Source organism: Massilia sp. NP310, from assembly GCF_019443485.1.
In the GTDB taxonomy this organism is placed as follows: Bacteria; Pseudomonadota; Gammaproteobacteria; order Burkholderiales; family Burkholderiaceae_D; genus Telluria; species Telluria timonae.
Genome location: NZ_CP080379.1, coordinates 513061 through 627670 on the forward strand (window position 1 = coordinate 513061; position 114610 = coordinate 627670).

Annotated in this window: 90 protein-coding genes, 5 tRNA genes and 2 pseudogenes (1 of these 97 cut by a window edge); 40 read left to right on the forward strand and 57 right to left on the reverse strand. The window is 68.8% G+C overall.

The features are described from left to right. Nucleotides 1-94: 94 nt before the first annotated feature. Nucleotides 95-2662 (reverse strand): bifunctional lysylphosphatidylglycerol flippase/synthetase MprF, encoded by a 2568-nt coding sequence (gene mprF / locus KY496_RS02415; protein WP_219863703.1) that lies wholly within the window; start codon nt 2660-2662, stop codon nt 95-97. 946 nt (nt 2663-3608) lie between these two features. Between mprF and KY496_RS27410 the strand changes: the two are divergent. The 3 genes and pseudogenes from KY496_RS27410 to KY496_RS02430 form a co-directional block, all read left to right on the forward strand. Continuing rightward, nucleotides 3609-3839 (forward strand): annotated as a pseudogene (locus KY496_RS27410) (hypothetical protein); the annotation flags it as partial. A 341-nt stretch (nt 3840-4180) separates the two neighbouring features. Then, a complete protein-coding gene (locus KY496_RS02425) occupies nt 4181-5920 on the forward strand; it encodes a triple tyrosine motif-containing protein (protein WP_005669910.1) in 1740 nt (579 codons plus the stop codon). Nucleotides 5921-6032: 112 nt separating this feature from the next. Beyond that, nucleotides 6033-8081, forward strand: a complete 2049-nt coding sequence (locus KY496_RS02430) for a TonB-dependent receptor (RefSeq protein WP_005669911.1) — start codon at nt 6033-6035, stop codon at nt 8079-8081. Nucleotides 8082-8162: 81 nt separating this feature from the next. Here KY496_RS02430 and KY496_RS02435 read toward each other — a convergent pair whose 3' ends face one another. The 5 genes from KY496_RS02435 to KY496_RS02455 all read right to left on the reverse strand — a co-directional run bounded on the left by KY496_RS02435 (nt 8163) and on the right by KY496_RS02455 (nt 12100). Next, a complete protein-coding gene (locus KY496_RS02435) occupies nt 8163-8801 on the reverse strand; it encodes a superoxide dismutase (RefSeq protein ID WP_005669913.1) in 639 nt (212 codons plus the stop codon). Between the two features lie 226 nt (nt 8802-9027). After that, complete coding sequence (locus tag KY496_RS02440) at nt 9028-9354, reverse strand: DUF3325 family protein (protein WP_219863705.1); 327 nt, start codon at nt 9352-9354, stop codon at nt 9028-9030. Next, the gene (locus KY496_RS02445; protein ID WP_219863707.1) at nt 9347-11026 is read right to left on the reverse strand and encodes a PepSY domain-containing protein; all 1680 of its coding nucleotides are present in this window, start codon (nt 11024-11026) and stop codon (nt 9347-9349) included. The genes KY496_RS02440 and KY496_RS02445 overlap by 8 nt, the downstream gene beginning before the upstream one ends. Nucleotide 11027: 1 nt before the next feature. Continuing rightward, on the reverse strand, nt 11028-11336 hold the full coding sequence (locus KY496_RS02450) for a hypothetical protein (protein ID WP_005669920.1): 309 nt from the start codon (nt 11334-11336) through the stop codon (nt 11028-11030). Nucleotides 11337-11524: 188 nt separating this feature from the next. After that, entirely contained in the window at nt 11525-12100 is a 576-nt protein-coding gene (locus KY496_RS02455; RefSeq protein WP_229520518.1) for a nuclear transport factor 2 family protein, read from the reverse strand. Between the two features lie 185 nt (nt 12101-12285). Between KY496_RS02455 and KY496_RS02460 the strand changes: the two genes are divergently transcribed. Continuing rightward, nucleotides 12286-14166, forward strand: a complete 1881-nt coding sequence (locus tag KY496_RS02460) for a PAS domain S-box protein (protein ID WP_219863711.1) — start codon at nt 12286-12288, stop codon at nt 14164-14166. A gap of 15 nt (nt 14167-14181) precedes the next feature. After that, complete coding sequence (locus KY496_RS02465) at nt 14182-14577, forward strand: hypothetical protein (RefSeq protein WP_219863713.1); 396 nt, start codon at nt 14182-14184, stop codon at nt 14575-14577. Nucleotides 14578-14621: 44 nt separating this feature from the next. Here KY496_RS02465 and KY496_RS02470 read toward each other — a convergent pair whose 3' ends face one another. After that, nucleotides 14622-16091: an aryl-sulfate sulfotransferase gene (locus KY496_RS02470; protein ID WP_219863714.1), complete on the reverse strand. Its 1470-nt coding sequence runs from the start codon at nt 16089-16091 to the stop codon at nt 14622-14624. 204 nt (nt 16092-16295) lie between these two features. On the opposite strand from KY496_RS02470, the gene KY496_RS02475 reads away from it, so the two are divergent. Then, nucleotides 16296-18791 carry a heavy metal translocating P-type ATPase gene (locus KY496_RS02475; protein ID WP_219863716.1) on the forward strand — a complete coding sequence of 832 codons (2496 nt, stop codon included), beginning with the start codon at nt 16296-16298 and terminating at the stop codon, nt 18789-18791. Between the two features lie 163 nt (nt 18792-18954). Continuing rightward, nucleotides 18955-21741: a PAS domain S-box protein gene (locus KY496_RS02480; RefSeq protein ID WP_219863718.1), complete on the forward strand. Its 2787-nt coding sequence runs from the start codon at nt 18955-18957 to the stop codon at nt 21739-21741. On the opposite strand, the gene KY496_RS02485 is transcribed toward KY496_RS02480, so the two are convergent. From KY496_RS02485 to KY496_RS02500, 4 genes are read right to left on the reverse strand one after another with little or no spacing between them, the layout of a single operon-like run. Then, the gene (locus tag KY496_RS02485) at nt 21735-23123 is read right to left on the reverse strand and encodes a multicopper oxidase family protein (RefSeq protein ID WP_005669928.1); all 1389 of its coding nucleotides are present in this window, start codon (nt 23121-23123) and stop codon (nt 21735-21737) included. The genes KY496_RS02480 and KY496_RS02485 overlap by 7 nt on opposite strands. After that, nucleotides 23120-24535, reverse strand: coding sequence for a TolC family protein (locus KY496_RS02490; protein WP_219863720.1), 1416 nt, complete (start codon nt 24533-24535; stop codon nt 23120-23122). Before KY496_RS02490 ends, KY496_RS02485 begins: the two co-directional genes overlap by 4 nt. Continuing rightward, nucleotides 24535-24885, reverse strand: a complete 351-nt coding sequence (locus KY496_RS02495; RefSeq protein ID WP_005669930.1) for a hypothetical protein — start codon at nt 24883-24885, stop codon at nt 24535-24537. Before KY496_RS02495 ends, KY496_RS02490 begins: the two co-directional genes overlap by 1 nt. Before the next feature lie 56 nt (nt 24886-24941). Beyond that, nucleotides 24942-25343, reverse strand: coding sequence for a DUF2946 family protein (locus KY496_RS02500; protein ID WP_051205159.1), 402 nt, complete (start codon nt 25341-25343; stop codon nt 24942-24944). A gap of 114 nt (nt 25344-25457) precedes the next feature. On the opposite strand from KY496_RS02500, the gene KY496_RS02505 reads away from it, so the two are divergent. The 4 genes from KY496_RS02505 to KY496_RS02520 all read left to right on the forward strand — a co-directional run bounded on the left by KY496_RS02505 (nt 25458) and on the right by KY496_RS02520 (nt 29425). Further along, nucleotides 25458-28148, forward strand: a complete 2691-nt coding sequence (locus KY496_RS02505) for a bifunctional acetate--CoA ligase family protein/GNAT family N-acetyltransferase (protein ID WP_071363185.1) — start codon at nt 25458-25460, stop codon at nt 28146-28148. Between the two features lie 97 nt (nt 28149-28245). After that, nucleotides 28246-28641 carry a hypothetical protein gene (locus KY496_RS02510; RefSeq protein ID WP_143054603.1) on the forward strand — a complete coding sequence of 132 codons (396 nt, stop codon included), beginning with the start codon at nt 28246-28248 and terminating at the stop codon, nt 28639-28641. Then, on the forward strand, nt 28641-28916 hold the full coding sequence (locus tag KY496_RS02515; protein ID WP_005669933.1) for a hypothetical protein: 276 nt from the start codon (nt 28641-28643) through the stop codon (nt 28914-28916). The genes KY496_RS02510 and KY496_RS02515 overlap by 1 nt, the downstream gene beginning before the upstream one ends. Nucleotides 28917-28972: 56 nt before the next feature. Next, nucleotides 28973-29425 carry an N-acetyltransferase gene (locus KY496_RS02520; RefSeq protein WP_219863722.1) on the forward strand — a complete coding sequence of 151 codons (453 nt, stop codon included), beginning with the start codon at nt 28973-28975 and terminating at the stop codon, nt 29423-29425. A gap of 9 nt (nt 29426-29434) precedes the next feature. Here the strand turns inward: KY496_RS02520 and KY496_RS02525 are convergent, their stop codons facing one another. The 3 genes from KY496_RS02525 to KY496_RS02535 all read right to left on the reverse strand — a co-directional run bounded on the left by KY496_RS02525 (nt 29435) and on the right by KY496_RS02535 (nt 31697). Beyond that, on the reverse strand, nt 29435-30679 hold the full coding sequence (locus KY496_RS02525; RefSeq protein WP_219863724.1) for a DEAD/DEAH box helicase: 1245 nt from the start codon (nt 30677-30679) through the stop codon (nt 29435-29437). 112 nt (nt 30680-30791) lie between these two features. Further along, nucleotides 30792-30929 carry a hypothetical protein gene (locus KY496_RS02530; protein WP_005669937.1) on the reverse strand — a complete coding sequence of 46 codons (138 nt, stop codon included), beginning with the start codon at nt 30927-30929 and terminating at the stop codon, nt 30792-30794. Nucleotides 30930-31019: 90 nt separating this feature from the next. Next, nucleotides 31020-31697 carry a hypothetical protein gene (locus tag KY496_RS02535; RefSeq protein WP_219863726.1) on the reverse strand — a complete coding sequence of 226 codons (678 nt, stop codon included), beginning with the start codon at nt 31695-31697 and terminating at the stop codon, nt 31020-31022. Nucleotides 31698-31931: 234 nt separating this feature from the next. On the opposite strand from KY496_RS02535, the gene KY496_RS02540 reads away from it, so the two are divergent. The 3 genes from KY496_RS02540 (at nt 31932) to KY496_RS02550 (ending at nt 35391) form a co-directional block, all read left to right on the forward strand. Next, nucleotides 31932-33212: a sensor histidine kinase gene (locus KY496_RS02540; RefSeq protein WP_005669940.1), complete on the forward strand. Its 1281-nt coding sequence runs from the start codon at nt 31932-31934 to the stop codon at nt 33210-33212. Further along, nucleotides 33202-33984, forward strand: a complete 783-nt coding sequence (locus tag KY496_RS02545; RefSeq protein WP_071363182.1) for a LytTR family DNA-binding domain-containing protein — start codon at nt 33202-33204, stop codon at nt 33982-33984. Before KY496_RS02540 ends, KY496_RS02545 begins: the two co-directional genes overlap by 11 nt. Nucleotides 33985-34089: 105 nt before the next feature. After that, on the forward strand, nt 34090-35391 hold the full coding sequence (locus KY496_RS02550; protein WP_219863728.1) for an NAD(P)/FAD-dependent oxidoreductase: 1302 nt from the start codon (nt 34090-34092) through the stop codon (nt 35389-35391). Between the two features lie 95 nt (nt 35392-35486). On the opposite strand, the gene KY496_RS02555 is transcribed toward KY496_RS02550, so the two are convergent. Continuing rightward, nucleotides 35487-36209 (reverse strand): sensor histidine kinase, encoded by a 723-nt coding sequence (locus KY496_RS02555; RefSeq protein ID WP_005669945.1) that lies wholly within the window; start codon nt 36207-36209, stop codon nt 35487-35489. Between the two features lie 193 nt (nt 36210-36402). Here KY496_RS02555 and KY496_RS02560 point away from each other — a divergent pair, with 193 nt between their 5' ends. Then, a complete protein-coding gene (locus KY496_RS02560) occupies nt 36403-36867 on the forward strand; it encodes a hemerythrin domain-containing protein (RefSeq protein ID WP_005669947.1) in 465 nt (154 codons plus the stop codon). Nucleotides 36868-36898: 31 nt separating this feature from the next. Here the strand turns inward: KY496_RS02560 and KY496_RS02565 are convergent, their stop codons facing one another. Continuing rightward, nucleotides 36899-38536 (reverse strand): response regulator, encoded by a 1638-nt coding sequence (locus KY496_RS02565; protein ID WP_229520401.1) that lies wholly within the window; start codon nt 38534-38536, stop codon nt 36899-36901. Between the two features lie 244 nt (nt 38537-38780). Here KY496_RS02565 and KY496_RS02570 point away from each other — a divergent pair, with 244 nt between their 5' ends. Then, entirely contained in the window at nt 38781-39200 is a 420-nt protein-coding gene (locus tag KY496_RS02570; RefSeq protein ID WP_005669950.1) for a hypothetical protein, read from the forward strand. A gap of 171 nt (nt 39201-39371) precedes the next feature. On the opposite strand, the gene KY496_RS02575 is transcribed toward KY496_RS02570, so the two are convergent. The 3 genes from KY496_RS02575 to KY496_RS02585 all read right to left on the reverse strand — a co-directional run bounded on the left by KY496_RS02575 (nt 39372) and on the right by KY496_RS02585 (nt 44658). Continuing rightward, nucleotides 39372-40391 carry a diguanylate cyclase domain-containing protein gene (locus KY496_RS02575; protein WP_005669952.1) on the reverse strand — a complete coding sequence of 340 codons (1020 nt, stop codon included), beginning with the start codon at nt 40389-40391 and terminating at the stop codon, nt 39372-39374. Nucleotides 40392-40589: 198 nt separating this feature from the next. Further along, on the reverse strand, nt 40590-43667 hold the full coding sequence (locus tag KY496_RS02580) for an ATP-binding protein (protein ID WP_083415513.1): 3078 nt from the start codon (nt 43665-43667) through the stop codon (nt 40590-40592). 154 nt (nt 43668-43821) lie between these two features. Next, nucleotides 43822-44658 (reverse strand): response regulator, encoded by an 837-nt coding sequence (locus tag KY496_RS02585; RefSeq protein WP_005669959.1) that lies wholly within the window; start codon nt 44656-44658, stop codon nt 43822-43824. A 377-nt stretch (nt 44659-45035) separates the two neighbouring features. On the opposite strand from KY496_RS02585, the gene KY496_RS02590 reads away from it, so the two are divergent. Genes KY496_RS02590 through KY496_RS02600 form a run of 3 tightly spaced genes read left to right on the forward strand, consistent with a single transcriptional unit; the run spans nt 45036 to nt 49472 of the window. Next, complete coding sequence (locus tag KY496_RS02590) at nt 45036-46976, forward strand: TonB-dependent siderophore receptor (protein ID WP_184237756.1); 1941 nt, start codon at nt 45036-45038, stop codon at nt 46974-46976. A gap of 16 nt (nt 46977-46992) precedes the next feature. After that, on the forward strand, nt 46993-47580 hold the full coding sequence (locus KY496_RS02595; RefSeq protein WP_184237754.1) for a YfiR family protein: 588 nt from the start codon (nt 46993-46995) through the stop codon (nt 47578-47580). Continuing rightward, complete coding sequence (locus KY496_RS02600; RefSeq protein ID WP_219863732.1) at nt 47580-49472, forward strand: ATP-binding protein; 1893 nt, start codon at nt 47580-47582, stop codon at nt 49470-49472. Before KY496_RS02595 ends, KY496_RS02600 begins: the two co-directional genes overlap by 1 nt. A 56-nt stretch (nt 49473-49528) precedes the next feature. Here the strand turns inward: KY496_RS02600 and KY496_RS02605 are convergent, their stop codons facing one another. The 3 genes from KY496_RS02605 to KY496_RS02615 all read right to left on the reverse strand — a co-directional run bounded on the left by KY496_RS02605 (nt 49529) and on the right by KY496_RS02615 (nt 50819). Next, nucleotides 49529-50077 (reverse strand): FxDxF family PEP-CTERM protein, encoded by a 549-nt coding sequence (locus tag KY496_RS02605; protein WP_219863734.1) that lies wholly within the window; start codon nt 50075-50077, stop codon nt 49529-49531. Nucleotides 50078-50542: 465 nt separating this feature from the next. Continuing rightward, nucleotides 50543-50619 (reverse strand) — tRNA-Arg (locus KY496_RS02610). Nucleotides 50620-50742: 123 nt separating this feature from the next. Next, a tRNA-Arg gene (locus KY496_RS02615) sits at nt 50743-50819 on the reverse strand. Between the two features lie 177 nt (nt 50820-50996). Here KY496_RS02615 and KY496_RS02620 point away from each other — a divergent pair. Further along, entirely contained in the window at nt 50997-51491 is a 495-nt protein-coding gene (locus tag KY496_RS02620; protein ID WP_005669968.1) for a hypothetical protein, read from the forward strand. A 20-nt stretch (nt 51492-51511) separates the two neighbouring features. Here KY496_RS02620 and KY496_RS02625 read toward each other — a convergent pair. The 3 genes from KY496_RS02625 to KY496_RS02635 all read right to left on the reverse strand — a co-directional run bounded on the left by KY496_RS02625 (nt 51512) and on the right by KY496_RS02635 (nt 52450). Then, a tRNA-Arg gene (locus KY496_RS02625) sits at nt 51512-51588 on the reverse strand. Between the two features lie 56 nt (nt 51589-51644). Next, nucleotides 51645-52292, reverse strand: coding sequence for an NUDIX hydrolase (locus tag KY496_RS02630; RefSeq protein ID WP_005669970.1), 648 nt, complete (start codon nt 52290-52292; stop codon nt 51645-51647). Between the two features lie 81 nt (nt 52293-52373). Further along, nucleotides 52374-52450: transfer RNA gene (locus KY496_RS02635), tRNA-Arg, on the reverse strand. Between the two features lie 142 nt (nt 52451-52592). Here KY496_RS02635 and KY496_RS02640 point away from each other — a divergent pair. Then, the gene (locus KY496_RS02640) at nt 52593-53918 is read left to right on the forward strand and encodes an ISNCY family transposase (RefSeq protein ID WP_005665724.1); all 1326 of its coding nucleotides are present in this window, start codon (nt 52593-52595) and stop codon (nt 53916-53918) included. Nucleotides 53919-54086: 168 nt separating this feature from the next. Here the strand turns inward: KY496_RS02640 and KY496_RS02645 are convergent. Then, nucleotides 54087-54163: transfer RNA gene (locus tag KY496_RS02645), tRNA-Arg, on the reverse strand. A 151-nt stretch (nt 54164-54314) separates the two neighbouring features. On the opposite strand from KY496_RS02645, the gene KY496_RS02650 reads away from it, so the two are divergent. Further along, nucleotides 54315-58142 (forward strand): two-component regulator propeller domain-containing protein, encoded by a 3828-nt coding sequence (locus KY496_RS02650; RefSeq protein WP_229520402.1) that lies wholly within the window; start codon nt 54315-54317, stop codon nt 58140-58142. A 3-nt stretch (nt 58143-58145) separates the two neighbouring features. Here the strand turns inward: KY496_RS02650 and KY496_RS02655 are convergent, their stop codons facing one another. Together KY496_RS02655 and KY496_RS02660 are read right to left on the reverse strand one after the other, a co-directional pair. Then, entirely contained in the window at nt 58146-59087 is a 942-nt protein-coding gene (locus KY496_RS02655; protein ID WP_184237746.1) for a D-2-hydroxyacid dehydrogenase, read from the reverse strand. A gap of 150 nt (nt 59088-59237) precedes the next feature. After that, complete coding sequence (locus KY496_RS02660) at nt 59238-59522, reverse strand: hypothetical protein (protein WP_219863738.1); 285 nt, start codon at nt 59520-59522, stop codon at nt 59238-59240. 235 nt (nt 59523-59757) lie between these two features. Between KY496_RS02660 and ligD the strand changes: the two genes are divergently transcribed. Continuing rightward, on the forward strand, nt 59758-62328 hold the full coding sequence (ligD, locus tag KY496_RS02665; RefSeq protein ID WP_219863740.1) for a DNA ligase D: 2571 nt from the start codon (nt 59758-59760) through the stop codon (nt 62326-62328). 71 nt (nt 62329-62399) lie between these two features. On the opposite strand, the gene KY496_RS02670 is transcribed toward ligD, so the two are convergent. The 4 genes from KY496_RS02670 to KY496_RS02685 all read right to left on the reverse strand — a co-directional run bounded on the left by KY496_RS02670 (nt 62400) and on the right by KY496_RS02685 (nt 66321). Further along, complete coding sequence (locus KY496_RS02670) at nt 62400-63863, reverse strand: catalase (RefSeq protein ID WP_219863742.1); 1464 nt, start codon at nt 63861-63863, stop codon at nt 62400-62402. Between the two features lie 149 nt (nt 63864-64012). Continuing rightward, nucleotides 64013-64246, reverse strand: a complete 234-nt coding sequence (locus tag KY496_RS02675; RefSeq protein WP_071363171.1) for a hypothetical protein — start codon at nt 64244-64246, stop codon at nt 64013-64015. A 2-nt stretch (nt 64247-64248) separates the two neighbouring features. Further along, nucleotides 64249-65322, reverse strand: a complete 1074-nt coding sequence (locus KY496_RS02680) for a Ku protein (protein WP_005669984.1) — start codon at nt 65320-65322, stop codon at nt 64249-64251. 33 nt (nt 65323-65355) lie between these two features. Next, nucleotides 65356-66321, reverse strand: a complete 966-nt coding sequence (locus tag KY496_RS02685) for an SDR family oxidoreductase (protein WP_005669987.1) — start codon at nt 66319-66321, stop codon at nt 65356-65358. 155 nt (nt 66322-66476) lie between these two features. On the opposite strand from KY496_RS02685, the gene KY496_RS02690 reads away from it, so the two are divergent. Beyond that, nucleotides 66477-67955 (forward strand): GGDEF domain-containing protein, encoded by a 1479-nt coding sequence (locus tag KY496_RS02690; protein ID WP_005669989.1) that lies wholly within the window; start codon nt 66477-66479, stop codon nt 67953-67955. Between the two features lie 121 nt (nt 67956-68076). Further along, nucleotides 68077-69765: a SulP family inorganic anion transporter gene (locus tag KY496_RS02695; RefSeq protein ID WP_005669990.1), complete on the forward strand. Its 1689-nt coding sequence runs from the start codon at nt 68077-68079 to the stop codon at nt 69763-69765. A 2-nt stretch (nt 69766-69767) separates the two neighbouring features. Here KY496_RS02695 and KY496_RS02700 read toward each other — a convergent pair whose 3' ends face one another. Continuing rightward, a complete protein-coding gene (locus tag KY496_RS02700; protein WP_219863744.1) occupies nt 69768-70397 on the reverse strand; it encodes a 1-acyl-sn-glycerol-3-phosphate acyltransferase in 630 nt (209 codons plus the stop codon). 193 nt (nt 70398-70590) lie between these two features. On the opposite strand from KY496_RS02700, the pseudogene arsC reads away from it, so the two are divergent. After that, nucleotides 70591-70935 (forward strand): annotated as a pseudogene (arsC, locus tag KY496_RS02705) (arsenate reductase (glutaredoxin)); the annotation flags it as partial. Between the two features lie 6 nt (nt 70936-70941). Here arsC and KY496_RS02710 read toward each other — a convergent pair. The 7 genes from KY496_RS02710 to KY496_RS02740 form a co-directional block, all read right to left on the reverse strand. Next, a complete protein-coding gene (locus KY496_RS02710; RefSeq protein ID WP_005669995.1) occupies nt 70942-72177 on the reverse strand; it encodes a right-handed parallel beta-helix repeat-containing protein in 1236 nt (411 codons plus the stop codon). A 123-nt stretch (nt 72178-72300) separates the two neighbouring features. Continuing rightward, on the reverse strand, nt 72301-72744 hold the full coding sequence (locus KY496_RS02715) for a thioesterase family protein (protein ID WP_005669997.1): 444 nt from the start codon (nt 72742-72744) through the stop codon (nt 72301-72303). A gap of 379 nt (nt 72745-73123) precedes the next feature. Next, on the reverse strand, nt 73124-73849 hold the full coding sequence (locus KY496_RS02720) for a hypothetical protein (protein ID WP_219863747.1): 726 nt from the start codon (nt 73847-73849) through the stop codon (nt 73124-73126). Nucleotides 73850-73856: 7 nt separating this feature from the next. Next, a complete protein-coding gene (gene pepN / locus KY496_RS02725; protein WP_229520403.1) occupies nt 73857-76511 on the reverse strand; it encodes an aminopeptidase N in 2655 nt (884 codons plus the stop codon). 226 nt (nt 76512-76737) lie between these two features. Continuing rightward, nucleotides 76738-77802 (reverse strand): alkene reductase, encoded by a 1065-nt coding sequence (locus KY496_RS02730; RefSeq protein ID WP_005670003.1) that lies wholly within the window; start codon nt 77800-77802, stop codon nt 76738-76740. 10 nt (nt 77803-77812) lie between these two features. Beyond that, complete coding sequence (locus tag KY496_RS02735; RefSeq protein WP_005670005.1) at nt 77813-78109, reverse strand: helix-turn-helix transcriptional regulator; 297 nt, start codon at nt 78107-78109, stop codon at nt 77813-77815. Nucleotides 78110-78208: 99 nt separating this feature from the next. Further along, nucleotides 78209-79177, reverse strand: a complete 969-nt coding sequence (locus KY496_RS02740; protein WP_219863749.1) for a succinylglutamate desuccinylase/aspartoacylase family protein — start codon at nt 79175-79177, stop codon at nt 78209-78211. Between the two features lie 116 nt (nt 79178-79293). Here KY496_RS02740 and KY496_RS02745 point away from each other — a divergent pair, with 116 nt between their 5' ends. Continuing rightward, nucleotides 79294-79926 carry a hypothetical protein gene (locus tag KY496_RS02745; RefSeq protein ID WP_219863751.1) on the forward strand — a complete coding sequence of 211 codons (633 nt, stop codon included), beginning with the start codon at nt 79294-79296 and terminating at the stop codon, nt 79924-79926. Here the strand turns inward: KY496_RS02745 and KY496_RS02750 are convergent. From KY496_RS02750 to KY496_RS02760, 3 genes are all read right to left on the reverse strand, one after another. Continuing rightward, nucleotides 79907-80377, reverse strand: coding sequence for a hypothetical protein (locus tag KY496_RS02750; protein ID WP_005670010.1), 471 nt, complete (start codon nt 80375-80377; stop codon nt 79907-79909). The genes KY496_RS02745 and KY496_RS02750 overlap by 20 nt on opposite strands. A gap of 104 nt (nt 80378-80481) precedes the next feature. Beyond that, complete coding sequence (locus KY496_RS02755) at nt 80482-81351, reverse strand: pirin family protein (RefSeq protein ID WP_219863753.1); 870 nt, start codon at nt 81349-81351, stop codon at nt 80482-80484. A gap of 42 nt (nt 81352-81393) precedes the next feature. Next, nucleotides 81394-81990, reverse strand: a complete 597-nt coding sequence (locus KY496_RS02760; protein WP_219863754.1) for an FMN-dependent NADH-azoreductase — start codon at nt 81988-81990, stop codon at nt 81394-81396. A 110-nt stretch (nt 81991-82100) separates the two neighbouring features. Between KY496_RS02760 and KY496_RS02765 the strand changes: the two genes are divergently transcribed. Further along, the gene (locus KY496_RS02765) at nt 82101-83066 is read left to right on the forward strand and encodes a LysR family transcriptional regulator (RefSeq protein ID WP_219863756.1); all 966 of its coding nucleotides are present in this window, start codon (nt 82101-82103) and stop codon (nt 83064-83066) included. On the opposite strand, the gene asd is transcribed toward KY496_RS02765, so the two are convergent. The 5 genes from asd to KY496_RS02790 all read right to left on the reverse strand — a co-directional run bounded on the left by asd (nt 83056) and on the right by KY496_RS02790 (nt 87540). Beyond that, the gene (gene asd, locus KY496_RS02770; protein ID WP_219865036.1) at nt 83056-83877 is read right to left on the reverse strand and encodes an archaetidylserine decarboxylase; all 822 of its coding nucleotides are present in this window, start codon (nt 83875-83877) and stop codon (nt 83056-83058) included. The two genes, KY496_RS02765 and asd, sit on opposite strands and share 11 nt — an antisense overlap. A 200-nt stretch (nt 83878-84077) precedes the next feature. Further along, nucleotides 84078-84920: an EamA family transporter gene (locus KY496_RS02775; RefSeq protein WP_219863758.1), complete on the reverse strand. Its 843-nt coding sequence runs from the start codon at nt 84918-84920 to the stop codon at nt 84078-84080. 3 nt (nt 84921-84923) lie between these two features. Continuing rightward, a complete protein-coding gene (locus KY496_RS02780; RefSeq protein WP_219863760.1) occupies nt 84924-86168 on the reverse strand; it encodes an MFS transporter in 1245 nt (414 codons plus the stop codon). Nucleotides 86169-86218: 50 nt separating this feature from the next. Next, on the reverse strand, nt 86219-86878 hold the full coding sequence (locus KY496_RS02785; protein ID WP_219863762.1) for an HD domain-containing protein: 660 nt from the start codon (nt 86876-86878) through the stop codon (nt 86219-86221). Next, nucleotides 86875-87540, reverse strand: coding sequence for a ribonuclease HI family protein (locus KY496_RS02790; RefSeq protein WP_219863763.1), 666 nt, complete (start codon nt 87538-87540; stop codon nt 86875-86877). The genes KY496_RS02785 and KY496_RS02790 overlap by 4 nt, the downstream gene beginning before the upstream one ends. An 87-nt stretch (nt 87541-87627) precedes the next feature. Between KY496_RS02790 and KY496_RS02795 the strand changes: the two genes are divergently transcribed. Then, a complete protein-coding gene (locus KY496_RS02795) occupies nt 87628-89565 on the forward strand; it encodes a S9 family peptidase (protein WP_219863765.1) in 1938 nt (645 codons plus the stop codon). A 24-nt stretch (nt 89566-89589) separates the two neighbouring features. On the opposite strand, the gene KY496_RS02800 is transcribed toward KY496_RS02795, so the two are convergent. Continuing rightward, nucleotides 89590-90111: a YXWGXW repeat-containing protein gene (locus KY496_RS02800; RefSeq protein WP_219863767.1), complete on the reverse strand. Its 522-nt coding sequence runs from the start codon at nt 90109-90111 to the stop codon at nt 89590-89592. A gap of 173 nt (nt 90112-90284) precedes the next feature. Beyond that, the gene (locus KY496_RS02805) at nt 90285-90521 is read right to left on the reverse strand and encodes a hypothetical protein (RefSeq protein WP_219863768.1); all 237 of its coding nucleotides are present in this window, start codon (nt 90519-90521) and stop codon (nt 90285-90287) included. A 224-nt stretch (nt 90522-90745) separates the two neighbouring features. Between KY496_RS02805 and KY496_RS02810 the strand changes: the two genes are divergently transcribed. The 8 genes from KY496_RS02810 to KY496_RS02845 all read left to right on the forward strand — a co-directional run bounded on the left by KY496_RS02810 (nt 90746) and on the right by KY496_RS02845 (nt 103374). Next, nucleotides 90746-93868 carry a penicillin-binding transpeptidase domain-containing protein gene (locus KY496_RS02810; RefSeq protein ID WP_219863770.1) on the forward strand — a complete coding sequence of 1041 codons (3123 nt, stop codon included), beginning with the start codon at nt 90746-90748 and terminating at the stop codon, nt 93866-93868. A gap of 91 nt (nt 93869-93959) precedes the next feature. Continuing rightward, the gene (locus KY496_RS02815) at nt 93960-95279 is read left to right on the forward strand and encodes a hypothetical protein (RefSeq protein ID WP_219863772.1); all 1320 of its coding nucleotides are present in this window, start codon (nt 93960-93962) and stop codon (nt 95277-95279) included. After that, on the forward strand, nt 95276-95836 hold the full coding sequence (locus KY496_RS02820) for a hypothetical protein (RefSeq protein WP_229409909.1): 561 nt from the start codon (nt 95276-95278) through the stop codon (nt 95834-95836). Before KY496_RS02815 ends, KY496_RS02820 begins: the two co-directional genes overlap by 4 nt. 25 nt (nt 95837-95861) lie before the next feature. Next, on the forward strand, nt 95862-96968 hold the full coding sequence (locus KY496_RS02825) for a hypothetical protein (RefSeq protein WP_081589987.1): 1107 nt from the start codon (nt 95862-95864) through the stop codon (nt 96966-96968). Continuing rightward, complete coding sequence (locus KY496_RS02830) at nt 96965-97975, forward strand: hypothetical protein (protein WP_219863774.1); 1011 nt, start codon at nt 96965-96967, stop codon at nt 97973-97975. Before KY496_RS02825 ends, KY496_RS02830 begins: the two co-directional genes overlap by 4 nt. Nucleotides 97976-98120: 145 nt before the next feature. Then, nucleotides 98121-100175 carry a hypothetical protein gene (locus tag KY496_RS02835; protein WP_005670043.1) on the forward strand — a complete coding sequence of 685 codons (2055 nt, stop codon included), beginning with the start codon at nt 98121-98123 and terminating at the stop codon, nt 100173-100175. A 10-nt stretch (nt 100176-100185) separates the two neighbouring features. Further along, nucleotides 100186-102438 (forward strand): SUMF1/EgtB/PvdO family nonheme iron enzyme, encoded by a 2253-nt coding sequence (locus KY496_RS02840; protein ID WP_219863776.1) that lies wholly within the window; start codon nt 100186-100188, stop codon nt 102436-102438. A gap of 45 nt (nt 102439-102483) precedes the next feature. After that, the gene (locus tag KY496_RS02845; protein ID WP_219863778.1) at nt 102484-103374 is read left to right on the forward strand and encodes a pirin family protein; all 891 of its coding nucleotides are present in this window, start codon (nt 102484-102486) and stop codon (nt 103372-103374) included. A 233-nt stretch (nt 103375-103607) separates the two neighbouring features. Here the strand turns inward: KY496_RS02845 and KY496_RS02850 are convergent, their stop codons facing one another. From KY496_RS02850 to KY496_RS02860, 3 genes are all read right to left on the reverse strand, one after another. Continuing rightward, a complete protein-coding gene (locus KY496_RS02850; protein ID WP_219863780.1) occupies nt 103608-105152 on the reverse strand; it encodes an FHA domain-containing protein in 1545 nt (514 codons plus the stop codon). Nucleotides 105153-105268: 116 nt separating this feature from the next. Then, nucleotides 105269-106252: a PP2C family serine/threonine-protein phosphatase gene (locus tag KY496_RS02855; RefSeq protein ID WP_219863782.1), complete on the reverse strand. Its 984-nt coding sequence runs from the start codon at nt 106250-106252 to the stop codon at nt 105269-105271. A gap of 62 nt (nt 106253-106314) precedes the next feature. Further along, nucleotides 106315-107580, reverse strand: coding sequence for an MFS transporter (locus tag KY496_RS02860; RefSeq protein ID WP_219863784.1), 1266 nt, complete (start codon nt 107578-107580; stop codon nt 106315-106317). Nucleotides 107581-107688: 108 nt separating this feature from the next. Here KY496_RS02860 and KY496_RS02865 point away from each other — a divergent pair, with 108 nt between their 5' ends. The 3 genes from KY496_RS02865 to KY496_RS02875 all read left to right on the forward strand — a co-directional run bounded on the left by KY496_RS02865 (nt 107689) and on the right by KY496_RS02875 (nt 109811). Continuing rightward, nucleotides 107689-108174 carry a GNAT family N-acetyltransferase gene (locus KY496_RS02865; protein WP_071363138.1) on the forward strand — a complete coding sequence of 162 codons (486 nt, stop codon included), beginning with the start codon at nt 107689-107691 and terminating at the stop codon, nt 108172-108174. 119 nt (nt 108175-108293) lie between these two features. After that, entirely contained in the window at nt 108294-109016 is a 723-nt protein-coding gene (locus KY496_RS02870; RefSeq protein WP_184237697.1) for a MarC family protein, read from the forward strand. 45 nt (nt 109017-109061) lie between these two features. Then, nucleotides 109062-109811, forward strand: a complete 750-nt coding sequence (locus KY496_RS02875; protein ID WP_184237694.1) for a hypothetical protein — start codon at nt 109062-109064, stop codon at nt 109809-109811. On the opposite strand, the gene KY496_RS02880 is transcribed toward KY496_RS02875, so the two are convergent. The 4 genes in view from KY496_RS02880 to KY496_RS02895 are tightly spaced (at most 8 nt apart) and all read right to left on the reverse strand, a layout consistent with a single transcriptional unit that may run on beyond the window. Continuing rightward, nucleotides 109812-110282, reverse strand: coding sequence for an SH3 domain-containing protein (locus KY496_RS02880; protein WP_219863786.1), 471 nt, complete (start codon nt 110280-110282; stop codon nt 109812-109814). A gap of 8 nt (nt 110283-110290) precedes the next feature. Continuing rightward, nucleotides 110291-111868: a hypothetical protein gene (locus KY496_RS02885; RefSeq protein ID WP_219863788.1), complete on the reverse strand. Its 1578-nt coding sequence runs from the start codon at nt 111866-111868 to the stop codon at nt 110291-110293. Further along, a complete protein-coding gene (locus KY496_RS02890; protein ID WP_219863790.1) occupies nt 111838-114189 on the reverse strand; it encodes an FtsW/RodA/SpoVE family cell cycle protein in 2352 nt (783 codons plus the stop codon). The genes KY496_RS02885 and KY496_RS02890 overlap by 31 nt, the downstream gene beginning before the upstream one ends. Continuing rightward, nucleotides 114186-114610: the final stretch of a protein kinase gene (locus KY496_RS02895; protein ID WP_219863792.1), read on the reverse strand. 538 nt of this gene lie beyond the right edge of the window; the window shows 425 of its 963 coding nt (coding positions 539-963); the start codon falls outside the window, past its right edge; the stop codon is at nt 114186-114188. The genes KY496_RS02890 and KY496_RS02895 overlap by 4 nt, the downstream gene beginning before the upstream one ends.

Sequence of the window (114610 nt, forward strand, 5' to 3'; positions counted from 1 at the left end):
TCAAAGAGAGAAGCCACCGCAAGGTGGCTTTTTTCATTGTTGGGTCCGTCGGGCGAATATCTGCCCAAAGCCACCGGTGTGCTGGCCCAGCAATCTACAGAAAAATCCGCGCATACCCCCGTGCCGACAGCGCCGCCACATCGGCCAGCAGCGCCGGAAGAAACTTCCCGCTCGCATAGGCGATATACCGCGGCTCCCACACCGGATGGAATTTCTCCTTGTACGCGCGCAGCCCCTGGAATTTGTAGAACGACTCCCCATGCCGGTACACGAAGCCGGCCAGCCGGTTCCACATGGGCGTGGCCCGCGACGGGCGCACGCCGGACAGCGGCGCCATGCCGAGATTGAACCAGCGGTAGCCGTGCTCCTGGCCCCACAGGAAGACATGGGTGAGCAAGCCATCCATCAGGCCGCGCGGCGCCGCGTGCATGAAGCGCATCAGGTCGATCGACAGTTCCTCGCCGGTGGGCCCGCACAACAGGTTGGCGAAGGCCACGATGCGGCCTTCGCGTTCGAGCACCGCGACCGGTTGCCGCTTCAGGTAATCATCGGCAAAGAAACCCAACGAGAATCCCTTTTCGCCGCCCGCCTTGCCGGCCAGCCAGTCATCCGACACTGAGCGTAGTTGGGGCAGGATCGCCGGCACGGATTCCGGCGCCACGATCCGGAAATCCACGTGCTCGCGCTTCAGGCGCTGCATGGCCGCCCGCAATTCCTTGAAGCGGCCTCCCGCCAGCGACAACCCCTCGAGGCGGATGCGCGCTTCCTCGCCGAACTTGGCGAACGCCAGCCCCAGGTCGGCGTAGCAGTGCAGCTGCTCCGGATGCACCTGGTAGAACACCGGGGTGGCGCCGGCATCATCCGCGCGCTCGACGAAGTCGCGTGTCAAGGACGCGGCGGCGGACGGCGGGCCGACCGGATCGCCCAGCGCCACCCAGGTGCGGCCGCGCACGCCGTACATGATGAAGGCCGTACGCTCGGGGTTGAACAGCAGTTCCTTGTCGCGCAGCCAGGCCAGGTAGGGCAAGGTCGCGCCCTGGGCGCGCACGATGCGCTCGGCGTCGGCCAGCGCCGCGCTCGATGGCGGTTCGGCCAGGTGCGGCGGTGGCCGGAGCAGGCGCGCGACCCCGACGGCAAACAGCGCCACGGCGACGCCCAGGCTGGCGCGCAGGAAGCGCGGCGCGTCGCCGTGCAGCGCCACCTGCCACCACAGCTCGTGCGAATAGTCGACGTGGCGATAGGCGAACATGCCGATCCACAGCGAGGCGCCGAAGGCGGCCGCGATCGCGACGATCCAGCCGGGCGAGAAACGGGTGTCGAACAGCGCCGCGCGCCTGTCGAACAGGCGGCGGCTCGGCGCGAACACCAGCAATAGCAAGGCCAGCAGCGTCGCTTCTTCCCAGTCGCCGCCCTTGAGCAGCGAGGCCGCGATGCCGGCGGCCAGCGCGCCGACGGCGAGCTGCCAGGCCAGCCGGATGCGGCGCGCGATCGCCTGCGCCAGCAGCAGCAGGGCCACGCCCACGACGCTGCCGATGAAATGCGACGCTTCGAACAGGCCGACCGGAAACAGGCGCGACAGCCAGTGCAGCCGTTCGTGCGCGGCCGGCGTGGCGCCCGAGACCAGCAGCAGCAGGCCGCCCATGAAGGTGAACAGCGCCAGGATCCTGGGCGCGAGCCGCACCGAGTGCTGGCCCAGCGACTGGCCGAGCTGCTGCAGGCGCCCGCGCCGGCGCCGCGTCTCGTCGCCGACCAGCAGGACCAGCGCCAGGCTCAGCGGCAGCAGATAATAGACCAGGCGGTACAGCAGCAGCGCCGCCACGATCTGGTCGGCGCGCAGGTACGGCGCCAGCAGCAGCGCCACGATGCCGTCGAAGACGCCGAGCCCGCCGGGCACGTGGCTGGCCAGCGCCACCAGTTGCGCTGCCAGGAAGGCGCCAAGCACGACGGGGTAGGGCGGCGCATCCGGCAGTAGGACATACAGGATGCCGGCCGCCAGCATCCAGTCGGTCATCGACACCAGCAGCTGGGCCAGCGTGAGCGGCAGCGGCGGGATTCGCATATCGAAGCCGCGCACCCGTAGCGGCGTCTTGCGCGCCAGCGGCAGGAACAGGTAGCTGCCCACCAGCGCCAGGCAGGCCAGGCCGAGCCACTGCGCGCCGCGTTGCGCCAGTTCGCCCTGGAGCCAGGCATGCGGGTGATTGACGAGGCTCCAGCCGCCCAAAGCCAGCAGGCCAAGCCAATAGGTGATGCCATTCAGCGCCACGATCCGGGACAGGTCGGCGCCGCCTACGCCCCAACGCGAATAGAAGCGGTGGCGCACGGCCGTCCCCGACAGCAGTGCGAAGCCGACGCTGTTGCTGATCGCGTAGCCGATGACAGCGGTCAGGGCGATGCGCGCGCGTGCGATGCGCTTGCCGATGTAGACGAAGGCCAGCTGGTCGTAGCAGCTCAGGACCAGGTAGTTGGCCGCGCAGCACAGCAGGGCGAGCAGCAGGTGCCCGGCGCCAAGGCGGGCCAGCGCCGCCTGCAGGTCGCGATAACGGATCTGCTGGAGTTCGCCGTGCAGGACCCAGACTGCCGCGCACAGGAGCACGGCCGCGACCAGCGGCGGCAGCCAGCTGCGCAGTCCGGCCTGCCGGCTGGCGATCGGGGCGGCGCTCACGGTGTGGACCTCGTGTCCATGCGGATGGGTGGATGTGGGATGTGCTCGCCGGGCACGGGCGCCGGCATCTTCCGTTCGAGCCGCGCCGGACGCGGTGGTTCCGTCCTGCGGGCCGGTTCATGTGGTGGGAGCGGGCGCATGTCGGTCCGGCGGGGGCGGATAGCGCAACGACGGATGCGGCCGCAGTCAGTCCCGATGCTATGATCGGGCAATGGAAATCCTGCAACATCGAGGCTTTCGCCGGTGGCCGGGCCGGCCTGGATCGCCCGCGCTGGCGGCATGCGCGCTCGCCTTGCTGGTGGCCGTCGGCATGGCCATGCCGGCGGCGGCGCAGGAGCATGCGCCCGAACGCCTGGAGCACCGGCGCTGGCTGTCGGCCGACGGCGGGCCGAGCCAGGTCGGCGCGATCGTCCACGGCGCCGACGGCTATCTCTGGCTCGGCACCAACGACTCGCTGGTGCGTTTCGACGGCCTGCGCTTCCGGCGCCAGCCACCCGGCGCGCGCGGGGCGCCCGCCATCGTGTCGTCCTTGCTGGCCCAGGGCGACGCCCTGTGGGTGGGCCTGCGCAGCGGCGGCGTGGCGCTGGCCCGTCCCGGGGCCGCCCTCGCGCGCGAGCGCGGCCCCGGCGCCCCGGCCGGGGTGGTGTACGGGCTGGCGCTGGACCGGGGCCGGGCCATCTGGGCCGCCGCCGAGGACGGCCTGGCGCGGCGGGTGAACGGCGCCTGGCGGCGCATCGGCCGCGACCAGGGTGTCGACGAGGCCGGCGCCCGCGCCGTGTTCGTCGACCGCGACGGCGTGCTGTGGGTTGCCGGCGAACGCAAGCTCCATTACCTGCGCGAGGGCGCCGGGCGCTTCACCGACACCGGCCTGCGGCTCGATGGCGTGAGCCAGATCGCGCAGGCGCCCGATGGCGCGCTGTGGCTGGCCGAGCGCCGGGGCGGCCGGATGCACCGCGTGGTGCTGCACGAGAATGGGCTGTCGTCCGGCACGGCGCCGCTCGATGCGCCCGCAACCAGCCTCGTGTTCGACGGCGCCGGCGGCCTGTGGCTCGGCACGGCCGGCCGCGGCCTGCTGCACGTGGCGCGCCCGGACGGCCTGGCGGCGCTGGCCGGCGCCAGCCGCTTCACGGCCAGGCACGGCCTGAGCTCGGACTTCGTGTGGCGGCTGCACCTGGATCGCGCCGGCAATCTGTGGGTCGGCACCAATGCCGGCCTGGACCGCTTTCGGCCGCGCATCCTGGCGCCGTCGGCGTTCCCGCCCGGCGCGCTGAACGTGGCGCTGGCCGCCGGCGGCGACGGCAGCCTGTGGGGCGGTCCGGGCAGCGGCTCGGCGCTGCGGCTGCAGGGCGGCAGCGTGCGGGCGCTGGCAATGCCGGCGCCGGTCAACAGCGCCATCAGCGACGCCGAAGGCGGCATCTGGATGGCCGGTCCGGCCGGCATCTGGCGCGCGCGCGGCGCCCGGCTGGAATTCGTGGCCGACCTGCCCCCGGCGCCGCCGGCCAGGCGCCGGTGCGCGCGATGGCGCGCGATGCGCAGGGCGTGCTGTGGGTCTCGATCAACAAGGTGGGCCTGTTCCGGCGCGAGGCGCAAGGATGGGTGCGCGCGCCCGTGGCGCCAGGGCGCGGCAGCCAGCGCATGCCGGTCAGCGCGCTGGCCGCGCCCGACGGCTGGTTGTGGTTCGGCTACCGCGACGGCCTGCTCGAAGCGCGCCGCGGCGGGCAGACGCTGCGCTGGAGCGCGTCCGACGACCTTGGCCATGTCACCGCGCTGGCGCACCACGCGGGCCGCACCTGGGTCGGCGGCCAGCATGGCCTGGCGTATGTCGAAGCGGGCCGCCTGCGCCGCCTGCCGCTGCCGGACGACGGCGCGTTCGACAACATCTATGCCATCGTCCCGGTCGCGGCGGCCACCGGGGCTGCCGATGTCGACCTGTGGCTGCATGCCAGGGCGGGCATTTTCCAGATCGGCGCCGCCGAGCTGCGGCGCGCGATGGCCAGGCCCGGCCACCGGATCCGTTATCGTTCCTTCGACGCGCTGGGCGGCCTGGCGAACGATCCGCACCAGGTGCTGCCGTTGCCGACCGCCGTGCGCGGCGCCGATGGCCGGCTGTGGTTTTCCACGAGCGGCGGGGTGGTGTCGCTCGACCCCGCGCGCCTGCCGCCCGCCGAGCCCGGGCCGATGGTCGGGATCGAGGCGGTCAGCGTGGACGGCGCCCGGGTGGACCCCGCTGCCTCGCTCGGTCTGGCGCCACAGGCGCAGCGCATCGCCATCGACTACACGGCGCCGAGCCTGGCCGCGCCGGAGCGCCTGGGGTTTCGCTACCGGCTGGATGGCTTCGACACCGACTGGGTGGACGCCGGCCGTGCGCGCCAGGCCATCTATACCGGCCTGGCGCCGGGCGCCTATCGCTTTCGCGTCATCGCCCTGAACAAGGATGGCGTGCCAAGCCCGCGCGAGGCGGTGTTGCCGTTCAGGGTGGCGCAGGCGTTCTACCGTCATCCGCTGTTCCTGGCCGGCGCCGCCGTGCTGGCGCTGGCCGCCCTGCGGCTGGCCTACCGGGCCACGGCGCGCCGCGCCGCCGAGCGCGTGCGCGACCGCCTGCAGGAACGCCACCGCGAACGCGAGCGCATCGCGCGCGAGCTGCACGACACCCTGCTGCAGGGCGTGCACGGACTGGTGCTGCGCTTCCAGGCGGCGGCCGACACGCTGCCCACGGACGCGCCCGCCCGCGCGCGCCTGGAACAAGCCCTGGTGCGCGCCGACCAGGTGCTGGTCGAGGGGCGCGAGCGCGTGCGCGCGCTGCGTGGCGGTCCGCTCGACACGCGCGAGCTGCACGAGGCGCTGGCGGCGGCCGGCGAGGAACTGGCCGCGCAATGGGCCTGCGGCTTCGCATTCGCGGTGCGTGGGACGGTGCGACGCCTGCAGCCGGCCGTCCTGGACGAGGTTTGCCGGATCGGTCTCGAGGCGCTGCGCAACGCCTTCGCCCATGCCCGGGCCGCGCAGGTCAGGATCGAGGTCGTGTACCGGCGCTCCGCCTTCGTGCTGACGGTCACGGACGACGGCCGCGGCATCGATCCGGCCTGGCTGCGCGAGCAGGGCCGCCCCGACCACTGGGGCTTGCGCGGCATGCGCGAACGCGCCGAGCGCATCGGCGCCAGGCTCGACATCCACAGCGGCGGCGGTCGGGAGGGATGGCGCGGCACGCGGGTGGCGCTGACGCTGCCGGCGCGCATGGCTTACCGGGGTCGCCCGTTCTGAGCAGGAGACGCAGCCGGAAGCTGGTGTGGCTTGCCCGAATTATTGAGAATGGGATATCATTATCGAATCGATGCCCTGGCATCCTTTCCCGTCGTACTCCTCTACTTCAATAATGAAAACAAAGCTCCTCCCCCTGGCGCTGGGCCTGTCCTCGCTCGCGTCCGCCGTCCACGCCGCCGACCCCACGATCGTGATGGGCGAAGTGCGCGTCAGCGCCCAGCGCGACGCCGGCGCGCTGCGTCCGAGCACCGTGCTGACCTCGGTCGACGTGCTCGGCGCCGACAAGATCGAGGACAAGCACGTCGCCAGCAGCTGGGAACTGGTCGGGCAGCTGCCGGGCACCCAGATGACCGAAACCCGCATGGGCGCCGAGTCGGGCAAGGCGACCTTCCGCGCCTTCAATGGCGAAGGGTATATCAACGCCATCAAGGTGCTGATCGACGGCATTCCGAGCAATGTCAACAGCGGCAACCAGCGCTTCATCGATATGATCTTCCCGCTCGAAGTCGACTATGTCGAAGTGGTGCGCGGCACCAACGACCCGCGCTACGGTCTGCACAACATCGGCGGCAACATCAACCTCGGGACGCGCCAGGGCGGCAACTACTTCGACGGCCGTTTCACCGTCGGCAGCTTCGACACGCGCGAAGCCCAACTGGTCTATGGGCGCGAGGCCGACGGCTTTTCCCAGAACTATGTCTTGGCAAGACAGGATGCCAACAGCTACCGCCGCAGCCACGGCGATTCGGAGCGCTACACGGCGGCCGGCAAGTGGTTCCTCACGTCGAAGGACAAGTCGCTCACCGGCGGCATCGTGCTGCGCACCTACAAGCATGACGCCGACGAGCCGGGCTTTTTGACCGCCACCGAACTGGCCGCCGACCGGCGCCAGTCGCCGGCCAAGAACGTCAACGACATCACCTACCGCGAGATGAACCACGCCAGTGCCCACCTGGACTGGCAAATCTCGAAAGACGCCTTCCTCAGCAACAAGCTGTACTACAACGATTACCACGACGACCGCCGCGTCACCTTCACCAGCAACCCGGAAGGCAACGGGCCGCGCCAGCGCCGCGAGTGGGATGAGCACCAGTTCGGCTTCATGAGCACGCTGACCTGGCGCGCCAGCGAGCGTGTCACGGTCGACGGCGGCGTGAACACAGAGCGCCAGAACAATTTCTACAAGCGTTCACGCTACGCGTATGCGATGCCGACCGATTTCAGCAATCCGGCGCGGGTGCAAAACGACGACCGCTATTACCTGAACAACGTTGGCGCCTACGCCCAGGCGGTGATCAAGGCCACCGACACGCTGCGCATCGTGCCGGGTTACCGGGTCGACCGTTTCACCGGCAGCAATCCGCTGCCCGGCGGCGGATCGGCCGGCCTGCAGGACTACGGCTGGATCAAGCAGCCGAAACTGAGCATGGTGTACTCCCCGGCCGAGGACGTCAGCGTGTACGCCAACTGGGGCCGCACCTTCCAGATTCTGACCGGATCGGTCATGCCGGCCTACCTGCTGCCGGGGCAGGGGCCGTTCGACGCCTCGAGCAATACCGGCAAGGAAATCGGCATCAAGCTCAAGCCGAGCGCGCGTTCCGACCTGCGCCTGGCGATCTGGCGCCAGGACGCCTCCGGCGAGGCGGCGAACATGCCGGCCACCGGCACCTCGGTGGCGCTCGGCGAGACGCGGCGCGAGGGCATCGACCTGCAATTGTCTGGCCGCCTGTCGGACCGGCTCCAGGTCTGGGCGTCGCATTCGCTCCAGAAGGCCGAGGCGGTGAGCGCCATGACCGACGCCGGCGTTTCGCTGGCCGGCAAGGAACTGTTTTCGACGCCGCGCTACATCAGCAACGTCGGCCTCGACTACCATCCGTCCGAGCGCTGGCACCTCGGCCTGCAGGGCCGGGCGCAGGGAGATTACTACATCGACCGTGCGAACCAGCTCGGCAAGTACGGCGGCTTCGTGTTGTTCGATGCCAATGTGTCGTATGCAATCACGCCACGCGTGAGCATCGACCTGCAGGTCAAGAACCTGGCCGACCGTCGTTACGAATATGCGTGGTACGACGAGTACTGGTGGCCGGCCGGTCAGGCCCAACCGATGTATTCGTCGGGCAACGGTCGCGCGGCGTATGTATCGCTGAACGTGAAACTGTAAGTCCGCGGCGGGCGGTTGGATCGACAGTCGCATGCAAAAGGGCGCGCCGGAGGGCGCGCCCTTTTTCAGCAGCCGGTCGACTTAGCCGGCCTGGCTGCCCAACGCCTCATCGTAACGACGCTCGACTTCGGCCCAGTTGATGATGTTGAAGAAGGCCGCGATATAGTCAGGACGCTTGTTCTGGTACTGCAGGTAATAGGCGTGCTCCCACACGTCCAGGCCCAGGATCGGCGTGCCGCCCGACATGCCGGCGAACTCGCCCATCAGCGGATTGTCCTGGTTGGCGCTGCTTTCGACCAGCAGCTTGCCGTCCTTGCCCAGGGTCAGCCAGGCCCAGCCGCTACCGAAGCGGGTCTGGGCGGCCTTGGTGAAGGCGTCCTTGAACCGGTCGAATCCGCCGAGGTCGTCCTCGATGGCCTTGGCCAGCTTGCCCGAAGGCTGGCCGCCATCCGGGCTCAGCACGGTCCAGAACAGCGCGTGGTTGGCGTGGCCGCCGCCGTTGTTGCGCACCACGGTGTGGATGTTCTGCGGCAGCGCGCCGATATTGCTGATCAGTTCTTCGACCGGCACCTCGGCCACGCTGGCCTCGGCCAGGGCGTTGTTGACGTTGGTGATATAGGTCTGGTGGTGCTTGGTGTGGTGGATTTCCATCGTGCGCGCATCGAAATGCGGCTCGAGGGCATCGTAGGCGTACGGCAGTGGCGGCAGTGCATAAGGCATGATCATTCTCCGTTCAGATGGTTGGGAACACTGTTCCGGCATGAAACGTTGCACCGGGACCGGTCGGTCCCGCGGTTTGCATGGTCAGGTCGTATTACACAACCTCAAGCGTGCTTGAGGTCAAGTGAAATGCGCGACCCTCTCGATCGCGCCGTTCCAGCGACGTGCCATGCGGGCAAAACCGGCAAGCAGGACGGGGCGTGCGGCCGCGCACCCCAGGGATGACTCACCGGGCGCCTGATCCTGTCCAGAATACCAGCATCCCGAGGATGCTGGCGCGCCAGGTGAGCGTGAAGGCGATCGTGAGCGTGGCGCCGGCCAGCGCCATGAACCATACCAGCACCGCGATCGACGGCGAATCCACCGTCAGGCAGAGCACCAGCGACAGCAGCAGGGCGGCGGCGCCGCCCAGGCGCAGGGTCTTGGCCAGGGCCGGGGAAAGAGGCGCCGCGCCCCTTGCCTGGGTCCAGTGCACGTTCATCGACAGGGCGAGCCACCCCATGCCGGCGACGCAGGCCAGCAGGGCCAGCAGCAGGAGCAGCGCGTCAGGCATGGCCGGCCTCCAGGGTCACGTTCTTGAGCGCCAGCGGGCGCGCTGCGCGCTGGCGCAGCTTGCGCGCGGCCAGCAGCGCCAGCGCGGCGCTGGTGAGCATGAACAGGTCGGCGCCGGCCACCGGCCAGTAGCCGGAGGCGACCGTGCGCAGCAGGTGGTCGCCGGTGGTGATCCAGTTGAGCACCGGCGCCGTCACCGCCAGCACGGCGATGGCCAGGCACTGCTCGCGCCAGGCCGGGGCCAGGCGGCCCTCGGCGACCGCGGCGGTGCGCCAGAAGGCGTGCGCGCCAGCCGCCACCCAGCTGCCCCAGAACAGGTATTTCTCCATGGCGCCGCGCAGCGGCCAGCCGGCCGGCATGACGTCGGGCAGCAGGCGGTTGGCGATCAGCATCGTCAGGGTGGCCACCAGCATGCCGGTGACGACCGTGACGGCCAGCGCGTCGACCACGCGCGCGCCGCTCACGCCCTGCCTGGCGTGCTGGCGCTTGCGCTTCTCGACGAAGAAGAACAGGCCGGTGGCGATGCAGGCCGCGCCCGACAGGCCGCCCAGCACGTACAGCCAGCGCAGCAGCCAGTGCTTGAAGTGCTGCAGGTGCAGGCCGGTCAGGAATTCATTGATGCGCGCCACCACGGTCGGCGGCGGATCCTCGCGCAGCAGCTCGCCGGTGGAGGCCTTGAAGTGGATGCCTTCGCCGGTCAGCTGGACGCGGTCGGTGCCGGCGCGGTACACGCTGACATAGCCGTTGGCGTCGCCCACGTGCTGGATGTTCAGGTAGCCGACGTCGCCGGCCATGCCCTTGGCGGCCCAGCGGCGCTGCGCTTCGGCCACCATGGCGTCGACCGAGGCGAGCGGGGCCGCCACGCCGGCGCGGTCGTGCGGCAGGCCGGTTTCCTTCGATTCCATCATTTCATGGCGGTCGTGCAGCGGGGTCAGTTGGGTATGCGTGACCGGGAAATAGATATAGGCGAAGATCACCAGGCCGGTGAAGGCGAAGAAGAAGTGGAAGGGCAGGGCCACGACGCCGGTCAGGTTGTGCAGGTCGAGCATGCTGCGCTGGGTGCTCTTGTTCGGGCGGAAGGTGAACAGTTCGCGGAAGATCTTGCGGTGCATGATGACGCCGGTGACCAGGGCCATCAGCATCATCAGGGCAGAGAAGCCCACGATCCAGTAGCCGACGTTCTTCCAGTCGAGGGTCAGGCTGTAGTGCAGCGGATAGAAGAATTCGCTGCCGATCTTGAGGCGGTCCACCGGCAGGGCCTCGCCCGTGCGCGGATCGACCGTGCGGTTGGCCCAGATCGACGTTTCATGGTCTTTCGCATTCGGCACTTCGTAGCCGGCGAACAGCAGCAGCACCGGATCGCGGTGGGTGGTGTATGCGCCCCAGCTGCGCGGCGTGTCGAAGTGGGCCGGCAGCGGGCCGTCGGCCAGCGGCGCCGTCATGGCGCGGGCCGCGGCGTCGGGCTGCATCTCCTTGAAGATCGGCGCCAGCATCTTGTCGAACGACGGCATCGGCTGCGGTTCGTAGCGGGTGTCGGGGATGGCCCAGCGGTCGATCTCGCGGTCGAACACGGACAGCGAGCCGAAGAAGAACACGACCATCAGCACCAGGCCCAGCGCCAGGCCGAACCAGGTGTGCAGCCAGGCCATCGTATGGCGGAAGTTGGGAAACATGTCAGACCCCCGACGCAATGATCAGGCTCTGCAGCCACCAGGCCACCGCGCTCATCAGCGCGCCGCCGCCCACCAGCACCAGCGCTACCTTGCGCAGCCCCTGGGTGGCGAAGGCCACCAGGAAGGCGGTCAGGAAGACCAGGAAACCGATAATGTAAGACAGGTGCTCGGCATCGTGGAATTCCATGCCGGCGCTGTACAGCAGGGCGATGCCCAGGGCGACGACGCCCCAGGTGAAGGCGTAGCCGCCGAGGATGGCCACCGCGGTGCGCGAGGCGATGTGGCGGGGCGTCAGAGTGAGTGAGGTCATGGTCGCGCTGGTTGGGCGTGGCAAGAATGATGGAAGCTGTAAATGAGACAGCAAATGATAATCATTCTCATGATAGATGCATCACGTCGCCTTGACAAGCAGTCACATGGAAATTGAACGTGGCCGTGGCCGACAAGCATCGGAGGCCGTGCCGGCCCGTCTGGCCGGCCAGGAGAAGGGGCGAGGGCTCAGCGCTGTGTCCGGAGGTCGCGCTGGGCCGCGAGCGGGCGGATTTCGGTGGTCTGCTGCATGGTATTGCGCCATCCCTCCGGCCCCAGCACCCACATGCGGACATACCGTCCGCGCAGGTCGCGGGGACCGTCGGCGCCCTGCGCCGCCGCCCGGAACCGGCCCGTGACCAGCGCCGCCTGGCCATTGTCGAGCATCCGGATCTCGGTATCGTCGACTTCGTAGGAGCGGAACTCGTATTCGTCGCGCGTCAGCAGTTGCAGGAACTCGGTCCTGGTGCGGGCGCGGCCGCGCGTCTCGACGTGGTAATAGTCGCGGCTGATCAGGTGCCGCAGAGTGGCCACGTCGCGGCTGGACACGGCCTGGGCGCGCCGCTGCTCGGCCGCGCGCACGGCCGCGCGCATGGCCTCGCGCATGGCCTCGACATCACGCGCGGCGCCGGTCATACCCGGCATGGATACGGCGGATGCGGGTTTGGGCGCGCCGGACAGGGTGACGTCTTCCGCCATGCCGGCGGCTGGCTGGAACACGGCGAGGCAGAGCAGGGCGCACGGCAGGAAGGGCAGGATTCGCATGGTAGACAAATGAATGTTCGCACGGCGCAAGTATATAAATTCTTGCGCGTAAACTTGTAACAAATTTTTGCCATCCCGCCGGGCGGGACGCTCCAGCCATCATGTGCGGGGGATCGGGTGTCTGCTCTGCTACAGTAAGGTACGGCCATTCGGCGAGCGACCTGGAGATGATTCTTTCTTGAGCCATGATTGCAGCCGCCCCGCCTCCCGATGAACACGAGCGTCTCGCGCTGCTGCGCGAGCTCGACCTGCTGGACACGCCGGCCGAGCTCGTCTTCGACCGGGTGGTCCGTCTGGCCAGCCGCCTGCTGGAGGTGCCGATGGCGGCGTTCTCGCTGATCGACGCCGAGCGCCAGTGGTTCAAGTCGCGGGTGGGCATCGAGGCCGGCGAAACGCAGCGCGCGGATGCCTTCTGCGCCCACACGCTCCTGCAGGACGAGCCGCTGGTGGTGCCGGTTGCGCGCCACGACCCGCGCTTCGCCGACAATCCGCTGGTCGCCGGGGCGCCCGCCATCCGCTTCTACGCCGGCGTGCCGGTGCGTTCGAGCGCCGGGCCGGCGCTGGGCGCCCTGTGCGCGATCGATGTCGTGCCGCGCCAGCTCGACGCCGAGCAGAAGGCGGTGCTGGTCGACCTGGCCGCCATCATCATGCGCGAGGTGCAGTACCGCGAGCGGCTGGCGGCGGCGCGCTCGCGGCTGCAGCACAGCGACGCGGTGCTGGACGCGAGCGAGGCCCGCTTTCGCGCCGTGTTCGAGATCGCCAGCGTCGGCATCGCGCTGACGACGCCGGACGGGCGCTGGATCAGCATCAACCGGGCGCTGAGCGAGCTGCTCGGCTATACCGCCGACGAGCTGCAGGGCCGCGGTTTCGCCGACGTCACCCACGAGGACGACCGCGCCGAAGACGCGGCCCTGATGGGGCGCCTGGCGCGGGGCGAGATCGACGCGCTGCGGCGCCAGAAGCGCTACCTGCGCAGGGACGGTTCGCCGGTGTGGGTCGAGGTCGACGTCAAGCGCAAGCGCGACCCCGCCGGGCGTCCCGAATACGATGTGTCGGTGATCAAGGACATCCACGCGCAAAAGCTGGCGGAAGAAGAACTGGCGCGCCTGCACGCCGATCTCGAACGGCGGGTCGAGGCGCGCACGCGCGAGCTCGGCGAGCGCGAGGAAGAACTGCGCAGCGTGATCGACAACGCCAACGACGCCTACATCAGCCTGGACCGCAAAGGCCGGGTCACCGCCTGGAACCGCCAGGCCGAGCAGACCTTCGGCTGGAGCGCGAAGGAAGCGCTGGGCCGGCCGCTCGAGGCGCTGATCATCCCGGCCGAGCTGTCCGGCGCCCACCGCGACGGCATGCAGCTCTACCTGCGCACCGGCACCTCGCGCATCCTCGACCGCCGGGTCGAGCTGCCGGCGCTGCGGCGCGACGGCAGCCGGCTCACGGTCGAGGTGCGCATTCGCCGCCACGAGGTGCGCGGCGAACCCGTCTTCAGCGCCTTCCTGCACGACGTCACCCTGCGTCGGCAGCGCGACGCCCAGCGCGAATACGAGACCCGGCACGACCTGCTGAACGGCCTGCAGAACCGGCGCGCGCTGATGGAGGCGCTGCCGCTGGCGCAGGCGCGCGCCGACCGCGGCCAGGGCCGGCTCGGCCTGCTGTTCATCGACCTCGACGGCTTCAAGGCGGTCAACGACCAGCTCGGCCACGACGGCGGCGACGCCTTGCTGCGGGCCATCGCCGAGCGCCTGCGCCAGGCGGTGCGGCGCACCGACAGCGTATTCCGACTGGCGGGCGACGAGTTCACGGTGCTGCTCGCCGACCTGGCCGGTGGCCTGGTCGATGCGCACCGGGTCGGCCGCAAGCTGGTCGAGGCGGTCTCCCTCCCCGTGCAGCTGTGCGGCGTGACGGTCCGGGTCGGGGCCAGCATCGGGATCGCGGTGCAGGCGCCGGGGCAGACGCCCACGCCGGAAGAATTGATCAAGGAAGCCGACCACTGGATGTACGAGGCCAAGAAATCGGGACGCGGCTGCGTCCTGCCGCTTCCGCCCGCGCCGCAACAGGTTTAGGATAGCCGACATGCCATGCGCGCCGACCGGCGCCGGGTCTTTGCCGGGCGCAGGCTGTCCACCAGATTCATTCAGGAGAGCAAAATGCATACCGTTGGCTCACAGAAGCCCCTCGCGCACAAGGCCACGCTGCGCATCGATCTGCTGCGGGTCGGCCTGGCGACCGCGTTGATCCTGCTGGCGCCGCTGGTCGCCATGCAATTCACGCGCGAAGTCGCCTGGACGGGCCGTGATTTCGGCGCCGCCGCGCTGTTGCTTGCGGGCGCGGGGCTGGCCTGCCTGCGCACGGCGCGCCGACTGGCGCACTGGCAACCTTGGCGGCGGCTCGCCGTCGTCGGTGCGGTGGCGCTGGGATTCGCCGCGCTGTGGGTCGAACTCGCGGTCGGCGTCTTGTTCAACGTCGGCAGTTGAAGCCGGCCGCGCCAGGCGCGACGCCCACCTGCCGGAACAGGCTCTCAGCGCAGGCGCAGGTCTTCCAGGCGCAAGGGCTGGGCGATGAAGACGGTGTTGCAGGCCGTGGTCGGGTAGGCGTAATCGAAGGCCACCTGGCCGGCGCTGTCGACGGCGATCAAGCGCGCCAGCGTGTTCGTCTCCAGCGCTGCGTAGGCCATCAGGTAGCGACCGGCGGCGCCTTCGTAGGCGGATGAGCAGACGTTCGACAGGAGTTTGTGGTCCCCATCCCAGGTCCAGACTTCGCGCGCAGTGCGCGCCGTTTCGTCGATCGCGTAGCGCGACGGCGTACTGTAGCTGCGGTTTTCGCCCGCTGGCGCGCCCGGGGGCGGGTTGAGGCTGGCCAGCCCGTTGTTGAACATGATGAGCTCGCGGTTCGGCGCGACCGACAGCGAATGCTGGCCGATCGGCGCCTTGCCTTCGGTGACGCGCAGGGCCAGCGCGCGCAGCGACGGATAGTTGACGTACCAGTGCTTGCTGGTGTCGCCCAGCAGCCAGCGGATGGCGCCCGTCTCGTAGTCGAGCTTGACGACGAAGTTCTCGCGGCTGGAGATCAGTAGCGAATTGTCGTGGGCGTCGTAGATGGCCGAGTTCATGTGGAACCAGTCGATGCCGTCGCGCACGAAGTTGTCGGGATTGTCGCCGCCGGCGCGCATCGCCGCGCGGAAGATCTGGCCCAGGTCCCATTCCTTGAGCACCCGCCCCGAGATGTCGATCTCGGCCAGGATCGACTCCACCAGCTGCACGCCGCCGACCAGGGCGTCGAGCTCGGCCAGGAAGCCGGTCTTGCCGCGCGCCAGTTCGTGGTGGAAGTTGGTGAAGCGCGTGTCGTCGAGGCGGCTGCTGCGCACGCTGCCATCGACGTCGACCTGGTGCAGCAGCGGGGCGTCCTGGTCGCCGACATAGAAGGCGTCGTCGCCGAACAGCGAGGAGAACGAGCTGCCAGGTGCGGCGCCGGCCCAGCGCATCTGGCCGTCGCTGTCGAGGATGACCGGCATCGTGACGCCGTTCTTGATCAGCATGTACTCGACACCGGGCGAAGCCGCCCCGCGCGCGGTGCGCACTTCGGGCGTGGCGTAGACGGTGGCCGGGCCGGTGTAGGGGCCGGTGGCCAGCGCCACTTGCGCCACGTGGGTGGATCCATCGCGAAAGCGCGTCGTGAGCGTGAGCTCGTTGAGGTGGCTGGCATACAGGCCGAAGACGGGGAAGGCGATGCGCCTGGCAGATGCGTCCCAGGCCGCGCGCCGCCCGAGCCAGGCGTGGTCGTAGGTGACCGCGACCGGCAGCGAATGCGAGCCCGGGCGGCCGGCGATCGTGTAGCGCACGCTGTCGAGGTGGGCGAAGTTGTCCAGCGTATAGCTCAGCTGCGCGACGAAAGGCGTGGCCCCGGCGGCCTGGTCGATGGCGCCGATGCCGGCGCGTTCGGCCTGGGACCGGTCGTCGTCGCTGCCGCAGGCGGCCAACAAGACCGTCATCAGTATCCAGAGCAATAGCGTGGTTGGCGACTTCATCAGCGCGTTCATCGATCCTCCGCGGGTCGGTGCCGAATCCTCGAAACGAGGCCCAGCTCCTTTGTATTCCGTTTGGCGGGCCCGTGCCTGCGACCGGCGCAAGCCCTTCGCGCGAACTAAATAACAAACGCTTGACCTTCCCATGGTGGGAAGGACTATGCTGTTGGTATGGATTCAAAGAACAAGCAAATGAACAACACTGTCCTGAACATCGAAGGCATGACCTGCGCCTCTTGCGTGGCGCGGGTCGAGAAGGCGCTGCGCGCGGTGCCGGGCGTGAGCGGCGCCAGCGTCAACCTGGCCACCGAGAAGGCCAGCGTGCAGGGCCAGGCCGCGCCCGAGATCCTGATGGCGGCCGTGCACGCGGCCGGGTACGAGGCTGAGCTCGAACTGCCGGACGCCGCCGGCGCGGCCCCGGCGCGGCGCAAGGAAACCGGCGCGACGCTGCCGGCCTGGTGGCCGGTGGCCGCCGCCATGCTGCTGAGCCTGCCGCTGGTGCTGCCGATGCTGGCCGCGGCGTTCGGTCATCGCCTGGCGCTGCCCGGCTGGCTGCAGCTGGCGCTGGCCACGCCGGTCCAGTTCTGGCTCGGCGCACGCTTCTACCGCGCCGGCTGGAAGGCGCTGCGCGCCGGCAGCGGCAATATGGACCTGCTGGTGGCGCTCGGCACCAGCGCCGCCTATGGCCTGTCGGTCTACCTCCTGCTGGGCGCGGGCGCGCACGGCGCCCATCCCGAACCGCACCTGTATTTCGAAACGTCGGCGGTCGTGATCACCCTGGTCTTGCTGGGCAAGTGGCTGGAAGGCCGCGCCAAGCGCCAGACCCTGGCCGCGCTCGATGCCTTGGGCCGCCTGCGGCCCGCCGAGGCGCTGGTGCGGCGCGACGGCCACGACGTGCTGGTGGCGCTGGCCGCGCTGCGCGTGGGCGAGCTGATGGTGGTCAAGCCCGGCGCGCGGGTGCCGGCCGACGGCGTCGTGGTCGACGGCCGCAGCCACCTGGACGAGTCGCTGCTGACCGGCGAGAGCCTGCCGGTGGCGAAGGAGCCGGGCGACCGGGTGGCCGGCGGCGCCGTCAATGCCGACGGCCTGCTGCTGGTCGAGGCGACGGCGGTCGGCGCGGCGACGATGCTGTCGCAGATCATCCGCATGGTCGAGGATGCGCAGGCGGTCAAGGCGCCGATCCAGCGCCTGGTGGACCGGGTCAGCGCGGTGTTCGTGCCGGTCGTGCTGGCGATCGCGCTGGCGACCCTGCTGGGCTGGGGCCTGGCGGGCGGCGACTGGCAGGCGGCGCTGCTCAATGCGGTGGCGGTGCTGGTGATCGCCTGCCCGTGCGCGCTGGGCCTGGCCACGCCCACCGCGGTCATGGTCGGCACCGGCGCGGCCGCCCGCCACGGCATCCTGATCAAGGACGCCGAGGCGCTCGAGACCGCGCATGCGCTGGACGTCGTGGTGTTCGACAAGACCGGCACCCTGACCGAGGGCCGGCCGCAGCTGGTGGCCCACGAAGGCCGCGAGCCGGCGCGGCTGCTGGCGCTGGCCGCCGCCGTGCAGCAGGGCAGTTCGCATCCGCTGGCCGGCGCCGTGCTCGAGGAGGCGGCGCGCCAGGGCCTGGCGCTGCCAGCGGCGCGCGCCGCGCGTGCCTTGCCGGGTCGTGGGGTCGAGGCCGAGGTCGACGGCGCCACCATCGTGCTCGGCAACCGGCGCCTGATGGAAGAGCTCGGCGTGCCGGCGACCGGCGCCGAGGGCCATGAAGCGGCCGGACGCACCGTGTCGTGGCTGGCCGAGCGCCGCGACGGCCGGGTGCGGGTGCTGGGCCTGCTCGCCTTCGGCGACCGCATCAAGCCGGGCGCATCAAGCGCCGTCGCGCGCCTGAAGGCAGCCGGCATCGAGCCGGTCCTGCTCAGCGGCGACAGCCCCGGCGCCGCGCGCACGGTGGCGCAGGCGCTCGGCATCGCGCGCGTGCATGCCGAGGTGCTGCCCGCGGACAAGGCGCAGGTGGTCGCCAGCCTGCGCCAGGGCGGGCGCAAGGTCGCGATGGTCGGTGACGGCATCAACGACGCGCCGGCCCTGGCGGCGGCCGACGTCGGCATGGCGATGGCGACCGGCACCGATGTCGCCATGCACAGCGCCGGCGTGACCCTGATGCGCGGCGATCCGCGGCTGGTGGCCGACGCCATCGCGGTGTCGCGCCGCACCTACCGCAAGATCCGCCAGAACCTGGGCTGGGCTTTCATCTATAACGTGATCGGCCTGCCGCTGGCGGCCTTCGGGCTGCTCGATCCGGTGCTGGCCGGCGCCGCGATGGCGCTCAGCTCGGTCAGCGTGGTCGCCAACGCGCTGCTGCTGCGGCGCTGGGCGCCGGCGCCGGCCGCCGCGACGCCCGAGGCTGCCACCGTATCCGCATCCGAACCCTTTTCAACCACCGGGACATCGATGTCCCATCCGACAGGAGAACACAGCATGTATGAACTGACCGTGGAAGGCATGAGCTGCAATCACTGCGTGGGCCGCGTCACCAAATCGGTGCAGGCGGTCGACGCCGACGCCAAGGTCGCGATCGACCTCGACAAGGCCAGCGTGCGGATCGACAGCCACGCCGACCTCGACCGCATCGTGGCCGCCATCGACGGCGCCGGCTATCCGGTCACCGCGCGCGCCCCGGCCTAGGGCTTTTTCGCCACGCAGTATCAAATGTGGACGATTAGATATTGAATCTGCCCCCTATGCAGTGGGAATTGCGTTATATTTTATTGAAACGACAATAACACCAGGCGCCGCCCGGACAGCCGCAAACCCCTGCTGCCCCGCCGGATCCTGCACGGGGACATCTATGCGACACGGCGTTCTGGCGGAACCGACGGATCTGGCAAGGCATCCTCCGAGCGGCGCCCAGTTGCGCCACGTGGTATGGGTGCTGGCTTGCCTGGCGCTGGCCTTCGCGCTGCTGGCGCCGGCCGCCGGGGTGCCGCTGGCGCGGGCGCCGGAATTCATTCCCCTCTACGGCGCGGTGCTGATCGGCGCCAATCTGCTCACCGGCATCCTGCTGCTGGGTCACGTGCACACGGGACGCTCGCGCGCGCTCGGCATCCTGGTGCTGGGGTATCTGCTCACGGCGCTGATCGCCAGCGCCCACCTGCTGACCTTTCCTGGCCTGTTCGCCGACCAGGGCGTGCTCGGCGGGAACAACCAGACCACGCCCTGGCTGCACATCGCCTGGCATGCGCTGTTCCCGCTGTTCGTGCTCGGCTATACCCGCAGCACCCACGCGGCGCCGTTGCCGCCGCACTTCATGCGCTTCGGCGCCTTGCTGATCGTGCTGGTCGCGGCGCTGCTGGTGCTGTTGTCGACCTCGGGCGCGGCCTGGCTGCCGCCGGTGATGGCGGGAACCCGCACGCTGCCGCTGTACCACTGGATCGCGGGGGCGGTGCTGGCGCTGTCGGTCGGGGTCTTGTGGGCCATCGTGCGCAAGCACCCGCGCACCGTGCTCGATGCCTGGCTGGCGGTGGCGCTGGCGGCCTGGGTGTTCGAGGTGGCGCTGTCGTGCGTGCTCAATGGCGGCATGTTCGACCTGGGCTTCTATGCCGGCCGCCTGTACGGCCTGGCCGCCGCGCTGTTCGTGCTGGGCGCGCTGGCGATCGACAATATCGCGCTGCACGCGCGCCTGCACGCGACTTTCCAGGAAATGATGGAAACCCGCGCCCATGCCCAATGGCAGAGCCTGCTGGGGACGGTGCTGCGGCAGTTGCCGGACGGGGTGCTGATCGTCGACGCGGCGGGGCGCTGCGTGATGGCCAACGACCAGGCCGGCCGGATGGCGGCCTGCTTCCAGCCCGGGGACGCCGATGGCGCGCAGGATGTGGCGCAATCCGTGGCGCCATCCGTGGCGCAAGCCGGCATGACAGCCATGCTGGAGCTGATCCGCGATCCGGTGGCGCGTGCGATCGGCGGCGAGACCTTTCGCGAGGCCTTGCTGGAAAGCGAGCGCAACGGCGTACGGCGCGCCTACACGGTGAGCGGCGCGCCGCTGCGCGACGGCGCGGTCGAACTGGCGGCGGCGGTGATCGTGGTGGACGACATCACCGAGCGCACCGAGGCCAGCGCGGCCCTGGCGCGTGCGCTGGACCAGACGCGCTACCTGATTCAACATACGCCGCTGGCCGTGATCGAATGGAACCGCGAGCTGGTCGTCACCCTGTGGAACGGGCGCGCCGAAGAGCTGTTCGGCTGGCGCCAGCACGAAGTGATCGGCGAGCGCATCGATGCGCTGCCGCTGATCCACGAGGGCGACGCCGACCAGGTCGGGGCAATGATCCGGCGCCTGCTCGATTCGCCCACCCGCCACGCCAAATCGAGCAACCGCAACCGCACCCGCGACGGCCGCGTGCTGTGCTGCGAATGGTACAACTCGGTGCTGGTCGACGAGGCCGGCGACATCCTGACCGTGTTCTCGCTGGTGCTGGACGTGACCGAGCGCGAACAGGCGATGGATGGCCTGCGCGAAGCCGACCAGCGCAAGGACGTGTACATCGCCACGCTGGCGCACGAACTGCGCAACCCGCTGGCGCCGATCGCCAACGCGGCCTCGCTCCTGCGCGTCAAGTCATTGCCGCCCGAGCGCATCGAGTGGATCGCCTCCATGGTCGGGCGCCAGGCGGCCCAGATGGCGCGCCTGCTGGACGACCTGCTGGACGTCTCGCGCATCGGGCGCGGCAAGATCGAGCTGCGGCGCGCGCGGGTCGAACTGGGACGCCTGATCCGCGACGCCCTGCAGGCCAGCATGCCGCTGATCGAGAGCGGGCGTCACCAGGTGGCGCTCAGGCTGGTCGACGAACCCCTGTGGGTCGAGGCCGACGCGCTGCGCCTGACCCAGGTGTTCGCGAACCTGATCAACAATGCGGCCAAGTACACGCCGCCCGGCGGGGCGCTCGAGATCGGGCTGCGCTCGGAGAACGGCGAGGCGGTGGCGTGGGTGGCCGACAATGGGGTCGGCCTGGATCGCGGCATGATCGAGCGCGTGTTCGATGCCTTCGTGCAGGTCAGCAGCGCGCGCCACCTGGCCCAGGGCGGCCTGGGGATCGGGCTGTCGCTGGCCAAGGGTTTCGTCGAGCTGCATGGCGGCAGCATCCACGCCGACAGCGAGGGGCCGGGACAGGGCGCCACCTTCATCGTGCGCCTGCCGCTGTGCGAGGCGGCCGCGCCCGAGGCCCAGGCCGAAGGCCAGGCGGCCGGCGGCGCCGTCGTCGGCAAGCGCATCCTGGTGGCCGACGACAACCTCGATGCCGCCGAGTCGCTGTGCTGGCTGCTGCGCTCCGAAGGCGCGAGCGTGACGGTGGCGCACGACGGCGCCCAGGCGCTGCGACTGTATAACGAACAGGGCGCCGACATCGCCGTGCTCGACCTGGGCATGCCCGAGATGAGCGGACTCGAAGTGGCGGCCATCCTGTCGGCCAGGCGTCCGCGGCCCTACCTGGTCGCGGTCACGGGACGCGGCCGGCAGGAAGACCGCGCTGCTTCGCTGGCGTCCGGCTTCGACCAGCACTGCACCAAGCCGGTCGCGCCGCAGCAGCTGCTCGAGCTGCTGCGCAAGGTGGCGCAGGAGCAGCCGCGCGCTCAGTGATGGTGGCCGCCGTGGTCCTTCGGGCCCGGCTTGCGCGCGTTGAGTGCCGGGCCGGCCGGCGCCGCAGGGGTGGCCGCCGGTGCGCTGGCGGGCGCCGGCACGTCGCCGGTCCATTCGCGCGCGACGCTGCCGGCGGGATGGCTGTACCAGCCGGGATCGCGGTAGTCGCCGCGCTGCAAGCCTTCGCGTACCTTCAGCACCGTGAACATGCCGCCCATCTCCAGGTTGCCGAAGGGGCCGTCGCCGCTCATCATCGGCAGCGTGTTGTGCGGCAGCGCCATCTTCATGTCGCCCATCGAGCCGCCCTTGTCGCCCATGACCATATAGCCCGGCACCAGCTTGTTGATCTTCTCGGCCACGCCGCGGTGGTCGACCCCGATCAGGGTCGGCACGTCATGCCCCATCGCGTTCATCGTGTGGTGCGATTTATGGCAGTGGAAGGCCCAGTCGCCGGGCGCGTCGGCCACGAACTCGATCGCCCGCATCTGGCCCACGGCGACGTCGGTGGTCACCTCCGGCCAGCGCGCCGACTTCGGCACCCAGCCGCCGTCGGTGCCGGCCACTTCGAAGCGGTGGCCGTGCAGGTGGATCGGGTGGTTGGTCATGGTCAGGTTGCCGACCCGGATGCGCACCTTGTCGTTCAGCCGTGCGACCATCGGATCCAGGCCCGGGAACACGCGGCTGTTGATGGTCCACAGGTTGAAGTCGAGCATGGTATTGGTGCGCGGGGTGTAGCTGCCCGGCTCGATGTCGTAGGACGACAGCAGCATCACGTAATCGCGGTCGACGGCGTGCTGGCGCGGATTCTTCGGGTGCGTGACCCAGAAGCCCATCATGCCCATCGCCATCTGCTGCATCTCGTCGGCGTGCGGGTGGTACATGAAGGTGCCGGCGTGGCGCGCCACGAATTCGTAGACGAAGGTTTTACCTGGCTGGATGCCGGGCTGCGTGAGGCCGGTGACGCCGTCCATCCCGCACGGCAGCAACTGGCCGTGCCAGTGCACGCTGGTGTGCTCGGGCAGCTTGTTGGTCACGAAAATGCGCACCCGGTCGCCTTCCACCACCTCGATCGTGGGGCCGGGGCTCTGCCCGTTATAGCCCCACAGATTGGCCTGCATGCCGGGCGCCAGCTCGCGCACCACGGGTTCGGCCACCAGGTGGAATTCCTTGACGCCGTCCTTCATGCGCCAGGGCAGGGTCCAGCCGTTGAGGGTCACGACCGGGTTGTAGGGACGCCCGCCCGGCGGCGCCAGCGGGGCCGCGGTGGCGGCGGAGGTGTGGACGGGGGCTTCGGGCAGCGCGGCGGCGCCGGCGCGGCTCACCAGCGAGGCGCCGAGCATGGTCACGCCGGCGCCGGTCAGGAACGATCTGCGATTGGTCATTGTGCTTCCTTGTGGTCGTGTGCGTGGCCGTGCTTGGTAGCTGGGGCGGAGGCGGGGGCGGGCAGGCGTCCTCCCAGCGCGGCTTCGAGGTCGGCCTCGGCCAGCCAGAAATCCTTGAGGGCGTCGATGGTGGCGTGCACCGCCGCCGCCTGCTCGCGCGCATCGGCCAGCAGCTCGAAGGGACTGGCCAGCATGCCGTTGTAGCGCAGCAGGGTCTCGCCTGCGATTTTCTGGCGCAGCGGGATCACCTGGTCGCGGTAGTGGCGCGCCACGTCATGGCTGGCGCGGTAGCCCAGGTAAGCGGCGCGCGCTTCGCTGCGCGCATTCACGGCGGTCTCGGCGACCCGCCCGAGCGCCTGCATGTACACGCTCTGCGCGCGCGCCACGCGGGCGCCGCCCCAGTCGAACAGCGGCAGTTCGAGCGAGATGTCATAGCCTTCGCTGCGCGCTTCGCCGGTCTCGCTCTTGCTGGCATAGCCCAGGTCGAGCACGTTGACCATGCGCGTGGCGCGCGTCAGGCCCAGGTCGGCGGCGGTGCCGGCGGCGGCGGCGCGCGCGGCGCGCACGTCGAGCCGCCGTTCCAGCGCCAGGCGCTCGATGCCGGCCAGTTCCACCGGCCGGGCGGGCAGTTCGGGCAGGCGTTCCGGCAGCGCATAGCCGGCATGAACGCCCCACAGGCCGAGCTGGCGCGTCAGGTGTTCACGCGCGGCGTCGCGCGCGCGGCCGGCGCGCAGCACGGCGGCGCCGGCTTCGGCATGGAAGGCCGATTCGCGCGCCAGGTCGAGCGCGCTGGCATTGCCGGCCAGGGTCATGCGTTCCATCAGTTCGCTCGAGGCGTCGGCGGCCGCGGCGACCTGGCGCGCGTACTCGAGCGCCTGGCCGGCGGCCACGGCCTCGATCCAGGCGCGCCGGGTGGCGATCGCGTGGCGCTCGATGGCGGCGGCCACCTGCAGGGTGGTCTCCTGGTGGCGCCGCTCGGCCATGCGCTGGCGCAGCGGCATGGTGAGCAGGCCCGCCAGGTCGAGCGACACGCCGCGCTCGATCTCGCGGCTGCCGCCGCCATCCATGCGCGAGAACCCGAACGAGGGATTGCGCAGGCGCGCGGCCTGGGCCAGGTCGGCCTGGGCGATGCCGGCGTCCCAGTAGCTCGCCTGCAGGCCGGGGTGATTCAGGACGGCGATGCGCACGGCGGCGTCCAGGCCGAGGGGCTCCCTGAGCAGGGCGTCGATTTCACGCGCCAGCGCGCGCCGGTCGTCGTCGCTTCTCAGCAGGCGCGCCTCGACGCCGGTGCGCTCGCGCGCCTCGTCGGCGCTGACACGGAATGCGGCTTCAGGATCGGTGCTGGCGCAGCCGGCCAGCAGCAGGGCGGCAGCCGCGGCCAGCGCGCTGCGCGTCATCATCGGGGCGGCCATCAGTGGTGTTCTCCATGCCCGTGGTGGCCCTGGTGGTCGGCCTTCGGTTGTTCCTTCTGCGCAGGCTTGGCGTGGCCGGCATGCGCCGAATGGTCGGCATGGTCGGCATGTGTGGCGTCATGGGCATGCGCCGGCTGGCTGGCCACGATGCGGTTGCTTTCCTGCCAGTTGCGGTCCGGCGTGGTCGCGGCGGCGACGGGCGGGCGCTGGACGTGGGCGCTCTGGTAGCGCGTCTCGGGAACGCCGGCGGCGGGATTGTCGGCGGTGTGCTGGGCGACGGCGGGCATGGCCGCAAGCATGGCGCTCAGCAGGGCGGCCGCGCGCCATGGCGCGGCGGTGTGGGTAAACATGGTGTCCTCGTTCGGATGAAATGCGTCGGACCGCGCGGTGCGCGCGGCGGGCGAAATCAGGCGAGCGGGAAGCGGGGCGGTCGTTCGGGCAGAGCGAGGTCGACCGCGGCAAGGCGGCCGGTCGCGGCCACGAGCAGGGCTTTGGCCAGCGATGGCGCCGGCGGGTCGAGGCTTGCCGCGGGCGCCATGGCGGCGCCCATGCAGCATACGGTGCAGGCGCTGCAATTGCCATCGTGATCGTGCGTATCCTGGGCAAGGTCGGATGCCCCGTCGCGCATCTTCTGCGTCTCGTGGCAAGGGCTGCTTGCGGCATCGTGGTGAGGCGTCGCATGCGCGGCCTGCTGCGTCCCTTGCGGCGCATCATGCGCGCACGCGAGCATGGCGGCCGAAGCGATTCCCTGGAACGGGATCGCCAGCAGCATCAGCCATACGAACAGGAGACGGACGGAATATTTCACGCGGCGATTCTAGCACGCCCGGCGCCCCGGGCGGCAAGCCCCGGCTTCGACGCGCCGTCGGGTCACGGCGTTTGATACGATGAGTCACTACTTGCCGCTGGAAAGGCCCCATCAATGAGCGTCCGCAACCTGCACTACCTGTTCGCGCCGAAATCGGTGGCCCTGATCGGCGCCTCCGAGCGTCCCGGCAGCATGGGCACGACCTTGCTCGAGAACCTGCTGGGCGGCGGCTTCAAGGGCAAGTTGTACGCGGTCAACCCGAAGTACGAGCAGGTCGGCGAGCTGCCCTGCTACGACAGCGTGGCCGACCTGCCCGAGGCGCCCGAGCTGGCCGTGATCTGCACGCCGCCGGCGACCGTGCCGCAGCTGGTGCGCCAGCTGGGCGAGCGCGGCACGCGCGCGGCCGTGGTGCTCAGCAGCGGCATGGCCAGGGCGCGCGATGGCCGCGGGCGCAGCCTGCGCCAGGCCGCGCTCGATGCGGCCCATCCCTATCTGCTGCGCCTGCTCGGGCCGAACAGCGCCGGCCTGCTGGCGCCCGGCCTCGGCCTGAACGCCAGCGTGGCCCACAGCGGGGCGCTGCCGGGGCGGATCGCCTTCGTCTCGCAATCCGGTTCCCTCATGACCGGCGTGCTGGACTGGGCGCGCACGCGCGGCATCGGCTTCTCTCACTTCATCTCGCTGGGCGACTCGAGCGACGTCGACCTGGGCGACGTGCTGGATTACCTGGCCAGCGACGGCCACGCGGGCGCCATCCTGCTGTATGTCGACCAGCTGCGCTACGCGCGCAAGTTCATGTCGGCCGCGCGCGCCGCGGCGCGCAGCAAGCCGGTGCTGGTGCTCAAGTCGCGCGCCCTCGACGACGGCGTGCGCGCGGTGGCCAGCGAGAGCGGGGCCCTGGCCAGCGAGGACGATGTGTTCGACGCCGCGGTGCGGCGCGCCGGCATGCTGCGGGTACACACCACCGAGCAGCTGTTCGCGGCGGTCGAGACCCTGGCCTATGCCCGCCCGCTGCATGGCGAGCGGCTGGCCATCGTCAGCAACGGCGCGGGTCCCGGCGTGCTGGCGCGCGACGCGCTGCGCCATGGCCGGGGCACTGCCGCCATGCTGTCGCCCGACTCGGTCGCCCGGCTCGACGCGCTGCTGCCGGGTGCGGCCAGCGCAGGCGCGGCCAACCTGCCGGTCAACCTGCTGGGCGGCGCGCCGCCCGAACGCTATGCGGCCGCGCTCGAGATCCTGCTCAAGGATCCGCAGGTCGACGCCGTGCTGGTGGTGCATTCGCCGACCGCCACCGTCGACAGCCGCGAAGTGGCGAACGCCATCGCGCCGCTGGCGCGCGCCGCCTCGCGCCCGATCCTGTCGTGCTGGCTCGGCGGCGCCTCGGTGCTCGAGGCGCGCACCATCGCCGCCAGCGCGCGCATGCCGACCTTCCGCACTCCCGAAGACGGCGTGGCCGGCTTCCTGCAACTGGTGAACTACCGCCGCAACCAGAACCTCCTGATGGAAGTGCCGCCCTCGATGGTCGGCCACATGGCGCCCGACCGCAGCGCGGCGCGGGCGCTGGTGCGCGAGGCGATCGCCAACAAACGCCTGCTGCTGTCCGATCCCGAGACCAAGGCCATCCTGCGCGCCTATGGCCTGGCCCTGGTCGAGACCCGCGCCGCGCCCGACGTCGAGGCCGCGGTGGCGGCGGCGCGCGCCATCGGCTATCCGGTCGCGGTCAAGATACTGACCCCCGACGTGATGCACAAGTCGGACTTCGGCGGCGTGACGCTCGACCTCGATTCCGACGACGCGGTGCGCGCCAGCGCCCAGCGGATGCGCAAGCGCCTGGACGAATTGTTCCCGCAGGCGCGCTTCGACGGCTTTTCGGTGCAGGCCATGTGCCGGCGCGCCAACGGCCACGAACTGATCGTCGGCGCCGCCACCGATCCGGTGTTCGGGCCGGTGCTGGTGTTCGGCCAGGGCGGGGTGGCGGTGGAGGTCACCGACGACCATTCGGTGTCCCTGCCGCCGCTGAACCTGGTGCTGGCGCGCGACCTGGTCGACCGCACGCGGGTGGCGCGCCTGCTGGCCGGCTACCGCAACCGTCCGCCGGCCAACCTGGACGCGATCCTGGCGGTGCTGATCCAGGTCTCGCGCCTGGTCTCCGACATCCCCGAGATCGTCGAACTCGACATCAACCCGCTGCTGGCCGACAGCCGTGGCGCGACGGTGCTCGACGCGCGGATGCGCCTGGCGCTGGCCGACCGCTCGGGCAGCACGCTCGACCGCCTGGCGATCCGTCCCTATCCGCGCGAGCTCGAAGAGACCATCGACTGGCATGGCGCGCCGCTGTTGCTGCGCCCGATCCGTCCGGAGGACGGTCCGGCCCACCTGGCGTTCTTCGACGCGCTCACGCCGGACGACATCCGCTACCGCATGTTCGTGCGCATCCGGGAGCTGCAACCCTCGCAGCTGGCGCGCTTCACCCAGATCGACTATGACCGCGAGATGGCCTTCATCGCCACCCGCAAGAATGCCGACGGCGTGAACGAGACGCTGGCGGTGGGCCGCGTGGTGGCCGACCCCGACAACACCAGCGCCGAATTCGCCGTCACCGTGCGCTCCGACCTGAAGGGCATGGGGCTGGGGCGGATCATGATGGAAAAGCTGATCGGCTACTGCCGCGCGCGCGGCACCGGCGAGATCGTGGGCGAGGCGCTGCCGCAGAACTCGCGCATCGTCGCCATGGTCAAAAAGCTGGGTTTCGAGGTGACGATCGACGGCGAAGAGGGCATCCGTAAAATGCGGCTTGCATTACGTTAGGGTTTTCCGGCGTTTCGTGACAAAGGGTGAATTTTGCATGCGGCCACGGTGGTATCGTAGCGCCCAATCCAAGCCGTACTTGTCGCCCTGTCACGTCGTGACGATCCGCCACAGCATTTGCAACCCGAACCTCGTATCGATCACGATGTCCCGACTCGGTCTTTTCTTTTGCGCTCCCTACGCGCTATTCATTGCGACCTGCCTCGGCTTCGTCTCGCTGGGTTACGTCGATTACCAGTCGCAATTCGCGTATCTCGAATTGCCGATCGCGGCCCAGCTGGCGCTGGCGCACTGGCTGGGCCTGGGCCGGGCGCTGGAATTCATCTCGTGGCCCGACGCCTACGGCCTGTTCATGACGCCGGTCTTCATCCTGCTGTACGCGGTGGGTGCGGCGCTCGAGCGCAGGCTCGATCGGCGGCGCGGGCTCGCGGACGCGATCGGTCAACGAGGCGCAGGCAAGAAGATGGCCGCAAAGCGAAAGGCGGCAGGCTGATGAGCGAAGCGCATGCGATCAGATGGCGCACGCTTCGTGAAGCCGGCATGGCATCGTGGATCGTCAAGCGGGGATTGCTCGCGTACGGCATACCGATGTACCTCTTCTTCGTGATCTCCGCCTGGTTCAGCAATCCCGAACGGTTCGTGCCGTCCCTCGTCTACAACATCCCGTCCTGGCTGATCGCCGGCGCCGTGTTCGGCGTCCTGACCTGGCATATCTCGGAGTGGCAATACCGGCGCCATGTGGCGAAGAACGGGGCGCCGCGCCCCTGACGTCCGCTGGGCGATGCGGCCCTTGCCGTAGAATCGCTTTCATTTGCGGATCCGCCATGCCAGACCATATCCCGAACCTCGCAATCGCGGTCGAATCGACGCCCGACTACCGCGATGCCAACGTCGTCATCCAGGGCCTGATCGACTACAACGCCGCACATGCCGGCGGCGCGGCGCCGCTCGACCTGTTGGTGACCTTGCGCGACGCGCAGGGGAAGGTGGTGGGCGGCCTGTCCGGCGACACCTGGGTCGGCTGGCTGCAGGTGCATGCGCTGTGGCTCGCGGACGAGCTGCGTGGGCGGGGCATGGGCCGCGCCCTGATGCTCGCGGCCGAGCGCGAAGCCGTGCGGCGCGGCTGCACGCAGGCCTTCCTCGAGACGCTCAGCTTCCAGGCCCTCGGTTTCTACGAGAAGCTCGGCTACACGGTATTCAGCCGCCTCGACGGCTTCCCGCCGGGCGGCGCGCGTCATGCCTTGCGCAAGGCGCTGGAACCGGATAGCGCAGACTGAGCCCGCGCCCTAGCGCCGGAAGCGCACGTCCTCGCTGACCACCGGCGCGTCGCCCTTCGGCTTCTTGGGCTTCTTCGGCTTCTTGACGATCTGCCCCTTCGCGTCCGTCATCGGCACCCGGTGGTCGGGCGCGAAGCCCGGTTCCTCGACCCGCTCGAGCGCTTGCCGCGTCAGCACCTCGATCGCCGCCAGCTGCTCGACTTCGTCGGCGCACACCAGCGACACCGCCTCGCCGGTGGCGCCGGCGCGGCCGGTGCGGCCGGTGCGGTGCACATAGTCTTCGGCCACGATCGGCAGGTCGACGTTGATCACGGCCGGCAGGTCGTCGATGTCGATGCCGCGCGCAGCGACGTCGGTCGCGACCAGCACCCGCACCTCGCCCGCCTTGAACCGTTCGAGCGCGCGCAGGCGCGCCGGCTGCGGCTTGTCGCCGTGGATCGAGTCGGCCGTGATGCGCTTGGCCTCGAGCAGGGACACCAGCTCGTCCACGCCCTTGCGGGTGCGGGCGAAGGCCAGCACCTGGGTCCAGTCATGGCGCTCGAGCAGGTGCACGAACAGCTCGGGTTTGCGCTTCTTGTCGACCGGGATGATCCACTGCTTCACCGCGGCGACGGTGGTGTTGCGCGGCGAGGCCTCGATGCGCACCGGATCGCGCAGCATCTGGTTCGACAGCGCACGGATCTGGTCCGAGAAGGTGGCCGAGAACAGCAGGGTCTGGCGCTTCTTGGGCAGCAGTTTCATGAGGCCGTCCAGCTCGCGCGCGAAGCCCAGGTCGAGCATGCGGTCGGCTTCGTCCAGCACCAGGGTCTTGACTTCGTTGAAGCGCACCGCGTTCTGGCGCTGCAGGTCGAGCAGGCGGCCGGGCGTGGCGACCATCACGTCGACGCCCTTGCGCAATGCCATCATCTGCGGATTGATGCTCACCCCGCCGTAGGCGACCATGGTGCGCAGCGGCAGTCCTTCGGCGTAGGTGCGCACGCTTTCGTGCACCTGCTCGGCCAGCTCGCGGGTGGGCACCAGGATCAACGCGCGCACCGCGTTGCTGCCCACCGTGCCGCTCCTGGCCAGGCGCTGGAGGGTCGGCAGGGTGAAGCCGGCGGTCTTGCCGGTGCCGGTCTGGGCCGCGGCCATCACGTCGCGGCCGGCCAGCACGGCGGGAATCGCCTGTTCCTGGACGGCGGTGGGAGTGTGGTAGGCGAGGGCGTCGAGGGTGCGGACGATCTGGTCGATCAGGCCGAGGGATGCGAACGACATGGGTGGGACAACCTTGGGACGAAAATGGACAGCGCGTAGTTTACCCTGCCGCGGCCGGCATGGCGAGAACGGCGGCTGGCCGACGGCCGGCGCCGGCGGATCAGGCGCAAAATCAGTCGCGAGCAGGCTGGCTTGACAGGCCCAGGCTCAGGTCGGCGATCGGCTTGACCGGCTCGTTGTGTTCACGGCAACCGCCGAGCAGCAGGCAGCTCGCGGTCAGCGCTGCGGCGAGAATTCGGCGTGGCAACATGATGGACTCCCTCCCGATGGTGGAAGCCCATCATACGCCGGCCGCGTCAGCCAGGGCGCGCGTTCGGCATGGCCGGCTGGACAGGGTCGATCAGAAGCTGTACGACACGCTGGCGCGCAGCACCGGGAAGAACTTGTAGTCCGACAGTTCTTCGGCCAGGCGCGCTTCTTCGCGCGCGACGTCGGTCGCGAGCACGGTGCAGGTCACGCGCGAGCTGGTGCAGCCGCGGCTGACCAGGTTCACGTGCGCCTTGCCCTGGTAGAAGGCGCCGAGGTCGGCGCTGAACTGCCAGCGCTTGCTCGGCGTGAGGGCATTGCCCCAGCCGATGCCGATGTAGGGCGCGGCCTTCTGGAAATCGACGTCCGCGTCCAGCGCGCCGACGTCGGCCGCCGTGTAGCCGCGGCCATTGATCAGGTATTGGCCGTTGGCATTCGGACGGCCGCGGCCCTTGATCTCGTTGCCGTTGTAGAGAACGCCGCCGGTCAGGCGGAATGGGCTGTCGGCGATCACGTACCAGTCGAACAGCACGTCGAAGGTCTGCAGCTTGCCCTTGGCGTCGTAGTCGATGCCGCCGGTGCGCTTGTCGAAATCGTGCTGGAAGTAATTGATGCCGAAGCGACCGTTGAGATTGCTCTCCATCGGCACGACCAGGTGCAGGCCGGCGCCGGTGGTGCCCAGCGTGGCGGTGACGGCGGCGCCGATCTCGGCGTGGGCGGTGGCGGCGGCCAGCGTGGCGGCCAGCATGACGACGATGCGTTTCAGTACCATCTGTAAAACCTTTTGATCGGAAAGGCGGGATTGTAGCGGGCAGGGGCGGGGGAGGGCATGTCTGAAAATTGTAACGAGAGGTAGAAAGCAACAGTCTGCTCGCCCGGCCATGCACCGGCTCCATGCCGCCCGGCCCCGGTTTCGTCGGCCCAGTCCCGGCTCCGTCGCATAATGCTGTCTTGCAAGGAATGGATAGCCTATGGTGGGCCCATTCCCAACCCTTGAGAGCACATCATGTTTGCAAGCCTGTTCCACGTTTTCCGCCTGTTGCTGGCCTGGCTGGCGGTCTATCTCGCCCTGTGCATCACCCTCAACGAGACCTGGCTGGAGCGGGTCGACGTCGACCTCGGCCCGATCGGTCCCTTGCTCGGCTTCGGCGTGTGCGCCTGGGTGCTGCTGGAAGTGTTCTCGCACATGCGCCGGGTGCGCCTGGTCATTGGCCACCTGGACGCCAGCACGCTGTCGAACCGCCAGCGGCGCCAGATCGAGATTCCGCTCGAAGCGGGCGAGGCCTTCGACATGATCGATGCGGCGATCCGCGAACTGCCGGGCGCCACCGTCGTCGACAGCGCGCGCGACAGCCTGCAGGTGCGGGCCAAGGTCGCGCGCATCGACCCCTACGGCAAGGAGGCTTCCCAGCTGTGGGGCCTGGACATCTTTGCGAACCGGCGCAACCAGATCCTGGCGACGGTCACGCCCAACGGCGACGTGGCCGGCAGCGTCACCCTCATCTGCGAGCCCGAGGCGCCGGCCTGGCTCGACTGGTTCCTGGTCGACCACGGCACCAACCTCGAGAACGCCGAGGCCGTGGTGCGCGCCATCGCGCGCCGCATCGCCGAGCGGCGCCGCGTGGAAGCGAATCAGGTGCGCGAAAGCGTGACCGAGAAGGAGCTCACGGTGGCGCGCCTGAACCTGCTGCACGCCCAGGTCGAGCCGCACTTCCTGTACAACACGCTGGCCAGCGCCCAGGTGCTCACCCGCAGCGACCCGGCGCGCGCCGACGCCATGCTGGGCAACCTGATCCAGTACCTGCGCCATTCCCTGCCGCGCACCGAGGATGCGCCGTCGACCCTGGGCGAGGAGCTGGAGCGATCGCGCGCCTACCTCGACATCCTGGCCATTCGCATGGGGCCGCGCCTGTCGCTGCAGGTCGACGTGCCGGACGAGCTGCAGCGGCTGGTGTTCCCGCCGATGATGCTGCAGACCCTGGTCGAGAACGCGATCAAGCACGGGCTGGAGCCCAAGCCCGGCGGCGGCACGGTGTGGATCCTGGCGCGGGCGGTGGGCGGCGAACAGGCGCAGGCGGTGGCCGTGACCGTGGCCGACGACGGCCGCGGCTTTTCGAGCGAAGGCGCCGGCACCGGCGTCGGCCTGCGCAACGTGCGCGAGCGCCTGCGCCTGGCCTACGGCAATGGCGCCAGTTTCGCCATCGTCGCCAACTTCCCGAGCGGGGTGGCGGCGACCATCACGGTGCCGCTGGCGCTGCAGGGAAGCGGAGGCCGCCATGCCGCCTGATGCCGTCAAATGCGTGGTCGCCGAAGACGAAGCGCTGCTGCGCGACGAACTGGTCAAATTGCTGCTCGAAGCCTGGCCCGGGCTGGAGATCGTGGCCGTGTGCGAGGACGGCGGCAGCGCGCTGGAAGCGATCGAGACCCACCGGCCCCAGGTCGCCTTCCTCGACATCCGCATGCCGGGGCTGTCCGGCCTGGAAGTCGCGTCGAACCTGCTGGCGGCGGGCCTGCGCACCGAGGTCGTGTTCGTGACCGCCTACGACCAGTATGCGCTCGACGCCTTCGATCGCGGCGCGGTCGACTACCTGCTCAAGCCGGTGGCGCGCGAGCGCCTGAACGCGACCGTGGCGCGGGTGCGCGAGCGCCTGGCGCGCGGCGGGGTCGACGCCACCCAATTGGCCGAGCTGCTGGCGCGCCTGCAGCTGGTTTCTCCGCCGGCGCCGCGCGCGCAGCCCCTGGTCTGGCTGACGGCCAGCCGCGGCGCCGAGACGCGCCTGATCCTGGTCGACGACGTGGTGTATTTCCAGTCCGACGCCAAGTACACGGTGGTGATGACGCGTGACGGCGAATCGCTGCTGCGTAAACCCATCCGCGACCTGCTCGAGGTGCTCGACCCGACCATGTTCAAGCAGGTGCACCGCTCGACCATCGTCAACCTGCGCGCGGTAGCCGGCGTGGCGCGCGACGAAAGCGGGCGCGGCACGATCCGGCTCAGGAACCGGCCCGAGACGCTGACTGTCAGTCAGTCCTTCATGGGGCTCTTCCGTAATATGTAGTCAACTATATTGACAAGCGCTACGTTATTCACGCCGCCATAGTAAAATCGACATTGTCCGAGGATCCGGCGCCGTTGCCGGACAGGGCATTGTGAAGGAGGCAACTTGCATAGCGATATCGTGATCGTGGGTGGAGGCGCCGGCGGACTCGAGCTGGCCTGCAAACTGGGCCGCAAACTGGGCCCATCCAAGGTGACGCTGGTCGACAGCCGCCTTTATCATATCTGGAAGCCGTCGCTGCACGAAGTCGCGGCCGGCACCCTGGACATCCACCAGGAAGGACTGTCGTACGCCATGCTGGCCCACGACAATGGATTCAATTTCGTGCTCGGCCCGATGACGGGGCTCGACGCCGCCGGCCAGGCGATCGAGATCGGCGCGGTGCGCGCCGCCAGCGACAATGAAGAAGTGCTGCCGGTGCGGCGCCTGGGCTATGGCTCGCTGGTGATGGCGATCGGCAGCACCTCGAATTATTTCGGCGTGCCGGGCGCCGAGGAGCATTCGATCTCGCTGAACGCGACCGAGGACGCCGAGCGCTTCCGCCTGCGCATGCTGCGCCTGATGCTGGCCGTCGAGCAGCAGCGCGAAGAAGGCAAGGAAACCGGCCTGGACGTGGTCATCATCGGCGGCGGCGCCACCGGCGTCGAGCTGGCCGCCGAGCTGCGCGAAGCGTCGGGCGCCTATGCGCGCTATGGCTTTGCGCGCATGGACGTCAAGCGCGACGTGCGCATTACCATCCTGGAGGGCGCGCCGCGCATCCTGGCGCCGCTGCCCGAGCGGGTCTCGACCGCGGCGCACGACCTGCTCGGCAAGCGCGGCATCAATGTGGTGGCCGACTGCCGCGTCACCGCGATCGAGGCCGACAAGGTCATCGACGGCAAGGGCAACGTCTACCCGGCCGACCTGTGCGTGTGGGCCGCCGGCATCCGCGCGCCCGAACTGCTGGCCGGCCTGGGCCTGCCGACCGCGCGCGGCGGCGGGCTCGACGTCGACGCCCACCTGCGCGTCAAGGGCGTGCCGAATATCTGGGCGCTGGGCGACTGCGCCGTCTGCATCGACGGCAACGGCGCGCCGGTCCCGCCGCGCGCCCAGGCCGCGCACCAGCAGGCCGACTACCTGGTGACGGCCTTCCTGCGCATGGACAAGGGCCAGGCGCCGCAAGACACGCCGTACGAGTACCGCGACTATGGTTCGCTGGTCTCGGTCGGGCAGAGCACCAGCGTCGGCAGCCTGATGGGTTCGCTGCGCGGGGCCAGCTGGTTCGTGCAGGGCGCGCTGGCGCGCACGATGTACGCCAGCCTGCACCTGATGCACCACCGGGCGGTGATGGGCATCACCCGCACCGCGCTGCTGGCGGTGGCGCGCTTCCTGATCCGGCGCAGCACGCCGCTGGTCAAGCTGCACTGAGCGTACCAGTACCAACGACAACGGCGGCCGATGGCCGCCGTTGTCGTTTTTCGCGTTGTCGTTTTCCGCGTTGTCGTTTTTAGTTCGCCTGCGCGTCAGGCCGCCAGCTCGCGCGGCAAGGTCATCTGTAATATCGCGCCGCCGCTCTCGCCGCGCGCCAGGGTCAGGTTGCCGCCCAGGTAGCGCGCGCGTTCGCGCAGCAGGCGCAGGCCGTGGCAGCCCTTCGACGATTTTTCCAGCGCATCCGCGCTCGGCCCCACGCCATCGTCGCGCACGGTGAGCATGGCCATGTCGCCGTCGTCGTCCAGGATCACGTCCACGCGCGTGGCCTGGGCGTGGGCGGCGGCGTTGCGCAGGCCTTCCTCGGCGCAGCGCAGCAGCAGCACGCCGTGTTCGCGCGACCAGGCGCCGTCGTCGTCGGGCAGGCTGGCGCGCGCCTTCAGGCCGCGTTCGGCGCCGAAGGCGGGCACCAGCTCGGCCAGCGCGGCGCGCAGGCCCAGGAACTCGAGCTTGTCGTTCCATAGCTCGAGCTGCATCTTGCGGTTGGTTTCGATGATGCCGGCCAGCAGCGTTTTCATCTGGGCGGCGCGGTCGCGCGCCTTGCTGTCGGCCGGCAGGTTCTGGGTCAGCAGGGCCAGGTGCATGGTCAGGGCCGTCATCGACGAGCCCAGGCTGTCGTGCAGCTGGCGCGCCAGCTGGCGGCGTTCCTGGTCCCAGCAGTTGGCCAGCCAGGCCAGCATCTCGGTGAGTTCAGCGGTGCGCGCCGCGACCTGGCGCTCGAGTTCCGGGTCGGGGGGCGATGGTGCCGGTGCGGTCATCGTAGGCTCTGTTAAATGTTTCCCAAATCATACAACAGTTGGCAATTCGGCGGCGCGCGCCCCGCATGGCAAGTCATCCCGGCGTTGTTCCTGCACAGCGTGCGCTCCCGTACAGTCTGCGCGGCGCGCACGGCGCATGCTGGAAACGTGGTCAACGAGCCACTCACACCATACAGAATACGGGGGTATTACCATGAGCAAGAACGACAAGCCACAAGACGCCATCGAACTCCTGATCAGCCAGCACGACGAAGTCAAGGCGCTGTTCAAGCAATTCGACGAACTGGGCGAGCGCGCCACCACCAGCAAGAAGAAGCTGGCGAACGAAATCTGCGAGCAGCTGATCATGCACACGCAGATCGAGGAAGAGATTTTCTATCCGGCGCTGCGCTCGGTGTCGAAGGAAATGGAAGACATGCTGGACGAAGCCGTGGTCGAACACGCCTCGGCCAAGGACCTGATCTCGCAGATCCAGGAGATGGAGCCGGGCGACGACCTGTACGACGCCAAGGTCACGGTGCTGGGCGAATACATCGAACACCACGTCGACGAGGAAGAAGAGGACATGTTCCCGAAAGTGCGCAAGCTCAAGCTCGACCTGGACGCCCTGGGGGCCGAGATGGCGGCGCGCCGCGACGAGCTGCTCGCCACGGCCTGACCGCGCCGCCGCTGCCGCAACTGCCGCGGCGTCAGGCGGCGGTGGTGCCGGCCGGGGCTGGGGCCGTCACCGGCGCCAGCGCTTCCAGCAGGCGCTCGATCTGCACCGGCTTGACCAGGTGCTGGTCGAAGCCGGCTTCCATCACGCGCCGCTGGTCGTCCGGCAGGCCGTAGCCGGTCACGGCGATCAGGCGGATCGCGCGCGTGGCGGCGTCGGCGCGCAGGCGCCGCGCCACCTCGTAGCCGTCGATGCCAGGTAGGCCGATGTCGACCAGCGCGGCGTCCGGCCGGCAGGCATGCGCCTGGCTCACGCCCTGCAGGCCGTCGGCGGCCTGGAACACCGGGTAGCCGAAGGCGGCCAGCATGGTCGCCATCATTTCGCGCCCGTCTTCATTGTCTTCGATCAGCAGCACCGACGGCTTGCCCGCTTCCAGCGGCGCCAGCGCCGGCGCGCTCCGTTCGGCCGGCTCGGCCTGGCTGGCGTAGGGAAGACGGATCGTGAAGCTGGAGCCGAGTCCGGCGCCGGGGCTGTCGGCGGCCACGCTGCCGCCGTGCAGCTCGACCAGGCGCCGCACCAGCGACAGGCCGATCCCCAGGCCGCCCTGCGAGCGGTCGATCGAGATCGCGCCCTGCACGAACACGTCGAACACCTGCGGCAGCAGTTCGGGCGGGATGCCGACGCCCGAGTCGCGCACGCTGAGCACGACCTCGTCGCCGGCGCGCGCCAGGGCGATGTCGATGGCGCCGCCGCTGGGCGTGTATTTGAGCGCATTGTCCAGCAGGTTCGACACGATTTGTTCGAGACGGGTCGGATCGCCATCGACCCAGCCCGGCGCCAGGTCGACCGCGATGCGGTAGCCCGCCGTGCGGCCGGTGGCGCGGAAGGTCTCCAGGCAACTGGCCACCAGCGTCGACAGGTCGGTGGCCTGGCGCGCCAGCAGGATCTTGCCCGACATCGCGCGCGACAGGTCGAGCAGGTCGTCGACGATGCGCGACAGGTGCTGGCTCTGGCGCTGGATGATGGAGCGGGCGCGCAGCACCGTGTCGGGCGCGGCGCCGGGCAGGCCGATCAGGCTCGAGGCGCTGGTGATCGCCGACAGCGGATTGCGCAGCTCGTGGCCCAGCATGGCCAGGAACTCGTCCTTGGCATGGCTCTTTCTCTCGGCCGCGCGCCGCTCTTCCATCTCGCGCACCAGGCGCCGGTTGGTGGCGGTGAGTTCCGACGCGTGCTGCGACAGCTTCTCGGCCTGGCGCTTGAGTTCCTCGTTCTTCATGGCCAGGGTGACGAATACCGACACCTTGGCGTGCAGGATCTGCGGAATCACCGGGGTGAACAGGAAATCGGCGGCGCCGCGCTGGTATGCCTTGAGGCGGTCGATCTCGTCGGCCAGGAAGGCGGTGACGAAGATGATCGGGATGTCGGCCGAGCGCGGACGCTGGTGGATCGCCTCGGCGGTCTCGAAGCCGTCCATGCCGGGCATGTTCACGTCGAGCAGGATCACGGCGAAATCGTGCAGCAGCACCTGGCGCAGCGCTTCCTGGCCGGAGCGGGCCGACAGCACGCTGTAGTTGCCCTCGTCGGCGCGCCCGTCGAGCAGGCTGGTCAGCGCCAGCAGGCTGGCGGGGTCGTCGTTGACCACCAGGATCTTGGGTTTATCGCTGTTCGCCACGATGGATTCCGTCAACATTGCCGTGCTTGCCCGACCAAATGGAGTCTAAACTTGTATTACGCCTGAGTAAATACCTTGCAAAACAAGCCATCATATCATGTGACATAAGTGCCACTAGGCAAATAAATCAATCGTGCGGCAGGTGAGGGTGTTCGCTGCCGCACATACGTCGGTACAGCGCTATGCCATAGTGGAATCGAACCGGTTCGCTGGCGGACGGGGCGCCTATACGAAAGGACATAATATGAATATCGACACCATTGTAAATGAGCAATTTCACGGTAAAACCTTCCGCGAGCTGGCCGATGCGCCGCTATCCGCGCTGCGCGGCATCGGCGAGCAGCAGGCGTCTGCGCTGGCCGACACGCTGGGCGTGAAGACGATCGGCGACCTGGCCAACCTGGAAGTCATCCGCTATGCGATCGCCATCAAGGCGCTGTCCGGCTGCGAAGGCCTGTCCAACAAGGAAAAGGCCGAGGAAACGCTGCTCGACGACGCGGTCGAGATGACCTTCCCGGCCAGCGACCCGATCTCGGTCGACGCCGGCATCACCCGCATCGAGGTGGCGCCGGACATGGTCGACGCGGGCCACGACCACCAGCACGCGCAGTCGATCGAAGAAAAGAGCAAGATTCGCGAGTGCCCGGTGGAAGAGAAGCGCTGAGATTTTCTTCACGGCGGGAGACGACAGGCCATGCGGCGCAAGCCGCATGGCCTGTTGCTTTATGGATTCGCCAAGGGTCATCGTGCGCGCTTTCCCAAATGAGGCGGGCCCGGCGTCCCAATCAGATGGAAGGCCGGACCCGTCGTGCAAACGAAAGAAGCAGCGCCCGCTTCAGCGGTGGTGGGTCGCCAGCTCGACCGGCGGGCTGGCCGGGGCGCTGGCCTGGCTCGGCGCCGCCGAGGTCTTGGCCGCCGCCTGGCGGTTCGCCGCCGGCGAGCAGAAACGGTTCTTGCCGGCGCGCTTGGCTTCGTACAGCGCGTAGTCGGCGATATTGATCAGCGCATCGACCGACTCGGCATCGTCCGGATAGATGCTGATGCCGATCGAGGTCGACAGCCGCAGCGTGAGATCGTTGATGAAGAAGGGCTCGGACAGCGCCTCGACCAGTTTCGAGGCCGGTCCCTGGGCGTCGGCCAGGCTGTGGATGTCGCCCAGCACGACCATGAATTCGTCGCCGCCGAGGCGCGCCACGGTGTCTTCCTTGCGCGAGCTCGACAGCAGGCGCTGGGACACCATCTTGAGGATCTCGTCGCCGTAGGCATGGCCGTAGGTGTCGTTGATCGCCTTGAAGCCATCCAGGTCGAGGTACATGACGGCCGCCTTGGCATGGCTGCGGTTGGCGTGCTGCAGCGCGGTCTCGATGCGGTCTTCGAGCAGGCGCCGGTTGGGCAGGCCGGTGAGGGCGTCGTGCAGGGCCAGTTCCTGTTGCGCCTTGGAGTATTGCGCCAATTCCTTGTACAGCAGCCGCACCTCGAGCATGTTGTGGATGCGCTTGTGCACTTCGAGCAGGTCGAAGGGCTTGCTGATGAAATCGCGGGCGCCGGCTTCGAGCGCGGCGATCTTGAAGCTCGGCTGGGCAGTCAGGGCCAGCACCGGCAGGTAACCGCCTTGCTCGATCTCCTTGAGCCCCTTCATCACCTGGAAGCCATTCAGGCCCGGCATCTGCAGGTCGAGCAGGATCAGGTCGTAGTTGTGCTCGCGGTGGAGCGGGCAGACCTGTTCCGGCAGCATGGTCGAGCTGACGCAAGCGTAGCCTTCTTCGCGCAATATCTCTTCCATCAGTTCGATATTGTCGGGCGAATCGTCCACTACCAGGATTTTCGCGTTCAAAATGTCTTGTCTGCTCGGCATGCTTTTCTCTTCTCTCGTATGGAGCGGATTCCCTTCTGGGTGGAATCGGGCTTGAACCCATCACTACTTAGTCTAGCAAACAGCTCAAAATTTCTTGTAGGACAGCGCCGCGTGCGTGGGTAGGAACATGAACGATCGGTGGACAACGGCTGCTCCTCATTGCCCCACTTTCATTGGCCATCCATCAGTGGCCAACGCTCAACGGCTGACCACGCGTCTTCCTCCATTGACCAGCGGCGCCGCGGGCGGCGCCATCACCATGCCGATCGCGGCCATCAGCTCGGTCTGCTCGACCGGTTTCGAGACATGGGCCGAAAAACCCGCCTCCAGCGCCTTGAGGCGGTCTTCGGAGCGGGCGAAGGCGGTCAGGGCGATGGCCGGCACCAGCCCGCCGGCGTCGCGCGGCAGCGCACGCACCCAGGACAGCAGTTCCAGGCCGTCGACCTCGGGCATGCCGAGGTCGCTGATCAGGAGGTCGGGCGGCGCGGCGCGCAGCAGCTCGAACGCTTCGCGCGCGCTGGCGGCCAGGCGCACGCTGGCCTGGCAATCGGCCAGGATGCGGGCGATCAGCTCGCGCGCATCGCGGTCGTCGTCGACCACCAGCACCGAGGTGCCGCGCAGGTCGCGCACCGCGGCCTCGGCCGCCTGTGCGTCGGCCTCCACGGCAGACGACGTCGCCGGCGGCGGCGCCGGCTGGCGCGGCGCGGCGCGGGCGGCATCGGCGCTGGCGGCGGGAGCGGCCTTGGCCAGCGGCAGCTCGATGGTGAAGCTGGCGCCCTGGCCGACCCCGGCGCTCTCCGCGCGCACCGTGCCGCCGTGTTGCTCGACCAGGTGCTTGACGATCGACAGGCCCAGGCCGAGGCCGCCGTGGCTGCGCGTCATCGAGGCGTCGGCCTGGCGGAAGCGCTCGAACACGTGGGTGATGAATTCGGGGCCGATGCCGGCGCCGTTGTCGCGGATCGTGATCGCCACCTGTTCGTCGCGCTGGCCGACCTCGATCGTGACCAGGCCGTCGCGCGGCGTGAACTTGATCGCGTTCGACAGCAGGTTCCAGATCACCTGCTGCAGCCGGCTCGGGTCGCCCGCCACCGCCGGCGTCTCGCTGCCGTAATGGCGCTCGATGCGGATGCCCTTGGCGTCGGCCGCCGGGCGCACGGTTTCGATGGCGGCGTCGATGAAGGCGGCCGGGGCCACGGTCTGCATGTCGAGCAGCACCTTGCCCGAGGTGATGCGGCTCATGTCGAGCAGGTCTTCGATCAGCTGGGCCTGGGCGCGCGCATTGCGCTCGATGGTCGACAGGCCGCGCTGCAGGTCGGCGCCGTCGCGGCTGCCGCGGCGCAGCACCTGCGACCAGCCGAGAATGGCCGACAAGGGCGTCCTCAGCTCGTGCGACAGGGTGGCCAGGAATTCGTCCTTCATCTGGCTGGTGCGCTCGGCCTCGGCGCGCGCCTCGCGCTCGTTCTCGAGCAGCACCTTGCGCTCTTCGGCGGCGCGGCTGGCGGCCTCCACCAGGCGGATATTGTCGACCGCGATCGCGGCCTGGGCCGCGATGCCGCTGACGATGCGCTCGCTGCGTTCGGTAAACACGCCGGGCTCGGGATGGCCGAAGAACATCGTGCCCAGCAGCTCGCCCGAGCGCGCCGTGACCGGCACCGACAGGTAGCTGCGCACCGGCGGATGGCCGGCGGGCAGGCCGAACTGCGGCGCCTTGGCGGCGTACTGTGGTGCGTTGCCGATGTCGCCCAGGTCGCCGATCCGCACCATGCCGTCGGCGCGCAAGCCCGGACCGAACAGCGCGCTGGCGCCCGGTTCGGCGAAGTCCTGGAACTCGGCCGAAGTGGCGCCCGACAGCGTGTACAGCGAGAACAGCGTGCCCGCGCCCTGTTCGCCATAGTGGAAGAAGGCGCCGAAACGGGCCCCGCAGACGCCGGCGGCGGCGTCGGTGGCGGCCTGCATCAGCGAGCGCAGGTCGCGCGTCGAAGCGAGGATGGCGCCGGTGCTGTTGAGCAGTTCGAGCACGTGCGATTCTTCGCGCAGCGCCTGCTCGGCGCGTTTGACCTGGTCGACATCGGTATTGGTGCCGAACCAGCGCACCACGCGGCCGTCGCGGTCGTGGACGGCCTCGACCCGGGTGAGGAACCAGCGGAAGTTGCCGTCGGCGCCGCGGATCGGGAATTCCATCTCGAACGGCGCGCCGGTGCGCACCGATTCGTCCCAATGCTCGAGCACGGCCGGCAGCACCGCCGGATCGTACACCGCTTTCCAGCCCCAGCCGGTGGATTCGCTCGGCGTGATGCCGGTGTATTCGTACCAGCGCTGGTTGAACCAGACGATGGCGCCGCTGGGGTCGGCCATCCAGGCCAGCTGCGGGATGGTGTTGGCCAGCGCCCGCAGTTCTTCTTCGCTCTGGCGCAGGTGGTCGTCGGCTTCGCGCCGGGCGCTGATGTCCTGGGCCATGCCGGTCATGCCCAGCACGGCGCCGCCCTGGGCCGCGCTGGCATGGTCGGGGCGGCCGACCAGGGCCACGCAGCGCGCGGCGGCCTGGTTCTCCAGGGCGCCGCCGGCGTGGCCGTCGAGCGGCAGCAGGCGGCATTCGAGGTCGAGGTCATTGCCTTGCGAAAAAGCCGCGAGCACCGCGCGCCGTACCCGCGGCCGGTCTTCCTGGACCAGGCGCGCGCGCAGCAGCGGCCACGCGAGCGCCACGCCCGCGGGCAGGCCGAGGATCTCGGCCGCGCGCGCGCCAAAGGTGACGCGGTCGCTGGCCGCGTCCCAGCGCCAGTCGCCCAGGCGGCCGGCCGCGATCGCGAGCTGCAGCCGGTTGTTGTTGTCGATCAGCGCTTGCTGGTCGAGCTTGCGCGCCGTGATGTCCTGGAAGTACAGGGTCAGGCCGTCGGGCGAGGGGTACACCCGCATGTCGAGCCAGCATTGCAGGCGGCGGTAGAAAAATTCCTTGTTGACGGTGATGCGCTGCTCCATCGCGCGCCGGCAGTCGGCGGCGACCGAGGTGCCGTGCAGGTCTTCGAACTCATCCCACAGCCGGCGCCCGACCAGGCTGTCGCGGCTCTTGTTGAGCGGCGCCACCATCTGCAGCGCGCGGCCGTTGATATACGTGATGTTCCAGTCGCGGTCGACCGCGCAAAAGCCGTCGGTGAGGCTTTCGAGCATGTTTTCCATGCGCTCGTTGGCGCGCTGCAGCTCTTGCCGGGTGGCTGCCAGGTCTTGCTCGGACACGTGGCAGGGAGTGCTGCTGCTGGATAGGTCGGAGGGAGTGTTCATGCCGGGGGTGCGGAACGCCCGAGACCGGGCAGGATGTGTTTCATTGTAGACCAGACAAGCGGGTCCGACACACACGCTTGATGCGCGCCTGGCGCCGGTCCGCGTTTCAAACGCGCTTCACGGCGTTTCCGTGCAGCGCTCCTTGCGGCGCTGTTCAGCCGGACTTGCCCGCCTGGCGCGCGACCTTCGACAGGGCGTCCTGCAACTGGTCGATCTCGTAGGGCTTCTGCAGCGACTGGTAAGGGAAGGACAGGTGGCGCAGCAGGGTGTCGCCGTAGCCGGAGGCAAAGATCACGCGCAGCGACGGATCGTCCGCGATCGCGCGGGTGGCGAGGTCGACGCCCGACATGCCGGGCAGGCTGACGTCGGAGAACAGCACGTCGTAGCGCTGGCGCGCGAGCAGGGCCAGGGCGTCGTCCGGATGGGCCACGCCGTCGGCCTCGTGGCCGAAGGCCTTGAGCATCTCGCACACCAGGTACTGCGAATCGACGTTGTCCTCGACCACCAGGATGCGCATGGCGCCGCCGCCGGCGTCTTCCTGCGCCGGCGCCTCGGTGGCCGGGGCCAGCGCCACCTGCACGCCGCGCACCGCGCCGGTCTCGTCGCGCAGCGGGGTCAGGCGCAGGTCGAAGCGCGACTCCTGGCTGCCGTCGAGACGGCGGAAGGTGAGCGGGGCGTCCTGCACTACGCCGGCTTCGCCGCGCCAGGCTGCCTCCAACGCCTTGCCGGCCGCCGCCAGCGGGGGCGGCAGCACCGGCGGCACCGAACCGCCGGGAACCCGGCCGTAGCCGGGGCCGGCCAGCAGCGCATACGCCTCGTTGAACACCGTGATCGTCTCGGTGCCCCAGACCAGCAGGGTGGGCAGCGGAGCGTTGAGCAGCAGGTCGCTGGCAAGCCGCAGCGGCAGGGGCCAGCGGGCGGCGTCGCCCAGCGCGGTCGCCGACCAGTCGTAGGATGCGGTGCTCCGGGCGGAAGTGTCGAGGTCGGGCATGGGCAAGCTAGTTGTAAAAACGAAAATATGGCCGGCATCGTACACCAAAAGCCTGTCGTTTGCTTCAACAAGCGTGCGCGGCGGCATAGCACGATTTGTAACTAACCAACGAATGAGCCGATTGCGGGGCTGTGAGGCCGCTATCGCGGCCCTGCAGCAGGCAAAAAAAAACCCGCTTCGTCGGAAGCGGGTTGAATCTATTTCCTAGGAGGAGAATAGAGGAGACAGGTGAATGATGCTGCATTGCGTCAAATCAGTCCAATTTATATTTCCAATACCAGTCATAGCCTCAATAAATATCCCGGGCGGATTGTCAAGTGCGCACTGTAGCGTGTGCGCACTTGGTGGGTGCGAGAAAATGTTCTACGATGGCAACTATGTCATCTTCTTCGTTGTTCGCTCGCGCCGGTATCGCGCTGCTGTCCTGCGCCTGCGCCGCGCAGGCACATGCACGGCCAGTCGACCCGCCGCCGGGCCAGGCCGTGGCGCTCGCCGACTATTCCCTTGAACAGCTCTCCGATATCGTGGTGACCTCGGTCTCGCGCCAGGACGAAGCGTTGGGTCGCGCGCCGGCCTCGGTCTACGTGATCCAGGGCGCCGAGATCGCCCGCTCCGGCGCCACCACCTTGCCCGAGGCGCTGCGCCTGGCGCCGAACCTGCAGGTGGCGCGCATCGGCGCCGGGTCGTATGCGATCAGCGCGCGCGGCTTCGTCTCGCCGCTGGCCAACAAGCTGCTGGTGATGGTCGATGGCCGCAGCGTGTATTCGCCGCTGTTTTCCGGCGTGTTCTGGGAAATGCAGGACGTGGCGCTGGAAGACGTGGACCGCATCGAGGTGGTCAGCGGCGCCGGCGGCACCGCCTGGGGCACGAATGCCGTCAACGGCGTCATCAACATCATTACCCGCAGCGCCGCCGAGACCCATGGCGGCCTGGCGACGGCGCATGCCGGCGCCGGCGAAAAGGGCGCCAGCGTGCGGTATGGCGGGCAGCTCGCCGGCGGCGCGCACTGGCGCGCCTATGCGCGCGGCATGGATGTCGAGGGGCTGGCGTTCGATGGGGGCGGGCCGGGCGCCGGCGGCATGCGGCGCCAGCAGGCGGGCTTTCGTCTCGACCGGGAAGCCGAGGCCCTTGATCTGACCTTCAGCGGCGACGTCCACGACGGCCGCCAGCGCGCCGGCGCCGACCAGGCGCGCACCGAGACCTCGGGCGCCAACCTGCTGGGGCGGGTCGAGCATCGGCTGGACGAGAACCAGAGCGTGCGCCTGCAGGCCTGGATCGACCATGCGCGGCGCGACCAGCAGGGCGTCGGCGCACAGCGCCTGGACACGGTCGACGTCGAGGCCCAGCACCTGCTGCGCCTGGATGGCCACAGCCTGGCCTGGGGCGGCGGCTATCGCTACAGCCGCGACCGGATCGACAACGGTCCCTTGCTGCGCTTCACGCCGGCGCGGCGCAGCCTGCGCTGGTCGCACCTGTTCGTCCAGGATGAATTCAAGCTGGCGCGCGACTTGCGCGCCAGCGCCGGCGTGCGCATCGAACACAATGTGTATACCGGCAGCGAGGTGCTGCCCAGCCTGCGCCTGGCATGGGACGTCGATGCGCGCTCGATGCTGTGGACGGCACTGTCGCGCACGGTGCGCGCGCCGTCGCGCCTCGACCGCGATTTCTACGTCGTCGACCCGCTCGACCCGAACGCCTATCTGGTCGGGGGTGGGGCGGACGTGGTGGCGGAAACGGCGCGCGTGGCCGAGCTGGGCTACCGTGCCCAGCCCACCCCCGCGCTGTCGTGGTCGGCCACCGTCTTCTATACGGATTTCGAGCGCCTGCGCACGCTGGAACGGGCGTCGGTGGGCGCCATTCCGCCGGCTGCCTACGTCCTGCAAAGCCTGGGCAAGGGCGCGCTGCGCGGCGTCGAGCTGTGGGCCAACTGGCAGGCCGCGCGCGGCTGGCGCCTGCATGCGGGAGCGGTGGTCCAGGACGTGGACGTCGGGCGCGAGCCTGCCAGTCGCGACAGTACCGGCCTGAGTTTTCTTGCTGGCAACGATCTGCGCATGACCTGGACCGTGCGCAGCGCGCACGACCTGGGGCCGCACCTGCGCGCCGATCTGGCGCTTCGTTACGTAGCGAGCATGCCGCAGGCGGCCCTGCCAAGCTATCATGAGCTCGACGCACGGTTGGCGTGGCAGGTGCGCCCCGATCTCGAGATCGCCCTTGTCGGGCGTAACCTGCTGCACCGACGCCACGCCGAATACGGCGCGGCCGGCAGCCGCCAGCTGATCGAGCGATCGGTGTTCGCCAGCGCGGCGCTGCGTTTTTGACTGGCCAATGGATTCCATGACAATCACTCAACCTGAAAGCCCGCAGCGCCGCCTGGCATGCCGGGCCCTGGCGCTGCCCCTGCTGCTGGCCGGCGTCGGCGCGCCCCTGCTGCCGCTGGCCGCGCAGGCCGCGGCGCCGGCGCTCGAGCGGCGCGTGAAGGCGGCTTTCCTGTATAAATTCCTCGGTTACGCCGAATTTCCGCCGCAGGCTTTCTCCGACGCCGCCACGCCCCTCACCCTGGGCGTGTTCGGCGCCGACGACATGGCGGCCGAGCTGACGCGGATCGCCACCGGGCGCATGGTGGCGGGACGCACGATCGCCGTGCGCGTGCTGCGCGAGCAAGACCTGGCCCAGCCGGTGCACCTGCTGTTCGTGGCCGGCCAGGACGGGGCGCGCACGGCGCGCCTGCTGCGCGCCTCGCCGGCCTGGCTGACCGTGACCGAATGCGAGGGCTGCCTGCAGCACGGCAGCGTGATCAATTTTACGATCGTCGATGAGCGCGTCCGTTTCGACGTCTCGCTCGATGCGGCGGAAAAGAAGAATGTGAAGCTCAGTTCGCGCCTGCTGACGGTCGCGAACCGCGTGCAGAAAGGAGCCTCCTGATGCCGATGCACGATACCGGCTCCGTCCGGAGCAAACTGATCCTGATGGCAGTGGCGACCACCGTGGTGGCCCTGCTCACCGCGGGCGTGGCGATGCTGCTGCTCGACCTGCGCACCTTCCAGCGCTACTGGATCGACGACCTCACCACCCAGGCCGACATCGTCGCCAGCGTGACCGCGCCCGCGGTCTCGTTCAACGATACGGCCGACGTCACCCAGAGCCTGACCCTGCTGCGCGTGCGTCCGCAGATCGTGGCGGCCGCGGTCTACACCGCGGGCGGCACCCGTTTCGCCACCTATGTGCGGCCCGACGTGCGCGCCCAGTTGCCGGAGCGGCCCGAGCCGGCCGGTTACCGCATCGAACGCGGCGAAGTCGTGCTGTACCGCGACATCGTCGAGAACGGCGAGCGGATCGGCACCGTCTACCTGCGTTCGCGCTATGGCGTGCTGGACCGGGCCCTGAGCTATGGCGCCATCCTCGGCGGCGTGCTGCTGGGCGCGCTGGTGATCGCGGCCCTGGTGGCTTCGCGCCTGCAGGCGTCGATCACGCGGCCGCTGGAGGCGGTGACCGACGTCGCGCGCCAGGTGATGCTGCGCCGCGACTTCTCGCTGCGCGTGCCGGGCAAGGAGAAAGGCGAGATCGGCGTGCTGGTCGAGGCCTTCAACGACATGCTGGCCGAGATCGGGCGCCGTTCGGACGCGCTGCAGGCGGCCAACCGCACGCTCGAACACGAGATGGAAGTGCGCCAGCGCGCCGAAGGCGCCCTGATCGTGGCCGACCGCCGCAAGGACGAATTCCTGGCCACCCTGGCGCACGAGCTGCGCAACCCGCTGGCGCCGATCCGCACCGGCCTCGACATCCTGCGCATCCGCAGCGGCGACGCCCAGGCCACCCAGCGCGCCACCGACATCATGGAACGCCAGCTGCGCCAGATGGTGCGCCTGGTGGACGACCTGCTGGACGTCTCGCGCATCAACACCGGCAAGTTCACCATCAAGATGGGCCGTGTCGAACTGAAGGCCGTCGTCAACGACGCGCTGGAAGTGGTGCGTTCGTATATCGAGCTGCACGGGCACGAGCTGGTGCTGGAGTTGCCGGACCGTCCGGTGTTCCTGCACGGCGACGCCACGCGCCTGGCCCAGATCCTGTCGAACCTGCTGAACAACGCCGCCAAGTACACCAACCGCGGCGGCAAGGTAATGCTCAAGGGCGCGGTGGAAGACAAGACCCTGGTGCTCGAAGTGGCCGACACCGGCATCGGCCTGGCGCCGGACATGCTCGATTCGGTGTTCGAGATGTTCGTGCAGGTCGATTCGACCCTGGAGCGCAGCAATGCCGGCCTGGGCGTGGGCCTGTCGCTGGCGCGCAAGCTGGTCGAGCTGCACGGCGGCACCATCACCGCCCACAGCGAAGGCCTGGGCCTGGGCAGCCGCTTCCTGGTGCGCCTGCCGATCGTGGTCGAGCCCGAGCCGCCGACCAAGCCGACCCCGGCCGCCTTCATCAGCACCGAGAGCTACCGCATCCTGCTGGCCGACGACAACGTCGACTTCGTCAACAGCATCGGCGCCTTGCTCACCGCGATGGGCCACAGCGTGGTGATCACCCACAACGGCCCGGACGCGCTGGCCGCGGCGGCGCGTTTCTGTCCTGACTACGCCTTCCTCGACATCGGCCTGCCGCACATGTCGGGCTACGACCTGGCGCGCGGCATCCGCAAGCTGCCGACCGGCGCCCTGACGGTGCTGATCGCGGTGACCGGCTGGGGCCAGGAAAAAGACCGCCAGCTGGCCTTCGAGGCCGGCTTCGGCCACCACATGGTCAAGCCGGTGCGCTTCGAGCAGATCGAGGAAATCCTGGGCACGCGCAGCGTCGTCAAGAAGTTGCGCACATAAAAAAAACGGAAGCGTGTGCAACGCTTCCGTTCGTGCTGCTGCAGATTGGCAGGGCGTCAGCCCTGCTTCGCCCGGCGGCGGTGGGCCAGGAAACCCAGCACGCCCAGGCCGCCCAGCATCATCCCGTAGGTGCCCGGCTCGGGCACCGGCGCCAGCGCCACCGCGCCGCCGAAGCTGGCGCCGTCGGCCGACAACAGTTCGCCGCTCACCTGCAGGTAATAGTCGCCGGCCCCCAGGTTGTCGCTGGCGAGGGTCCACAGGTCGACCGCGCCGGCCTGCACTTCTTCGCCCGCGCTGATGAGCACGTCATCGGCGCCGTACAGGGCCAGGCCGGTAATGTCCAGGCCGACGTCGCCGCTGCGGCTGCTCGAGGCGACCACGGCGTCGAGATTGTGGCCGATCGTGCTCGCGATCGTGAAGGTGAACTGGTCGGCGAAGGTGTTGCCCTGGTTGTCGGCGTCGAAGGTGTCGCCGAAGTAGGCGGTCAGATCGACCAGGTCCAGGGCTTGCGGCGAGTCTCCGATGACGTCCTGCGCCATCACGGCGGAAGAACCGAACGACGACGCGCCAGCCAGCACCATTGCAGCAATGAGAGATCGTTTCATGTCTTTCCTCGCAAAAGGTCAGCCGCGAAATCTGCCGCGACATCAGCCGCAACCCGCAGCCATGGTTTCAAGAAGGGGAACTTCATGCTAACAAAAGAGCAAAGAAAAGCATCCCCCTGCGCTATGTGGCTTATGGAGCAGGAAATGTGTGCTCGAGGCTAACTATTTTCTGGGGAGATAGCTATCGGATAACGTGTCATAGGAGAGCGTCGCTATCTGGCGTTGTAGAGCAGAAAATCACGTGGGTTTGCTCAACCTATGTAGGGCAGGTCTTACAAGAACTGCGGTGATGATCCGGCGCAGAGGCCGTTGACACCCGACGCAGGGTCCTGAACAGGGCGAAAGGGATGAGCGACAATGGCGCGTGTGAACTTATGCTCAAACGACTGAGCGCGCGAGAATGAAATGCAGGCAGAAAAGAAAAATGGCTCAGAATTTCTTCTGAGCCATTCTCTTTGAAACAGTTGGTGCGGCTGGCAGGAATCGAACCCACGACCCCTTGGTTCGTAGCCAAGTACTCTATCCAGCTGAGCTACAGCCGCCCGAGGCACGCATTATAACGGCAATCAGCCAGAACGCCAAGCAAGGATTCTGCATTGCAGAAACCGTGTTCAGCAAAGAAAAATGGCTCAGAATCTCTTCTGAGCCATTCTCTGTGAAACGGTTGGTGCGGCTGGCAGGAATCGAACCCACGACCCCTTGGTTCGTAGCCAAGTACTCTATCCAGCTGAGCTACAGCCGCCCGGGGCACGCATTATAGCGGCATGTGGCAAGTTCGCCAAGCGGCTGTTGGCGCCGGGCAAGCCGGGCGCTGTGCGCCGGATCGGCCGGCGCCAGGCCTTGCTTGCCTGTCAGCATGTGAATACACTGGCAGGCACGGTTCGATCATGCGCCATGCGCGCAGTCTGGAGCTATTCACATGCGACTCGTCTTTACCAAGGGCGCCGGGAAGTTCGACCGGATGACCATCGTGCGCCCGGGGCGCCCGCCAGAGCAGGTCGACTGCCCAAAGCAAGGAATCATTCCGCACGATATGGTGCATTACGCCGTGGAGCATACCTTGGCCGTGCGCGGATTTCTCGCCAGGGTGGGCGAGGGAGAGGCGGCCAGCTTCGGGATGCAGGGCGAGCCATGCAGCGACGCGGTCGAGCGTCTGGTGGAAGTCTTCCAGGGCGACCAGTGGTCCGGCGGCGATGCCCCCGCAACGGATCTCATCGACCTGTACCGGGTCACATGCCATGCGAGATCGTGCCCCATGCTCGATATCGACGCGGCGGCCATCGATGCGGTGCGCTGCGCGCTCGCCGAGCTGACTGCAAGGTGGGCGGCGGTGCCGGTCGGTGGTCATCTCGAGGTCGGCTTCGCGCAGGCGTTTGGCGAGCCGGAAAGAAAAATGGCTCAGAATTTCTTCTGAGCCATTCTCTTTGAAACAGTTGGTGCGGCTGGCAGGAATCGAACCCACGACCCCTTGGTTCGTAGCCAAGTACTCTATCCAGCTGAGCTACAGCCGCCCGAGGCACGCATTATAGCGATGCTTGTTCGTCTTGGCAAAGGGTTATCGGGAAATTTATTTCGTAAGTGATCGGGTCAGTGCGTCGATGACCGCCCGATCGTTCGGATTGCACAACAGGGAAGGAAGATCCGCCTGCGGAATCAGGTGCACGGCCTGGCTTTCCCACCCCATCAGCGCCGGGTTGCCGCCGATCCGGCGCGCCAGGTAATAGCGGGTATGGGTCAGCGTGCGCGCGGAGTCGATCAGGTGAGCCAGGATTTCCACGCGCAGCCCCGATTCCTCGAACGCTTCCCGAATCGCCGTCGCTTGCAGGTTGATGCCGGGATCGACCCGGCCCTTGGGAAAGGTCGCGTCATAGCCGCCGAAGCGGTTCGACGGCGACACCGCCCAGACGCGCCCATCGTCTTCCACGATGACGACGCCGGCCGCGGGGGATTTCGATGGCGCTGGTTCGAAGGCCGGTTCGGCGATGTCGGCCTGGCCCGCAACGTCGGCCCAGTCGGCCTGCGTGGCCGGCACGTCCAGCCATGGCGCGAAGGGCAGGCCATTGAGCGCCGGGGGCAGGGCGCCGAGGGGAATCACGGTGGCGACCCGGGCAGGGTCGTGCCAGGTGCCGGGCGCGCTCGGCTGCGAAGGCCGGGCAATCAGCACTGGCTTGCCGTGCTCGTCAGGCTGGGGATGATGGACGGCGGCGTCGTTCATGGGACGGTGGCGGCTGAAATGATCGTGCGGGCCAAAAGCAATAAGGGCACTTCTTGCGAAGCGCCCTTATCTGAAGAAGGTTGGTGCGGCTGGCAGGAATCGAACCCACGACCCCTTGGTTCGTAGCCAAGTACTCTATCCAGCTGAGCTACAGCCGCCCAATGCAGGCATTATAGCGGGAGGCGGGCGTCTTGGCAAAGGTTCATTGCCGAACTGTTAGCGCAAAGTAGTAATGTCCCCTCTCCGCTAAGTAGAAATGTCCCCTAGGATGCCCTGAAGGGGGACGGGACAGTGCTCAAGATGACAGCCAAAGACGTGTTGCGTAGCCAGGTGATGGCACAGGTAGTTGAGGGTAAGCTGGATCAGGAAAGTGCTGCCAGGAGGCTGGGCATCAGCACGCGCCAGGTGAAACGTCTGAAGCGGCGTATGCTCGACGAGGGCAATGCAGGGCTACTGAGCAAGAGCCGGGGCAAACCGTCGAATCGACGCACGCCACAAGAGAAGCTGTCCAAGGCATTGGACCTGATCAGGGCGCACTATGCGGATTTCGGTCCGACGTTGGCATGCGAGAAGCTCGACGAACTGCATGAGATCCGCCTATCAGTGGAAACGGTGCGCAAGGCGATGATTGCGGCGCAACTGTGGAAACCGCGTCGTGGCGCAACAGCGCGGACACACGCAATGCGCGAGCGCAGGGCGCGGCGCGGAGAGCTGATCCAGATCGATGGATCGCCGCACGACTGGTTCGAGGGCCGCGCGCCCCGCTGCAGCCTGTTGGTGTTTATCGACGATGCCACGAGCGAGCTGATGGCATTGCGTTTCGTCGATGCCGAGACGACGCTTGGATACATGAGTTTGCTGGAGGAGCACATCAGAAATCATGGCCTGCCAGCGGCCCTGTACAGCGATCGTCATAGCATCTTCCGGATCAGCACGGGCGACAAGAGTGGCGTCGGTGAAGGGCAAACGCAGTTTGCACGCGCATTGGAACAACTCGGTATCGAGGGCATCCAGGCTAACAGCCCGCAGGCCAAGGGACGAGTCGAGCGAGCCAATCAGACCTTGCAGGACCGCTTGGTAAAGGAGATGCGGTTACAGGGCATCAGTAGCCAGCAGGCTGCCAATGCCTGGCTACCGCAGTTCATTCGCGCCTTCAACCGGCGCTTTGCCGTCACGGCCGTGCTGCCTGAAGACGCTCATGTGCCGTATGGCGGAACCGAAGCTGCTCTACGCCGAATCCTCTCGGTGCATATACCTCGCCGCCTGTCTAGCAACCTGAGCTGTCAGTTCAATGGCTTGCTGTATCAGATCCAAATTGCCGACCAGGGGCGAGCATTGCGTGGCGCCAGCGTTACTATCGTCACCCATCCGGAAAGTGCGACCGAGGTCGTCTGGCAAGGCCGGGTTTTGCAGCACACATGCAGCAGCAAGCCAATCAAGCAGCATGAGGCGATCGACGGCAAGGACATCAATGGCAAGGTCGAGCAGGCACTCGCCCGACGCCAACCGCCACAGCCTATCGGACACCCCTGGAAAAAACGCATGGAAACGCAACCGGGCACCGTCCCTGTACGTGCTGAGTTCGCCCATACGAAATCGCATCTGGCCCCTGTCACCAATCCGTGATCAAATTGGCAAGAGGGACATTTCTACTTTGCGCAACAGGGGACATTTCTATTTAGCGTTGACAAGGTTCATTGCCGAACCGCGTAACGGCCCGCGAAAACCGTCCGCGGCAAATGCCCGGAGCAAAGAAAAAGGGCCAGATCTCGCGATCTGGCCCTTCGTATTTTCTGGTGCGGCTGGCAGGAATCGAACCCACGACCCCTTGGTTCGTAGCCAAGTACTCTATCCAGCTGAGCTACAGCCGCCCGAAGCACGCATTATAGCAGCGGGTTGTCGTTTCTGGAAGACTCAAAATATTTCACTTAAGCAAACTCCTCTGGTAGATTTGATAGCAGGATAATTAATTGGATCGCCATGTCGGGTTTCGCCACTGTCCGCGCCACATCGTGCCGCTGCATGTTCATCCTGTTGCTGAGCGTCCTGGGCATGCTCGCCGCGAGCCTGCCCAAGGACGCGGGCGCCGCCCAGCGCAGCCTGCGTTTCGAGCGGCTGTCCGTCGACGACGGCCTGTCCCAGCATTCGGTGATGAACATCCTGCAGGACCGGCGCGGCTTCATCTGGTTCGGCACCCAGGCCGGGCTGCACCGTTTCGACGGCTACCGGATGACCGTGTACCGCAACGACACCAACGATCCCGGCAGCATCCCAGACAATTTCGTGTCCGCCTCCTACGAAGATCCCGCAGGCTCCCTGTGGTTCGGCACCAAGGGCGGGCTTGCGCGTCACGACCCCGCCACCGGCCGCTTCCAGCGCCATGCGCTGGCGGACGAAGGGCGCAGCGTGATGCGTTCGGTGGTGGCCATCGTGCCGGGACCGGATGGCGCGCTGTGGCTGGCGACCACCGACGGCGTGGTGCGCTTCGATCCGGCCACCGGCCGGCACCGCGGTTATGTGCATGACCCCGAGGACCGCGCCAGCCTGCGCGACGATCGGGTCAATGCGCTCGCCTTCGACAACGCGGGCGCGCTGTGGGTGGGCACGGCCGCCGGCCTGGACCGGATGGAGCCGGGCGGCGGCCGCTTTGCACATTTTGCGCTCGCGCCACCGGCGGACGCCCGGCGCAATACCGTGCTCGCGCTGTCGATGGGGCCGCGCGACACGCTGTGGGTCGGCACCGCCTCCGGGCTCGAAGCCTGGCGCCTCGACGAAGGCCCGCCGCGGCGCCAGCGCATGAGCGCGGCCGACGGCATGGGCGAGGTGCACGTCAGAACCTTGTACCACGACAGTGGCGCCCAGCTGTGGGTCGGCACCGAGAACCAGGGCCTCAAATGGCGCGACCCATCCAGCGGCAAGTTCATCAGCTATCGCAACGCGGCCCAGGATCCGCACAGCCTGTCCGACAACCAGGTGCCGGCGGTGCTGGTCGACCGCACCGGCACCTTGTGGGTCGGCACCTATTTCGGCGGCATCAACCGCACCGACCTGGCCAGCGGCGGCTTCGCGCGCTATGGCGAGACCGAGGGCATCGGCCGCGCGCGGGTGCGCGCCATCGCCGGCGAAGCCGACGGCCGCCTGTGGGTCGGCACCGTCAGCGACGGCCTGATGCTGCTCGATCCGGCCACCCGCCAGGCCACGCGCCTGCGCTCCGGCATGCTGGGCGAGCGCGTCACGGCGTTGGCGCCGGCGCGCGGCCGGATGTGGATCGGCACCCCGACCGGCCTGCTGTGGCGCACGCCGGATGGACGCATGGGGCGGGTGGGACTGGGGCGCGGCCCGAGCGCCAACCACGTGCAGGCCATCCTCGCCGGCCGCGACGGCACCTTGTGGGTGACGACGCGGGATGGCCTGTCGGCGCTGGCCCCCGGCCATGAAACCACGCGCAGCTGGCGCAACGACCCGCTCGACCCGACCAGCCTGGGCGACAACTACGGCCGCGCGCTGCTGGAAGACCGGCACGGCATCCTGTGGATCGGCACCGAGTCGGGCCTGGAACGGTACGACCGCGCCGCCGACACGTTTACCCGTTTTCGCAACGATCCGGCCGATCCGGGCAGCCTGCGCCACAGCCGCGTCAACTACCTGTACGAATCGGCCAGGGGCGAGCTGTGGGTCGGCACCGCCGGCGGGCTGCACCGCATGATGCGCGACGGCGAGCGCACCTGGTTCCGCTTCTATCCCTTCGCCGACGGCGAGGATGCGCCATCGATCGGCGCCATCCTCGAGGACGACGACGGCAACCTGTGGGTCAGCACCACGGCCGGCATCACGCGGGTCGATCCGGTGGGTGGCCAGGCCAAGAGCTACACCGCCAAGGACGGCCTGATCGACGGTTCCTACTTCGTCGGATCGGGCTGGCGCGGCGCCAACGGCCAGCTGCATTTCGGCGGCATCAGCGGCATGACCTCGTTCTTTCCGGCCGAGGTGCGCGACAACCCGTTTGCGCCGACGGTGGCGATCACCGACCTGCTGGTATTGAACAAGACCCGCTCCATCCCCGACCTGCCGACGCGGCGCGAGATCACGCTGTCGCACCGCGACACCGTGTTCACCATCGAATTCGCGGCCCTGCACTATGCCGACCCGCACGGCAACCGCTATGCCTACCAGCTCGAAGGCTTCGACCAGGCCTGGGTCGACACCAATGCCAGCCGGCGCTTCGCGACCTATACGAACCTCGATCCGGGGCGCTATGTGTTCCGGGTCCGGGCCAGCAACAAGGACGGCCTGTGGAGCCAGGACGCCGCCGCGCTGGCGATCACGATCACGCCGCCGTACTGGAAGACCTGGTGGTTCCGCACGCTGGCGGCAAGCGTGGTGCTGGCGCTGTCCTACCTGGTCTACCGGCTGCGGGTGCGTGCGCTGGTCGAGCAGAAAGGGCTGCTGGCGCGCGAGGTCCACGCCCGCACCGCCGAACTGCTGCTGCAGAAGGAAGCGGCCGAACGCGGCAAGCGCGAAGTCGAGCGCCAGAAGGAATCGGTCGAGCGCGCGCACCGCAATATCGCGCTGCTGTCCGACATGGGCAGGGTGCTGACCGCGAACCTGGACAATGAGGCCATCATGAACACGCTCTACCAGCACGTGGTGGCGCTGATGGACGCGCCGGTGTTCGCGGTCGCGTTGTGGCGCCCCGAGCGCGAGACGCTCGAGCTGCCGTATGCGATGGTGGTCGGACGGCGCATGGCGCCGCGCGAATTGCGCTTCGATCCGGCGCGCCACCTGCTGTCGTGCTGCGTGGCCGAAGGCCGCGAGTTCCTGCTGGCCGACGTGCAGGCCGAGCTTCCTTCGTGCCTTTCGCAGGCGGCCAACGCGCTCGATGCGGTGGCGGTGTCGGAGTCCGCCGTCCAGGCGCCGCGTTCGCTGCTGTGCGTCCCGGTGACGGTGGGCGAGCGGGTGCTGGGCGCGGTGACGGTGCAGAGCCGCCAGCCCGGCGCCTACAGTCAGGTCCACCTCGACATGCTGGGGACGCTGGCGGCCTACGTGGGCGTGGCGATGGACAATGCCGAAGCCTATCACCGCCTCAAGGAAACCCAGGCCCAGCTGGCGGCCCAGGAGAAACTGGCCTCGCTCGGTTCGCTGGTGGCGGGCGTGGCGCACGAGCTCAACACCCCGATCGGCAACAGCCTGCTGATGGCCAGCACCCTGCAGGAGCGCACCAACGCGGTGGCGGCGCGCTTCGCGCAAGCCACGCTCAAGCGCTCGGACCTGGAAGACTACATGGCCGCCTCGAGGGAGGCATCGGAGCTGATCGTGCGCAGCCTGCACAATGCGGCCGAACTGGTGAGCAGCTTCCGCCAGGTCTCGGTCGACCAGGCCAGCGCCCAGCGCCGCCGCTTCGACCTGGCCCAGGCCTGCCACGAGATCGTCGCGACGCTGATGAACACGGTGCGCCTGGCCGAACACCGCCTGCTGCTCGACGTGCCGGCCGGGATCGCGATGGATGGATTCCCGGGTCCGCTGGGCCAGGTCCTGATCAACTTCGTCAACAATGCCATGCTGCACGCCTTCGAGGGGCCGGGCGGCGCCATGACGATCGCCGCCGCGCCGCACGACGGCCGGGTGACCATCACCTTCCGCGACGACGGACGCGGCATCGAGGCGGCCCACCTCGGGCGCATCTTCGATCCCTTCTTCACGACCCGCATGGGGCAGGGCGGCACCGGGCTGGGCCTGAACATCGTCTACAACATCGTCACCAGCCTGCTGGGCGGGACGATCCGGGTCGAGAGCACGCTAGGGGCCGGCACGCTGTTCGTGCTCGACCTGCCGCTACGGGCGCCGGACTAGACGTCAGACCACGTTGCGCGGCGCGCCGGCCTGCCAGGCTTCGATATTATCGACCAGCATGTCGGCCAGCGTCTGCATGGCGCCGGCGCTGGCCCAGGCCACGTGCGGGGTCAGGATGAAGTTCGGCAGGCGCAGGCCGAGCAGGGGATTGCCGGACGACGGCGGCTCCTTGGAGAGGACGTCGAAGCCGGCGCCGATGCGGCCTTCCATCAGCACCTCGGCCAGCGCCGCCTCGTCGACCAGGCCGCCGCGCGCCGTGTTGATCAGGAGCGCGCCCGGCTTCATCAGGCCCAGCTCGCGCCGGCCGATCAGGTCGCGGGTGTCTTCGGTGAGCGGCAGGTGCAGGCTGACGATATCCGAGGTGGACAGCAGCTCGTCCAGCGCCAGTTGGGTGACGTCCGGATCCGGGATCGGCGAACGCGAGGTGGCGGCCACCCGCATGCCGAAGGCGCGCGCGATGCCGGCGACCCGCTTGCCGAGCGCGCCGTAGCCGACGATGCCCAGGCGGCTGCCGGCCAGGTCGCCGATCGGGTGGTCGAGCAGGCAGAAGCGGCTGGAGGTCTCCCATTTGCCGGCCTCGACGTCGAGGGCGTAGGCGCGCAGGTTGCGGCGCAGCGCCAGCATCAGGGTGACGCAGTGTTCGGGCACCGAGACCAGCGAGTAGTCGCGGATGTTCGAGACCACGATGCCGCGTTCGCGGCAGGCAGCCAGGTCGACGTTATCAAGGCCGGTGGCCGCGACGGCGACCAGTTTCAGGTCGGGCAGTTGCGCTATCGCCGCGGCGCGCAGCGGCACCTTGTTGGTGATCGCGACGGTGGCGCCGGCCAGGCGTTCCACGACCTCGTCGGGGCTGGTGCCCGCGTAGTCCTGCCAGGTATGCGCAAAGCCGGGCACGCGGACATTGGCCTGCAGGCTGTCGCGGTCGAGGAAGACGATACGGTCCATGGTGTCCTTTGGAGTGGCGGGCAAAATCCTATTGTAGAGCAGGCGTGGCAAAAGACAGGATGGCCTGTCTTTTGCACGGGGGCGGCGTGGGGAATGCCGCGATATGGTGGGGCTCGAGCCGGCTTCTGATGAGGACCCTGAGCCCGGGGATTACTGCGAGCGCGCGACGCTGTCGGCCTTCGCTTCGGCCTGGTCGGCCTTGGCTTCAGCCTTCTTCTCGGCTGCCTTCGCCTCGGCCTTGGCCACGTCGGCCTTCGCTTCGGCAGTGGCCTTCTCTACCTTCTCGTCGGCCTTGGCGGCTTCTTTCGCATGCTTGGCGTCGGCCTTGGCCGCGTCCTTGGTGGCGTGCGCCTGGTCGTGCGTGGTGGCAGGGGTCTGGGCGAACACGGAAGTAGCGAACAGACCAGCGATCAGGGTAGCGGCGATTTTGCTCATGGTGTCATTCCTTTATAGTGGTTTGAAACTCGGTTGATCTCGTGGGGCTCCGTAGAGCAATCCAGGTGTTTCTGCGTCGTGTTACTGAGCAGATAACGGGGCGCGTTACCGTCCAGTTGACGGCATTTACATCCACTTACATTTATCTCAACGACCCCGGTCAGCGTTCGCTGCCGTACAGTCCCCGACGCGAGGCAGGAATAGGCTGTGATCAATAGGTTCCTGGAGCATCGCCATGCCGGACGCACTGAAAGTCTATAAAGCCAAGCGCAACTTCACGATCACGTCAGAGCCGGCCGAAGGCGGCACGCCCGGCGTGGACGCCTTGACCTTCGTTATCCAGAAGCATTGGGCCAGCCGCCTGCACTACGATTTCCGGCTCGAGCTGGACGGCACGATGAAGAGCTGGGCGGTGCCGAAAGGCCCCAGTTACGACACCCACGACAAGCGGATGGCGGTGCATGTCGAGGACCACCCGATCTCGTATGCCGATTTCGAAGGAACGATTCCGGCCAAGCAATATGGCGCAGGCAAAGTCATCATCTGGGACAAGGGCACCTGGGAACCGCTGGAAGACCCGCACAAGGGATTCGCCAAGGGCAGCATCAAGTTCGAGATGCACGGCCACAAGATGCACGGTCGCTGGACCCTGGTGCGCATGAAGGGCCGCGGCGACGACAAGCAGGAACCGTGGCTGCTGATCAAGGAGAAGGACGAGTACGCGCGCTCATCCGAGGAATTCTCGCTGGTCGACGAGATGCCTGACAGCGTCAAGGACCTGCCGATGCCCGAGCGGGTGCAGCGCAAGGTCGAGGCGCTGCGCGAAGAAGAGGAGGAGGAGCAGGCGCCGGCGTCGAAAAAAAGAACGCCGGCGAAGAAAAAAGCCGCCGCCAAGCCCAGGGCGGCGCCGGCTTCCGCCCTGGTCGCCTTGCCTGAAAAATTCTCGCCCGAGCTGGCCACGCTGGTGGACGCGCCGCCGCCCGACCCCGAGAACTGGGTATTCGAGGTCAAGTTCGACGGCTACCGCATGCTGGCGCGCATCGAGGACGGCGCGGTGCGCTTGATCACGCGCAATGCCAACGACTGGACCGACAAGCTGTTGCCGCTCAAGGCCGAGCTGGAGCGCATGAAGCTGCCCGACGGCTGGTATGACGGCGAGATCGTGGTCCACGACGAGAACGGCAAGCCCGATTTCGGCAAGCTGCAGCTGGCCTTCGACGGCAAGCATGCCGAACACATCGAATTCTTCCTGTTCGACGTGCCATACTTCGACGGCCACGACCTGCGCGAGCTGCCGCTGGTCGACCGGCGCGGCTTGCTCGAACAGCTGCTCGCGAAGAAGAAGTCGGACAAGGTCCGTTTCTCGGCCGAGTTCGGCAACAAGCCGGACGAGCTGGTGGTCGCGGCCTGCAAGATCGGGCTGGAAGGCGTGATCGGCAAGCGGCGCGGTGCGCGCTATGTGTCGCGGCGCTCGCCCGACTGGATCAAGCTCAAGTGCGGGCTGCGCCAGGAATTCGTGATCGGCGGCTTCACCGACCCCAAGGGTTCGCGTACCGGCATCGGCTCGCTGCTGCTCGGAACGTATGACGAAGAAGGCGTGCTGCGCTACGCGGGCAACGTCGGCTCGGGCTTCAACCATTCCTCGCTGGCCGCGATCGCCAAGCGGCTGGAAAAGTTGCGCAGCGACGAGAGTCCTTTCCCGCCGCGCGCCGTTCCCGGCCGCAAGCACCACTGGGTCAAGCCGGTGCTGGTGGCCGAGGTCAGCTTCTCCGAATGGACCAGCGCCGGCGCGGTGCGCCACCCGGTATTCCAGGGCTTGCGCGAAGACAAGCCGGCCAAGGGCATCACACGTGAAAAGGCACAGCATATGGACGACGCATCCGCGACAGACGCTGCGGACCCTGTTTCGGCGCCGGGCAGGCTCCCGGCGACGATGAAGATCACGAATGGCGACCGCGTGATCGACAAGGAGAGCGGCGCGACCAAGCTCGACCTGATTCGCTACTACGCGCTGGTCGGCGAGCTGATGATGGAACACCTGAAGGGGCGTCCGGTATCGCTGGTGCGCGCGCCCGAGGGCGTGGGCGGCGAACTGTTCTTCCAGAAGCACGCCGACGTGCGCAAGATGCCGGGCCTGCGCCACCTGGACCAGGCGCTCGACCCCGACCATCCGCCGATGCTCGAAGTGGCAAGCGTGGAAGGCATCCTGTCGTCGGCGCAGTGGAACGTGGTCGAGATCCACACGCAAAACGCGTTCAAGGGCAGCTACCAGAAGCCGAACCGCATGGTGTTCGACCTCGACCCGGGCGAGGGCGTCGAGTGGCCGGCGATGCAGGAGGCGGCCCAGCTGATGCATGCCTTCCTCGACGAACTGGGCTTGCCGGCCTTCCTCAAGACCAGCGGCGGCAAGGGCCTGCACGTGGTGGTGCCGATCAAGGGTGGTCACGACTGGGATACGGTGAAGGCGTTCTCGCAGGCGATCGTGCGCCATATGGCCGACACCTTGCCCGACCGCTTCGCCTTCAAGAGCGGCCCGAAGAACCGGGTCGGCAAGATCTTCATCGACTACCTGCGCAACGGGCAGGGCGCGACCACGGTCGCGGCCTGGTCGGCCCGGGTGCGGCCGGGGCTCGGGATCTCGGTGCCGCTGCGCTGGGAAGAGTTGCCTGGCCTGAGGTCGAGCACGCAGTGGACGGTGGCCAATGTGCACACGCGGCTGGACGAGGGCAATGCGCCGTGGGACGGTTATGCCAGGGCGGCGAAGACGCTGACAAAAGCGATGAAGGCGCTCGGCTTCGAGCCCTGAATAAAAAAACCGCCACACCGGAACTGGCGGTCCGGGTGGCGGCAAGGAGGGAGAAGCTTGAGGGCGAGTGCTTAGTCGACGTTCCTGCCCAGCGCCTTGAGCGAGGCGCGCACGCCGCGGCCATACGCCGGGTCGGCCAGGTCGAAGTGGCCCAGCTGGCGCTGCAGGATGTCCTCGTCCACCTGGCTCAGCGGGCCGGCCAGGTTGTCGCACAGGTTCTGGCGCGCCTGGGCGTCCATCAGGCGGAACAGGTTGCCGGCCTGCGTGTAATCGTCTTCCTGGCCGCGGAAGTCGAAGCGGCCGGCATCGCCTTCCAGGGCCAGTTCGCGCTCGCCGTGGCCCATGCCGGTGGCGCCGGCGCCCACGCTGTTCAGCGTGTAGTAATTGCGCGCCGCGCCGCCGTTGGCGATCGCCATCGAACCGTCACGCTGGTGGTTGTGGACCGGGCAGCGCGGGGCGTTCACCGGCAGGTGCTGGTGGTTGGTGCCGACGCGGTACAGCTGGGCGTCGTGGTAGCCGAACAGGCGGCCCTGCAGCATCTTGTCGGGCGAGTAGCCCAGGCCCGGCACCACGTTGGCCGGCGAGAAGGCAGCCTGCTCGACCTCGGCGTGGTAGTTCTGCGGGTTGCGGTTCAGTTCCAGCACGCCGACCGGCTGCACCGGGAAGTCGCCATGCGGCCACACCTTGGTCAGGTCGAACGGATTCCAGCCGGTGCGCGCGCTCCAGGCTTCCAGCTCCTGGATGGTCGCGACCTGCACCTGCACGTCCCACTGCGGGAAGTCGTTGGCGGCGATCGCATTGAACAGGTCGCGCTGGGCGTGATCCGGATCGCTGCCGGCGATGCGGGTGGCGTCCGCGGCGCTCAGGTTCTTGATGCCCTGGCGGGTCTTGAAGTGCCACTTCACGTAGACGCGCTCGCCCTGTTCGTTGATCAGGCTATAGGTGTGGCTGCCGAAGCCGTCCATGTGGCGGTAGCCGTCCGGGGTGCCGCGGTCCGAGAACAGGATCGTCACCTGGTGCAGGCTTTCCGGCGCATTGCTCCAGAAGTCGAACATCATATTGGCCGACTTCAGGTTGGTCTGCGGATCGCGCTTCTGGGTGTGGATGAAGTCCGGGAAGTTGATCGGGTCCTTGATGAAGAACACCGGCGTGTTGTTGCCGACCAGGTCCCAGTTGCCTTCCTCGGTATAGAAGCGCAGCGCGAAGCCGCGCGGATCGCGTTCGGTGTCGGCGCTGCCTTTTTCGCCGCCGACGGTCGAGAAGCGCAGGAAGACCGGGGTCTGCTTGCCGACGTGGGCGAACAGGTTCGCCTTGGTCAGGCCGGTGATGTCGTGGGTGACGGTGAAGCTGCCATAGGCGCCCGAACCCTTGGCGTGGACGACGCGCTCAGGGATGCGCTCGCGGTTGAAGTGCTGCAGCTTTTCGATCAGGTGGAAATCCTGCAGCAGCAGCGGGCCACGCGGGCCGGCGCTCAGCGAGTTCTGGTTGTCGGCGACCGGGATGCCGGAGGCGGTGGTGAGGCGTGCTTGTGTCATTATAGAATCTCCTTATCACTGATGAAAAATCAATGAAGAGATTCTATCAAGAAACTAGCAAATCCGAAAGTGTTGTGAATTTATTGCCGCGATAGATTTTATAAATTCAGCAAAAATGATATGCGCGGCGTTTCCCATTGTCAAGTTCTTCAATCGCCGTTCTTGAAGATGCCGCGCACGTTCATCGCCATCAGCGCCAGCTGCAGGGTAATGAGGGCCCAGGCTTCGTCGTGCCAGCCCCACACGATCCACAGCAGGTTACTGAGGATGAACATCCAGAACCCGAACACCCGGCGTTCGGCGCGCTTGGAGCCGATCAGGAAGGCGGCGTAGAGGCTGACCAGCATCGCCGGCCATTGAAGGAGGTCGATCAGTCCCTCCATCCTCACGCCGCCTTCTTGCGTGCCGGCGCCTTGGCGGACGCTTTCCTGGCGACCGCTTTCTTCGCCGCCGGCTTGGCCGCGGTCTTGCTCGCCGTAGCCCGCGTCGACTTGGCGGCGCTCGCGCCCGCACGGCTGCCCGATCCCGCCGTCTTGCGTGCGCGCGGCACGTGGACCTCGTCGTCGTCGTCGTCGCCGGCCGCCGGCTTTTTCGACTTGCGCGGCGGCGGATCGTCGTCATCGTCGTCGTCATCTTCCAGCGCCGCCGCCAGCGCGGCCCTGGCCGGCTTCTTGCCCAGGCTGGCCTGGAGCAGGGCGACCAGGTCGATGACCTTGCCGCTCGTGCGTTTTTCTTTCTCGGGCTCGGGCTGGGTGATGGTCTTGGTCTGCCTGGCCTTGATCTTCTTCTTGACCAGGGCCAGCACGTCCTCGCGGTAGGTGTCGTGGTACTGCTCCGGCGCCCAGTCCTCGCTCATGCCCTCGACCAGCGCCATCGCCATCTTGAGTTCCTTGACGGTGACGGCGGCGGTCTTGGAGTCGGGCGACGGGATCTTGAGTTCGCCCGCATCGCGCATCTCGTCCGGATAGCGCAGCGTGTTGAGCACGATGGTGTCGCCCACGCACACCAGCGCCGCCAGGTGCTGCTTGACGCGGATGACCACGCGCGCGATGCCGATCTTGCCGGCCTCGCGCAGGGTCTCGCGCAGCAGGGCATACACCTTGGCGCCGCCCTTGCCCGGCGCGAGGTAATACGGCTGGTCGTAGTAGATCAGCGGCACGTCCTCGGCATCCACGAAGGCCTGGATGTCGATGGTCTGCGTCGCTTCGGGGTTGGCGCGGCGCAGGTCTTCGTCGGACAGGACGACGTACTCGCCGTCTTCATATTCGTAGCCCTTGACGATGTCGTCCCACGCCACCTCCTTGCCGTTGCCCTTGTTGTAGCGCTTGAAACCGACCGGCGAAAAGTCGCGCCGGTCGAGCATGGTCAGGTCCAGCCCCTTGCTTTCGACCGCGGTATACATATCGACCGGAATATGGACCAGCCCGAAACTGATCGCCCCCTTCCACATGCTGCGCATGGATGTCCTCCTTGTCGTTCGCAGGCCGGCCGGTCAGCCGACCGAACCGGTGATCGGCAGCACGATGCCGGTGATGTAGCCCGAGCACACTGGCGAGGCCAGGAACACATAGGCCGGCGACAGTTCTTCCGGCTGGGCCGGGCGTTTGTAGTCGGTCTGGGCGCCGAATTCCTTCAGCTGCTCGGGCGGCTGGTCGGCCGGGTTCAGCGGAGTCCAGACCGGGCCCGGCGCCACCGCATTGACGCGGATGCCCTGTTCGATCAGGCTCGAGGCGAGCGACATCGTGAAGGCGTGGATCGCGCCCTTGGTGGCCGAATAGTCGAGCAGCTTCTTCGACCCCTGCAGGCCGGTCACCGAGCCGGTGTTGATGATGGACGCGCCCTGCTTGAGATGCGGCAGGCATGCCTTCGCCATGTGGAAGTAACCGTAGATATTGGTGCGGAAGGTCTCGTCGAGCCGCTCTTCGGTGATGTCGAGCAGCGAATTCGCATGTTCCTGGAAGGCGGCGTTATTCACCAGCACGTCCAGGCGGCCGAATTCGGCCACGACTTTTTCCACTGCCTCGTTGCAGAAGGCGGCGTCCTTGACGTCGCCCGAGATGGTCACGCAGCGGCGGCCCTCGGCCTCGACGCAGCGCCTGGTTTCCTCGGCGTCTTCGTGTTCGTTCAGGTACATCACGGCCACGTCGGCGCCTTCGCGCGCGAACAGCACCGCGACCGCACGGCCGATGCCGGAGTCGGCGCCGGTCACGATGGCGCTCATGCCTTCCAGCTTGCCGCTGCCCTTGTAGCCCTCGGCCATGAACTTCGGCTTGAGTTCCATCTGCGCCTCGATGCCGGGCTTGGCCAGGTGCTGGGCGGGCATTGGCGTCTCGGGCTGGCGCACGCCGGTCTGCACCGCCTCGTCGCGGCTCTCGGCCTTCTGCATGCTGCCATCGATCTGGTCCTGGCGGTTCTGGATGGCCTTCTGCTTGTTTGCCACGTCGTCCTGCTGTCCCATCGTGCTTCTCCCATGAATGTACGTTCGATCTGGAGAGTATTGGACGCGCGGCGCGGCGCGACGGTGCGGTTCCACACACAGCGCCGCGGTTATGGCACACTCGCGAGGCAAACATGTCGAATCGGTAATGCCAGGAAACGTTTTGGAGGATGAGAATGGGAGAAGAGGGCGCGCGCGCCGATGAAGTGAACATCGACTACAGCTGCCTGTTCGTGAACCCGGTGGGCCAGCGCCGCGCCGATTTCCAGAGCGCCTGCGCCGGGGTCTTCGCGCAGTTGCGGGTGGCCTCCGGCGCGACCCAGGCGCGCGGCCTGCTGGAACGCGAGCCGGCCGACCTCGTGGTGCTGGACCTCGAACGCTGCGAGCTGGGCATCGACCTGGCGGCCCTGGGCGCCCTGGTGGCCGAACGGGCCGGCAAGCCGATCCTGGTGCTGTGCCCCTTCACCAACGCGCGCTGGCTGCCGGCGCTGATGGCCTTCGGCCCGATCGACTATGCGATCGGCCCGCTGCGCGCGCAGCAGACGCGCGCGCTGCTGGACGCGCGCCTGCGCGCCGGCTTCGCGCGCGCGCCGGCCCCGAGCCCGGCCGAGGAAGCGCTGCAAACGCTGCTGGCGCTGCGCGGCGCCAGCCAGGAGGCGCTGGACCACGCCGACGACAGCGTGCGCTTCGCCGAGCGCCTGTGCGCGGCCTTGTCGGGCTGGCCGGGCCTGGTGCATGCGGCGCTGTTCCAGCACCGCGACGGCGACCTGCACCTGGAAGCCGAGCAGGGTGTGGCCGGCCTGCACCTGATGGCGCTGCTCGAGGTCGAGGGCCGCCTGCTGCAGTCGCCGCTGCGCCACGCCTTTCCCGGCCTGCTGGCCGCCGCCAGCGGCGAGTTCACCCTGCTCGACGCGCCGGAAAAGGCGGGCGAGCCCGAACTGGCGGCCAGCCTGGAGGGCTTCGGCGTGCGCATGGCGGTCGGCCTGCCGATCCCGGGCCCGGGCCCGGGCGGCCCGCGTGGCTCGCTGTGCCTGATGTTCGACCATGCGCGCGCCTTTTCGCGCGCGCAGCTGCAGGCGCTGGACGACCTGGCCCAGCTGGCCGCGCATGGCCTGCGCATGGCCGAGGTCACGCGCGAGAACGAGGCCCTGCTGGCGCGCGTGACCCACCTGGCCACGACCGACGCCCTGACCGAGGTCGCCAACCGCCGCCACGGCGAACACCTGCTCGAGCAGGAGATCAAGCGCGCCCGCCGTTACCGCCTGCCGCTGGCGCTGGTGAGTTTCGATATCGACCGCTTCAGCCAGGTCAACGACAGCTTCGGGCATCCGGTCGGCGACATCGTGCTGCGCACCGTGGCCGACACCGCGCGCGCGCTGCTGCGCGCCAGCGACGTGCTGGTGCGCGCGGGCGGAGAAGAATTCCTGGTGATCGCGCCGCATACCAGCGCGATCGACGGCCTCAGGATGGCCGAGAAGCTGCGCGCCGCCATCGAACAGGTCGAGATCCCGGGCTGCGACCACGTGACCATCAGCCTGGGGGTGGCCCAGCTGGGCGAGAGCGAGAGCGGCGACTCGCTCGCGGTGCGGGCCAATGCCGCACTGGCGCGCGCCAAGCGGGCCGGGCGCAACTGCGTGGAACTGGCGATGTCCTGAGGGCGTGCGGCCGGTGTCGCGCCCATCGCGGCGACCGGACGATCACAAACCGAATATCGATATGCGGTATTTATGCTACGCTAGCGGCCTTTCAAACAGGCAAGACCTCCCAGGGTAATCCATGCTTCAGTGGCTGCGCGAGTACCGGCGCGCCGCGCTGCCGGGCGACATCAGCGCCGGCATCGTGGTGGCGATGATGATGATCCCGCAGGGCATGGCCTATGCGCTGGTGGCCGGACTGCCGCCGGTGGTCGGGATCTACGCCAGCATCTTCCCGCCGCTGCTGTACGCGCTGTTCGGGACCAGCAGCACCCAGTCGGTGGGGCCGATGGCCATCGTGTCGCTGATGACGGCGTCGACGCTCGCGCCGCTGGCCACGCCCGGCACCGGCCTGTATGGCGTGCTGGCGGCCCAGCTGGCGCTGATGTCGGGCCTGGTCCTGCTGGCCTGCGGCCTGCTGCGCATCGGCTTTCTCGCCAATTTCTTTTCGCGCCCGGTGATGAGCGGCTTCACCATCGGCTCGGCGATCGTCATCGCCTGGGGCCAGCTGCGCACCCTGGTCGGCGGCCCGCTCACGCTGGACGCGACCCGGGACTGGTATGCGCGCTGGCCCAGCATCGCGCTGGGCTTGGGCTCCCTGGCCTTGCTGGTGATGGCGCGCGAGTGGCTGGCGCCGCTGCTGCGCCGGCTGCGCGTCAAGCCCGTCGTGGCCGACATCGCGGCCAAGCTGGCGCCGATGTTCGTGGTGCTGGGCGCGACCGCGCTGGTGCCGCTGCTGGGCCTTGAGGCGCTGGGCGTGGCCACCGTCGGCGCGGTGCCGGCCGGCTTGCCGGGCCTGAACCTGGCCACCTCGAGCGGCCACTGGCAGGCCTTGCTGCAGCCGGCGCTCTTGATCGGCTTCATGGTGTTTTTGATCAGCATGTCCGGCGCGCAGGCGCTGGCGCTCAAGCGCGGCGGCGAGAAGCTGGCCAGCAACCGCGAGCTGGTCGGTCTGGGCGCGGCCAACGTCGGCAGCGCCCTCTCCGGCGGCTTTCCGGTCACCGGCAGCATCTCGCGCTCGGCGGTGAACTTCGCGGCCGGCGCCAATACCCAGCTGGCGAGCATGATCACGGCCGGCCTGCTGGCCCTGGCGCTGGTGGCGCCCACCGGCTGGCTGGCCCTGCTGCCGCTGCCGACGCTGGCCGCGACCATCATCGTGGCGGTGCTGGGCATGCTCGACTGGTCGACCCTGCGCACCGCCTGGCGCTACGACCGCGCCGACGCGCTGGCGCTGCTGGCCACCGCCGGTGGCGTGCTGGTGCTGGGGGTGGAGGCGGGCGTGCTGGTGGGCGTGGCGCTGTCGATGGGCGCGCTGATCTGGCGCGCCAGCCGGCCCCACATCGCGGTGCTGGGCCGCATCCACGGCACCGAACACTTCCGCAATGTCGACCGTTATTCAGCCGAAACCACGCCCGGCCTGTTGATGCTGCGGATCGACGCCGGCCTGTTCTTCGGCAACGTGGACGCGGTGAACGAGCGCATCGACGAGGAACTGGCGCAGCGTGCCTCTACAACCCACCTGGTGCTGGTGCTGTCGGCGGTGAATGCGATCGACACCTCGGCCCTGTTCGGCCTGGGCGAATTGAACGCGTCGCTGCGCCAGCGCGGCGTGACCCTGCACCTGGCCGAAGTGAAGGGGCCGGTGATGGACCGGCTGCGCGACAGCGACCTGCTGGGCCAGCTCAGCGGGCAGGTGTTCCTGAGCGCGGCGAATGCCTGGGACAGGCTGGCGGGGTCGAGCGCGGCGGGCCGGCCGCAGCCGGGCGCCTGAGTTCAGGCGCGCTTGCGCTGCGCTTCGTTGTCGTCGCGCGGGGCGAGCCGGATCGGCGCGGCGTTCTCGGGAGAGAGGGCGGTGACGTCCCGGTAGACGCCGCGGATCGCTTCCATGTCGGCTTCGACGTCGCCGCTGAGATCGAGCGTGGCGGTCACGCGCAGCTCCTTCTTCTTGTAATCGAAGCTGACCAGCAGCAGCGGCACGTTGGCGGTGCGCGCCAGGTGATAGAAGCCGCTCTTCCAGTGCGGACGGTAGCCGCGCGTGCCCTCCGGGGTGATGGCGACCCAGCACCAGTCTTCCTTCAGCATCTTCTGGGCCAGCTGGCGCGTGGCGCCCATCGGCGAACTGCGGTCCACTGCGATCCCGCCCCAGTAGCGCATCAGGCGACCCATCGCGCCGCGGAACAGCGAATCCTTGGCCAGCCAGCGAAACGGCAGGTCGAGCGCCCATTTGGCGACCAGGCCGATCGGGAAGTCCCAGTTCGAGGTGTGCGGATAGACCACGACGATGCCGTGCGGACCGGGCAGTGGCTTGAAATACAGCTTCCAGCCGAACAGCTGCAGCACGCGCAGCGCGGTGCGCTGGCGCAGGGTGGGCAGTGCCTCGGGACGCTGCAGGTGATCGTTCATCGGGTCTCCGGTTGGGCGTAATGGCATGTTGCTACGGGAATTTTTGATTACGCTCTAGAAAATGAAGCGTGGGATTCTAGCCGGAGCGGAGAGGGGGGACAAGCAAAAATGCTGGTGCCGGGTATGCGCTGTGGTTATCATGCCGCTGTCTGAACGACAAGCCAATGACAATCCGCCACTACGTGTAATGACAATGGATATCACGATTTATCACAACCCGCGCTGCGGGACCTCGCGCAACACCCTGGCCGCCATCCGCGAGGCCGGCCACGAACCGCAAGTGGTCGAGTACCTGGCCAATCCACCGGGCCGCGAGCAACTGGCGCGCCTGATCGCGGATGCCGGCCTGCAGCCGCGCGACGCGGTGCGCCGCAAGGAAGCCCTGTACGCCGAGCTGGGCCTCGACCGGCCGGAGGTGACGGATGCGGCGCTGCTCGATGCGATGGCCGCGCATCCGATCCTGATCGAGCGGCCCTTCGTGGTCACGCCGAACGGCGTGCGCCTGTGCCGGCCGTTCGAGCGGGTGCGCGAAGTCTTGTAAACCTCAGGATGGCGGCGCCGCCGGCAGCGCCCCGATGTCCGCCTTGCGCATCGGCCGCGCCCCGGTATTGCCGCTGCCGGGCGGCGCCGATTCGGATGGCAAGCCCTGTCCGATCGCCGGCGACCCGGGGCGCAGGCGGAAGTCCGGCGTGCCGCTGGCGCTGTACTCGACGAACTGAGGCGGCGCGCTGATGCTGCCGACATGCTCGCGGCCGGGCGACAGCTTCCAGTCGTCGCCGGCATTCTGGTACACGAGGTTGTTGCGGAAGCTGTTGTGGCGGCCGATCGCCCCTTGTTCGAGGATGCCGTTGTTGTTGTCGTAGACGATGTTGTTGCTGACGTGGGTGTGGTCGTTCGGCCCCTTGCTGTGATAAAAGTCGCCGCCGCCGACGACGATGCCGGTGCCGGAGGCCGCCACGGTATTGCCGCGCACGGTCACGCGGTTGGCGTCGTGCCACAGATGGATGCCGGCGCCGGACACGCGGTAGACGACGTTGCCGCGCACGCTGGCCGTGGTGCTGACGTAGATGCCGTGCATGTAGCGGCAGCCGGGCGGGCCGATGTCGTGCACGTGGTTGCCGGTCACGACCACGTCCACGCCCTTGTAATAGCTGTCGATGCCGATGCCGGAGCCGCCCTTGGACTCGCACGGCACGTCGTTGCCGATGTGGTGGATGCGGTTGCCGTGCACGCCGTTGTGCGAGCCGCCGTTGTAGATGCCGCTCAGCCATTTCATGCCGCTCTGGTACTGGGTGCCGTCGATCTCGAAGCCGATGATGTCGACGTAGTTGCCGCGGTTGTCCCAGGCCGCGCTCTGGCGCGCGTCGAGCGGCGGCACGATCCTGGCGCCCCAGCGCTCGGTGCTCTGGAAGATGATGCGCGCCTCGAGCGTGCCGCTGGTGGTGGTGCGCACGCCGCCCGAATAGATGCCGGGCGCGACGTGCACGGTCGTACCCGGCGTGACCACCTGGGCCGCGCGCGCGAGGGTGCGGAAGGGTTCGGCGCGGGTGCCGGGATTGCTGTCCGAGCCGTTGGGCGCGACATGGAGGTGGGTGCGCACCAGTTCGGGCACCACGAGTTCTTCGTGCCCGCCGTCGCGCAGCCGGCAGCCGGCCAGCAATTGCCCCGCCAACAGCGGGCAGGCCAGCAGCCAGAACACGCCCAGCTGCATGCGCCGGCGCACGAGCGGGTATATCAGCAGGCGAACGGCGGTCAAGACCTCGGGCAAAATCCGGCGCATTGCGTCCTCGTCATTAGAGCAGGTGACGGAACCAGTCTGAGCCTGCCCATGCGAGGGGGATGCCGGATCGATCAAACTCGTCCTTGAGCATGCGCAATGCGCGCACGCCGCGGGACGTCGAAATCAAGCGGTCGGCGCAGCGACCACCACCGGCATATACGTGTCCAGGAACGCGGCCGGCATGCGGCGCGGCCGGCCGCTGCCGATCTCGATGCAGACCAGTTCCCAGCGCCCGCGCAGCACGGTGGCGCCGTCGCTGTCGCGCACCAGCTGGAAGCGGCGCTCCATCGTCAGCTTGCCGTCGCCGCCGACCAGCCAGGTGGCCAGGCTCAGCGCCTCGCCTTCCACGGTGGGCAGCAGGTACGCGTAATCGCCGCGCCGGATCGCCATCGCGCGGTCCAGGCGCCGGTAGTCGTCCAGCGACAGGCCCAGCCCTTCCGAATGGGCCCAGCCGGCCTGTTCGCACCAGCGCACGTAGACGGCGTTGTTGGTGTGGTTCAGGCCATCGATGTCGCCGGCCTGCGGCATGACCGGCAGGATGAACGGTTGCGGATAATCCCAGTCCAAAGTGTGTCCTCTGCAAGCGCGGCCGGGGCCGCGAACCTGGGCATTATATGTTCACGATGATCCTGCTGCTGTACCTGCAACAGAACCTCGACGTCACGCTGGCGAGCAGCAGCCTGCGCGGCGAGTTCGCCAGCAGCGCCGCATGCGAGGAGGCCGCCGTCAGGCTGCGCGGCCCACTGCCAACACCCGAAGGCCATGCGGCGGCCTGGCATGACGCGCTGTGCGTGCCGATCGCGCGCGGGGTCAAGGTGCGTGTGGGCGCGCCGCTCGACCTGGGCGCGCTGCTGCGCGAACATCCGCCGGCAGAGTGCGGGGCCGACGGTGCCTGGCGCAGGGTGGCGGAACTGTGCGTTTCACCGTCGACGCCGACGAGCGGAGTTCAGTCGCGCTTGAACTCGGCCTGGGAGGGACAGGGCACGAGGCCGGCGATACCGCCGCCGCCGGGCTTGTCGAACAGGACCGCGCCGCCGCCCTCGGCGCCGAACATGCTCGGACGCACGCCGCCACCCGTGCGGCAGTAATATTTACCATTCTTGCGGAAGCGGTAGACGATGGTGCCGTCGGGGGATGTGTAGCTCTCCGAGGTCTGCGTGAGTGAGCTGTCCTTGCGGGCGCCCTCGACGGCGCTGGCAAAGCGCTTCCATGGCGTGTCGGTCGGTTCGAGTGGAGCCAGCTTGCCTTTGCGTAGGTCGTGATCGGCGCTGCCGGCGGCACGCCTGGCGCGGCCGGCCAGCGTCGCTTCTTCGGATGCGGCATCGTCTTGCGGCGCGGGCTGCGCCAGCGGGTCGGGATAGGCTTCAGCGGCAGACTCCGCTAACGGGGCAATGGCAGGAGCGGTCGTGACAGGCTGCGCTTCGACCGAAGGGCGTGCCGGCGAGCGAGCAGAGGAACGGGGAATCGGAGCGGGTGGTGAGGATTCGGGGGCAGGCGGCGGCACCAGCACCGGCACCACGAGGACTTCACGCAGCGCCGGCACGATGGACGGTAACGCCCGCACGCTGGTGGCGTCAAACCACCACCATGCGAGCAGCAGGTGCGCGCCGAGCGTGGCCGCCAGCGGCCAACCCGGCGCGCGGCGCGGCATCAGGCCGGCGTCCGCGCGCATCGAGCGCTTACTTCGGCGCCGTCATCGCCGCCTTGATCGCCACGCAGCGCTGTTCGTCCTGCAGGGTGTCCAGCAACGAGCGGCGGGTGAACGCCGACAGGTCCTTCATCCCGTCGGCGGCGCGGCTCAGGCGCTGCACGCTGTGCGGCGTGCACGCGGTCGGGATCATGGTGGTGGCGTAGGCGCGCATATAGACCGGGCCGGCCGCCTTGTCGATCGCCGGCAGGCGTGCCAGGCGCGCATCGGCCTCGAGCTCGCTCAGCTGGCCCTGTTCGGCCGGGAACACGCTGCCCATCGCCGTGCGGATGCGCGAGAACGGCAGCGGCGTCTTGAGGTCTTCGATCTTCCCGACCCATTCTGCCTTGACCTTCGGATCCGGACGCGATGCGGTGGCCGCCACCGCCGCCACCTGGCCGGCGTCGGATTTGTCGCGCGCGCTTTCCGCCGCGACCAGCGCGTCGGCGCCGGGGTGATTGTAGCGGTTGAGGTGGGCGATGATCGACCAGCGCATTTCCTGGGTGAGCTGCAGGCCGGCGGCGTCGACCTTGCCGTCGAGGATGCCGGCCAGGCGCGCCAGCGCCTCGGGGCTCGACGCCACGCTCACGTAGAGATTGAACCAGCGGCGCTGGACGTCGGCGTCGGCCTTGTGCGCCAGCACGCCGTCCCAGGCCATCTTCTCCAGGGCTGCATAGGTCTGCTTCGCATACGCGCTGTCGAGGCGCATGGCGTCGAGGTAGGCCTTCGACTGGACGACCTTGCCCAGCACGTCGCCGAGCAGGGTGTAGTCCTTCTCTTGCGGCGCATTGTTCAGGGCCACGGTGATGAAGTCGTTCAGCGGCAGCTGGGCGTCGCGCACGCTGTCCCACAGGCTTTGCCACAGCATGGCGCGCAGCAGCGGATCATCGACCTGCGACAATTTCGTGCGCGCGGTATCGAACGAGCGGGCGTCCAGCTGGACTTTCGCATAGCCCCAGTCCTGGTAGTTCGGGTAGACGAGGTCAGGGCAGGCCGCGCCGTCCAGATCCTTGACCGCAGTCTTTGCGCCCTTGTAGGTCACCGGCACGTTCTTGACCAGGGACAGCTTGCCGCCGTCGATCTTGAAGGCGGCCACCTGCACGCGCTGTTCGCGCAGGGTCGGCAGCTCCTTGCTCGGCGCCGATTGGGTAAGGGTAAAGTCCTTGATCTTGCCGTTGCTGCAGCTGTAATTGGCGGCGATCGTGTTCACGCCGGCGTGGTACAGCCATTCCCTGGTCCAGCCTGACAGGTCGCGGCCGGCGGTCCTGGCCAGCGTATTGATGAAGTCATCGAGGGTGGCGTTCTGCCACGAATACTTGACCAGGTAGTTGTGCACGCCCTTGCGGAACACTTCCTCGCCCAGCAGGTGGCGCAGCTGCTTGAGGGCGGCGCCCCCTTTCGAATAGGTGATGGCGTCGATATTGTCGAAGGCGTTGGCGGACGACGGCACCGGCACCTCGATCGGGTGGGTGCTCGCGGTCTGGTCCTGGATGTAGGCGCGCTGCTTGCCGGTCTGGTAGAACTTCTGCCACGAATCCTTGAACTCGGTCGACTCGGCGGTGGCCAGGATGCCCATGAAGGAAGCGAAGCTTTCGTTCAGCCACAGGCCGTTCCACCACTTCATGGTGACCAGGTTGCCGAACCACTGGTGCGCCATCTCGTGCATGATCACTTCGGTCATCGACTGCTTCTGGTCGGCCGTCATGTTGGCCACGCCGTAGCGCGCTTCGGCGAAGGTGATGGCGCCGGCGTTTTCCATCGCGCCGTACAGGAAGTCGGGCACGATCAGCTGGTCATACTTCTCGAACGGGTAGGGGATGCCGAAATACTCTTCGAAGAAGGTCATGCCGGCCTTGGTCTGGCGGAACCAGTCGGCCGGGACCACCTGCCTGGCCAGCGACTGGCGCGCGAACAGGCGCATCGGGTACTTGCCGCTATTGTCTTCCCAGACCTGGTAAGGACCGGCGTGCAGCGAGAAGTTGTAGGGGCTCAGGCGCTTCGTCTGCTTGAAGCTCCAGCGGCGGTTGGCGCCGGCGTCATCGATCCTGGTCTCGCGGGTGGTGGTGACCACGTGCCAATCCTTCGGCGCGGTGACGCTGACGGTATAGCTGGCCTTCAGGTCGGGCTGGTCGAACAGCGGGAACATCTGCTGGGCCGCCACCGGCTCGAAGTGCGAATACGTGTACACCCGGCCGTCGGCCGGGTCGACCATGCGGTGCAGGCCTTCGCCATTGGTGCTGTGCAGGCGCTCGTAGGCGACGGTGACGGTGTTGCGGCCCTTGGCCAGATGCGCCGGGTCGATCGTGATGAACCAGTTGTTGTAGCGCGCCTGGACCGGCTTGCCGTTGACGCTGACCGACTTGACGGTGGCCTTGTTGAGGTCGAGGGTGACCGCGGAATGCGTGTCCTTGAGGTCGAAGGTGACGGTCGTGGTGCCGGCGAAGGTTTCCTTGCCGGTCAGGGTAAAGTCCAGCACATAGTCCACGTTCGCGATGCGCGCGGAACGGGCGAACGCATCGGCCTGCGAGAGGAAGGCGGTTTCGGCGCGGGCCGGGGCTTGTTGTGCCGGTGCGGCGTGAACGGCGCCGCCGAAGACGAAGGCGGAAGCGATGGCAACGGCCATCACGCGGTGTGCGGGAAAGTTCACTGAATATCCTCTCTCGGGTGGGCGCATCTGGGTGCGCGAAATGTCAATCGCGCAAGAATAGCACTAACGTTCCACGCTGGACACCTGTTGGAGAGATTGCGTACTCTCGGCATGCGGATTCGATGCCGGTGTCAATACGAAGAAACGGGACCGCGAAGGTCCCGTCGAAAGAGGCGCCGCCGCTTCGCCGGCGACAGGGCAGCGAAGCGGTGGCGAAAACGAAAAATCAGGCGGCCTGTTCCAGCGTCGGGTAGTCGGTATAGCCGACCGCGCCCGGATGGTAGAAGGTGTCGGTGTTCGGCTCGTTGAGCGGCGCCTTCAGTTGCAGGCGCTTCGGCAGGTCCGGATTGGCGATGAACAGCTGGCCCCACGACACCGCGTCGGCGCTGCCGCTGGCGATCAGTTCCTCGGCCTGTTCGCGGGTCAGCTGCTGGTTGGCGATCCAGACGCCGCCGAACTCCTTCTTGATCATCGGGCCCAGCGCGTCCGGACCTTGCCCTTCGCGGGTGAAGATGAAGGCGATCTTGCGCTTGCCCAGCTCGCGCGCGACGTAGCCGAAAGTCTCGGCCGGGGTCGAGTCGCCCATATCGTGCGAATCGCGCGCCGGCGCCAGGTGCATGCCGACGCGGTCGGCGCCCCAGACCTCGATGCAGGCGTCGGTCACTTCCAGCATCAGGCGCGCGCGGTTCTCGATCGGGCCGCCATAGGCGTCGGTGCGCTTGTTGGTGGAATCCTGCAGGAACTGGTCGAGCAGGTAGCCGTTGGCGCCATGGACTTCGACGCCGTCGAAACCGGCCTTCTTGGCGTTCTCGGCGCCCTTGCGGTAGGCGGCGACGATGCCGGCGATTTCATCGAGTTCGAGCGCGCGCGGGGTGACGTAGGGACGCTTCGGACGCAGCAGGCTCACGTGGCCTTCCGGCTGGATCGCCGACGGCGCGACCGGCAGCTCGCCGTCCAGGAAGGACGGATCGGAGATGCGGCCCACGTGCCACAGCTGCAGGAAGATGCGGCCACCGGCCTTGTGCACGGCCTCGGTGACGATCTTCCAGCCCTCGACCTGTTCGTCGGACCAGATGCCCGGCGTATCGGCGTAGCCGACGCCCATCGGGGTCACCGACGTCGCTTCGGACAGGATCAGCCCGGCCGACGCGCGCTGCACATAGTATTCGGCCATCAGCGCATTCGGCACGCGTGCGCCGCCATCGGCGCGCGAGCGGGTCAACGGCGCCATGACGATGCGGTTCGGCCATTCGAGGGCGCCCACCTTGATCGGGTCAAACATTGTAGTCATCGGGTTATTCCTAAAGTCCGTCGTTCAGTTGTGCGAGAAAGGCCTGGATCGCCTCCTCGTTCCGTTGGATGAAAATCCATTGCCCGACGCGGCGCGTGTTCACGAGCCCGGCGCGCTGCAGGGTGGCCAGGTGCGCCGACACCGTCGATTGCGACAGTCCGGTTTTCTGGTCGATCAGCTTGCAGCACACACCCATCTCGAGCGGATGTTCCTGCTCGATGAAGTGCTGCTGCGGCTCCTTGAGCCACTGCAGGATCTGGCGCCGCACCGGGTTGGCCAGGGCCTTGTGGATCGCGTCGATGTCCATGGTTTTCCTTATATCGGGTTCTTTCGATCCGAATATCGTCATCTTACGATATTCAGGAAATGTTTGCTGGCGACGGATCGAAATGCGTGCTTGGCAGCCTTACTCGCGGCCGAAGGTCGCGTTAGGACGGGTCAGGTAATACCACTCGGTGTTGGCGGCGGCGTTCGCGGCCGGGAACAGGATGCGCCCGCCGAATTCGGCCACCACCGGCGTGCCGTCGGCGCGATGGCCGAGCAGTTCGCCTTCGATCACCGGGTCGAAGCTCTTCCACGGACGCACGAAGGCGTCGTCCGCGTGCAGCTTGTCGTGCACCACGACCATCGACAGCGCTTCCATCTCCTCGAATGCCACCGGTTGCGGATCGGGTGCAGTGGTCAAGCCCAGGTGGGCCAGGGTGTTCATGATGGCGCGGTAGGCGACGTCCGGCGCCGCCGGATCGTCATGCTGGCCGCATTCGAGCGTCAGCGCGTAGCCGCCGGTGCTGCGCATGTACTCGGTGGTGCCGACGCCGTAGCGCAGCACGGTTTCCAGTTCGTCGACGCTGCGGCTGCGGCGCTGCACGCCGTCGCCATAGGTGGCCAGCCAGCCGTCGACGAAGCGGCGCACGCCGAGACGGCGCGCCCAGGCGCGCTCCTTGGCGGCGTGGCGGAACGGCTGCAGCGTGCCGTCGTTGTCGAGCGGCCCGACCATCACGAACGGCTCGCCGGTGGCGGCGAAGGAGTGCAGGTCGAGCAGCACGTCGTGCTGGCCGAGCAGGGGGCACAGCCAGTTGGCGACCTGGTCCTCGAAGTCCAGCGGCTTCTCTTTCGGGAACAGGTCGCGGTTCAGGTTACGGTCGCCGTTGCGGGTGTTCTGGGCGTAGGCCAGCGGATTGACGATCGGGACGAAGGTCACGCTGCCGGCCGCGATGTGCAGCTTGCCGCTGTCGATTTCTTCCATGACCCGCTGGATCGCCTTGGTGCCGCACACCTCGTTGCCATGGGTCGCGCCCATGATGATGACGCGCGGGCCGGCCTGCAGGCCGGTGTAGTTGATGGATTTGAATTGATACTGGCGGGGGGAAGTCATGGGTAGCGTAGGCTGGAGAAAAAAGGTGGCGATATTCTATCGGTAAAAGCGCAAGTGATACTATCCCCTGGGGCGAGGCCGATATTCGGTGTCGCTGCCGATCCGGAGGGAGCCATATGAAGCGATGGAACACCAGGGCGCTGCTTGGGTTGCTGCTGCTTGCGGGTGCGGCCCAGCCGGCCCTGGCCTGCCGTTTCCTGCCGCAGCGGCTCAGTGCGCAGGAGCAGGTCGCGCGTGCCGGCGACGTCTCGCTCGTCAAGGTGGTGCGCGCGACGCCCAGGCCCGGGCCGGCGCCGGACCGCCCGCGCGACACGCCGGCCTGGATGCTGCCCTATCTGGGCTGGAATCCGGCGACCGGGCACAGCGGCCCCGCGAATCGGGACGACGAACGATACCTGGCGCAATACCCGGTCGAGTACGAATTCGTGGTCGAGAAGCGCTGGCGCGGCGCGGACCGCGCGACCTTCACGCTCATGGGTGTCTCGCCGCCGACCACCTTCCATGACCCGGGGCCTGAGGCCAACCAGGGCCGCGAAGAATTCTGGGAGGCCGGAGGCGGCCGCTACGCCCGGATGCACTTTTGCAGCATCGAGCCCTGGTTCGTCGTCGGCGAGCGGTATCTGGTATTCGTCGGGGATCCGGTCATCGCGCGCAGCTACGAGCACGTCGCGACCATCGAGGGCCGGGCGAATCCCGCCGACAAATGGCTGGCCTATGTCGAGGAGCGGCTCAGCCCTGCGCCTCGATGACCCCGAACCCGGCCGGCGCGTCGCCCAGGTAGGCCAGCACCGCATGCGCCTGGATGTTGGCATCGTACTGGGCATTGGCGGCGATCGCCGCGCGCAGGCCCGGCACGATGTCCGGCGTGTGCGGCTGGCGGTAGGCCTTGATCAACAGGTGCACCAGGTCGGCCGGCGCATCGGCGCGGCGCAGGCGCGATTCGATGATGGACAGCAGCGCGCGCTGCATGCGCGGGGTTGGATTGCGGATCTCGCCGAACACATAGGGTGTGTTGGCGATCGCGGCGCAGACGATGCTCTCCATCCGGTCGGCCTTGTAGTCGGACGGGATGTCGAAATACGCCTTGTTCCAGCGGGTGTGCGGATAGGCGTGGCCGGGCGGGAAGCGGTCGGCATTTTCCAGGCCCATGGCCCGGCTTGCACGCGACCACAGGTCGCCGAGGGTGTCCAGCAGTGCCATTACGAGATGTCTTGCGCTTGTGTCATCCCGCGAGTGTAGCGCATGGCCGGGAACCTCGCATAGGGGGGCAGCAGGGCGGTTTGGGGCGCCCTGCTGCCGATCGTTCAAGTGAACCTGCCGGCGCGGAAGTCCTCCACTGCCTGCTGCAGTTCGGCCTGGGTGTTCATCACGAACGGACCGTACTGCGCGATCGGTTCGTTCAGAGGCCGTCCGGCCAGCACCAACAGGCGGGTCGGCGCCAGGGCCTTGATGCGCACGCCGTCGGCGCCGGGCGCATTATCGAGGATCGCCATGCGCGCCTGCCCGACGCCCTTGCCCTCGATGACCGCCTCGCCACGGAACACGTAGACGAAGGCATTGTGGCCGGCCGGGATCGGTTGCTCGAAGCTCACGCCTTCGGGGATCTCCAGGTCGAGATACAGCGGCTCGGTATGCGCGCGCTGCACGGCCCCATCCACGCCGTGGGTGCTGCCGGCGATCACCTGGACGGTCACGCCATCGTCCAGCGTGAAACGCGGCACTTCCTCGAGCGGGATGTCGCGGTACCAGGGTTCGATCATCTTGTCGCTGGCGGGCAGGTTCAGCCACAGCTGGAAGCCCTCCATCAAGCCCTCGTTCTGCTCCGGCATCTCGGAGTGGATCACGCCGCGGCCGGCGGTCATCCACTGCACGCCGCCATCGGTGATCATGCCCTCGTTGCCGGCGCTGTCGCGGTGGCGCATGCGGCCGGCCAGCATATAGGTGATGGTCTCGAAGCCGCGGTGCGGGTGCTCCGGGAAGCCGGCGATGTAGTCGCCCGGCTTGTCGCTGCCGAAGGCGTCGAGCATCAGGAATGGATCCAGGCGGCGCTGCAGGGGACCGGTCAGCACGCGGTTGATCTTCACGCCCGCGCCGTCCATCACGAACTGGCCGTTGATGATGCGTTCGACGCCGCGTGTTTTCTGGATTGGGGTGGTGGCAACTGCGGTGTTCATGCTGTTCTCCTGTTGGTTGCGCCGCCTGGCGGGCGGCAAAAATTACGCCAGTGCAGCCTCGATCGCTGCATTGGCCGCCGCCTGGCCCTTGGCCACGGCTTCCGGACCCATCGCCATGCCCGACGAATAGATGAAGGTGTGGTCGTTCAGGCCGAGGAAGTTCAGCAGGGCGCGCATCTGCGGCACTTGCGGGTCGGCCGCTTCGTCATAGACGCCGCCGCGGGCCGCGGCCACGTACACCTTCTTGTTCTTCAGCAGGCCTTCCGGACCGGTCTCGGTATAGCGGAAGGTCACGCCGGCGCGGGCCACCGCGTCGAACCAGCTCTTCAGTTGCACCGGCATCGCGAAGTTGTACATCGGGGCGCCCAGCACGATCACGTCGGCAGCCTGCGCCTCGGCGATCAGCGCATCATCCAGGGCGACGCGCGCCGCTTGTTCCGCGCTGCGCTGGTCCGCAGGGGTGAACAGGGCGCCGACGGTGGCGCCGTCCAGCAGCGGGTGCGGCTGGGCGCCGAAGTCGCGGCGCACGATGCTCGCGCCCGGGTTGGCGGCGGCCAGCTTGTCGACGATCTGCTGGGTGACGCGGGTCGATTCCGATGCGTCGCCGCGAACGCTGGTGGTGATGTGCAGGATGTTCATGGTCAAGCCCCTTCGTTTGGTAGAGAGTTTCGATGGGGACACTTTAGCAATTCCAAAATCGGTCCGGAAGCCAGTAAAATGGATAACATTATTCTGCTGATGGGACAATCATGGACGTGGAACCGAATGACCTGCTGCTGTTCGCGCGGATCGTCGAGTCGGGCAGCTTCACCCGCGCCGCCGAGCGCGTCCACCTGCCCAAGTCGACCGTCTCGCGCCGCCTGGCGCTGCTCGAGACGACCCTGGGCGAACGCCTGCTGCAGCGCACGACCCGCAAGCTGGTGGTCACCGAGTTCGGCGCCAGCCTGTACGAGCACGCGCGCCGCCTGGCCGATGAAGTCGACGCCGCCGGTGCGCTGGCCCAGCACCGCCAGGGAGAACCGAGCGGTAAATTGCGCATCTCGGCGCCGGGCGACTTCGCCAACAGCGGCCTGAACGAAGTCATCGCGCGCTTCCTGGAGCGCTATCCGGCGGTCAAGCTCGAGATGGACCTGACGCCGCGCCGGGTCGACCTGGTGGCGGAGAATTTCGACATCGCGATCCGCATGGGCGACCTGCCGAACGACGCGACCCTGAGCGCGCGTCCGATCACGCTCGAGCAGCCCGGCCTGTATGCGGCGCCGAGCTACCTGGCGCGGCGCGGCATCCCCGAGCATCCCGACGATCTCGACGCGCACGACGTGCTGTGCATCCTGAGCCGCAGCGGCGGGGCCATGCCGTGGACCTTGACGCGCGGGAAGCTGCGCTGGGAGCGCGCGCTCAACGCGCGGCTGACGGCGAATTCTCCCGACCTGCTGGCGCGCATCGCCTCGCGCGGCGCCGGCATCGCGCTCAGTTCGACGCTATTCGCCCAGCCCTATATGCAGACCGGTGAACTGGTGCGGGTGCTGCCCGAATGGGATATGCCGACCGCCAGTGGCTGGGCGGTATTCCCGAGCCGTAAGCTGATGCCGGCCAAGACCCGGGCCTTTCTGGAGATGATCGAATCGGCGTGCACCGAGAAAGGCCATAGCCCGCATGCCGCGGTGGCCGCATTCAGGGCGCGCGCGGCGCTGGCGGACGAGCTCAGGACTTGAGCGGCCGCTCGCCCATCGGTTCGCCCAGCCGCACCTTGCCTTCCGGGGTCCAGGTGGGGCTGAAGGCGATGGCGCCGCGCTGGAACAGCATCACGACGGTGGAGCCGAGCAGGAAGCGGCCCATCTCTTCACCCTTTTTCAGCGTGACCTGGCCCGGCTCGTAATGCCATTCGCAGATGCGCGGCATGCGCGGTGGATTGACCACGCCATGCCAGGCGGTGGCCATGCTGCCGACGATGGTCGCGCCGACCAGGGTCATGACGAAGGGCCCGAATTCATCGTTCTCGAACACGCACACCACGCGCTCGTTGCGCGCGAACAGGCCCGGCACGCCGCGCGCCGTGGTCGGGTTTACCGAGAACAGCTTGCCCGGCACATAGATCATGCGCGTCAGGCGCGCGTCGCACGGCATGTGGATGCGGTGATAGTCCTTCGGGCTCAGGTAGACGTTGGCGAAGTGGCCGTGCTGGAAATGCGCGGCCAGCGACGCGTCGCCGCCGACCAGTTCACTGGTTGTGAACTTGTGGCCCTTGGCCTGGAAGATCTGGTGGTCGTCGATGTCGCCGAACTGGCTGATGGCGCCGTCCACCGGACACACGTAATCGCTGGCCGCCAGCGGACGCACGCCGTCGCGCAGCGGGCGGGTGAAGAACTCGTTGAAGCTGGGGTAGCTGGCGATGTCCGGATTCGCCGCCTCGTCCATGTTGACCCCGTACTTGCCCACGAACCAACGGATCAGGCTGGTCGTCATCGACCCGCCCTTGTGGCCGGCGACACGGCCGGCGAGGTTGGTGATCGCCTGCTTCGGCATGACGTATTGCGGCAAGACTTTTATACGGGACACGGACGATCGCCTTTCTTCGAAAAGTGCGCATTATAACGGGCGTACAATATAGGAGTGCCGAATGGAAATGGTATTTTCATTGCAAGCCTTTGGCCGAGTGTACTCCAGGTAGCGCCATAGTGGCGAACGCTGGCGCGGCTTCCCGGGTGGGACGGCGCGACCCGGATTCAGGCCAGGCGTACCGCCGCCGCGCCGAGCGCGACCAGGCCGGCGCCGCATAGCCGCGCGGGCGTGGCGCGCTCGCGCAGCACGAACACCGCGATCGCGGTGGCGAACACGATCGAGGTTTCGCGCAGGGCGGCGACCACCGCGACCGGAGCCTGGGTCATCGCCCACAGTGCGAGGCCGTAGGAAACAGTGGTGGCGACTCCGCCCAGCAGGGGCAGCGTCGGGTTGCGCAGCATGTAGCCGGGCAGCCGACCGGCGGTACGGCGCCACGATACGATGGCGATGCCGATTCCGCTGGCGATGAAGACCCAGGCGGTATAGGCGGCAGGAGAGCCGGAGCGGCGCACGCCGAGGCCATCGACCAGGGTATAGGCGGCGATCGTCACGGCGGTGAGCAGCACCAGCACGGTCGGGCGCACGCCGCCCGAGGCATGACCGCGGGCGCCGAAGGTCAGGGCGGCGCCGCCGGCGCAAATCAGGCCGATGGCGCTCCACTGCGCCGCCAGGAGCGTCTCGCCGGTGAAGAACACGCCTGCGACGGCCACCAGGACCGGCGCAACGCCGCGCATCAGTGGATACGCGTGGCCGATGTCCGCATGCCGGTAGGATGCGGCCAGCAGCGAGTAATACGCAATGTGGATCAGGCCGGATGCAGCAATGAATGGCCAGCTGGCGCGGGCGGGCGCCGCCAGGAAGGGCAGGGCCAGCGCACCGATCAGGGCGGCGCCGCTCATCACGGCCAGTGCCGCCATGAAGGTGTCGGTACGCGACTTGAGGGCGGCATTCCAGGCCGCGTGCAGGAAGGCCGCGAACAGGATCGCGGCAAGTACTGACGCCGACACGGGTCAGGCCTTCACGCCGGCATATCGATGGCTGCGAAAGTAATGCCACGCCACGATCAAGGCCACCGCCTGCATCGCCGCGCACAGGAAGAAGCTGCTGCCGACCCGCCAGTCGCCAGGCGGTAGGTGGCTGACCGCGCTCAGGATGCCGGTGCCGAGCAGCGGCGTGACGATCACGCCCAGGCTGCCGATCGACTGCAACGAGCCCATCACCTCACCCTGCTGCTCGGGCGGCGAGGATTTGGAGACGATGCCCTGCAGGGCGGGACCGGTGGCATAGGCCAAGACATTGGCCAGGATGAAGACGTACATCATCCATCCCTGGGTCGCCAGGCCGTAGGCGAGGAAGGTCAGCATGCCGGAGGTGAGCGCCATCAGCGACAGCCGCACCTCGCCGAAACGGTGGATCAGCTTGCCCAGCAGCCAGGCCTGGACCACCACCGAGCCGAGGCCGACGCAGAACAGGGCGATGCCGTTGTCGCGCGGCGTCCAGTCGAAGCGGAAGGTGGTGTACAGCACCCAGGTCGACTGCAGCATCATCTGGGCGAAGGTGGCCAGCGTGATCACAATCACCAGGCCGCGGATGTCTTCGCGTTTCACCAATCGCAGCAGGGCGGAGAAGGGATTCAGGCGCGCCAGCCTGAACGGTTCGCGGCGCGCGGCCGGAAGCGACTCGGGCACCAGCAGGAAACCGTAGACGAAATTCGCGGCCGACAGCGCGGCCGCAACGTAGAAGGGCAGGTGGAGGTTGGCGTCGCCGAGTATGCCGCCCAGCATCGGGCCGCAGATGAAGCCGAGGCCGAAGGCGGCGCCGATCTTGCCGAAGGCCTTGGCGCGGTTCTCGCGGGTCGAGATGTCGGAAGCGTAGGCCGAGGCGACCGACATGCTGGCCGAGGACATGCCGCCGATGATACGGCCGACGAACAGCCAGGCCAGGGTCGGCGCCCAGGCCGTGACCAGGAAGTTCAGGCACATGCCGGCCATCGAATACAGCAGCACGGGACGGCGGCCGATGCGGTCGCTCAGCGCGCCGAGCGCCGGCATGAACAGGAATTGCAGGATCCCGAAGGTCGCCGCCAGCACCCCGTACCACAAGGCCCGGCTGTCCGGTCCGTCCACGAACTGGTCGAGCAGCAGCGGCAGGACCGGGACGATCAGGCCGATGCCGAGCATGTCGATGAAGATGCAGACGAGGACGAAATTGAGTTTGCCGGGGACAGCTTGCGGTGCTGCGGTCGAACTGGTCATGGACACCTCGGTCAATACAGTTCGTCTATCTTAGCATTGCTGCAAGTAGTCTAGGCGCCATTCCACTCGGCCGCGAACTCCTCGCGGAAGGCCAGCAGTTTGCCCAGCCGTTCGCGGCCCAGCGCACGCGCGGCGTCGGTCTGCATCATGTCCGGGAGCTTCTGCAGCTTGACCATGATGTGGTCCAGCGAATAGCGGCGGTCGTCGAAGTCGCGCTCCTTTCCCAGCGGGTCGCTCGGGTGGGCCAGGCTGCTTTCCATGCGGCCGGCGATGTAGAACATGCGCGCCAGGCCCACCAGGCCCAGGCCGTCCATGCGGTCGGCATCCTGCACGATCTTCGCCTCGATCGTCTCGGCGGGGATCGCAGCCGAGAAGCTGTGGGCCTCGATCGCATGCGCCACGGCGTCCAGTTTGTCGGGCGGGAAGCCTAAATGGGCCAGCTGGTGGCGCGCCAGCCGCGCCGAGCGGGTGGATGCCTGGTTGCGTTCGGGATCGTTCTTCGGCAGGTTGACCAGGTCGTGCAGGTAGCAGGCGGCCAGCACCACCAGGCGGTCGGCCTCGGGATGGTGTTCCAGCAGCGCCTGTGCAGTGCGCCACACGCGGTCGAGGTGGGCGCTGTCGTGGGCGCCGTCGGTATCGGCGCTGCCGGCGGCCATGGCGGCCAGTTTGGTGCGCCAGCCGGCGAGATCGGTATTGCTCGTGTCGGTCATGTTTCTTGTTCCAGTGTGAGAGGCGGCACGGCGCGCTGCGACAGCGCATCGGCCCGTGTGTTCTTGTGGCGCGGGATCCAGCGCAGCCGCGCCTGCGGCAGGCGGGCCAGCAGGGCCAGCGCCTCGCTGCGCAGCAGGCCCAGGGCCGGCGCATTGGCGCCATCGGGGGCGTTGACGTCGTCGATCACGACCTGGCTGTCGCCCAGCACCAGCAGGTCGGTCGCGCCATGCTCGACGGCCGCGCGCAGCACGGCGTTCAGGGCGCGGTACTCCGCTTCGCTGCTGTTGCCGTGGCCGCCGTCGACGGAAAGTTCATGGCGCTGGCCGGCCGGCCCTTCGAGCACGGCGCCCAGGCCGCAGCGGCCCGGGTTCGGCCGCGCCGAGCCATCGAACCAGGCGCGCCAGGCGCTGGTCTCCGGCCCGGCGCCGCGGGTGCGCGCGGCGGCGACGCTGGCCTGGCGCCGCGCGGCCTGGAGTTCGGCGTGGAGGCGCTGGGCCTGGCGTGCGGACAACAGGCTGGCCAGTCCGGCGCTGCCTCCGCTGAGCGTCAAGGTCCGTTCGAGGGCCTCGGCCTCGGCCATGCCGGTGCGCGCCGCCAGGCGCCGGGCGGCGGACAGCTCGGCCTTGAAGGCGGCGGCTTGCAGGGTGGCGAGGTCGATCATGGCGAGAGCATAACCGATCCGCGATTGTTGACAGGTGTTAAGACTTTTGAAACACTCATCCTGTCGAACTCAACCACAGGAGTAGGTATGCGTCAGAATCGCCGTGCTGTCAGTCTGTCCCTGTTCGCCATGCTCGCCGGCGCCGGCCTGGCGCCGATGCAGGCAATCGCCCAGGCCGCCAAAGTCGACAAGGCCGCGCCGGTCAAGACGACCTCCAGGACAGTAAAGCGCTACACGATCGAGCAGTTCATGGCGACGACCTCGCTCACCGGCGCGTCGTTCAGCAAGGACGAGAAGCAGATCCTGTTCAGCAGTAACGAGTCCGGCATCTTCAATGCCTACACGGTGCCCGTCGGCGGCGGCAAGCCGCGCGCGCTGACCGCGTCCAAGACCGACACCACCTACGCCATCGGCTACTTCTATAACGACGACCGCATCCTGTTCACCCGCGATGGCGGCGGCAACGAGCAAAACCACCTGTATGTGCGTGAACTCGACGGCAAAGAACGCGACCTCACGCCAGGCGACAAGCTGAAAGCCTCGTTCGCGGGCTGGAAGCCGGACGGCAGCGGCTTCTACGTCGTCACCAACGAGCGCGATCCGAAGTTCTTCGACCTGTACCTGTATGACGCCGCCACCTATGCGCGCACGATGGTGTACAAGAACGACAGCGGCATGAACGTGTCAAGCATCAGCCGCGACGGCAACTGGCTGGCCTTCAACAAGCCCGCCACCACGTCGGACAGCGACGTCTATGTGTATAACGTGCAGACGCGCGAGATGAAGCACGTCACGCCGCACAAGGAGCCGGCCAGTCATTCGGCCGAGACCTTCGACCCGGCGTCGAAGCGCCTGCTGTTCACGAGCAATGCGGAAGGCGAGTTCGCGCGCATCAAGGCCTACGACCTGGCCAGCGGCGCGACGAGCGACGTCGAGAAAGCCGACTGGGACCTGCTGGGCACCGGCTATTCGCGCAACGGCCGCCACCGCGTCAGCATGGTCAACCGCGACGGCAGCATCGAAGTGCGCCTGTATGACGATGCCGGCAACCCGGTGACCTTGCCCAAGCTGCCGGGCGGCGAGATGCGCCAGGTTACGTTCTCGGAGAGCGGCAACCTGATGGCGTTCTACCTCAACGGCGACCGCTCGCCCAGCAACCTGTACGTGCACGACTTCAGGAACGGCAAGACCTCCCAGCTGACGCGCAGCCTGAACCCGGAGATCGATCCGAACGACCTGGTCGAGGCCGAGGTGGTGCGCTTCAAGTCCTTCGACGGCATGGTGATCCCGTCGATCTACTACCGGCCGAAGGGCGCGTCGCCGAGCGCGAAGGCGCCGGCGGTGGTGTTCGTGCACGGCGGGCCGGGCGGCCAGACCATGCGCGGCTACAGCGCCCAGATCCAGTACCTGGTCAACCACGGCTATGCGGTCCTGGGCATCAACAACCGCGGCAGCTCGGGCTATGGCAAGACCTTCTTCCGCGCCGACGACCGCAAGCACGGCATGGAGCCGCTGTGGGATTGCGTCGAGGCCAAGACCTGGCTGGCCAGCCAGGGCGATATCGATCCGGAGCGCATCGGCATCATGGGCGGCAGCTACGGCGGCTACATGACCCTGGCGGCGCTGGCCTTCCGGCCCGAGGCGTTCAAGGTCGGCATCGATATCTTTGGCGTCAGCAACTGGGTGCGCACCCTGGAAAGCATCCCGCCGTACTGGGAAGCGCAGCGCAAGGCGCTGTATGACGAGATCGGCGACCCGGTCAAGGACAAGGACTTCCTGGTCGCGACCTCGCCGCTATTTCACGCCCATCACATCCGCAAGCCGCTGATGGTGATCCAGGGCGCCAACGACCCGCGCGTGATCAAGGCCGAGAGCGACGAGGTCGTCGAGGCGGTGCGCAAGAACAAGGTGGAAGTCGAGTACGTCGTGTTCGACGACGAGGGCCACGGCTTCTCCAAGAAAAAGAATGCGGCCGTGGCGAACGCGAAGATCCTTGCCTTCCTCGACAAGCACCTGAAGCCCTGAGCCGCATCCCGGCCGCGCCGTGAGTCAGTAGCGGTGAGGATTGTCCGGGCGGCGGTCGTGGCGGTTGCGCACGCCGTCGCCATCGCGGTCGCGGTCATGGCGGTCGCGGATGCCGTCGCGGTCCCGGTCGCGGCCATGGTGGCGGTCGTGCTTGTCGTGCTTGTCGTGCTTGTAGTGATGGCGGTCGCGATGGTCGCGGTAGTGGCCCGGCGGCGGGCCGTAATGGTGGGCCGGACCGCGGTTCCAGCGCGACGGCTCCATCACCCAGCGTCCGCCGCGATGGTGCCAGCTCGGCGGGGCGTACACATAGCCGGGACGGGCGGCGACATAGTGGCCTCCCACCCAGTGGTGGCGGTGCGCGCGCCACTCCCAGTAACCGGGCGCCCAGACGTAGCCGCGGCGCGGCGCTGGCACGACTTCATAGATGGGCGCCGGCGGCGCGGTGTTGATCACGACCGAGATATGCGGCTGGGCGTGCGAGTCCTGCGGGGTGAAGGCAGCGGCGCCGATGGCGACCAGGGCTGCAATCAAAATAGGGGATTTCATGTTCGTCTCCAGATCCTTGAGCGGATGCGCTGCAATATAGCAATCCGGGAAACGAAACGTGGCGTTTGAAGCAAGTTCTTACAACTGAAACAGATCAGCGGGCGGCGCAGCTTCGGGCCGCCGCGCGCCGCATCCTGGCGGCGCGTCGGCGCAGGCGATCCGACCTGCGGCGTTCACATGCGGCTCCCGACGGTGACGGTGTCCGCCGCCAGCAGCTGCGATTTTTCGGCCGGGTCCAGGCGCTTCGCGCTGACCTTGACGACCGCCATCTTGTTGCCGCTGGCGATGGCGGCATCGCTGACGTGGTAGCTGCTCGCATGGGCGTCGGGAATCTTGGCCAGGTAACCGGCCGGGACGGCGACCAGGGCGGCGGCGATGAAGAGGGCTTCCATGTGCTTGAGGACGTTCATTTTGCGGCTCCGTTTAGTGAGTAGTGAGGGGTGGTCGGTGTGTCGATGTGTCCACTGTAGGCCAGCCGCCGCCCCGTCTCCAGCGACATGCGACGAGCCGTAGAAAACGCGGAATGAGCTGCATCGGGAGGCGGATAAATCCCCGGACAGGCTGTCTTTCACGCTCCCCCGGCTAGATGAGCACGAAGGGCGCGTGGGCGCCACGTAACCACCGGATGACAGGCATGCTCGCCACCCTGATCGACCAACTGGCCGCTTCGCGCACGGCGCGCCGGCGCTCCCGCAACCTGCGCGCAGGCGCCCGTCCGGCGAGCGCCGATGCCGACCGGTCGCTGTCCATCGGCCCTGCCTGGCTGTGGGCCGTGCTGGTCGTGGTCCTGGGCGGCGCCGTCGCGCTGGCGATGCATGCGCGCGCGCTGCCGGACGGCGCCGCCGAGACGCCCGGCGCGGTCGCGCTGGGCGCCCTGCAGCCGCTTGCGCCGGGGCTCGACTTCGTGGTCCCGCGCGAGAGCGGCGTCTCGCTCACCCAGCACGGGGGACTGGCCCTGCTGGTGGCGAGCGGCATGCGCGCCGGCCCGGCGCTGCGGATCGACCTGTGCACCCAGATGCTCGACCCGGCGCGGCCGCGCATGCTGCCGCTGCGGATCGGCTATCCCTTCGACGAGGCGGCGCGCATCGCGGGCGCGGCCAATGCACCGCCGCGCAGCGTGCTGCTGGCCCGATCCGGCTCGACGATGCCACGCATCGACATCGCCGGCAATGCCGGCGCCGGCGCGACTGGCTTGACGCTCGCCTGGAACGCCGGCGCCGCAACGGCGGGCTGGATCGGCGATGCAAGCGGCGGCAACGTGACGCGCGCGCGCCAGGGCCAGGCCGTGCTGGGCAACAGCGGCTGGCTGCTGTGGGGCAGCGAGGCCCTGCGTTTCACGCGCCGGCCCAGCGCCGCCTGCCCGCAGGCGGGCGAGCTGGTGCTGCATCACTATCAGCCAGGCGCCGCTGGCGGCGCGGCCCTCGTGCAGGCCTTTCCGGCCCACGGCGCGAGCGTGGAGTTGCGCCTGGCGCCGGGCGCGTGGCAGGTGCCGCTGCGGCCTGGCCCCGGCATGGAAGACCAGGCGCTGTTCGAGGCGCTGCGCGCGCGCGGCCTGCTGCGCCAGGGGCGCGACGGCCTGGTCGAGCTGGCGCCGCGCGACCTGCTGGCCTGGCAGCAGGCCGGCCAGGAGGCGCGCGCGCCGCTGCCGGGCTGGGAAGATCACGTGCTGGACGTCGGCGACCGCCGCCTGCTCGAACGCCTGCATCACCGCGCCGACGGCGCTTATGTGCGCGAACAGGTGCGCATCTTTAACAGCGAGCGGCGGCTGGTGGCCTGGCGCACCCGGCCCGGCGCCGACGCGCTCTGGCATGCGCTCGTCGGCGGCGCGCCGGCGCCGCGCGAAGCCGGCCTGCCGGTGGCCGCGATGCGCCTGTTCGCGCGCCTGCCGGAAGGCTGGGAACCGTGGCAGCGGGTCGGCGGCTGGGACGGCGGCCGCCAGGGCTCGCTGGTGACCTTGAACACGCCCGTCAACGGCCGGCCGGTCGAGCTGCTGGTGGCGGGCCGGGTGCGCGGCGTGACGGGCGCGCGCGTGCTGGCCCAGGGCGCCTGCGACGGCCGCGCCTGCCCGGACCGCGAGGCGGTGCAGCGGCTGGTACTGGCGCCGCTGGCCGGGGCGGCCGCGATCGCGGTGCAGGTCGAGCCGCTCGACCTGGCGGCGATGTCGGGCAGCGCCGACGCCGCCTACCGCCACCTGGCCATGGTCGAGGGACGCCTGGCGTGGCAGGCGCTGCCGGCCGTCGCCGGTGGGACGCAACCCGCCGCCGTGCCGGTGCGCCTGCGCGACCGCCATGGCGAAGCGCTGTGGGCCGACGGCGCCCCGGCCGACGCGGCGCTGCGCGCCGGCCTGGCGCCGCTGCTGGGCGTGCACCGCCAGCACGACGGCAGCGTGGCCGGCATGCTGGCGCGGATGAAAGGGACCAGTCACGAGGCGCAACTGAGCCTCGACCTGGGCCTGCAAGCCAGGGCCCAGCAGCTCCTGGACTGCATCGGCCTGCGCGGCGGCCGCTGGGACGGCCGGGCCTGCGTCGGCGGTGTCGATGCCCAGCCGGAGCGGCGCGCCGGCCTGGTATTGCTGGACGCGGGTAGCGGCGACATCCTGGCCGCGGCCTCCAGCGGCGGCGGCCAGGCCGATCCGAGCCGCTGGGGAGAACTGCGCGACTTCGACCGCGCCGATCCGGCGCGCAGCCCACTGCGCAGCGCCGCCTTCCAGCACGACGGCGGCGCGCACCGCGCCCCAGGCTCGACCTTCAAGGTGATTACCGCGCTCGGCCTGGAGGGCGCGGCGCGCGCCGACGCCGGCCTGGACGGTCTGCTGCAGGGCTTGCCGCTGGGCGAGGTGGACCGGCTGGCGCACGAGGGCGGCTACGGCTTTCGCACCGGCGCGCCCAGCTATCCCTTCGAGGGCAAGCGCGCCCGCATCACCAATTTCCGCGACCAGATCACCAGCACCCGCGCCCAGGACGGCCGCCTGGGCCTGGCGCAGGCGATGGCGCACAGCGTCAATACCTGGTTCGCCTGGAGCGCCGAACTGAGCGACCGCACGCTGATGGGACAGCCGGACGGCGGCATGCCGGGCGCGCGCGAACTGGAGCCGGGCGCGCTCGACACGGTGCGGCCGGTGGCGGCGATGGCGGCGCGGCTCGGCTTCGGCCAGCCGCTGCGGCTCGACGGCGGCCTGCTGCCGCCCGACTACCGCTGGGGCGAGTGGGACGCGTTGCAGGCCAGCGCCTCGCGCCTCGACCCGGTCCACAGCCGCCACGAACTGCGCCAGATGGCGATCGGCCTGCGCATGCAGACCACGCCGCTGCAGATGGCGCTGGTGGCGGCGGCGGTCGGGGAGGGCCGCACCGTGGCGCCGCGCCTGCTGCTGTCGCTCGACGGCCGCGCGGCGCAGGCGACGCCGGGCCAGGCCCTGGGCGTGCGCCTGGACCGCGTGCGCGCCGGGATGAAGGGCGTGATCGACGGCGGCACCGCGGCCGGGGCATTTCGCGCCGCCGGCTTCGATCAGCTGCGTCCCGGACTGTACGGCAAGACCGGCACGGCGCCGGCCGGCCAGGACGAGCTGGCGACCGTCTGGTTCATGGGCTGGCTCGAGCCGGGCAGCCTGCCGGGCCAGGCCGGGCGGCTAGCCTTCGCCGCTTTCGTGAGCCATTCGGCGGCCACCGGCGGCGGCCATGCGGCCCCGGTCGTGGCGGCCCTGTTGCAATCGATGCAATCGGCAACAGAAGGGCAGTCGTTGGAAAAGAGGCACAAATAAGGTTCTTCTGCGCGCCTCAAGGCCGTGTTTGTATGGCATCATCTATTTCAATCCGCAAAAAATGCGGGGCGAAACAGAGGATGGGGTAGGTATGCGTTTGCCGGGAACCCGGTATCAGGAGCACGGTTGGGAGCAGGTCCGCAAGCTGCTGGGACACTGTTCCCTGCAGGCGTGCGCCCGCCTCGGGCCGGCCACCTTGCTCGACCCCGATCCTGAACAGTCGCTCGGCGCCTATGTCGACGCGGTCGCCCAGGCCCTCGATGCGGCCGGCGCGCGCGCAGAGATGTACAGCAAAAGCGACGGCAACAGCTATGGCGACACCTGCGGCGAGCTGGCGCTGACCCTGGTCTACGAACTGCAGGCGCGCCCGGCCGACTGGGGCGCGCTGTGCGCGGCGGTGACGGCCGAGCATGCGCGCATCGGCGCGTTCTGGAACGCAGCCGGCGGCGAGGCGCTGCTGCGCAAGAAATTCAACGACCTGTATGCCGTCCTGCGCGACAAGGTCGACAGCGACAATTACCAGGCCGCCTGCGGCCGTCCATGCAGCCCGAACCGCATGTATGCCTACCGCATGCTCGATACCGCCTGGCACGAGGTCGCGCGCCTGTTCGAGCTCTGGCGCGAGCACGCGCCGCAAGTCGGCGCCATCCTGGGACGCGAGGTCGTGGCGATGCCGATCGAGGCGCGCCAGTTGCGCACCAGCGGCGACTGCAAGCCCGAATGGATCATGCGCTGGAGCGAGAGCCTCGAGGTGCATACCGGCGCGCCGGGCCCGTTGCACACCAGGTCCAAGCGCTTCGCCAGCCTCAAGAACAGTCCTGACAAGATCGGCGCCATGCTGCGCGAGATCGGCGAATACGAGCTGCTGTCGGCCAACCGCGACCAGGATTGGCTGCACGACGCGAGCCAGGCCCATGCCTGGCTGGACGACTACTGGCGTGTGCTGGATGAATCGGAACGCGGCAGCACGCCCGGCCCCGACCTGATCCTGGAAGCGCGGCAGGACGAGCTGGACGCCAGCGTCGGCGCCGAACCCGAGGCCGCGATCGATGGCGATCCGCTCGAGGCGCGCGAAGCCGCACGCCTGGCGCTGGTCGCCCAACAGGTTTCACTCCCCCCCAACTATTCCTTGCTGGCGGCGCTGGCCGAGGACCGCGCCAGCTGGGCGGCGCGCCGGATGGCGCATGACTCCCTGCCGGTGCGGCTGGCGGTGTATCTCAAGCTGCTCGGCCCATTCGACGACAGCTATCCGTCCGAATGGCTGGATCCGCAGACCGGCGAGTTGCCGACGATGCAGCAGCTGGCCGGGCTGGACGGGATCTCGCTGCCGACCCTGCGCAAGCGGCGCGACGCCGCGATTGCGCGCCTTAACGAGATGGCGGGAATGGAGGAGGAAAGACGATGGGCATGACGGAACTGGATCGCAAGCTGCAGGCCGGCGCCTTGCTGGGACGCCGGGTGGAAGGCGACCGCCTGGTGCTGGCCGACGCGGTGCTGGCGCAGGCGCTGGACGGCAGCCGACCCCTGACGGCGGGCGAACGCGCCGCGCTGCAAGCCTCGCCGCTGACCTTGCGCCGCCTGCGCCACCTGGCGGACAGCCGGCGCACGCAGGCGCAACCCGGCAACTGGCGCGGCAGCCGCGGCCTGTTGCGGGCCGCCGACAGCGGCAATGCCCTGGACCTGCTGCGCACCGACGACGGCATGTGGCGCCTGCACTTCGTCGAGGCCGCAGGCAGCCTGGCCGTGGTCGTCCAGCTCGACCCGGAAGCGGCGGGGGCGGCCGGGGTGATGGCGGCGCGGCCGGCGATCCAGGTGCGCGATGGCCGCGGCGCCCTGGTACTGGAAGGACAACTCGATGCCGACGGCGAGTGCGAAGGCCGGTGGCCTTTCGCGGCGTCGCCCGCGGCGCATTTTCAGCAGCATGGAGCACGCTTCGAGGTCATCCCCGGCGTGAATCCAGTCACATAGTAGTTCGGACATACCCGGAAGGACGATGATGCTAGGTTCGCTGTTCAAGAGTACATTGCAGAACACGCTGCGGCCGCTGCGGCAACCGGAATTCGACGCGACGCGCCTCGGCAGCGCGGCGATCGCGCTGCCGGCGCCGAATGGCCTCACCGTCCCGCCGGGCTGCGCCGCCGTGCTGGTCGACCGGGGTGGACGCAGCCGGCGCCAGGCGGCCGGCAGCCGCATCGCCGCCATCGAGGGTGAAACCGCATGGTGCGTCCATCCCGGCCCCTATGCGTGCGAGCTCGTGCCGTTCGCCGGCGCGCCCGAGATCGGCCTGCGGGTGCACTTCGCGATCGACGCCAGCGACCCGCGCGCCACGCACCAGCGCTTCGACCTGTTCCTGGCCAGCGAGGCCGGCTGCATGGTCGAGTTGACAGGATTCGTCGAACTGGCGCAGACCGCGCTGCAGCGCGAGCTGGCCCAGGGCAACCTGGAGCTGCCTCCCTGCACGACCCTGGAAGAGTGGAATGCCTTCCGCACCGGTTTCAACCAGTTGATGTATACCCGTTTCGGCGTGACGGTCGACGATTGCGTGCCGGTCGACCTGGGCGCCGCGCGCGATTATGCGGCCACGCTCGACGCGCGCCTGGCCGCGCGGCTCGATGCAGTCCATCCGTCCGCCGCGGCCAGGGAAGAGTTGGCGGCTGCGCCGGCGCCGCAGCAAGCGTTCGTTCCCGCCTGCGAGGATGCGCGCGCGCTGCGCCGCCTGTTCCTGGAGCTTCCGTGCCTGATGTGCGCGGTGCGCATGGCGGTGATGCCGGCCGACCAGGGACGCTTCCGCCAGCATCAGGAACTGCTGCGCCGGCTCGACCTGGTCAGCCTGGCGGTCGGCACCATGCCGGCCCTGGAACTGGCGGCCCCCGGCCAGCCGCTGGCGCAGGAAGAGCAGTTGCGGCGCGCGCGCCACAGCCGGCGCGCCGCCGCCGCGCTCGACGAGGCATGGGCGCTGTTGGCGCGCCTGAAGGTGGCCGGCGAAGGCCCGCTCGACGCCCTGTTCGACGAGGCCGACCGCATCGTGGCCAATCTCGAGACCGAGGCCGGCGCGCGGCGCGCCGTCACGGCGCGCGACGTGGAGCTGGAGGAGGCATGAGCGCAAGCGCAGACGCGAACGCGGTCCAGTGCCGCAGCATCGCCGCCGACGGCGGCATGCTGACGATCACCGCCACGCGCCGCCCGCGCGCCGGGCGCGCCGACGTCAAGTGCAGCGTGCCGGGCGCGCCCGCCGTGGCCGAGCGCATGCAGCAGGTGGTGCGCCTGGCGCGTCACACCGAGCCGCGCTTCGACAGCCGCGACCAGGTGGTGCTGAGCCTGGACCGGGCGCCGGCCGACGGCGACCGCGACTGGGAACTGGCGGCGGTGCTGGCCGACCGCGTCGTGCGCGACGTCTTTGCGCCGAGGCGCGAGGTCGTGGCCAACGGCTGGTCGGACGCCTGGCACCTGGGCCGGATCGACGGCCGCAGGCTGGCCGGCGCCCCGGACGGCGTGCTGCTGGGCGGCGCCGACGCCCTGGCGCACCTGGGCGCGCTGAACGGCCAGCCCGATCCTGGCGCCGGGATCTCGAGCGCGCGCGCCTGGTTCCCGCTGCACAGCGGCGGCGAACACGATGGCCTGGGCTGGGTCGAGGTCAGCGTGCGGCCGCTGGCCAGGGCCGGACGCGACGACGATGATCCGGTCAGCGTGCCGGACGTGGATGCGGTGCGCCAGGCCCAGGTGGCGGCGGTGCTGGCCGGATCGCGCCACTTCGACGGCCGCGGCCAGGGCCAGTGGCGCACCACGGTGCGTTTCGGCGAGCCGCGCTTTTCGGGCGACTCTTACCAGCTGGCGCTGGTGATGGCCGACCGCATGGCGCGCGGCCGCGAATTCCTGGCGCGCGGCCGGGTGATCGCCACCGGCAGCTCCAGCGCCTGGCATGCGGGACGGGTCGAGGCGGTCGAGGCGCTGGCGCCGAAATGCGCGCTGATCGCGCGCGAGGCCGGCCCGGGCGACCGCGTCCTGCTGCCGAAGGAGTGGGAAACCGCCCTGCCGCAGGGCTTGCGCGAAGCCCTGCGCGCGCGCGGCGCCAGCCTGGCCTGCGTCGAGCGGATCGGGATCATCTAGCAGGCGTGTTGATTTGTTTGACCGGATCGCACCCTGCGCACGGGAGCGATCCGTGCCGCAGGCATGGCCCTGCTAAAATCCAATGGTTGGACCGGCAGGTTTGCTTTGGTAGTGACAAGAAGTACAGGACAGAACGGAGTCGGATATGTTGCAGATGTTCGCAGTAAAAAGCGCCGCTTGCCCGCGCTGCGAGTGCAAGAACGCGCCTGAGGCGCGCTATTGCGCCGGCTGCGGCGTGATCCTGGGCGCGCCGCGCAACAAGCCGGTGCTGGTCGAGAACCGCTGGGTGCCCGGCCCCGACGAACTGGCCGTGTTCTTCGGCGTGCGTGAACTCTCCGGCCTGTTCGTCAAGACGCTGCGCGTGCCGGCCACGGCGCGCGGCTTCATCCTGCAAGGCGACAAGGCCACCGAGGTGCCGCAGGGCGAATACGAGATCGAAGGCTTCTTCACCCGCCTGAACCACCTGCTGCGCGACCAGCACGCCGAGATCCTCGTCACGCGCACCGGCGCGCTGGCGGTGCCGTTCGAGTTCGACGACATCCCGACCTGCGAACATCTCGACGTCGCCCTGCGCTTCTCGGTGAGTGTCAGGATCGAGAACGTGCCGGCCTTCGCGCGCCACTTCATGACCATGCCGGGCACGATCGGCGCTGCCGAACTGCGTGAGCTGCTGTCGCATCCGGTGCGCCAGCTCGCGCTCGAGTTCATCGGCGCGCGCTCGATCCGCGAACTGGCGGCCAATGGACAGTTGCGCGAGCAGCTCGACCAGCGCCTGCAGGGCGGCCTCAAGACGCTTCTCGCCGGCTACGGCCTGGCGGTGACAGCGGTCGAGACCTTCGAGCTGCGCCACGACAAATACGACGCCAACCGGGCCCGCATCGGCAGCCTGTGGCTGGCCGCGGACGACAAGCACGTGCAGCTGGCGCACAGCCGCCACCTCGACGAGCTGTACACGGCCGAGGAATGGCAGCGCATCAAGCGCAGCGAAGAAGAAGGGCGGCTGCGGCTGCGGCGCGCCGAGCTGCGCCAGGATGACGCCATCGCGCGCGCCGAACTTTCCTTGCAGGGCGCCGACCGCGCGCATGGCGTGCGGGCGCGCCAGATCGAACTATACGGCCGCATCCTCGAGGCAGGGTCGCGCAAGCAGGCGCTGGCCAATGGCGCGGCCGAGGTGTTGGCCGAACTCGAGCACGAGATGGCGCACAAGAACGCGCAGCGCGCCGACGAGGCGGCCGAGTGGCGGCACCTGCGGGCGCTGGCCGGCGTGCGCATGCGCGCCGAGATCGCGAGCGCGCAGCAAGAAGCCACCCAGGCGCGCCAGCTGGCGCAGCAGCGCTTTTCCCAGCAACTGCTGCAACAGCAGATCCGCAACAAGATCGAGCAGGCGCGCCAGATCGAGGACGCGGCGCGCCAGCGCGCCGAGCTCGTACGGCTGCGCGCGAGCGAAGAAGAAGCGGCGCGGCGCCTGCGCGACATCGACGAGGCCGGGCACGAGGCCACGTTCCAGTCCCTGAAGCTGGCCAATGAAGCGCGCCGGCGCGAGGCCGAGCGGGCGCAGGAATGGGAAGACGAACAGGCGCGCCAGCGCATCGAAAGCGTGCGCCGGGGCGCCGGCCGCGCCGATGCCCAGGCCCAGCACGAAAAGCTGCTGCGCACGATCGAGGCCGACGCCACGCATGCGCGGCGGATGCAGGACGTCACCCTGGAAGCCGACGAGCGCCGCGCCGGCATCGGTGAGGCGGCGCGCGCGGCCGACCGCGCCCACGAACTCGAACTGGCGCGGCTGGCGATGGCGCGTGCCGAAGCGCTGGGCGCGATGGACGACACCGCCAAGCTGGCGCTCAGCGAGGCGCCGAATGCGGCCGTGCTGGCCGACTACCTGAAAACGCGCGTGCATGCGACCATGGATGGCGACCAGTTGACGGCGCTGGCCGGCGTGGCCGGCGCCGGCAAGGTCGACGCGGCGCTGGCCGACGCCCGGGTGGCCGCCGAACAGGCGCGGCGCGAGCTCGAGGTCGACAAGGACCGGCGCCACCAGCTCGACCTGCTGGCCATGCAGAACGACGTGAACAAGGCGGCGCTGACCTCGCAGGCGGCGCTGGCCGCCGGCATCGCAGGCGCGCGCCAGTGCGTCCACGGCCACCCGGCCGGGCGCGACGACCGCTTCTGCGCCGCTTGCGGAGCGACGCTGCCGGCGTGATCCAATAGCAATGCAGACTGCCATCGACAAGATCCGCGAACTACGCGCGCTGCACGAAGACGGCCTGTTGAGCCGTCAGGAGTTCGACCAGCGCAAGAACGCGATCCTGGACGCGGCCTATACGCCGGCCGAGCGCGCCGGCGCCGAACCCCAGGCGCCCGGCACGCAAATTGGTCCCGCGCCCGATGATTTCACGACGCGTCCGGGCACCGAAATCGGCCTGATGGCGGGCCAGGAAATCGGCCCGCAGACCCGCCGCTACCGGCTCGAGCGCCTGATCGCCCACGGCGGCATGGGCCAGGTGTGGCAGGCGACCGACCTCGCCACCCACGCCGAACTGGGACACAGCGCCCAGGTCGCGCTCAAGATCCTGCCGCCGCACCTGACCCAGGCCGCGAGCCATGCGAAACTCCTGATCCAGGAAGCCACGCGCGCACGCCGCCTGGCGCACGAGCACATCGTGCGCGTCTACGAATGGGCCCAGGATCCGGCCACGTCCAGTTACTTCATCATCATGGAGTACCTGGAAGGCGAAGACCTGGACGCCGTGCTGGCCCGGGAGTCGCGCCTGCCTTTGGCCCGCGTGCTGGCGCTGCTCGACCCGGTGGCCGACGCCCTCGACTACGCCTGGGGCAAGCACCGCCTGGTCCACCGCGACATCAAGCCGGGCAATGTGTTCGTCACGCGCAAGGGCGAAGTCAAGCTTCTCGACTTTGGCATCGCCGCGCGCGCCCGCGCCAGCGGCGCCATGTCGCCGCTCGATGCGCCGGCGACGTCCGGCACCGCCGGCTACCGCGCGCCCGAGGCGGCGCTCGAGGGGCGGGTGCCGGAGCCGACGCTCGACGTGTATGCGGTGGCGGTGATGATCCACCAGCTCCTGACCGGCGTGTTGCCCGGCGCACCGGGCGGGCAGGTGCCCGAGACGCTCGGCGCGCGCCAGTGGGACGTGCTGCGCGCCGGCTTCGCCGCCGATCCGGCGCGGCGTCCGGCCACGGTGCACGCGCTGCTGGACGCGATCCGCGCCGCGGCCGGCCCCTCTGCCGAGGAACTGGCCGCGCAGGAGGCGGCGCGCCGCGTCGAAGAAGAGCGGCAAGCGCGCGAACTGGCGGCGCGCCGCAAGGTCGAGGCGCAAGCCGCCGCGGCGGCCCAGGCCCAGCTGGACGAGCAGCGTCGCATCCAGCTGCGCGAACAGCAGCGGCGCGAACGGGCGGCGGCCGAAGAGGCGCGGCTGGCGCGCAAGGAAACACTGCGCCAGCAACTGCTGGCCAAGCGCGACGAAGAGGTGGCGAAGGCGCAGGCGGCCAAGGAGGAAGCCGCGCGCAAGCTGGCCCAGGCCAAGGCCGCGGCGGCGTATATCGCGCAGCAGAAGAAGGCGCGCGCGGCCGAGCAGGAGGCGTCCGTGCAGCCCGCGCCGGCTCAACCGGCGCCGGCGCCCCTGCCGGCGCTGGACCCCGGCGGCATCCTGCGCGACCCGTTCGTCGACGGCAGCGGCGCCGGCCCGGCCATGGTCCTGATCGAGACCGGCCGCTTCGAGATGGGCTCGCCGGAACACGAACGCCGCATCGCGATGGCGGCCGGCTCGCAAAAGAACTGGATCGCGCGCGAGACCCCGCAGCATTGGGTCGGCATCGAGCGCGCGTTCGCCATGGGCCGCTATCCGGTGACGGTCGGCGAGTGGCGCGCCTTCGTGCAGGCCAGCGGCTGGGAACAGCATGGCGACGTCAATTGGGAATCCCCGGGTTTCCCGCAGACCGATATGCATCCGGTGGTCGGCGTGACCTGGTTCGACGCGCTGCAGTACGTGGCCTGGCTGGGCGAGGCGACGGGCAAGCGCTACCGCCTGCCGAGCGAAGCCGAATGGGAATACGCCTGCCGCGCCGGCAGCAAGACCGCGTTCAATGTCGGCGACACGATCTCGACCCTGCAAGCCAACTTCGACGGCAGCTTCACCTATAACGGCGGCCCGCGCGGCGAGTTCCGGCACGGCACTACGCCGGTGGACCTGTTCGCGCCGAATGCCTGGGGCCTGCACGATATGCACGGCAACGTCTGGGAATGGGTGCAGGACGTGGTGCACGACAACTACGAAGGCGCCCCGATCGACGGCAGCGCCTGGGAACTGGGCGGCGACCAGGTGCGCCGCATCCTGCGCGGCGGCTCCTGGCTGTACAACCCGCGCTACCTGCGCTCGGCGCTGCGCAACGGCTTCTCGTCCGTGCTGTCGAACGATATCGTCGGCTTTCGGGTGGTGCGCGAATTGTAGCTCCGGTGTACAGTCGGGCATTGCCTTCTCGCCCAGGAGTCCGCCATGACCATCGCACACCTCTTCAAATCGCACGACAAGGACCTGGGCGGCGGCTTCACCGTGCGCCGCATCCTGCCGGCCGCGGCGCGCCAGTCGGTGGGTCCCTTCCTGTTCTTCGACCATATGGGGCCGGTGGAGGCCGAGCCCGGCGCGCGCCATGACGTGCGCCCGCACCCGCATATCGGCCTGGCTACCGTGACCTATCTGTTCGAGGGCGCGATCATGCACCGCGACAGCCTGGGCACCGAGCAGCGCATCGAGCCGGGCGCGATCAACTGGATGACGGCCGGCAGCGGCATCGTGCATTCCGAGCGCACGCCCGAAGACCTGCTCGAGCGCAAGCGCCGCACGCATGGGCTGCAACTGTGGGCCGCGCTGCCGCGCGAACACGAGGAAGCGCCGGCCGCGTTCAGCCACACGCCGGCCGACCGGATTCCCGAGGTGCAGCTCGACGGCGCCAGGGTGCGGGTGCTGGTCGGCACGGCGCTGGGCCGGACCTCGCCGGTGCCGACCTTCGCCGACACGTTGTATCTCGACGTGCACCTCGACGCCGGCGCCGCCATCGAGCTCGACCGCCTGCCGGATGAGGCCGCGCTGTACGCGCCGATCGGCGCCATCGAGATCGACGGCGAAGCGGTCGCCGCCAACACGATGGCCATGCTCGAGCCGGGCGCGGCGGTGCGGGTGAGTTCGCGCGAGGGCGCGCGCTTCGTCGTGATCGGCGGCGCGCCGCTGGACGGCAAGCGCTTCATCTTCTGGAATTTCGTCTCGTCCAGCCGCGAGCGCATCGAGCAGGCGGCGCACGATTGGGAAGCGGACCGCTTCGTGGCGGTGCCCGGAGAAACGGAACGCATTCCGCTGCCGCCCTTGCCGGCGGCCTGGCGCCACGACTGACTTGCCGCGTGGCTCATTTGGCTCAATCGGGCGCGCACGCGGTGCGGGCAGGCGTAAGCTGGGGTCACCAACGTGGGCTTATTGCATACGGGAGGTGAGCAATGAAGATTCCTGAACATCTGCGGGCGCCGGCGATCGTGTTCGCCCTGCAGGCCGCACTATTGGCCGGCGCCGCGCTGGTCTTCCTGATCCTGATCCCGCCGCACGGTTGAGCGTTCGCCCGAAAGGCGGCGTCAGGCGTCGAGTGCGACGGTGAGCGCGTGATGGTGGCGTTCGCCGCCGCCACGGTGGCCGCCGTGCGCCTCGGGATAAGCCTGCGCCACGAAGCGCGCCGCGATGCCCAGGCCGGCCTGCTGCAGGCGGCCCAGCTGGGCCTGCGGCGCCAGCGGGGTCTCGCGTCCGCTGTCGCGGTCGCACTGCCAGAAGCCGCCGTCGCGATGGAACAGCAGCGGCAGCGCGGCGGCGCGCGGCATGCTGGACGCCTGCTGGTGCCTGCTTGAAGACGGCAGGCAGTCCGGCGCCATCAGGTAGAAGCATTCGGCGCGTGCGCCGGCGTCCAGCCGGTGCAGCACCACCGCGTGCGCCATCAAGGCCGTCACCTCGAGCGTGACGATGCCCTTGATGCTGGCCGTCAGTTCGATCCGCATGCCGAGCCGCAGCTGCACCGGCATGTGCTTGCCGGGCCAGACGCCGTCCAGCAGCAGGCCGTAGCGCGACACATCCTCGATCTCGAAGCCATGGCGGCTGCGGCGGATGACGGCGTGCCGTCCCGACAGGCGGCGCGTCAGGCCGCCAGGGTCGGCCCCGGCTTCGCCATGGTGGGCCAGCAGCAGGTCGGCCTCGGGGGCGATGGTCTCGAAGCGGCCCAGCACGCACTCGTCGAGCGCGAACAGGCGCACGTGGCGCTGGGTGGCCGAGTCGGCCTCGGCGTGCACCAGGCAGGCCTTGGCGGCGGGGCAGGGATGCAGCGCCGCCTCGACCGGCATGTCGATCTCGATCAGGTCTTCGTCCCAGGCGATGGTCGACATGCCGAGGTCGATCTTGCCGCTGCCGCCGTCCAGGTCGAGCTGGGCGATCGAGGCGTTACGCGCGCTGACGTCGATGTCGATGCGTCCTCCGCCCGGCGCATGCACGCGGGCGATGCCGGCGTCGTCGGCCGTCACGCGCACGTTCTTGTGGGTGGCGAGGAAGGTCTGGTGGATCTCGCCCAGGCTCGCGTCCTGGCGCGGCACCAGGATCACGGGCGAGCAGGTCCAGGTGCGGTTCGACTCCGGCGCCTGGCGATGATGGCTGTGCAGCTCGATTTCGATGCGGTACTGGCCGTGTTCCAGGCCGCGCGAGGAAAACTCGAGGAACAACGGGCGCCAGTCGCCGCGCGAGGTGCGCTGGAAGGCATAGCTTTCGCCGCCGTGCAGGCGCAGGGCTGAGCGCACCAGCATGCGCACTTCGGGCGCGCAATCCATCGGCATGCCGCGCAGCTCGAGGCGGATCGCCTGGCGCCCGCCGGCGGCGCGCGGGTCGAAACCGCTGATGTGCAGCTGCGGGCGTTGCAGGTTGGCCCGGGGCAGCGTCGGCGCCGGCCCGATGTCGGTCGGGCGCCGGCTGCGCAGGGCGGTGATGGCGTCGAAACTCGACGGCAGGCCGACTGCCGGCGCAGCGGCCACTGGCGCTGGCTGCGTGTCGACCTCGGGCTGGGCATGCCCGTGCGCGCACATGGCGTCGCCGGGCATGACCCAGACGGTGCAGTGCGGATGCTCGGGATTGCGGCAGCGGTTCATGTCAGGGCGACAAGTTAAATAATGGTCGAAATCAATATTGCAAGCTTACGCTGTTTTTGAACCGTACGGCGCACCAAGTTCGTTGATTAACAACATTATTTTCTTAAAGCATGAGATCAGTTGGTGGCGTTGGTGGGGGCTTCCACCGGCAATACGGTTTCGTCCGCATGGCGGGCCAGCGGTCGCACGACCAGCGCGGTCAGATTGTCGGGCTGCAGGCCGGCAGGTGGATCGTTTTCCAACATGGCGAACAGGCGCTCGACCAGGGTGACCGCATCCGCGTCGCCCTGCATCAGCTTGGGCCAGCCGGCCACGAAACCGTCCGGCTGGGCGCACGACCAGAACCCATCGGTGGCCAGCAGGTAAGCCGCGCCGGGCCGCAGGGGCAGCGCGCGGCGGTCGGCCAGGTGGGCGAGCCAGCAAGGCAAAATGTCCTGGGTCAGGGCGAACAGGGGATCGGACAGGCGCGTCGGGTCGGCGAAGGCATTGCCGAGGATGACCGCCTGCGCGATCTGCGGCGCATGGCGCCCGTGCACCTGGCGCCACCAGTCGGCTTCGTCGAGGCGGCCGGCGAGGGCGGCCACGGTGGCCGGCACGTGGTCGACGGTGAGGGGCGTGGCGTGCGCCGGGTCGAGTTCGTACAGGCGCGAGTCGCCCACGTGGTACAGCAGCGGCGCGCCGTTGGCCCGCAGTTCGAGCAGGGTCAGCGTTGTGCCGGGCCGTCCGGCGCCGCTGGCGCCCTGGGCGAAGCGCGCCTGCAGGCCGGCGTGGATGGCGTCCAGGCGCTCGCTCAGTTCTTCCGGCGTGGAGCAGGCCGGCATCGCCAGCAAGGCCGCCGCCAGCGCCTCGGCCGCCTCGCGGCCATGGCCGTGGCCGCCCATGCCGTCCAACACCGCCAGCCGGCCGTGCCCGGCCGGCCAGCCGTCCACGGTGAGGCGACAGGGCTGCTGGTCTTGCAGGCGGCAGGCGCGGCCGTCGAAATCGATGACGACGAAATTGTCCTGGTTCTCGGCGCGGGTGGACGGGCCGCAACCGATGCGGCTCGCGACCGCGACGTCGAAGCAGGGAGCGAAACGGAAATCGGCGAGCGTGACTGGCATTGGCAGAATGATCAGGATAATACCGCCACTTTACACGCTCGCGGGACGGATGAAAGCCACGATCAGATCGGATGTTTCCTGCCGCCCGTCAGCAAGACCAGGGCGTTGATGACCACGCAGGCGCCGGCGGCGGCGAACGCGGCGCGCACGCCCCAGGCGTCGGCGACCAGTCCCCACACCACGCTGCCGGCCGCATAGCCGCCGGACATCACGAACAGGTAGATCGACAGGGTGCGCGCGCGCACCTCCGGCGGGAAGGACAGCTGGGCCGCCGCGTTCAGGGTCGAGACGGTGGCGGACCACGCCATGCCGCCGCACACGATCAGGGGCGCCAGCAGGGCCAGCGAGCGGGTATGCGGCATGGCCAGCAGCATGGCGCCGTAGACCAGCAGCGCGCCGGCCAGCAGCCCGGTGCGGTCGACCCGGGCCCGCACCTGCGGCAGGAAGAAGGCCGCGGCCACCGCGCCGCCGCCCAGGCAGCCCATCAGGGTGCCATACACGCCGGCGCGCATGTGCAACACGTCGCGCACAAACACCGGCAGCAGGCTGGCAAAGGCGATGGTGGCGAAGAAGACCGAACACACATTGCGCAGGATGCGGCGATAGCGCGGGCAGCCGAAGGCGGTGGCGAAGCCCAGGCGCAGGCGCGCGCCGAAGCCTTCGCGCGCGCGCGGCTGCGGTGCGCCCTCGCGCCACCAGTGCCAGTAGACCGCCAGCAGGCCGATGAAGGACACCGCGTTGGCCAGGAACAGGGCGCCCGGCCCGATCCAGCCGAACAGCAGGCCGCCCAGCGCCGGGCCCAGGATGGCGGACAGGTTGTACGACAGGTTGTTGAGCGTGGCGGCGGCTTCGACCTCGTCGGGCTCGACCAGGCCGGACAGCGCCGCCTGCCAGGCCGGCCAGATGAAGGCGGTGCCGATGCCGAGGCAAAAGGTGATCGCCAGCACGGGTCCGCTGGATACCTTGCCGCTCCAGACCAGCACGGCCATCGCGCCGGCGCACATGGCATTGAACAGGTTGCAGAAGAACAGGAACTTGGGCCGGTGCACGGCGTCGGCCAGCACCCCGGCAAGCAGGGCGAACAGGAACACCGGCACATAGGTGGCAGTCTGCACCAGCGAAGTGATCGAGGCCGACTGCGACAGCGAGGCCACCAGCCAGGCCGCGGCGAAGGTCTGGACCCAGGTGCCGAGGTTCGACACCAGGTTGGCGAGCCAGATGCGGCGGTAGCGGGCGTGGCGCAGCGGCTGCGTCAGGGGCACCTTGCGGCGTCTGGGAACCGTGCCGGCGGCAGGGGAAAATAAGACGAAGAAGCTGGCTTTCGGCATGGTCGAACCATGGTAGGACGGGGCCGGCTCGCTCGTCAATGAAATTGCATTATGGAAAATCAACGCTGTGGTATGTTTACGCTCCACGCAACACTGTCAATACATGCCATGGACATCAGGCCGCTGGTCGACACCGATATTCCGCTGCTCGTTCCCGCCATCGCCGCCCAGCTGCGCGAGCTGGCGCTGGAATTCATCGTGCACGAATCGACGCGCGAGGGCGCCGCCACCTTCCTGGCCGAGAACGACCAGATGGGCGTGCGTAAATTCCTGGCGCTGGGGCATGTCTACCACGTGGCGCTGGACGATGGGCAGCTCGCCGGCTTCATCGCGATCCGCGACAACAGCCATTTGTTCCACCTGTTCGTCGGCAAGCGCTGGCAGGGACGGGGCCTGGCGCGCAAGCTGTGGAACGTGGCGCGGGCGGCGGCCATCGCGCGTGGCGGCGACGGCAACTTCACCGTCAACTCGTCGAATCATGCGGTGCCGGCATACGAGGCGTTCGGCTTCGTGCGGGTGGCGCCGACCCAGTGCGTCAAGGGTTTGTATTTCAATCCGATGCGGCTGGGGTGGGCGGACGACGGCCACGGTTGAGCGCTGGTCAGCGGTGTGCCCGCGGCGCCAGGGCATGATGTACAGTGGCGGTCCGGGCCTGTGGCCCGGCCCGCCAGCGGCAATCGTCGACCGCCGGCCGGGCTTCAATACGCTATTTCATGACCATCGAGTTGATACTGGCCGCGGCCAGGAGTTTTCTGTTCGTCCTGGTGACGATGCTGCCGATCCTGAATCCGGCCGCCACCGCACCGATCTTCCTGAGCATGACCGAAGGCGCGTCGCCCGCGACCCGCGCGCTGCTGGCGCGCCGCATCGCGCGCAATATGTTCTGGCTGATGACGGGATCGATGCTGGTCGGCTCGTATGTGCTCGACTTCTTCGGCATCTCGCTGCCCATCGTGCGCGTCGGCGGTGGCCTGATCCTCGCCTCGGTGGCCTGGCGCCTGCTGGGAGCCACGCCTTCGACGCTGGACAGCCGGACCGCGCTGGCCGAGGCCTATACGCAGGACCATGCCTACCGCCAGGCCTTCTATCCGTTGACGTTTCCGATCAGCTGCGGCCCGGCATCGATCGCGGTGGCGATCACGGTGGGCGTCGCGCTGCACGACGTGCAGATCGTGTTCTCGCTGGCGCGCATGGGCGGCGCCTTGCTGGCGCTGGCGGTCATCGGCGTGCTGCTGTATCTCGCGTTCCGCTATGGCGAACACCTGCTGCGGCTGATCGGCGAAGCCGGCACCGCGGTCTTCCTGCGCCTGACCGCGTTCATCCTGCTGTGCCTTGGCGTGCAGATCGTCTGGGACGGCCTGCGCGAACTGCTGCTCGAGGTGATGTCGGTGCCGATGCACCTGGCGGCGGTCGGGGCATTCGCCGGCGCTGGATAGAATTGGTGAGCATGCGTGCTGGCTGGCTCGCTATACTGCTGGCCTATGTCCAGTATCTTTCCAGCGTACGCGCCGACGACCGGCACGCCCAATGATCGCCTCGCCGGCATCGGCGTCACCCTGGCGGTCCACCTGGTCCTGATCCTGGCCTGGCAGATGGCCGGCAAGTTGCCTTCGACGGCGCAGGAAGGGAGTGACGAGGCGATGCAGTGGGTATCTTTACCCGCGCTACCCACGCTGCCGCCTCGCGCCGAGCCGGCTGCGCCAGAACCGGTGAAGGAAGTGCTGCCTGCACCGGCGGCCGCTCCGACGCCGGCAGGTCGGAGCCTTCCCGCCCCGGTATCGTCGGCGTCGCCGGTCGAGGAGGCGCCATCGGCCGCTCCGGCGGCGGCGGACGAGCAGCCCGCCGCGCCGCCAGGCGCCGCGGAGATTCTCGCCAATGCGCGGCGCAGCGTTGGCGAGATCGACCGCGCCCTGCGCAAGGAAAACAAGCCCCTGATCGTCCTGCCGCCGGATAGCCCGCAGATCCGCATGCGCGAAGGCATGGAACACGCGCGCGCGATGGCGCCGCCGCGGCTGTGGGAAGCGCCCAAGGTCGAGGAACTGGTGAACAACACCGGCGACGGCGCGCGCCGCACGCGGGTGATCACCGGCAGGCGCACCTATTGCATCACCAACCGGGCGCCGACCACCAATGTGGAGATGATCGAGATGCACGGCCGCCAACGTTTCACCAATTGCCCCAGCGACGAAGAGCCGCCCAAGCAGCAGGTCTGGCGCACCGCGCGCGACTGATCAAGAACCGGTGACGCGGCCCTCGTCGGCCCGCCGCAGCCACAGGCTGCTGGCCCAGCCCTCGACCGTCTCGCCGTCGACCGTCGCCCGCACCTGCCACCAGTCGCCGTCGCGGCGCCCGGTCGCTTCGACGCGCGCGCCCGCCGGCACCACCAGCAGCCGTTCGGCGCCGATCCCGCCCGCCACGCGCAGGTTGAGCGCATCGTGCACGCGGTAGCGCGCGCCGGGGACCGGCACGTCGGTGCCTGAGACCTGCTGGGCCTGGGCCGCCCGCACGGGTTGCGGCGCAGGTGCGGGCGTCCCGAACATGGCCAGCAACAACGTCCCGCCGGCCGCGGTGCCGACGCCCAGCACGCCGAGCGCGCGCGCGTTCGGCCGCCGCCACCAGGCGCGCGGGGTCAGCCGGGCGCACAGGCACAGGGTCAGCGCCAACGCCAGCGCGTAGGCGGCCGCTTGAGTCCAGGTGACCATCGCGGTCCTCAGGCGTCGAAGCGCAGCACGTAGTGTCCGGCCACCAGGTGATGGCCGGGCGGGATCAGATAAGGCTGCTCCTGGGTCGCCGCCTCGATCTGGGCCACCAGCGCCAGCTGCTCGTCCAGGTGGTACAGCGCCTGGGTGGGCGACAGGCGCGCGATGCGCAAGCCGTCGCTGGAAGCTTCCCAGCTGAAGGCGTTGCGCGACAGGCCGAGGCGGTCGGCGCTGGCGGCCGGGGCGCCGTCGCCCTGGCGCACGAATTGGGGCGTGTCGAGCACGCGCAGCGCGCCCAGCGACGGCATGCCGCGCCCGAAGGTCAGGCGCGTGCCCGACGCCGCCGGCTGCGACGGACCGTCCGGCAGCAGCAGCAGCGCGCTGTAGCGCTCGGCCAGTTGCTGCTGGACCGCCAGCAGGCGAATGCTGGCGTTGTCGAGCGGCGCGAATTGCGACGGCACGGCGATGCGCTGGCGCCCGGCCGGGGTGATCGCGTGCAGCTCGTCGGCGTCGTCGACCGCGAAGCGGATGACGCTGTCCTTGCCCGGCGCGCTGGGCAGCAACTGGGCGTTCAGGCCGACCTCGAGCGCCTGGGCGCCGGTCTCGCGGTAGCGGCTCAGGCGCGGCATGGCCAGCGCGGCCAGCGTGATGCGGTGGCGCGCGACCGGGGCGTAGGTGGCGTCGAGTTCCGTCGGCGGCGCCGGCCTGGCCACCAGGCTCGAAGCGGCCAGCGGCATCGCGGTCAGGTCCGCCGCCGGCGGCGTGGCGCTGCGCGACTTCCACACCGCCGGGCTGCGCTGCGGCTGCGCGCTCGGCATGACCGGCGCGGCGCTGGCGGCCGGCGCAGGCTGCGCTCGGGCGGCGGCGCCCGCGCCGGCGCGGCTGATCTTCAACAGCAGGCGCTGAGCGCTGGCGCCCTTGCCGCGCAGGACGTAGTAGCCGTTGGCGGCGTCGAAGCGGCATTCGAAACTGTCCTTCGGACGCACCTGCAGTTCGAGCGGGGCGCCCGGGCCGTCGTTCACCAGCAGCAGGCCGGCGTCAAGACCGAACGGCCAGCCGGGCGCCGCGAAGGTGGCGTTGGCGGCGTCCAGGCCGACCAGGGTCAGGCGCTGGTTCGGATAGATGGCGCACACCTGCTGCCAGATCGCGCTGTCGCGCGAGGCGGTCACCGTGTACTGGACCTGTTCTCCCGGGGCCGGCAGGTAGACGGCGTGGCCGAACTTGACCTGCACTTCGCCCGGATCGAGGTCGTCGCTGCCCAGCACGTGGTAGCGCACTTCGTCGCCGCCGAGCAGGTCGCCGAAATCCTTCTGGTGCAGGGCGGCCAGCGATTGCGCCAGGTCGCGCACGCGCGCGCCGCGGGTCAGGTGGCGGTCGTCGTCGACCTCGTCCTGCGGCAGCACCAGGGTCACGTGCGAGAAGCAGCGGGTGGCCGCGCGGCCGCGCTGCTCGCGCGGCGAGCGCTCGAGCAGGTCGCGCAGCAGCGGACGGCGCGAGAACAGCGCCAGGCCAGGCGCCTGCCACAGGGCCTCGGCGTTGAACACATCCTGGACCTTGCCTAGGACTTCGTGTTGGACATAGACCGGCATGATTGACTCTCCTCGTTGAATTGGGTGCTCGCCATGCCGAACGCTAGCAGGGGGCAGATGAAAAACAGCAGGTGCGAGCCGCCCGCCGACAGGAAGCTCATGGGCTGGCCCATGATCGGGAACATGGCGAGGTTGGTGCCCCACGACAGCAGCAGGTGGCCGGCGATGAAGGCCGCGCCGCCGCACAGGGCGAAGCACTGGAAGCGGCCGATCCAGGCGCGCCGGAAGTCCTTGGCCTCGTTCGAGCAACGCCAGGCGCCGGCGGCGGCGCGCAGCAGCGCCGCCAGGAACAGCGCCTGCAGGCTCCACAAGGCCAGGCCCGCCGCCAGGCCGTGGCGGTGCAGCAGGAACGACGGGGCGAAGTCGTCCTGGATGGCGGGAATGGCCAGCGCCTCGCCGGCCGCGCCGCCCAGCCCCGCCAGGCCGAGCAGCCCGTCGGCGCCCAGCCAGCCGCCCTGGACGATCGCGCGGCTGCCTTGCAGCATCTGCTGGCCGGTGTGCGGGTGGATGGTCGGCTCGCTCCAGACCTGGAAGCGCTCCGGATAGAAGCCGAAGGCGCCGAGCAGCTCGCCGCCGGCGCGCATCGTCACGCCGCCCGCCGCCAGCAGGCTGGCGGCCACGAGGATCGAGGCCAGCGCGGCGCGCCGTCCGTGGCTGGCGCACCAGGCCAGCAGCATGGCGCCGCTCCATACCAGCAGCAGCACCAGCGGAGAATAATCGTCGACGCGCACCAGGGCCGCCGCCAGCAGGAACATGAACAGCAGCACCGGCGCCGCCATGCGCAGCCAGAAGCGCCAGTCGCGCCGGCCATGGGGCGCGCCGCCCGCGGCCAGCGCCAGGCAGTGCGCGCTCAGCGCGGCCAGGGCGAACTTGGCGAATTCGAAGGGCTGGATGTCGAACACGCCGGTCTCGCTGCCGAAGCACACCTGCAGCAGCAGGCCGCCCAGCGCGAGCGCGGCGAACGCCAGCAGCACGCGCTCGGTGACCGGGCGCGACACGGCGCCGCGCGCGAAACAGGACAGCAGCAGCAGGGCGCCCGGCAGGCCAAGGCCCAGCAGCGCGGTGGTGTTCTGGAAGTGGCGCAGCCAGGCGGTGTCGGCGGCCCCCAGGCCCATCTCGAGCTGCACCAGCAGGCCGGCGCCGAGCAGCAGCACGGCGCTGGAGGCCAGCAGCGAGGCGCGGCGTGGATAAAGCAGGGTGAGCCAGAGCGTGGCCCAGGCCAGCAGCAGGGAGATGGCGGCGCCGGGGGCGGCGACGGTGCGCTGGGTGACCAGGAGCAGCATGGCGCCGGAGGCCAGCAGGCTGGCTGCGAGCGGGCGTGCGAGATCGGAACGCATGCTGCGCTGGCGCAGGGAGGGCGCGATGCACGCAAGGCCCATCAGCAGGACGAGGCCGGCCGCAGCCCAGGCCAGCGGCGGCGGCGCGCGCAGGGCGAGATGGTCGCGCCGTTCCCAGCGCCAGGCCACCGCGGCCGGCAACTGGCTGGAGGGGGCGGCCGATAATGCGACCTGGCGCGACGGCGCCAGGCGCAGGGTGGCGCCATCGTGCTCGAGCGCGAACAAGGTGCGGCCGACGGCGAAGGCATCCACGTCCGCCAGCGGCAGCTCGCGCTGGGCGGCATCGATCCAGCCGGCGCCGCTGGACACCAGCACCGGCTGGGCGCCGCGCGCCGACAGTGCGATGCGGCCGTCTTCCTGGCGCAGCAGCACGGCGTCGCCCGGTTCGATCGCGGCGGCGGCGATGCGGTTGCCGCAGTAGAGCAGGCCGCCGAGGCTCAATGGGCGGGCCAGGCTCGCGCCTTGCGGCAGCCAGCGGTTCCAGGCCGCCACCGCGCGCGCCGACAGGCCGGTGTCGGGACAGGCGGGCTGCGGCCGGCCGTCGCGCCGCACGGCGGCGCCGTCGTAGTCCCAGGACTGTTCGCCGTCATGCAGGGTGACGCGTCCCGCCTGCGCCGCGACCACCTGCAATCGCAGCGCGCCGGCCTGGATGCGCTGGCCGACCACGAGCGCCAGGTCGCTGCTGCGCTCGCGCGCATCGCCACGGCGCAGCACGACCGCTTGCCGCGGTTCGGCGTTGCGCAGCAGCCAGGCGCCGTCATGGTCGCGCCGCAGCACCAGCTGGCGCGCGGCGGCGCGCGGCGCGCCCAGTTCCTGGCGGCCCAGCATGACCGATTCGCCCGGCGCGAGGGTCACCGCGATCGCGGATGGGGTCCAGGCGGCCGGTGCCTTGACCAGGGCCAGCAACTGCACGGCGCACAGCAGCGCGAGCAGGGTCCAGGCCACGCCGGCGCCGAGGAACGGGCGCTGTGTGCCGGACTTCATGCCGCGCTCCGCAGCGATTCGGAATGCAGGGCGGAGATGGCGTCCGCCAGGGCGCGGCTGATGTCCAGCGCGTGGCGCGGACGGTCGGCGGGACGCTCGGCCACCAGCGCGCGCAGCAGCGCGAGGCCGGGCGCGGCGGCCGAGCCCAGGCGGCTGGCGAACAGCGCCGCTTCGTCCGGTTGCAGCACGGCCGGTCGTCCCTGGCGTTCGGCCAGCAGGCTGGCCGCCGCATCGCGCCCGTGCGCCTGCCAGGCCTGGCCGCAGGCGCTGCTGTAGCGCAGCAGGCGAGCGCAGACCAGGTAGTAGAGCAGGGCGCCGAGGGCGAAATAATCGGTGCGCGCCTCGGTGGCGTAGCCGTCGGCGTCGGGGAAGAACTGTTCCGGGGCTTGCCAGTTGGCGGTGCCGGCGTAGGTGTGGGCGC

What these genes read in the sequence shown, in the direction of transcription:
- KY496_RS02805 (WP_219863768.1), bottom strand. Translation starts at nt 90,521, where the DNA reads ATGAACGTCCTCAAGCACATGGAAGCCCTCTTCATCGCCGCCGCCCTG.
- KY496_RS02525 (WP_219863724.1), bottom strand. Translation starts at nt 30,679, where the DNA reads ATGTCGTTCGCATCCCTCGGCCTGATCGACCAGATCGTCCGCACCCTC.
- KY496_RS02470 (WP_219863714.1), bottom strand. Translation starts at nt 16,091, where the DNA reads ATGACGGTCTTGTTGGCCGCCTGCGGCAGCGACGACGACCGGTCCCAG.
- KY496_RS02455 (WP_229520518.1), bottom strand. Translation starts at nt 12,100, where the DNA reads ATGCGAATCCTGCCCTTCCTGCCGTGCGCCCTGCTCTGCCTCGCCGTG.
- KY496_RS02720 (WP_219863747.1), bottom strand. Translation starts at nt 73,849, where the DNA reads ATGCGCGCGGACGCCGGCCTGATGCCGCGCCGCGCGCCGGGTTGGCCG.
- KY496_RS02850 (WP_219863780.1), bottom strand. Translation starts at nt 105,152, where the DNA reads ATGAACCGCTGCCGCAATCCCGAGCATCCGCACTGCACCGTCTGGGTC.
- KY496_RS02795 (WP_219863765.1), top strand. Translation starts at nt 87,628, where the DNA reads ATGCGTCAGAATCGCCGTGCTGTCAGTCTGTCCCTGTTCGCCATGCTC.
- KY496_RS02755 (WP_219863753.1), bottom strand. Translation starts at nt 81,351, where the DNA reads ATGAACACCGCAGTTGCCACCACCCCAATCCAGAAAACACGCGGCGTC.
- KY496_RS02440 (WP_219863705.1), bottom strand. Translation starts at nt 9,354, where the DNA reads ATGCCTGACGCGCTGCTCCTGCTGCTGGCCCTGCTGGCCTGCGTCGCC.
- KY496_RS02890 (WP_219863790.1), bottom strand. Translation starts at nt 114,189, where the DNA reads ATGAAGTCCGGCACACAGCGCCCGTTCCTCGGCGCCGGCGTGGCCTGG.
- KY496_RS02530 (WP_005669937.1), bottom strand. Translation starts at nt 30,929, where the DNA reads ATGTTGCCACGCCGAATTCTCGCCGCAGCGCTGACCGCGAGCTGCCTG.
- KY496_RS02465 (WP_219863713.1), top strand. Translation starts at nt 14,182, where the DNA reads ATGCGCGCCGACCGGCGCCGGGTCTTTGCCGGGCGCAGGCTGTCCACC.
- KY496_RS02630 (WP_005669970.1), bottom strand. Translation starts at nt 52,292, where the DNA reads ATGAACGACGCCGCCGTCCATCATCCCCAGCCTGACGAGCACGGCAAG.
- KY496_RS02590 (WP_184237756.1), top strand. Translation starts at nt 45,036, where the DNA reads ATGTCATCTTCTTCGTTGTTCGCTCGCGCCGGTATCGCGCTGCTGTCC.
- KY496_RS02855 (WP_219863782.1), bottom strand. Translation starts at nt 106,252, where the DNA reads ATGCCAGTCACGCTCGCCGATTTCCGTTTCGCTCCCTGCTTCGACGTC.
- KY496_RS02425 (WP_005669910.1), top strand. Translation starts at nt 4,181, where the DNA reads ATGGCGCGCGATGCGCAGGGCGTGCTGTGGGTCTCGATCAACAAGGTG.
- KY496_RS02840 (WP_219863776.1), top strand. Translation starts at nt 100,186, where the DNA reads ATGCAGACTGCCATCGACAAGATCCGCGAACTACGCGCGCTGCACGAA.
- KY496_RS02760 (WP_219863754.1), bottom strand. Translation starts at nt 81,990, where the DNA reads ATGAACATCCTGCACATCACCACCAGCGTTCGCGGCGACGCATCGGAA.
- KY496_RS02880 (WP_219863786.1), bottom strand. Translation starts at nt 110,282, where the DNA reads ATGGTCACCTGGACTCAAGCGGCCGCCTACGCGCTGGCGTTGGCGCTG.
- KY496_RS02480 (WP_219863718.1), top strand. Translation starts at nt 18,955, where the DNA reads ATGCGACACGGCGTTCTGGCGGAACCGACGGATCTGGCAAGGCATCCT.
- KY496_RS02535 (WP_219863726.1), bottom strand. Translation starts at nt 31,697, where the DNA reads ATGGTACTGAAACGCATCGTCGTCATGCTGGCCGCCACGCTGGCCGCC.
- KY496_RS02730 (WP_005670003.1), bottom strand. Translation starts at nt 77,802, where the DNA reads ATGACTACAATGTTTGACCCGATCAAGGTGGGCGCCCTCGAATGGCCG.
- KY496_RS02765 (WP_219863756.1), top strand. Translation starts at nt 82,101, where the DNA reads ATGGACGTGGAACCGAATGACCTGCTGCTGTTCGCGCGGATCGTCGAG.
- KY496_RS02570 (WP_005669950.1), top strand. Translation starts at nt 38,781, where the DNA reads ATGAATATCGACACCATTGTAAATGAGCAATTTCACGGTAAAACCTTC.
- KY496_RS02675 (WP_071363171.1), bottom strand. Translation starts at nt 64,246, where the DNA reads ATGGAGGGACTGATCGACCTCCTTCAATGGCCGGCGATGCTGGTCAGC.
- KY496_RS02490 (WP_219863720.1), bottom strand. Translation starts at nt 24,535, where the DNA reads ATGGCCGCCCCGATGATGACGCGCAGCGCGCTGGCCGCGGCTGCCGCC.
- KY496_RS02445 (WP_219863707.1), bottom strand. Translation starts at nt 11,026, where the DNA reads ATGTTTCCCAACTTCCGCCATACGATGGCCTGGCTGCACACCTGGTTC.
- KY496_RS02740 (WP_219863749.1), bottom strand. Translation starts at nt 79,177, where the DNA reads ATGACTTCCCCCCGCCAGTATCAATTCAAATCCATCAACTACACCGGC.
- KY496_RS02450 (WP_005669920.1), bottom strand. Translation starts at nt 11,336, where the DNA reads ATGACCTCACTCACTCTGACGCCCCGCCACATCGCCTCGCGCACCGCG.
- KY496_RS02815 (WP_219863772.1), top strand. Translation starts at nt 93,960, where the DNA reads ATGCGTTTGCCGGGAACCCGGTATCAGGAGCACGGTTGGGAGCAGGTC.
- KY496_RS02640 (WP_005665724.1), top strand. Translation starts at nt 52,593, where the DNA reads ATGACAGCCAAAGACGTGTTGCGTAGCCAGGTGATGGCACAGGTAGTT.
- KY496_RS02860 (WP_219863784.1), bottom strand. Translation starts at nt 107,580, where the DNA reads ATGCCGAAAGCCAGCTTCTTCGTCTTATTTTCCCCTGCCGCCGGCACG.
- KY496_RS02430 (WP_005669911.1), top strand. Translation starts at nt 6,033, where the DNA reads ATGAAAACAAAGCTCCTCCCCCTGGCGCTGGGCCTGTCCTCGCTCGCG.
- KY496_RS02790 (WP_219863763.1), bottom strand. Translation starts at nt 87,540, where the DNA reads ATGATCGACCTCGCCACCCTGCAAGCCGCCGCCTTCAAGGCCGAGCTG.
- KY496_RS02865 (WP_071363138.1), top strand. Translation starts at nt 107,689, where the DNA reads ATGGACATCAGGCCGCTGGTCGACACCGATATTCCGCTGCTCGTTCCC.
- KY496_RS02780 (WP_219863760.1), bottom strand. Translation starts at nt 86,168, where the DNA reads ATGACCAGTTCGACCGCAGCACCGCAAGCTGTCCCCGGCAAACTCAAT.
- KY496_RS02555 (WP_005669945.1), bottom strand. Translation starts at nt 36,209, where the DNA reads ATGACCGCACCGGCACCATCGCCCCCCGACCCGGAACTCGAGCGCCAG.
- KY496_RS02475 (WP_219863716.1), top strand. Translation starts at nt 16,296, where the DNA reads ATGGATTCAAAGAACAAGCAAATGAACAACACTGTCCTGAACATCGAA.
- KY496_RS02670 (WP_219863742.1), bottom strand. Translation starts at nt 63,863, where the DNA reads ATGACACAAGCACGCCTCACCACCGCCTCCGGCATCCCGGTCGCCGAC.
- KY496_RS02575 (WP_005669952.1), bottom strand. Translation starts at nt 40,391, where the DNA reads ATGCCGAGCAGACAAGACATTTTGAACGCGAAAATCCTGGTAGTGGAC.
- KY496_RS02560 (WP_005669947.1), top strand. Translation starts at nt 36,403, where the DNA reads ATGAGCAAGAACGACAAGCCACAAGACGCCATCGAACTCCTGATCAGC.
- KY496_RS02745 (WP_219863751.1), top strand. Translation starts at nt 79,294, where the DNA reads ATGAAGCGATGGAACACCAGGGCGCTGCTTGGGTTGCTGCTGCTTGCG.
- KY496_RS02800 (WP_219863767.1), bottom strand. Translation starts at nt 90,111, where the DNA reads ATGAAATCCCCTATTTTGATTGCAGCCCTGGTCGCCATCGGCGCCGCT.
- KY496_RS02485 (WP_005669928.1), bottom strand. Translation starts at nt 23,123, where the DNA reads ATGACCAATCGCAGATCGTTCCTGACCGGCGCCGGCGTGACCATGCTC.
- KY496_RS02595 (WP_184237754.1), top strand. Translation starts at nt 46,993, where the DNA reads ATGACAATCACTCAACCTGAAAGCCCGCAGCGCCGCCTGGCATGCCGG.
- KY496_RS02810 (WP_219863770.1), top strand. Translation starts at nt 90,746, where the DNA reads ATGCTCGCCACCCTGATCGACCAACTGGCCGCTTCGCGCACGGCGCGC.
- KY496_RS02580 (WP_083415513.1), bottom strand. Translation starts at nt 43,667, where the DNA reads ATGAACACTCCCTCCGACCTATCCAGCAGCAGCACTCCCTGCCACGTG.
- KY496_RS02650 (WP_229520402.1), top strand. Translation starts at nt 54,315, where the DNA reads ATGTTCATCCTGTTGCTGAGCGTCCTGGGCATGCTCGCCGCGAGCCTG.
- KY496_RS02435 (WP_005669913.1), bottom strand. Translation starts at nt 8,801, where the DNA reads ATGCCTTATGCACTGCCGCCACTGCCGTACGCCTACGATGCCCTCGAG.
- KY496_RS02875 (WP_184237694.1), top strand. Translation starts at nt 109,062, where the DNA reads ATGTCCAGTATCTTTCCAGCGTACGCGCCGACGACCGGCACGCCCAAT.
- KY496_RS02495 (WP_005669930.1), bottom strand. Translation starts at nt 24,885, where the DNA reads ATGTTTACCCACACCGCCGCGCCATGGCGCGCGGCCGCCCTGCTGAGC.
- KY496_RS02700 (WP_219863744.1), bottom strand. Translation starts at nt 70,397, where the DNA reads ATGAACGATCACCTGCAGCGTCCCGAGGCACTGCCCACCCTGCGCCAG.
- KY496_RS02515 (WP_005669933.1), top strand. Translation starts at nt 28,641, where the DNA reads ATGAGCGAAGCGCATGCGATCAGATGGCGCACGCTTCGTGAAGCCGGC.
- KY496_RS02710 (WP_005669995.1), bottom strand. Translation starts at nt 72,177, where the DNA reads ATGCGCCGGATTTTGCCCGAGGTCTTGACCGCCGTTCGCCTGCTGATA.
- KY496_RS02505 (WP_071363185.1), top strand. Translation starts at nt 25,458, where the DNA reads ATGAGCGTCCGCAACCTGCACTACCTGTTCGCGCCGAAATCGGTGGCC.
- KY496_RS02695 (WP_005669990.1), top strand. Translation starts at nt 68,077, where the DNA reads ATGCTTCAGTGGCTGCGCGAGTACCGGCGCGCCGCGCTGCCGGGCGAC.
- KY496_RS02735 (WP_005670005.1), bottom strand. Translation starts at nt 78,109, where the DNA reads ATGGACATCGACGCGATCCACAAGGCCCTGGCCAACCCGGTGCGGCGC.
- KY496_RS02620 (WP_005669968.1), top strand. Translation starts at nt 50,997, where the DNA reads ATGCGACTCGTCTTTACCAAGGGCGCCGGGAAGTTCGACCGGATGACC.
- KY496_RS02585 (WP_005669959.1), bottom strand. Translation starts at nt 44,658, where the DNA reads ATGCCCGACCTCGACACTTCCGCCCGGAGCACCGCATCCTACGACTGG.
- KY496_RS02545 (WP_071363182.1), top strand. Translation starts at nt 33,202, where the DNA reads ATGCCGCCTGATGCCGTCAAATGCGTGGTCGCCGAAGACGAAGCGCTG.
- KY496_RS02460 (WP_219863711.1), top strand. Translation starts at nt 12,286, where the DNA reads ATGATTGCAGCCGCCCCGCCTCCCGATGAACACGAGCGTCTCGCGCTG.
- KY496_RS02845 (WP_219863778.1), top strand. Translation starts at nt 102,484, where the DNA reads ATGACCATCGCACACCTCTTCAAATCGCACGACAAGGACCTGGGCGGC.
- KY496_RS02750 (WP_005670010.1), bottom strand. Translation starts at nt 80,377, where the DNA reads ATGGCACTGCTGGACACCCTCGGCGACCTGTGGTCGCGTGCAAGCCGG.
- KY496_RS02520 (WP_219863722.1), top strand. Translation starts at nt 28,973, where the DNA reads ATGCCAGACCATATCCCGAACCTCGCAATCGCGGTCGAATCGACGCCC.
- ligD (WP_219863740.1), top strand. Translation starts at nt 59,758, where the DNA reads ATGCCGGACGCACTGAAAGTCTATAAAGCCAAGCGCAACTTCACGATC.
- KY496_RS02680 (WP_005669984.1), bottom strand. Translation starts at nt 65,322, where the DNA reads ATGCGCAGCATGTGGAAGGGGGCGATCAGTTTCGGGCTGGTCCATATT.
- KY496_RS02825 (WP_081589987.1), top strand. Translation starts at nt 95,862, where the DNA reads ATGATGCTAGGTTCGCTGTTCAAGAGTACATTGCAGAACACGCTGCGG.
- KY496_RS02655 (WP_184237746.1), bottom strand. Translation starts at nt 59,087, where the DNA reads ATGGACCGTATCGTCTTCCTCGACCGCGACAGCCTGCAGGCCAATGTC.
- KY496_RS02685 (WP_005669987.1), bottom strand. Translation starts at nt 66,321, where the DNA reads ATGGGACAGCAGGACGACGTGGCAAACAAGCAGAAGGCCATCCAGAAC.
- KY496_RS02885 (WP_219863788.1), bottom strand. Translation starts at nt 111,868, where the DNA reads ATGCCGGTCTATGTCCAACACGAAGTCCTAGGCAAGGTCCAGGATGTG.
- KY496_RS02690 (WP_005669989.1), top strand. Translation starts at nt 66,477, where the DNA reads ATGGGAGAAGAGGGCGCGCGCGCCGATGAAGTGAACATCGACTACAGC.
- KY496_RS02835 (WP_005670043.1), top strand. Translation starts at nt 98,121, where the DNA reads ATGTTGCAGATGTTCGCAGTAAAAAGCGCCGCTTGCCCGCGCTGCGAG.
- KY496_RS02820 (WP_229409909.1), top strand. Translation starts at nt 95,276, where the DNA reads ATGACGGAACTGGATCGCAAGCTGCAGGCCGGCGCCTTGCTGGGACGC.
- KY496_RS02785 (WP_219863762.1), bottom strand. Translation starts at nt 86,878, where the DNA reads ATGACCGACACGAGCAATACCGATCTCGCCGGCTGGCGCACCAAACTG.
- KY496_RS02540 (WP_005669940.1), top strand. Translation starts at nt 31,932, where the DNA reads ATGTTTGCAAGCCTGTTCCACGTTTTCCGCCTGTTGCTGGCCTGGCTG.
- KY496_RS02600 (WP_219863732.1), top strand. Translation starts at nt 47,580, where the DNA reads ATGCCGATGCACGATACCGGCTCCGTCCGGAGCAAACTGATCCTGATG.
- KY496_RS02660 (WP_219863738.1), bottom strand. Translation starts at nt 59,522, where the DNA reads ATGAGCAAAATCGCCGCTACCCTGATCGCTGGTCTGTTCGCTACTTCC.
- asd (WP_219865036.1), bottom strand. Translation starts at nt 83,877, where the DNA reads ATGCCGAAGCAGGCGATCACCAACCTCGCCGGCCGTGTCGCCGGCCAC.
- KY496_RS02605 (WP_219863734.1), bottom strand. Translation starts at nt 50,077, where the DNA reads ATGAAACGATCTCTCATTGCTGCAATGGTGCTGGCTGGCGCGTCGTCG.
- KY496_RS02830 (WP_219863774.1), top strand. Translation starts at nt 96,965, where the DNA reads ATGAGCGCAAGCGCAGACGCGAACGCGGTCCAGTGCCGCAGCATCGCC.
- KY496_RS02870 (WP_184237697.1), top strand. Translation starts at nt 108,294, where the DNA reads ATGACCATCGAGTTGATACTGGCCGCGGCCAGGAGTTTTCTGTTCGTC.